This is a genomic window from Aestuariivita sp., assembly GCF_021404545.1.
Taxonomy (GTDB): Bacteria; Pseudomonadota; Alphaproteobacteria; order Rhodobacterales; family Rhodobacteraceae; genus Aestuariivita.
In genome coordinates this window covers 1-113,389 of the sequence record NZ_JAAWWD010000037.1, presented here as the reverse complement: position 1 = coordinate 113,389, position 113,389 = coordinate 1, and the positions used below count along the sequence as shown (strand labels likewise).

At 62.0% G+C, this 113,389-nt stretch carries 110 protein-coding genes; 63 read left to right on the top strand and 47 right to left on the bottom strand.

The window, feature by feature from the left end:
• A partial coding sequence (locus HEP69_RS12605) for a transposase (protein WP_290558891.1) occupies positions 1-479 on the bottom strand: 479 nt, incomplete at its 3' end.
• Positions 480-697: 218 nt separating this feature from the next.
• On the opposite strand from HEP69_RS12605, the gene HEP69_RS23755 reads away from it, so the two are divergent.
• The 3 genes from HEP69_RS23755 (at position 698) to HEP69_RS12595 (ending at position 2,250) form a co-directional block, all read left to right on the top strand.
• On the top strand, positions 698-1,312 hold the full coding sequence (locus tag HEP69_RS23755) for a transposase (protein WP_366111385.1): 615 nt from the start codon (positions 698-700) through the stop codon (positions 1,310-1,312).
• Positions 1,215-1,565: a transposase gene (locus tag HEP69_RS12600; RefSeq protein ID WP_290558890.1), complete on the top strand. Its 351-nt coding sequence runs from the start codon at positions 1,215-1,217 to the stop codon at positions 1,563-1,565. The genes HEP69_RS23755 and HEP69_RS12600 overlap by 98 nt, the downstream gene beginning before the upstream one ends.
• 352 nt (positions 1,566-1,917) lie before the next feature.
• A complete protein-coding gene (locus HEP69_RS12595) occupies positions 1,918-2,250 on the top strand; it encodes a TfoX/Sxy family DNA transformation protein (RefSeq protein ID WP_290558889.1) in 333 nt (110 codons plus the stop codon).
• Here the strand turns inward: HEP69_RS12595 and ndk are convergent.
• Entirely contained in the window at positions 2,247-2,669 is a 423-nt protein-coding gene (gene ndk, locus HEP69_RS12590) for a nucleoside-diphosphate kinase (RefSeq protein WP_290558888.1), read from the bottom strand. The two genes, HEP69_RS12595 and ndk, sit on opposite strands and share 4 nt — an antisense overlap.
• Before the next feature lie 311 nt (positions 2,670-2,980).
• On the opposite strand from ndk, the gene HEP69_RS12585 reads away from it, so the two are divergent.
• Positions 2,981-4,825: an ABC-F family ATP-binding cassette domain-containing protein gene (locus HEP69_RS12585; RefSeq protein WP_290558894.1), complete on the top strand. Its 1,845-nt coding sequence runs from the start codon at positions 2,981-2,983 to the stop codon at positions 4,823-4,825.
• Positions 4,826-4,877: 52 nt separating this feature from the next.
• Positions 4,878-5,459, top strand: a complete 582-nt coding sequence (locus HEP69_RS12580) for a TIGR02281 family clan AA aspartic protease (RefSeq protein ID WP_290558887.1) — start codon at positions 4,878-4,880, stop codon at positions 5,457-5,459.
• Between the two features lie 219 nt (positions 5,460-5,678).
• Here the strand turns inward: HEP69_RS12580 and HEP69_RS12575 are convergent, their stop codons facing one another.
• Both HEP69_RS12575 and HEP69_RS12570 read right to left on the bottom strand, forming a co-directional pair.
• Positions 5,679-6,137, bottom strand: a complete 459-nt coding sequence (locus HEP69_RS12575) for a DNA polymerase III subunit chi (RefSeq protein ID WP_290558886.1) — start codon at positions 6,135-6,137, stop codon at positions 5,679-5,681.
• A gap of 5 nt (positions 6,138-6,142) precedes the next feature.
• Positions 6,143-7,618, bottom strand: a complete 1,476-nt coding sequence (locus HEP69_RS12570; protein ID WP_290558885.1) for a leucyl aminopeptidase — start codon at positions 7,616-7,618, stop codon at positions 6,143-6,145.
• Positions 7,619-7,749: 131 nt separating this feature from the next.
• On the opposite strand from HEP69_RS12570, the gene lptF reads away from it, so the two are divergent.
• The 6 genes from lptF to rsmA all read left to right on the top strand — a co-directional run bounded on the left by lptF (position 7,750) and on the right by rsmA (position 15,254).
• Positions 7,750-8,880 carry an LPS export ABC transporter permease LptF gene (gene lptF / locus HEP69_RS12565; RefSeq protein ID WP_290558884.1) on the top strand — a complete coding sequence of 377 codons (1,131 nt, stop codon included), beginning with the start codon at positions 7,750-7,752 and terminating at the stop codon, positions 8,878-8,880.
• Positions 8,877-9,974: an LPS export ABC transporter permease LptG gene (lptG, locus tag HEP69_RS12560; protein WP_290558883.1), complete on the top strand. Its 1,098-nt coding sequence runs from the start codon at positions 8,877-8,879 to the stop codon at positions 9,972-9,974. The genes lptF and lptG overlap by 4 nt, the downstream gene beginning before the upstream one ends.
• Positions 9,974-12,103 carry an LPS assembly protein LptD gene (lptD, locus tag HEP69_RS12555; protein ID WP_290558882.1) on the top strand — a complete coding sequence of 710 codons (2,130 nt, stop codon included), beginning with the start codon at positions 9,974-9,976 and terminating at the stop codon, positions 12,101-12,103. The genes lptG and lptD overlap by 1 nt, the downstream gene beginning before the upstream one ends.
• Entirely contained in the window at positions 12,091-13,347 is a 1,257-nt protein-coding gene (locus HEP69_RS12550; protein ID WP_290558881.1) for a peptidylprolyl isomerase, read from the top strand. The genes lptD and HEP69_RS12550 overlap by 13 nt, the downstream gene beginning before the upstream one ends.
• Positions 13,340-14,314 carry a 4-hydroxythreonine-4-phosphate dehydrogenase PdxA gene (gene pdxA / locus HEP69_RS12545; RefSeq protein ID WP_290558880.1) on the top strand — a complete coding sequence of 325 codons (975 nt, stop codon included), beginning with the start codon at positions 13,340-13,342 and terminating at the stop codon, positions 14,312-14,314. Before HEP69_RS12550 ends, pdxA begins: the two co-directional genes overlap by 8 nt.
• Positions 14,315-14,417: 103 nt before the next feature.
• Positions 14,418-15,254 carry a 16S rRNA (adenine(1518)-N(6)/adenine(1519)-N(6))-dimethyltransferase RsmA gene (gene rsmA, locus HEP69_RS12540; protein WP_290558879.1) on the top strand — a complete coding sequence of 279 codons (837 nt, stop codon included), beginning with the start codon at positions 14,418-14,420 and terminating at the stop codon, positions 15,252-15,254.
• Here rsmA and HEP69_RS12535 read toward each other — a convergent pair.
• On the bottom strand, positions 15,251-16,348 hold the full coding sequence (locus HEP69_RS12535) for a PQQ-dependent sugar dehydrogenase (RefSeq protein WP_290558878.1): 1,098 nt from the start codon (positions 16,346-16,348) through the stop codon (positions 15,251-15,253). The genes rsmA and HEP69_RS12535 overlap by 4 nt on opposite strands.
• Before the next feature lie 175 nt (positions 16,349-16,523).
• On the opposite strand from HEP69_RS12535, the gene HEP69_RS12530 reads away from it, so the two are divergent.
• From HEP69_RS12530 to HEP69_RS12505, 6 genes are all read left to right on the top strand, one after another.
• Positions 16,524-17,723, top strand: coding sequence for an ABC transporter substrate-binding protein (locus HEP69_RS12530; RefSeq protein WP_290558877.1), 1,200 nt, complete (start codon positions 16,524-16,526; stop codon positions 17,721-17,723).
• Positions 17,724-17,816: 93 nt separating this feature from the next.
• Complete coding sequence (locus tag HEP69_RS12525) at positions 17,817-18,599, top strand: ABC transporter ATP-binding protein (protein WP_290558876.1); 783 nt, start codon at positions 17,817-17,819, stop codon at positions 18,597-18,599.
• A gap of 97 nt (positions 18,600-18,696) precedes the next feature.
• Positions 18,697-19,521: an ABC transporter ATP-binding protein gene (locus HEP69_RS12520; protein WP_290558875.1), complete on the top strand. Its 825-nt coding sequence runs from the start codon at positions 18,697-18,699 to the stop codon at positions 19,519-19,521.
• Positions 19,522-19,610: 89 nt separating this feature from the next.
• Complete coding sequence (locus HEP69_RS12515) at positions 19,611-19,982, top strand: hypothetical protein (protein WP_290558874.1); 372 nt, start codon at positions 19,611-19,613, stop codon at positions 19,980-19,982.
• Between the two features lies 1 nt (position 19,983).
• Positions 19,984-20,994, top strand: coding sequence for a branched-chain amino acid ABC transporter permease (locus tag HEP69_RS12510; protein WP_290558873.1), 1,011 nt, complete (start codon positions 19,984-19,986; stop codon positions 20,992-20,994).
• Positions 20,991-22,295, top strand: a complete 1,305-nt coding sequence (locus HEP69_RS12505; protein ID WP_290558872.1) for a branched-chain amino acid ABC transporter permease — start codon at positions 20,991-20,993, stop codon at positions 22,293-22,295. The genes HEP69_RS12510 and HEP69_RS12505 overlap by 4 nt, the downstream gene beginning before the upstream one ends.
• Positions 22,296-22,384: 89 nt before the next feature.
• Here the strand turns inward: HEP69_RS12505 and HEP69_RS12500 are convergent, their stop codons facing one another.
• Entirely contained in the window at positions 22,385-23,926 is a 1,542-nt protein-coding gene (locus HEP69_RS12500; protein WP_290558871.1) for a helicase HerA-like domain-containing protein, read from the bottom strand.
• A 479-nt stretch (positions 23,927-24,405) separates the two neighbouring features.
• Here HEP69_RS12500 and HEP69_RS12495 point away from each other — a divergent pair, with 479 nt between their 5' ends.
• Positions 24,406-25,011 (top strand): invasion associated locus B family protein, encoded by a 606-nt coding sequence (locus HEP69_RS12495; protein WP_290558870.1) that lies wholly within the window; start codon positions 24,406-24,408, stop codon positions 25,009-25,011.
• A 58-nt stretch (positions 25,012-25,069) separates the two neighbouring features.
• Here HEP69_RS12495 and HEP69_RS12490 read toward each other — a convergent pair whose 3' ends face one another.
• Genes HEP69_RS12490 through HEP69_RS12475 form a run of 4 tightly spaced genes read right to left on the bottom strand, consistent with a single transcriptional unit; the run spans position 25,070 to position 29,282 of the window.
• The gene (locus tag HEP69_RS12490) at positions 25,070-26,278 is read right to left on the bottom strand and encodes a beta-ketoacyl-[acyl-carrier-protein] synthase family protein (protein ID WP_290558869.1); all 1,209 of its coding nucleotides are present in this window, start codon (positions 26,276-26,278) and stop codon (positions 25,070-25,072) included.
• A gap of 35 nt (positions 26,279-26,313) precedes the next feature.
• On the bottom strand, positions 26,314-26,571 hold the full coding sequence (locus tag HEP69_RS12485) for an acyl carrier protein (protein WP_290558868.1): 258 nt from the start codon (positions 26,569-26,571) through the stop codon (positions 26,314-26,316).
• Positions 26,572-26,604: 33 nt separating this feature from the next.
• Positions 26,605-27,696 (bottom strand): UDP-3-O-(3-hydroxymyristoyl)glucosamine N-acyltransferase, encoded by a 1,092-nt coding sequence (lpxD, locus tag HEP69_RS12480; RefSeq protein WP_290558867.1) that lies wholly within the window; start codon positions 27,694-27,696, stop codon positions 26,605-26,607.
• Between the two features lie 38 nt (positions 27,697-27,734).
• Positions 27,735-29,282, bottom strand: coding sequence for a L,D-transpeptidase family protein (locus tag HEP69_RS12475; RefSeq protein ID WP_290558893.1), 1,548 nt, complete (start codon positions 29,280-29,282; stop codon positions 27,735-27,737).
• Between the two features lie 390 nt (positions 29,283-29,672).
• On the opposite strand from HEP69_RS12475, the gene HEP69_RS12470 reads away from it, so the two are divergent.
• Positions 29,673-30,239: a DUF882 domain-containing protein gene (locus tag HEP69_RS12470; protein ID WP_290558866.1), complete on the top strand. Its 567-nt coding sequence runs from the start codon at positions 29,673-29,675 to the stop codon at positions 30,237-30,239.
• 145 nt (positions 30,240-30,384) lie between these two features.
• On the opposite strand, the gene HEP69_RS23750 is transcribed toward HEP69_RS12470, so the two are convergent.
• Both HEP69_RS23750 and HEP69_RS12465 read right to left on the bottom strand, forming a co-directional pair.
• Entirely contained in the window at positions 30,385-30,933 is a 549-nt protein-coding gene (locus tag HEP69_RS23750) for a GtrA family protein (protein WP_366111383.1), read from the bottom strand.
• 433 nt (positions 30,934-31,366) lie between these two features.
• Positions 31,367-32,110 carry a glycosyltransferase gene (locus tag HEP69_RS12465; RefSeq protein WP_290558865.1) on the bottom strand — a complete coding sequence of 248 codons (744 nt, stop codon included), beginning with the start codon at positions 32,108-32,110 and terminating at the stop codon, positions 31,367-31,369.
• Positions 32,111-32,537: 427 nt separating this feature from the next.
• Between HEP69_RS12465 and HEP69_RS12460 the strand changes: the two genes are divergently transcribed.
• The 17 genes from HEP69_RS12460 to HEP69_RS12380 all read left to right on the top strand — a co-directional run bounded on the left by HEP69_RS12460 (position 32,538) and on the right by HEP69_RS12380 (position 52,166).
• A complete protein-coding gene (locus HEP69_RS12460; protein WP_290558864.1) occupies positions 32,538-32,735 on the top strand; it encodes a LytTR family DNA-binding domain-containing protein in 198 nt (65 codons plus the stop codon).
• 525 nt (positions 32,736-33,260) lie between these two features.
• Complete coding sequence (locus tag HEP69_RS12455; RefSeq protein ID WP_290558863.1) at positions 33,261-33,965, top strand: TorF family putative porin; 705 nt, start codon at positions 33,261-33,263, stop codon at positions 33,963-33,965.
• Positions 33,966-34,024: 59 nt separating this feature from the next.
• The gene (locus HEP69_RS12450) at positions 34,025-35,431 is read left to right on the top strand and encodes a YfcC family protein (protein ID WP_290558862.1); all 1,407 of its coding nucleotides are present in this window, start codon (positions 34,025-34,027) and stop codon (positions 35,429-35,431) included.
• A 270-nt stretch (positions 35,432-35,701) separates the two neighbouring features.
• A complete protein-coding gene (arcA, locus tag HEP69_RS12445) occupies positions 35,702-36,931 on the top strand; it encodes an arginine deiminase (RefSeq protein ID WP_290558861.1) in 1,230 nt (409 codons plus the stop codon).
• 16 nt (positions 36,932-36,947) lie between these two features.
• The gene (gene argF, locus HEP69_RS12440; RefSeq protein ID WP_290558860.1) at positions 36,948-37,949 is read left to right on the top strand and encodes an ornithine carbamoyltransferase; all 1,002 of its coding nucleotides are present in this window, start codon (positions 36,948-36,950) and stop codon (positions 37,947-37,949) included.
• Between the two features lie 3 nt (positions 37,950-37,952).
• Positions 37,953-38,903, top strand: a complete 951-nt coding sequence (arcC, locus tag HEP69_RS12435; RefSeq protein WP_290558859.1) for a carbamate kinase — start codon at positions 37,953-37,955, stop codon at positions 38,901-38,903.
• The gene (locus HEP69_RS12430) at positions 38,900-40,261 is read left to right on the top strand and encodes a V-type ATP synthase subunit B (RefSeq protein ID WP_290558858.1); all 1,362 of its coding nucleotides are present in this window, start codon (positions 38,900-38,902) and stop codon (positions 40,259-40,261) included. Before arcC ends, HEP69_RS12430 begins: the two co-directional genes overlap by 4 nt.
• Positions 40,239-40,835 carry a V-type ATP synthase subunit D gene (locus HEP69_RS12425; protein ID WP_290558857.1) on the top strand — a complete coding sequence of 199 codons (597 nt, stop codon included), beginning with the start codon at positions 40,239-40,241 and terminating at the stop codon, positions 40,833-40,835. The genes HEP69_RS12430 and HEP69_RS12425 overlap by 23 nt, the downstream gene beginning before the upstream one ends.
• Positions 40,832-42,625, top strand: a complete 1,794-nt coding sequence (locus tag HEP69_RS12420) for a hypothetical protein (RefSeq protein ID WP_290558856.1) — start codon at positions 40,832-40,834, stop codon at positions 42,623-42,625. Before HEP69_RS12425 ends, HEP69_RS12420 begins: the two co-directional genes overlap by 4 nt.
• A complete protein-coding gene (locus HEP69_RS12415; RefSeq protein WP_290558855.1) occupies positions 42,622-43,065 on the top strand; it encodes an ATP synthase subunit C in 444 nt (147 codons plus the stop codon). The genes HEP69_RS12420 and HEP69_RS12415 overlap by 4 nt, the downstream gene beginning before the upstream one ends.
• Positions 43,065-43,742 carry a hypothetical protein gene (locus HEP69_RS12410; protein WP_290558854.1) on the top strand — a complete coding sequence of 226 codons (678 nt, stop codon included), beginning with the start codon at positions 43,065-43,067 and terminating at the stop codon, positions 43,740-43,742. The genes HEP69_RS12415 and HEP69_RS12410 overlap by 1 nt, the downstream gene beginning before the upstream one ends.
• A 3-nt stretch (positions 43,743-43,745) precedes the next feature.
• Positions 43,746-44,438, top strand: coding sequence for a hypothetical protein (locus HEP69_RS12405; protein ID WP_290558853.1), 693 nt, complete (start codon positions 43,746-43,748; stop codon positions 44,436-44,438).
• A complete protein-coding gene (locus HEP69_RS12400; RefSeq protein ID WP_290558852.1) occupies positions 44,435-46,270 on the top strand; it encodes a V-type ATP synthase subunit A in 1,836 nt (611 codons plus the stop codon). The genes HEP69_RS12405 and HEP69_RS12400 overlap by 4 nt, the downstream gene beginning before the upstream one ends.
• A 343-nt stretch (positions 46,271-46,613) precedes the next feature.
• A complete protein-coding gene (locus tag HEP69_RS12395; RefSeq protein WP_290558851.1) occupies positions 46,614-47,315 on the top strand; it encodes a biliverdin-producing heme oxygenase in 702 nt (233 codons plus the stop codon).
• A gap of 168 nt (positions 47,316-47,483) precedes the next feature.
• Positions 47,484-50,000 (top strand): HWE histidine kinase domain-containing protein, encoded by a 2,517-nt coding sequence (locus HEP69_RS12390; RefSeq protein ID WP_290558850.1) that lies wholly within the window; start codon positions 47,484-47,486, stop codon positions 49,998-50,000.
• 228 nt (positions 50,001-50,228) lie between these two features.
• Entirely contained in the window at positions 50,229-51,788 is a 1,560-nt protein-coding gene (locus HEP69_RS12385) for a PAS domain-containing sensor histidine kinase (RefSeq protein WP_290558849.1), read from the top strand.
• 189 nt (positions 51,789-51,977) lie between these two features.
• Complete coding sequence (locus tag HEP69_RS12380) at positions 51,978-52,166, top strand: DUF6324 family protein (RefSeq protein ID WP_290558848.1); 189 nt, start codon at positions 51,978-51,980, stop codon at positions 52,164-52,166.
• On the opposite strand, the gene HEP69_RS12375 is transcribed toward HEP69_RS12380, so the two are convergent.
• The 6 genes from HEP69_RS12375 to HEP69_RS12350 all read right to left on the bottom strand — a co-directional run bounded on the left by HEP69_RS12375 (position 52,156) and on the right by HEP69_RS12350 (position 56,851).
• Positions 52,156-52,593, bottom strand: a complete 438-nt coding sequence (locus HEP69_RS12375) for an MmcB family DNA repair protein (protein WP_290558847.1) — start codon at positions 52,591-52,593, stop codon at positions 52,156-52,158. The genes HEP69_RS12380 and HEP69_RS12375 overlap by 11 nt on opposite strands.
• A gap of 978 nt (positions 52,594-53,571) precedes the next feature.
• Entirely contained in the window at positions 53,572-53,892 is a 321-nt protein-coding gene (locus tag HEP69_RS12370; protein WP_290558846.1) for a hypothetical protein, read from the bottom strand.
• 133 nt (positions 53,893-54,025) lie between these two features.
• Positions 54,026-54,508 carry a transcription antitermination factor NusB gene (gene nusB, locus HEP69_RS12365; RefSeq protein WP_290558845.1) on the bottom strand — a complete coding sequence of 161 codons (483 nt, stop codon included), beginning with the start codon at positions 54,506-54,508 and terminating at the stop codon, positions 54,026-54,028.
• Positions 54,505-55,053 carry a 6,7-dimethyl-8-ribityllumazine synthase gene (locus HEP69_RS12360; RefSeq protein WP_290558844.1) on the bottom strand — a complete coding sequence of 183 codons (549 nt, stop codon included), beginning with the start codon at positions 55,051-55,053 and terminating at the stop codon, positions 54,505-54,507. Before HEP69_RS12360 ends, nusB begins: the two co-directional genes overlap by 4 nt.
• 3 nt (positions 55,054-55,056) lie before the next feature.
• Positions 55,057-56,178, bottom strand: coding sequence for a 3,4-dihydroxy-2-butanone-4-phosphate synthase (ribB, locus tag HEP69_RS12355; RefSeq protein ID WP_290558843.1), 1,122 nt, complete (start codon positions 56,176-56,178; stop codon positions 55,057-55,059).
• A 277-nt stretch (positions 56,179-56,455) separates the two neighbouring features.
• Positions 56,456-56,851 (bottom strand): RidA family protein, encoded by a 396-nt coding sequence (locus HEP69_RS12350; RefSeq protein ID WP_290558842.1) that lies wholly within the window; start codon positions 56,849-56,851, stop codon positions 56,456-56,458.
• Positions 56,852-57,415: 564 nt separating this feature from the next.
• On the opposite strand from HEP69_RS12350, the gene HEP69_RS12345 reads away from it, so the two are divergent.
• Positions 57,416-57,757 carry a DOPA 4,5-dioxygenase family protein gene (locus HEP69_RS12345; protein WP_290558841.1) on the top strand — a complete coding sequence of 114 codons (342 nt, stop codon included), beginning with the start codon at positions 57,416-57,418 and terminating at the stop codon, positions 57,755-57,757.
• A gap of 33 nt (positions 57,758-57,790) precedes the next feature.
• Here the strand turns inward: HEP69_RS12345 and HEP69_RS12340 are convergent, their stop codons facing one another.
• The gene (locus tag HEP69_RS12340) at positions 57,791-58,393 is read right to left on the bottom strand and encodes a CIA30 family protein (protein WP_366111378.1); all 603 of its coding nucleotides are present in this window, start codon (positions 58,391-58,393) and stop codon (positions 57,791-57,793) included.
• Between the two features lie 237 nt (positions 58,394-58,630).
• Between HEP69_RS12340 and HEP69_RS12335 the strand changes: the two genes are divergently transcribed.
• The 4 genes from HEP69_RS12335 to HEP69_RS12320 all read left to right on the top strand — a co-directional run bounded on the left by HEP69_RS12335 (position 58,631) and on the right by HEP69_RS12320 (position 65,450).
• Positions 58,631-59,356 carry a hypothetical protein gene (locus tag HEP69_RS12335; protein ID WP_290558840.1) on the top strand — a complete coding sequence of 242 codons (726 nt, stop codon included), beginning with the start codon at positions 58,631-58,633 and terminating at the stop codon, positions 59,354-59,356.
• A complete protein-coding gene (locus HEP69_RS12330) occupies positions 59,322-60,791 on the top strand; it encodes a DNA polymerase Y family protein (RefSeq protein WP_290558839.1) in 1,470 nt (489 codons plus the stop codon). The genes HEP69_RS12335 and HEP69_RS12330 overlap by 35 nt, the downstream gene beginning before the upstream one ends.
• Complete coding sequence (locus HEP69_RS12325; protein WP_290558838.1) at positions 60,791-64,120, top strand: error-prone DNA polymerase; 3,330 nt, start codon at positions 60,791-60,793, stop codon at positions 64,118-64,120. The genes HEP69_RS12330 and HEP69_RS12325 overlap by 1 nt, the downstream gene beginning before the upstream one ends.
• 205 nt (positions 64,121-64,325) lie before the next feature.
• Positions 64,326-65,450: a beta-ketoacyl-ACP synthase III gene (locus HEP69_RS12320; RefSeq protein WP_290558837.1), complete on the top strand. Its 1,125-nt coding sequence runs from the start codon at positions 64,326-64,328 to the stop codon at positions 65,448-65,450.
• A gap of 55 nt (positions 65,451-65,505) precedes the next feature.
• On the opposite strand, the gene arsH is transcribed toward HEP69_RS12320, so the two are convergent.
• Together arsH and HEP69_RS12310 are read right to left on the bottom strand one after the other, a co-directional pair.
• Complete coding sequence (arsH, locus tag HEP69_RS12315) at positions 65,506-66,228, bottom strand: arsenical resistance protein ArsH (RefSeq protein ID WP_290558836.1); 723 nt, start codon at positions 66,226-66,228, stop codon at positions 65,506-65,508.
• Entirely contained in the window at positions 66,221-66,685 is a 465-nt protein-coding gene (locus HEP69_RS12310) for a hypothetical protein (protein ID WP_290558835.1), read from the bottom strand. Before HEP69_RS12310 ends, arsH begins: the two co-directional genes overlap by 8 nt.
• Positions 66,686-67,028: 343 nt before the next feature.
• Here HEP69_RS12310 and HEP69_RS12305 point away from each other — a divergent pair, with 343 nt between their 5' ends.
• A complete protein-coding gene (locus tag HEP69_RS12305) occupies positions 67,029-67,619 on the top strand; it encodes a thymidine kinase (protein ID WP_290558834.1) in 591 nt (196 codons plus the stop codon).
• A gap of 251 nt (positions 67,620-67,870) precedes the next feature.
• Here the strand turns inward: HEP69_RS12305 and HEP69_RS12300 are convergent, their stop codons facing one another.
• The 5 genes from HEP69_RS12300 to HEP69_RS12280 form a co-directional block, all read right to left on the bottom strand.
• On the bottom strand, positions 67,871-68,821 hold the full coding sequence (locus HEP69_RS12300; RefSeq protein WP_290558833.1) for a D-glycerate dehydrogenase: 951 nt from the start codon (positions 68,819-68,821) through the stop codon (positions 67,871-67,873).
• Positions 68,821-69,159, bottom strand: a complete 339-nt coding sequence (locus HEP69_RS12295) for a tRNA-binding protein (RefSeq protein ID WP_290558832.1) — start codon at positions 69,157-69,159, stop codon at positions 68,821-68,823. The genes HEP69_RS12300 and HEP69_RS12295 overlap by 1 nt, the downstream gene beginning before the upstream one ends.
• Positions 69,152-69,967 carry a pyrroline-5-carboxylate reductase gene (gene proC, locus HEP69_RS12290; RefSeq protein ID WP_290558831.1) on the bottom strand — a complete coding sequence of 272 codons (816 nt, stop codon included), beginning with the start codon at positions 69,965-69,967 and terminating at the stop codon, positions 69,152-69,154. The genes HEP69_RS12295 and proC overlap by 8 nt, the downstream gene beginning before the upstream one ends.
• Before the next feature lie 37 nt (positions 69,968-70,004).
• On the bottom strand, positions 70,005-70,505 hold the full coding sequence (locus HEP69_RS12285; protein WP_290558830.1) for a YbjN domain-containing protein: 501 nt from the start codon (positions 70,503-70,505) through the stop codon (positions 70,005-70,007).
• 342 nt (positions 70,506-70,847) lie between these two features.
• Positions 70,848-71,099, bottom strand: coding sequence for an accessory factor UbiK family protein (locus HEP69_RS12280; protein ID WP_290558829.1), 252 nt, complete (start codon positions 71,097-71,099; stop codon positions 70,848-70,850).
• 93 nt (positions 71,100-71,192) lie between these two features.
• Between HEP69_RS12280 and lgt the strand changes: the two genes are divergently transcribed.
• The 5 genes from lgt to HEP69_RS12255 all read left to right on the top strand — a co-directional run bounded on the left by lgt (position 71,193) and on the right by HEP69_RS12255 (position 75,395).
• The gene (lgt, locus tag HEP69_RS12275) at positions 71,193-72,077 is read left to right on the top strand and encodes a prolipoprotein diacylglyceryl transferase (RefSeq protein ID WP_290558828.1); all 885 of its coding nucleotides are present in this window, start codon (positions 71,193-71,195) and stop codon (positions 72,075-72,077) included.
• The gene (locus HEP69_RS12270; protein WP_290558827.1) at positions 72,074-73,135 is read left to right on the top strand and encodes an SAM-dependent methyltransferase; all 1,062 of its coding nucleotides are present in this window, start codon (positions 72,074-72,076) and stop codon (positions 73,133-73,135) included. Before lgt ends, HEP69_RS12270 begins: the two co-directional genes overlap by 4 nt.
• Entirely contained in the window at positions 73,132-73,887 is a 756-nt protein-coding gene (gene pgeF / locus HEP69_RS12265) for a peptidoglycan editing factor PgeF (RefSeq protein WP_290558826.1), read from the top strand. The genes HEP69_RS12270 and pgeF overlap by 4 nt, the downstream gene beginning before the upstream one ends.
• Before the next feature lie 290 nt (positions 73,888-74,177).
• Positions 74,178-74,330: a hypothetical protein gene (locus HEP69_RS12260; RefSeq protein WP_290558825.1), complete on the top strand. Its 153-nt coding sequence runs from the start codon at positions 74,178-74,180 to the stop codon at positions 74,328-74,330.
• Between the two features lie 312 nt (positions 74,331-74,642).
• Positions 74,643-75,395, top strand: coding sequence for a Hint domain-containing protein (locus HEP69_RS12255; protein ID WP_290558824.1), 753 nt, complete (start codon positions 74,643-74,645; stop codon positions 75,393-75,395).
• Here the strand turns inward: HEP69_RS12255 and HEP69_RS12250 are convergent.
• Positions 75,392-75,892 (bottom strand): Lrp/AsnC family transcriptional regulator, encoded by a 501-nt coding sequence (locus tag HEP69_RS12250; protein ID WP_290558823.1) that lies wholly within the window; start codon positions 75,890-75,892, stop codon positions 75,392-75,394. The genes HEP69_RS12255 and HEP69_RS12250 overlap by 4 nt on opposite strands.
• 217 nt (positions 75,893-76,109) lie before the next feature.
• On the opposite strand from HEP69_RS12250, the gene trxB reads away from it, so the two are divergent.
• The 3 genes from trxB (at position 76,110) to HEP69_RS12235 (ending at position 80,824) form a co-directional block, all read left to right on the top strand.
• Entirely contained in the window at positions 76,110-77,075 is a 966-nt protein-coding gene (gene trxB, locus HEP69_RS12245) for a thioredoxin-disulfide reductase (protein ID WP_290558822.1), read from the top strand.
• Positions 77,076-77,238: 163 nt separating this feature from the next.
• Complete coding sequence (locus tag HEP69_RS12240; RefSeq protein ID WP_290558821.1) at positions 77,239-78,903, top strand: adenylate/guanylate cyclase domain-containing protein; 1,665 nt, start codon at positions 77,239-77,241, stop codon at positions 78,901-78,903.
• 205 nt (positions 78,904-79,108) lie between these two features.
• Entirely contained in the window at positions 79,109-80,824 is a 1,716-nt protein-coding gene (locus HEP69_RS12235) for a bifunctional sulfate adenylyltransferase/adenylylsulfate kinase (RefSeq protein ID WP_290558820.1), read from the top strand.
• A gap of 135 nt (positions 80,825-80,959) precedes the next feature.
• Here HEP69_RS12235 and HEP69_RS12230 read toward each other — a convergent pair whose 3' ends face one another.
• From HEP69_RS12230 to HEP69_RS12215, 4 genes are all read right to left on the bottom strand, one after another.
• A complete protein-coding gene (locus tag HEP69_RS12230; RefSeq protein WP_290558819.1) occupies positions 80,960-81,820 on the bottom strand; it encodes a glycosyltransferase family 10 in 861 nt (286 codons plus the stop codon).
• 68 nt (positions 81,821-81,888) lie between these two features.
• Positions 81,889-82,764: a PhzF family phenazine biosynthesis protein gene (locus HEP69_RS12225; RefSeq protein ID WP_290558818.1), complete on the bottom strand. Its 876-nt coding sequence runs from the start codon at positions 82,762-82,764 to the stop codon at positions 81,889-81,891.
• A gap of 2 nt (positions 82,765-82,766) precedes the next feature.
• The gene (locus HEP69_RS12220) at positions 82,767-82,991 is read right to left on the bottom strand and encodes a DUF1150 family protein (protein ID WP_290558817.1); all 225 of its coding nucleotides are present in this window, start codon (positions 82,989-82,991) and stop codon (positions 82,767-82,769) included.
• 3 nt (positions 82,992-82,994) lie between these two features.
• Complete coding sequence (locus HEP69_RS12215) at positions 82,995-83,408, bottom strand: Hsp20 family protein (protein ID WP_290558816.1); 414 nt, start codon at positions 83,406-83,408, stop codon at positions 82,995-82,997.
• A 168-nt stretch (positions 83,409-83,576) separates the two neighbouring features.
• Here HEP69_RS12215 and HEP69_RS12210 point away from each other — a divergent pair, with 168 nt between their 5' ends.
• The 3 genes from HEP69_RS12210 (at position 83,577) to HEP69_RS12200 (ending at position 85,473) form a co-directional block, all read left to right on the top strand.
• Positions 83,577-83,801, top strand: a complete 225-nt coding sequence (locus tag HEP69_RS12210; RefSeq protein ID WP_290558815.1) for a DUF465 domain-containing protein — start codon at positions 83,577-83,579, stop codon at positions 83,799-83,801.
• A 53-nt stretch (positions 83,802-83,854) separates the two neighbouring features.
• Complete coding sequence (purE, locus tag HEP69_RS12205; RefSeq protein ID WP_290558814.1) at positions 83,855-84,340, top strand: 5-(carboxyamino)imidazole ribonucleotide mutase; 486 nt, start codon at positions 83,855-83,857, stop codon at positions 84,338-84,340.
• Between the two features lie 62 nt (positions 84,341-84,402).
• Positions 84,403-85,473 carry a 5-(carboxyamino)imidazole ribonucleotide synthase gene (locus HEP69_RS12200; protein ID WP_290558813.1) on the top strand — a complete coding sequence of 357 codons (1,071 nt, stop codon included), beginning with the start codon at positions 84,403-84,405 and terminating at the stop codon, positions 85,471-85,473.
• Here HEP69_RS12200 and HEP69_RS12195 read toward each other — a convergent pair.
• Positions 85,470-86,618: an alpha-D-ribose 1-methylphosphonate 5-triphosphate diphosphatase gene (locus HEP69_RS12195; RefSeq protein WP_290558812.1), complete on the bottom strand. Its 1,149-nt coding sequence runs from the start codon at positions 86,616-86,618 to the stop codon at positions 85,470-85,472. The two genes, HEP69_RS12200 and HEP69_RS12195, sit on opposite strands and share 4 nt — an antisense overlap.
• On the bottom strand, positions 86,615-87,367 hold the full coding sequence (locus HEP69_RS12190; RefSeq protein ID WP_290558811.1) for an alpha/beta fold hydrolase: 753 nt from the start codon (positions 87,365-87,367) through the stop codon (positions 86,615-86,617). Before HEP69_RS12190 ends, HEP69_RS12195 begins: the two co-directional genes overlap by 4 nt.
• Before the next feature lie 75 nt (positions 87,368-87,442).
• Between HEP69_RS12190 and HEP69_RS12185 the strand changes: the two genes are divergently transcribed.
• Positions 87,443-87,880 (top strand): NUDIX domain-containing protein, encoded by a 438-nt coding sequence (locus HEP69_RS12185; protein ID WP_290558810.1) that lies wholly within the window; start codon positions 87,443-87,445, stop codon positions 87,878-87,880.
• Here HEP69_RS12185 and HEP69_RS12180 read toward each other — a convergent pair.
• Positions 87,850-88,713, bottom strand: coding sequence for a DMT family transporter (locus HEP69_RS12180; protein ID WP_290558809.1), 864 nt, complete (start codon positions 88,711-88,713; stop codon positions 87,850-87,852). The two genes, HEP69_RS12185 and HEP69_RS12180, sit on opposite strands and share 31 nt — an antisense overlap.
• 160 nt (positions 88,714-88,873) lie before the next feature.
• Here HEP69_RS12180 and HEP69_RS12175 point away from each other — a divergent pair, with 160 nt between their 5' ends.
• A complete protein-coding gene (locus HEP69_RS12175) occupies positions 88,874-89,350 on the top strand; it encodes a helix-turn-helix domain-containing protein (protein ID WP_290558808.1) in 477 nt (158 codons plus the stop codon).
• A 146-nt stretch (positions 89,351-89,496) separates the two neighbouring features.
• On the opposite strand, the gene groL is transcribed toward HEP69_RS12175, so the two are convergent.
• From groL to HEP69_RS12160, 3 genes are all read right to left on the bottom strand, one after another.
• Positions 89,497-91,140 carry a chaperonin GroEL gene (gene groL, locus HEP69_RS12170; protein ID WP_290558807.1) on the bottom strand — a complete coding sequence of 548 codons (1,644 nt, stop codon included), beginning with the start codon at positions 91,138-91,140 and terminating at the stop codon, positions 89,497-89,499.
• A gap of 63 nt (positions 91,141-91,203) precedes the next feature.
• Positions 91,204-91,491 carry a co-chaperone GroES gene (groES, locus tag HEP69_RS12165; RefSeq protein ID WP_290558806.1) on the bottom strand — a complete coding sequence of 96 codons (288 nt, stop codon included), beginning with the start codon at positions 91,489-91,491 and terminating at the stop codon, positions 91,204-91,206.
• Positions 91,492-91,732: 241 nt separating this feature from the next.
• Complete coding sequence (locus HEP69_RS12160) at positions 91,733-92,404, bottom strand: DUF2161 family putative PD-(D/E)XK-type phosphodiesterase (RefSeq protein WP_290558805.1); 672 nt, start codon at positions 92,402-92,404, stop codon at positions 91,733-91,735.
• Positions 92,405-92,509: 105 nt separating this feature from the next.
• Between HEP69_RS12160 and HEP69_RS12155 the strand changes: the two genes are divergently transcribed.
• The 4 genes from HEP69_RS12155 to HEP69_RS12140 all read left to right on the top strand — a co-directional run bounded on the left by HEP69_RS12155 (position 92,510) and on the right by HEP69_RS12140 (position 96,077).
• Complete coding sequence (locus tag HEP69_RS12155) at positions 92,510-93,511, top strand: TraB/GumN family protein (RefSeq protein WP_290558804.1); 1,002 nt, start codon at positions 92,510-92,512, stop codon at positions 93,509-93,511.
• A 105-nt stretch (positions 93,512-93,616) separates the two neighbouring features.
• Positions 93,617-94,537: a manganese-dependent inorganic pyrophosphatase gene (locus tag HEP69_RS12150; RefSeq protein ID WP_290558803.1), complete on the top strand. Its 921-nt coding sequence runs from the start codon at positions 93,617-93,619 to the stop codon at positions 94,535-94,537.
• A 120-nt stretch (positions 94,538-94,657) separates the two neighbouring features.
• Positions 94,658-95,530, top strand: a complete 873-nt coding sequence (locus HEP69_RS12145) for a TIGR01459 family HAD-type hydrolase (protein ID WP_290558802.1) — start codon at positions 94,658-94,660, stop codon at positions 95,528-95,530.
• Positions 95,531-95,633: 103 nt separating this feature from the next.
• Complete coding sequence (locus HEP69_RS12140) at positions 95,634-96,077, top strand: MaoC family dehydratase (RefSeq protein ID WP_290558801.1); 444 nt, start codon at positions 95,634-95,636, stop codon at positions 96,075-96,077.
• A gap of 80 nt (positions 96,078-96,157) precedes the next feature.
• On the opposite strand, the gene HEP69_RS12135 is transcribed toward HEP69_RS12140, so the two are convergent.
• Positions 96,158-98,590 (bottom strand): FAD-dependent oxidoreductase, encoded by a 2,433-nt coding sequence (locus HEP69_RS12135; RefSeq protein ID WP_290558800.1) that lies wholly within the window; start codon positions 98,588-98,590, stop codon positions 96,158-96,160.
• Between the two features lie 177 nt (positions 98,591-98,767).
• Here HEP69_RS12135 and HEP69_RS12130 point away from each other — a divergent pair, with 177 nt between their 5' ends.
• Positions 98,768-100,291, top strand: a complete 1,524-nt coding sequence (locus tag HEP69_RS12130) for a trimethylamine methyltransferase family protein (RefSeq protein WP_290558799.1) — start codon at positions 98,768-98,770, stop codon at positions 100,289-100,291.
• On the opposite strand, the gene HEP69_RS12125 is transcribed toward HEP69_RS12130, so the two are convergent.
• The 8 genes from HEP69_RS12125 to HEP69_RS12090 all read right to left on the bottom strand — a co-directional run bounded on the left by HEP69_RS12125 (position 100,268) and on the right by HEP69_RS12090 (position 108,983).
• A complete protein-coding gene (locus HEP69_RS12125) occupies positions 100,268-101,251 on the bottom strand; it encodes a LysR family transcriptional regulator (protein WP_290558798.1) in 984 nt (327 codons plus the stop codon). The two genes, HEP69_RS12130 and HEP69_RS12125, sit on opposite strands and share 24 nt — an antisense overlap.
• A 294-nt stretch (positions 101,252-101,545) precedes the next feature.
• Positions 101,546-102,025: a hypothetical protein gene (locus HEP69_RS12120; protein WP_290558797.1), complete on the bottom strand. Its 480-nt coding sequence runs from the start codon at positions 102,023-102,025 to the stop codon at positions 101,546-101,548.
• 8 nt (positions 102,026-102,033) lie between these two features.
• Complete coding sequence (locus HEP69_RS12115) at positions 102,034-104,118, bottom strand: FAD-dependent oxidoreductase (RefSeq protein ID WP_290558796.1); 2,085 nt, start codon at positions 104,116-104,118, stop codon at positions 102,034-102,036.
• A gap of 94 nt (positions 104,119-104,212) precedes the next feature.
• Entirely contained in the window at positions 104,213-104,872 is a 660-nt protein-coding gene (locus HEP69_RS12110) for a TetR family transcriptional regulator C-terminal domain-containing protein (protein WP_290558795.1), read from the bottom strand.
• A 33-nt stretch (positions 104,873-104,905) separates the two neighbouring features.
• Complete coding sequence (locus tag HEP69_RS12105) at positions 104,906-106,021, bottom strand: ABC transporter ATP-binding protein (RefSeq protein WP_290558794.1); 1,116 nt, start codon at positions 106,019-106,021, stop codon at positions 104,906-104,908.
• A 19-nt stretch (positions 106,022-106,040) separates the two neighbouring features.
• Entirely contained in the window at positions 106,041-106,850 is an 810-nt protein-coding gene (locus HEP69_RS12100; RefSeq protein WP_290558793.1) for an ABC transporter permease, read from the bottom strand.
• Entirely contained in the window at positions 106,847-107,785 is a 939-nt protein-coding gene (locus HEP69_RS12095) for an ABC transporter permease (RefSeq protein ID WP_290558792.1), read from the bottom strand. Before HEP69_RS12095 ends, HEP69_RS12100 begins: the two co-directional genes overlap by 4 nt.
• Positions 107,786-107,858: 73 nt before the next feature.
• On the bottom strand, positions 107,859-108,983 hold the full coding sequence (locus HEP69_RS12090) for an extracellular solute-binding protein (protein ID WP_290558791.1): 1,125 nt from the start codon (positions 108,981-108,983) through the stop codon (positions 107,859-107,861).
• Between the two features lie 299 nt (positions 108,984-109,282).
• Here HEP69_RS12090 and HEP69_RS12085 point away from each other — a divergent pair, with 299 nt between their 5' ends.
• Both HEP69_RS12085 and HEP69_RS12080 read left to right on the top strand, forming a co-directional pair.
• Positions 109,283-110,035 (top strand): cupin domain-containing protein, encoded by a 753-nt coding sequence (locus tag HEP69_RS12085; RefSeq protein ID WP_290558790.1) that lies wholly within the window; start codon positions 109,283-109,285, stop codon positions 110,033-110,035.
• Positions 110,036-110,038: 3 nt separating this feature from the next.
• Entirely contained in the window at positions 110,039-111,370 is a 1,332-nt protein-coding gene (locus HEP69_RS12080; protein WP_290558789.1) for an NAD(P)/FAD-dependent oxidoreductase, read from the top strand.
• A 13-nt stretch (positions 111,371-111,383) separates the two neighbouring features.
• On the opposite strand, the gene HEP69_RS12075 is transcribed toward HEP69_RS12080, so the two are convergent.
• Positions 111,384-111,521, bottom strand: a complete 138-nt coding sequence (locus HEP69_RS12075) for a hypothetical protein (protein WP_290558788.1) — start codon at positions 111,519-111,521, stop codon at positions 111,384-111,386.
• 215 nt (positions 111,522-111,736) lie between these two features.
• On the opposite strand from HEP69_RS12075, the gene HEP69_RS12070 reads away from it, so the two are divergent.
• Positions 111,737-113,071 (top strand): FAD-binding oxidoreductase, encoded by a 1,335-nt coding sequence (locus HEP69_RS12070; protein WP_290558787.1) that lies wholly within the window; start codon positions 111,737-111,739, stop codon positions 113,069-113,071.
• Positions 113,072-113,389: the final 318 nt, after the last annotated feature.

The following is a 113,389-nucleotide window of genomic DNA, read 5'->3' as shown; positions in this document are numbered from 1 at the left end:
GGGGGGCACAGCCTTTTCTCGGGGGCGGTGTCCATTGCTTTGATGCACCGTGGGTTAAAGGGGGGATGCCTCCTCTGACATTTTCTTCGAAAATGCACTGCCGGTAATAGATGGGCCAGCCTTTGCGGCTTCAGCGGGCCAGTGCCGCCACGATAGGGCAGGCTCACGTTCAGTGTTTTCTGGCGGCGGCACAGGGTGCTGAAGTCCGGCACCGACCAGTCCAAGCCGATGAGCCGCAACACGCTTTGTACAAAACCGGTTGTCTGCCGAAGCGGCATCCCGAACAGCACCTTCAGCGTGAGGCACGCCTGGATCGCAGCATCACTGAAACTCTGTTGCCGACCGCGCTTGCCGCTCGGCGGTGGCACCCGAACCATCTCCGGATCCAACCAAAGCGCAAGCGATCCGCGTCGCTTCAGGCTGTTATTGTAAGCCGACCAGTTCGTGGTCTTATGCTTTGTAGGGGCCCAACTGCTCATGCCCTTCAGCTATCATGCTGGGTTCGCCGGATGAATCCCTAGCGGGATTTGTGCAACAAAGCCCCTGAAAGGCGACCGCCGCCACGTTCACGTGCGCTTGCTCCCTCAGGCCGTCTGCCCAAACCGTTATTGGCAATGTCCTGTCACGCACGAGATGCAGTACCGTTCGGGCGCCGTGGAGCAAGAGCTTGCGCAAATGTCGATTGCCGTGTTTCGAGATGCCGATCAGCTTAGCCTGCCGCCCTGCGTCGTTGCCGTGGCAAGCGTGTGGCGGAGCGCATCACATCGCGCGGTTTTGTCTTCAGAACGGACCTGAGCCTCGACTGATGTCACCGCTCCATATCCGCTCCTATGTTAAGGTTCACAAGAATGATGACTGTGATGCGCAGGCCATTGCGGAAGCCGCGACGCGTCCGACGATGTCATTTGTCGTACTCAAATCGGAAGAGCAGCTTGATCTTCAGGCTCGGTACCGAGCGCGGGCGCGCCTGGTGTCAGACAGGACGCGCCTGATCGACCAGGGCCGCGGTTTCCTGATGGAACGTGGCATCCGAGTAGGGTCAGGGCGCCATGTATTCCAAAAGGAACTGACCAGATTGACCGTGGAGGGCGTCGAAGATCTTTCACGCCGAATGCCCTTGCTTCTGTCTGACATGGCGTCCGAGCTGCCCGTGATGAATGATCGCATCGCGGCCATCGATGCCCAGATCAAGGCACTGGCCAAGACGGAGGCATATGCAGAGGCTGATGGAGATCCCGGGTGTCGGTCCAACACTCGCGACAGCGCTCGTAGCAGCTGTCGGCACCGGCAGTTCCTTTGGCAAAGGTCTTGATCTTGCCGCATGGCTCGGCCTGATGCCTCGGCAGATCACGACAGGCGGCAAGCCTATCAAGAACGTCCAACAGCCGATGCCGCTGGAGACCTTTGCCAAACACCACCGCTCCTGCTTCGGCCAGCCCAGCAAGACTGCAAACTGTTTTACCCAGATCAAGGCCCAGAACCTTAATGTCCATCAGATGCTCCTCTCTCCACCTATCCCGGCAACGGTAGCAGCCGGGTGGTGGGAAGGCAGTTCATCCCCTTAAGTCACGTCATTTTATGCCATTTTCTGCTGCGCTTCACGCAACGCACCCCGCGATCCACCTTTCGCGCAACGCGTTCGGCGAGGTCCACGACATTGCCCCGGATGAACTGATAGCCGGGCGGCATTCTTTGCCTGTCTTTCCCAGAACCAGAGCGCTTTGCATTCAATCTAAGGCATGTCCAGATACGTTGAGGACGTTCCTGCACTGATCGGGCTGGAATGGATCGCAGATATCGCCCAGGGCCTCGGCCAAGGTGTCAGATGTTCTGGCTCTGCGGCGCCGCAGCTGTGCCTTGAGCTTTGGGCCGCCGACTCACATGACAGGGGTTCATTGGACCGCTAGATTAAGCGGTATGACGACCCCTGTCTCGTCCATTCGAAATCTCGGACCCGCCTTTGAAGGCGCCTGTACGCGAGCTGGCATCGGCTCGGCGGAGGCACTGCGTGCGCTGGGGGCTGATGAGGCCTATGCGCGGCTGCTCAGATCCGGGAGCAAGCCTCATTTCATCGGGTATTACGTTTTGGTGATGGGCCTTCAGGGCCGCCCCTGGAACGACTGCAAGGGCCGCGAAAAGGCCGAGCTACGCAAACGGTTCGACGCGATCAAGGCCCGCGCGCATGACAAGGGCCGCTCCGATCTCGAAGCGGCCCTCGACACGATTGGGGTGATCGAAAAGCGGCCTTAGCCGACCAGTTCGATCCCGGCAAAGAAATAGGCGATTTCCTGTGCCGCTGTCTCTGGCGCGTCCGAGCCATGGACCGAGTTTTCGCCCACGCTTTCGGCAAATTCCGCGCGGATGGTGCCGGGGGCTGCGTCGGCGGGGTTGGTCGCGCCCATGATCTCGCGGTTCTTCGAGATGGCGTTCTCGCCTTCCAGAACCTGTACCACGACCGGCTCGGATGACATGAAGGTACACAGCTCGTCATAGAACGGGCGTTCGGCATGCACCTCATAGAATTTGCCCGCTTGCGCCTTGGTCATGTGAATGCGCTTTTGCGCGACGATGCGCAGGCCAGCTTCCTCGAATTTGGCGTTGATCGCGCCGGTCAGATTGCGGCGGGTTGCGTCGGGTTTGATAATGGAAAACGTGCGTTCCAGCGCCATGTGAAAGCTCCTTGAATGAGGGCCTAAAAAGGCCCGGATGATGCTGGCGCCCCGCTAACATGGGTTGAGCTGCATGGAAAGGGGGTTTGGATAGGCCGTCGCGACCGGGATCGCGGTTGTCGACCTCTGGACAACCAAAGACTGGATCGGCAGGCCCCGGTCAACCGCGCCCTGCGGCACCAAGATCTCGGGCCTCTCCTGCGGCGTTGCGGGTGAGCGGGCCTGATCGCCATGCCGGGGCCCGGCGCCGCCCGGCCTGGCGTCTGCGTCCGCGCATTGACACCCGCGCCCGCGCGGGCCAAACCCCGCCCATGCTCAGGATCGACGATATCATCTATGCGGTGGCGGGACGCCGTCTGTTCGACGGTGCCAGCGCCGTCATCCCGGGGGGCCACAAGGTTGGTCTGGTCGGGCGCAACGGAACCGGCAAGACAACGCTCTTTCGTCTGATCCGGGGAGAGCTGGCTTTGGAAGCCGGCCAGATCCACCTGCCCAAGGGCGCACGGATTGGCGGTGTGGCCCAAGAGGTGCCCTCGAATGACGTGTCCCTTCTGGACACCGTGCTGGCCGCCGATACCGAACGCGCCGCGCTGATGGCGGAAGAGACCGACGATCCCACCCGCATTGCCGAGATCCAGACCCGGCTGAGCGACATTGACGCCTGGTCGGCAGAGGCGCGCGCGGCCTCGATCCTCAAGGGGCTGGGTTTTGACGATCCCGATCAGGCGCGGCCCTGTTCGGACTTTTCGGGCGGATGGCGGATGCGGGTCGCTCTGGCGGCGGTGCTGTTTGCGCAGCCCGACCTGCTGCTGCTGGATGAACCGACCAACTATCTCGATCTCGAAGGCGCGCTCTGGCTGGAGAATTACCTCGCCCGCTATCCCCATACCGTGATCGTGATCAGCCATGACCGGGGGTTGCTGAACCGCGCGGTGGGCGCGATCCTGCATCTTGAGGACCGGAAGCTGACCTTTTATCAGGGCACCTATGATCAGTTCGCCCGCGCGCGCGCAGAAAAGCTGGCCCTGGCCGAGGCGATGGCGAAAAAGCAGGACGCGCGCCGTGCGCATCTGCAATCCTATGTGGACCGGTTCCGCTACAAGGCAGACAAGGCCAAACAGGCGCAATCGCGGATCAAGGCGCTGGCGCGAATGCAGCCGATCACCTCTCCGCAGGAAGCCGCCCTGCGGGCATTCTCGTTTCCCGATCCCGAAGAGTTGAGCCCGCCGATCATTACCATGGAAGGCGCCGCCGTAGGCTATGGCGGCGATCCGGTTCTGCAACGGCTGAGCCTGCGGATCGATCAGGATGACCGCATTGCCCTGTTGGGCAAGAACGGCGAAGGCAAATCGACCCTGTCAAAGCTGCTCTCGGGTCGGCTGGACAAGGATATGGGTCGGATGATTACAGCATCCAAGCTGCGCGTGGGGTATTTCGCGCAGCATCAGGTCGATGAGCTTTATGTGGATGAAACTCCGTTGGAACATCTGCGGCGCCTGCGCCCCGGCGAGACACCCGCGAAGCTGCGCGCGCGGCTGGCGGGGTTCGGCCTGACCGCCGATCAGGCCGACACGGTTGTCGGGCAGCTTTCTGGCGGGCAGAAAGCGCGGCTGTCGCTCTTGCTGGCCACGATTGACGCACCGCATCTTCTGATCCTCGACGAGCCGACCAACCACCTGGACATCGAGTCCCGCGAGGCGCTAGTCGAAGCGCTCACCGCCTATTCCGGGGCGGTGATCCTGGTCAGCCACGACATGCATCTGCTGGAGCTGGTCGCCGACCGGCTGTGGCTGGTCAAGGATGGCACGGCGCGCCCCTACGAGGGCGATCTGCAAAGCTATCGCCAGCTGTTGTTGTCGCGCGACGGGCCTGCGACACCCAAAGCAGCGCCCGCCAAGAACAAGCGCCCGGATCGCGATGCGATGCTGGCGCTGAAATCCGAGGTGCGCAAAGGCGAGGCGCGGATCGAAAAGCTGAACGAGATGCGCGATAAACTCGCTGTGAAACTCGCGGACCCCGCGCTCTATGAAGAGGCGGACCCCGGCGTGATCGCCACCTGGCAGCGCAAATATGCCGAGGTGATGGAGGGGCTGGACCGTGCCGAGACCATCTGGATGAAGGCGCTGGAAAAGCTGGAAGACGCCGAAAGCCGCTAGGCAATCGCCCCCGCTGCCCTATATCTGACTGACGCAGCGACGGGGTGCGCGGATGAGCGAATACGAGATTGGGCGGTTGATCTTTCTGGTGATGCTGGGCACCGCCCTGGTTGTGGCGTTCGCGATCAACCATCGTCAGAGCCTGAACCGCAGTTTGCAGCACGCGGTCGTCTGGGCACTGATCTTTCTTGCGGTGATCGCGGGTATCGGGCTTTGGGAAGATGTGCGCGATCAGGTGCTGCCGCGACAGGCGGTGTTTGCGGATCAAGGACGTGTCGAAGTGCCCCGCTCACCGGATGGGCATTACTATGTGACGCTGGACGTGAATGGCGCACCGATCGATTTCGTGGTCGACACCGGGGCGACCGGCGTCGTGCTGAGCCAAAAGGATGCCGAGGCGAGCGGCCTGCCGATGAACGAGCTGGTCTATCTTGGCCGGGCGATGACGGCCAATGGCGAGGTGCGCACCGCGCCCGTGCGCCTCGACACGATGGCGCTGGGCCCAATCGTGGATCGCAATGTCCCGGCTTGGGTGAATGAGGGCGATCTGGACCGATCCCTGTTGGGTATGGCTTATCTGCAGCGCTGGGACAGGATCGAGATCACCCGCGGAGAGCTGATCCTGACCCGCTGATCCAAAGGCGCGCCTGCGGCGCACAGTTTTTTTTGTGTTGCCTCCGGCGGTCGTATTTGTCTGCAAGAAGAAGACAGGAGCTGTTGAGCGACCGGTTGGGGGTCGGCTGATGCCGTCCTTGGTCCAGATGCGGCATGCGGCTTTGGGGGGCCGAGAGGCGGGCCGGGTGCCAGGGCCCGAAGGGCTGCTGGAGATGTGCGGCGCAGCCGCTCCGCCGGATCAGGCTTCGGCCTTTTTCTCCCATCGGCCCGATTCCTCGGACCAGTATTGTGCAGAACAGCCCGCGCCGGTGAGCGCCTTCCACTGGCCACGTGCCGTGCGCACCGCGCGCTCGTCATTGCCGTCAAACAGGATGCAGACCCGCTTGCACTTCTGGACGTCCTCGGCGGTGACGTCCGCACCATCGATGCACATCACGCAGGTCGGGGAATTGGCGGCCTCGGTCTGCGTCGTCAGCAAGACCGGTTGCAGCGCGTCATGGCTGCCTCCGGCCAGCCCGTGGGGCAGAAACCCGTCCTCCGGACCCAGCCAGAGCCGCTCGTCCAGCCACGCCATCCTGTCCCGATCGCGCCCGCGCACCGCAACCGACCATCCCGCATCACGTGCTTTTTCCAGCAGCGTCGGCAGGGTGGCCTCCAGCGGCTTGCGGGTCAGGTGATAGAAATAGGCAGCCCCCATATCCCTCAGCCGTCCTCGAAGTGATCCTGGACCAGACGATTGAGCGCCATCACGCCCCAGCCCGTGGCCCCTTTGGGTGCGAAATCGGTCTCGGATTTGACCGAGGCGACGCCTGCGATGTCGAGATGGATCCACGGGCAGCCCTCCTTGACGAAGCGCTGGAGGAACTGCGCGGCGGTGATGGAGCCCGCGGGCCGCCCGCCCACGTTCTTCATATCGGCAATCGCCGATTTCAGCATCTTGTCATAGGCTTCGCCCAGAGGCATCCGCCAGGCGCCCTCGCTTTCTGCGGCCGCGGATTTCAGAAACCCGTTGCAGAGCGTGTCGTCATTGGAAAAGACGCCCGCGTTCTCGTGGCCCAGACCGATGATGATGGCGCCCGTCAGTGTTGCCAGATCGATCATGCCGGCCGGTGCGAACCGCTCCTGCGCGTACCACATCACATCGCCCAGAACGAGACGACCTTCGGCATCGGTATTGATGATCTCGACCGTGTCGCCCTTCATCGAGGTCACCACGTCGCCGGGGCGCGTGGCCCGGCCCGAGGGCATGTTCTCCACCAGCCCCACCAGGCCCACGACATTGGCAGGCGCCTTGCGCAGTGCCAGCGCGCGCATCACGCCCGCCACAACCCCGGCCCCGCCCATATCCATGGTCATATCCTCCATGCCGCCGGCGGGTTTGAGCGAGATCCCACCGGTGTCAAAGACAACGCCTTTGCCCACCAGCGCCAACGGGGCGGCATCCTTGGCCCCGCCCTTCCACTGCATCACCACCACCTTGGAGGGGCTGTCGGAGCCATGACCGACACTGAGCAGCATACCCATGCCCAGCTTTTCAAGTTCGGTCTCCTCCAGCACCTCGACCTCCAGACCCAGATCGCGCATGGCGGCCAGCCGGTCGGCGAATTCTGTGGTGGTGAGCACATTGGCGGGCTCGCTGACCAGATCGCGGGTCATCGCCACGCCCTCGGCCACCGACAACAGCGGGGCTGCGGCCGCGGCCACGTCATCGGGGCGGCTGGCGCGCAGGGTGACGGCTCCGGGGGCGTCCGCCTCGGCGTCGGTCTTATGCGCGTCAAAGCTGTAACAGCGCAGCGCCAGACCCATCGCCAGCTCTTCGGCGCGCGGGCGGCTGCCGGCATACAGCGTCAGCGCCGCGCGGTCTTTGAGCTTGCCCAGCGCGGCCCCTGCCTTGCGCGCTTCGATTGCGGTCGGCCGATTGGGCAGCACCACGATGTCCAGCGCCTCGGCCGCCAGCCCGGCTGGCCAGGCCAATGTCTTGATCTGGCCGGATTTCGCCTTTTCAAAGCTCTTGCTCTCGATCAGCCGCGCGACTGCGCCCCGGGTCAGCCGATTGGCCCTCCGCGCTGCCTGATCGAGCTTGCCATCGGGGGTGACACAGACCGCGACACGACCCTCGGCCTTGTCCATCTCCATGATATCAAGCGGTGCAAATGTGATCTCGATCGGCTGGCTCATAAGGCGCTCCCTGATTGACTGCGCTCCAGACCTAGCCCGTGCGTGCGGGCTTGACCAGATAGCAGTTTAAACCTGGCAACGATTGCAGTAGGTTCAGCCAAAACAACAGGCATGTATCCGGGGGGATTTGAGTGTCGCGATACGACAGATATGTTCTGTCGCAGCTTGTGCTGCTGTTTGGCCTGTTTTCCCTGATTCTGGTCGGCATCTTTTGGATCAACCATGCGGTGAGCCTGTTTGACCGGCTTATCGCCGATGGTCAGTCCGCGCTGGTATTCGTCGAGTTCAGCGCGCTTGCCCTGCCGAACCTGATCCGCATCATTCTGCCTGTCGCCGCCTTTGCGGCCACGGTCTATGTCACCAACCGGTTGCACAGCGAGAGTGAGCTGACGGTGATGCGGGCCACGGGCAGCAGCCCATGGCGCATGGCACGCCCGGTGCTGGCCTTTGGCGTGCTGGTTGGCCTGATGATGAGCCTGCTGACCCATGTGCTGATGCCTGCCTCTTTCGGGCAGTTGAAACTGCGCGAAACCGAAGTGTCGCAAAACGCCAGCGCGCGGCTGTTGACCGAAGGCACGTTCCTGCATCCCACAGCCGGTGTGACCTTCTATATCCGCTCGATTGCCTCGGATGGATCGCTCAACGACGTGTTTCTGTCAGATCGGCGCGACCCGGACGAGACGGTGACGTACACAGCGCTGCGCGCCTTTCTGGTGCGCGACGAGACTGCGGCCAAACTGATCATGGTGGATGGCCTGGCCCAACGGCTATCGGCGGGGTCACAATCCCTCACCACAACGAATTTCGAGGATTTCTCTTACGATATCACGCCGCTGTTGCGCAGTGAAACGAGCGATCGCCGCAACATTCGCGAGCTGACAACGGTCGAGCTGATCACCAGTCGCGACGCGATCGAGCAGACCGACGGCTACAGCCCCGGACAGCAAGCCGAGGAGTTGCATCTGCGCTTTGCACGCGCGCTGATTTGCATCGCTGTGGCCCTAATCGGGTTTGCGACGCTTCAGTTGGGCCGGTTTTCACGCTTTGGTGTCTGGCGGCAGATCCTGCTGGCCTTCATGCTTTTGATCATGCTTGAGCTTTTGCGCGGGCTGGTGTCGGAACCGGTGCTGCGCGATGCCCGGCTGTGGCCACTTACCTATCTGCCATCGGTGGCGGGCTTTGCGATTGCGGCGCTGTTTTTGTGGGCTGCGGGAAATCCCAACTTTGCACGACGACGGGCCGAGCCGGAGGTGGGCGCATGATCCTGCACCTCTACTTTGCCCGGCGGTTCTTGGTGAGCTTTTTCGCGGTTGCAGGCGGGTTCCTGGCGATTCTGATGCTGGTCGATATGATCGAGCAGTTGCGCAGGTTCGAAGGGCTTGATGTCAGTTTTGCGCAGATGATGCGGATCGTGTTACTGAACGCACCCGGTGCAATCAGCGAAATCCTGCCTTTGATCATGATCCTTGCGACACTTGCGCTGTTTGTCGCTCTGGCACGTTCCAGCGAGCTTGTGGTCACTCGCGCGTCTGGCCGGTCGGGGCTGAGCGCGCTTTTGGCACCGATTGCGATGGCCGCCCTGATCGGCGTTCTTGCTGTCACGACATTAAACCCGATCGTGGCTGCGACCTCGGCCCAGTCCGAGCGTCTGAGCGAGCTTTATCGCACCGGCGATACCTCGGCGCTGTCGCTCAGCGAAGAGGGGTTGTGGCTGCGTCAGGGCAGCGCGCGCGGACAGACCGTTATCCATGCCGAGCGCTATAGCGCGGATGCGGGTATCCTCTATAATGTCACCTTCCTGGCCTATGAGCGTGAAGGCGGACCGGTGCGCCGGATCGAAGCGGGATCAGCGCGCCTGGTCGATGGGGCCTGGTCGTTGCGGGCCGTCAAGGTCTGGACCCTGCGGGCGGGTCTGAATGCCGAAGCGACAGCGGTCGAGCATGAGAGTCTGCAACTCCCCTCAAGCCTGACGCAGGAGCGGATTCGCGAGACATTGGGCAATCCGCGCGGTATCTCGATCTGGGAGATGACGGCGACCATCCAGCAATTGGCCCAGGCGGGCTTTTCGACCAAGCGCCATCAGGTATGGCTGCAATCGGAATTGTCGCGGCCGCTGTTTCTGATGGCGATGGTACTCGTTGCAGCGGCCTTCACCATGCGGCATACAAGATCTGGGGGCACCGGCATCGCGGTGCTTGTGTCTGTCTTGTTGGGTTTCGGTTTGTATTTCATTCGCAACTTTGCCCAGGTCTTGGGTGAGAACGGCCAGCTGCCGATCCTGCTGGCGGCCTGGGCGCCGCCGGTTGCGGCATTGCTGCTGGCCTTTGGCCTGCTGCTGCATACGGAGGATGGCTGATGCCGCTCTGGCTGCGTGCGCTCTGTCTTTTGGTACTGCTGCCGGTTGCGGCCAGCGCACAGGACGCCGAGACCGGCGAGGACACCGAACCGGCGGTGCTGATCGCCGACCGGGTGTCGGTGACGCCGGATGGCAAATTGATCGCGACCGGCAGTGTCGAGGCGTTTCAAGGCACCCAGAAACTGACCGCGCGGCGCATCACCTATGACCGCGAGACCGAGACGTTGAGCATCGAAGGGCCGATCCGGCTGACCGATGGCCCGTCCGTTACCATCCTGGCCGATGCCGCCGAGCTGGACCGGGACATGCAGAACGGGCTGCTGCAAGGCGCACGGATGGTGCTGGACCAACAGGTTCAGCTTTCCGCCCTGCGGCTCGATCGCACCGAAGGGCGGTACTCGCAGCTTTATAAGACCAGCGTCACCTCCTGCCGGATTTGCGAGGAAGGGCAAGCGCCGCTTTGGCAGATCCGCGCGCGCCGGGTGATCCATGACCAGGAGGGCAAACAGCTCTATTTCGAAGAGGCGCAGCTTCGGGTGATGGATGTGCCGGTTCTGTACCTGCCGCGTCTGCGCCTGCCAGATCCGACGCTGAACCGCGCGACGGGCTTTCTCAACCCGTCATTCCGCACCACATCGCAGCTCAGCACCGGAGTGCGGATCCCGTACTTCTTTCGCCTGGGCGATCACCGGGATCTCACGGTCACGCCCTACCTGTCGTCGCGCACGACCACACTGGGTCTGCGCTATCGACAGGCTTTCGCCCGAGGCCGGATCGAGTTCGAGGGCGCCTATTCCCGCGACGATCAACTGCCCGGAACCAGCCGTGGCTATATCTTCGGTGCGGGGGGCTTTGCGCTGCGTAACGGCTATCAGCTGACCTTCGATATCGAATGGGCGAGCGATAACGCTTATCTGGTCGATTACGGCCTGCCGGACAAAGACCGGTTGGACAGTGAAATCGCATTGACCCGGGTGACGCGCGATACCTTCTCGCGCGCCGCCCTGGTTAGGTTCCAATCCTTGCGCGATGGCGAGGACGAAAGCCTTCTGCCCGCGATCGTCGCCGATGTCGCCTATGACCGGCGGTACTTTCCCGACCGGATCGGCGGCGAGCTTCGCTTGGGCCTGCGCGCCCACGCACATGAGCGCAGCTCCGATCTGGACGTTCTGGGTCGGGATGTCACTCGGATCACCTCCGATATCAGTTGGCAACGCAGCTGGATCCTGGCCTCGGGGCTGCGCGCGGATTGGCAGATGGGCTTTGCCGCCGATCTTTTTCGCATCGCTCAGGACAGCACCTTTCCCGGAACGCGGCAACGGGTGACACCCTATACCGCGCTGACGCTGCGGCTGCCGATGATCCGGGCAACGGCACGGGCTACCCATTTCATCGAGCCCATCTTGCAGGTGGGCTGGACCAATGTATCCGGTGACGCGCTGCCCAATGACGAGAGCGGCAGGGTGGAGTTTGATCAGGGCAATCTTCTGTCTCTGTCGCGGTTTCCCGCGCCCGACGCCCGCGAGGACGGGCCTGCGCTGGCCTATGGGGTGAACTGGGCGCGGTATGGCCAAGGCTGGCAAGCGTCCCTCACCATGGGTCAGATCATCCGCGAAACCCCCCAGACAGGGTTCAGTACCACCTCGGGCCTGTCCGGCGATATCTCGGATTTTCTGCTGGCCGGGCAAGTGCGCGCCGATTTCGGCCTGGACCTGACCGCGCGCACCATCTTTGACGACAGCTTTGACGTCTCCAAGGCTGAGTTGCGCGGTGGCTGGATCGGAGAGCGTGCCACGCTGGGTGGCACATTTGTCTGGCTCGAGGCGGACGCCGCCGAAGATCGAACCCAGGCGGTTTCAGAGTTCTATCTGGATGGGTCTTACGATATCAACCCGACCTGGACGGCCTCGGCCAACTGGCGCTATGATCTGGCAGACACCCGCGCGGCAACCGCCGGACTGGGCCTGACCTATCGGAACGAATGTGTCGAGGTCGGTCTATCGGTCAATCGCCGCTATACCTCTTCAACAAGTGTTGAGCCTTCGACGGATTTCGGATTTAACATCGCGTTGCGCGGATTCAGCGCCACGAACGGAACAGAAAGACACGTGCGATCATGCAAGTCCTGAGCAGTCTGACCCATCGCGCCGCCCGCCGGGCGGTTTCCGCAGCCGCAGCCGCCGCCCTGGCCTGCGTGGTCTGGGGATCGGCGCAGGCCGCGGCCCAAAGCCTGTTTTCTCCCGCCATCCTGGTGAATGAAAAGGCGATCACCTATTATGAATTGGAGCAGCGCGAGCAATTCCTGGCCCTTCTGGGCGCTCCTGGCAACGCCTCCGAGGAGGCGCGCCGCGCCCTGATCGAGGAGCGGCTCAAAGACCGTGCGATCAGCGAAGCAGGCATCGAAGTGACGCCGGAAGAGATCGAAGAGGGCATCGCCGAATTCGCGGCCCGTGCCGACCTGACCGGCGAAGAGTTCGTTCAGGCGCTAAACGAAGGCGGGGTCGAGCTCCAGACGTTCCGTGACTTTGTCAAAGATGGGATCGGCTGGCGCGAATTCATCCGGGCCAGGTTCCTGGCCCGGGCGCGCCCTACGGATGCCGAGATCGATCGCGCCTTGGGGGCGGATGGCAACGCCGGCGGTGTGCGCGTTCTGCTGTCTGAAATCATCATGCCGATCACGCCGCAAACGCTCGAAGAGGTACGTCAGAGGGCCGAACGGATTTCGCAAGTCACCTCGCCTGCAGCCTTTTCCGAAGAGGCACGCCGCTATTCGGCGACCAACACCGCCAGCAACGGCGGCCGGATGAACTGGATCCCGATTACCGACCTGCCGGCCCAGCTGCGTCCGCAGATCCTGGCGCTGTCGCCCAATGAGGTCACGGGTCCGATTGCACTGCCCAATGCGGTGGCTCTCTTTCAACTGCGTGATATTGCCGAGACAGAGGTGTCGGCTCCGACATTCTCGGCGATTGAATATGCCGCCTATTACATCCCCGGCGGCCGCTCCGAAGCCGCCCTGGCCGAGGCCGCGCGGGTGCAGGCACGGGTGGATACCTGCGACGATCTCTACGGTGTCGCTCTCGGTCAGCCCGAAGACGTACTGGATCGCGGCAGCCTGCCGCCTGCCGAGATCCCCCAGGATATCGCCGTTGAGCTGGCCAAACTGGATGAGGGCGAAATCTCGACCGCGCTGACGCGCGCCAACGGCCAGACGCTGGTGCTGTTGATGCTCTGCGGGCGCACCGCGACGCTGAACGAGGATGCCACGCGCGAGCAGGTCGCAAACGCACTGCTGCAACAGCGGCTCAACGCCTTTGCCACCAGCTATATCGACCAGTTGCGCGCAGACGCCTTGATCATCGAGAATGACTGATGCCCCTATCGCGCTGAGTTGCGGCGATCCTGCCGGGATCGGACCGGAACTGGCGGTCAAGGCGTGGCGCGCCCTCGGTCAGGATCTTCCGTTCTTCTGGATCGGCGATCCGCGCCATCTGCCCAAGGACACACCGATCGTGCCGATCCAGGATCCAGCCGATGCGCAGCGGGCAGCCGCCGAGGGGCTTGCCGTTCTGCCGCATCCTTTCGCGGCTGAGGCGCGCCCTGGAACCCCCTCGGCCGAGAACGCCGCAGGGGTGATCGAGGTCCTCAAACGCGCCGTGGCCCTGGTGCAGACCGGTCAGGCCGCCGCAATGACCACGGCGCCGATCTCCAAACAGGTGCTGATCGATGGCGCTGATTTCGCTTATCCCGGACATACCGAGTTTCTCGCGGCTCTGGCGGGGGTGGAACGGGTGGTGATGATGCTGGCGAGCCCTGCTCTGCGGGTCGTCCCCGCAACGATCCACATACCGCTCTCACAGGTGCCCCAGGCGCTGACCCGCCAGTGCCTCAGCGACACGATCACGATTACGGCGGACGGGCTGCGCCGGTTCTTCGGGATTGCCCATCCGCGCATCGCCGTGGCCGGGCTGAACCCGCATGCCGGCGAAGGCGGCAAGCTGGGGCAGGAAGAGATCCGCTGGATCAATGCGCTGGTTGCCGAATGGCCGCAAACCGATATGACCGTGACCGGCCCGCACCCGGCAGACACGATGTTTCATGAGGCCGCGCGGTCGCGCTATGACGTGGCGATCGCGATGTATCACGATCAGGCCCTGATCCCGATCAAAACGCTGGATTTCGATCTTGGCGTCAACGTGACACTGGGACTGCCGTTTATCCGAACCTCCCCCGATCACGGGACCGCGTTCGATATCGCAGGCCAGGGCATCGCCAATCCAACCAGCTTGATCGAGGCGTTGAAATGCGCCCGCCAAATGGCCAGGGCGCAACCTGCATGAGGCTTCTTCTGGCTCAAAATATCTCCGCCGGAGGCATCAAGACTCTTGGTGCGCCAGAAGAGATTTTAGCCTCCGGCGGGGATATTTTGAGCCAGAAGAAGCCATGAGTGGCATCGATACCCTACCGCCGCTGCGCGAGGTCATCGCCGCGCATGGTCTTTCGGCACGCAAATCTCTGGGCCAGAATTTCCTGCTGGATCTGAACTTGACCGCCAAGATCGCCCGGCAGGCCGGCGACCTGACCGGCGCGGATGTACTTGAAATCGGGCCTGGGCCGGGCGGGTTGACCCGTGGGCTCCTGGCGTCTGGCGCCCGCAAGGTACTGGTCGTCGAAAAAGACATGCGCTGCATTCCGGCGCTGGAAGAGATCGGCGCCGCCTATCCCGGCAGGCTCCAGATCATTGAAGGCGACGCGCTGGAGGTCGATCCGCTTGCCCATCTTTCCGCGCCGATCCGGGTGGTGGCCAACCTGCCTTACAATGTCGGCACCGAGCTTCTGGTGCGCTGGCTGACGCCGACCACCTGGCCGCCGTTCTGGCAAAGCCTGACCCTGATGTTTCAGCGCGAGGTGGCGGACCGGATCGTGGCACAGCCGGGATCGAAAACATATGGCCGGCTTGCGGTTCTGGCGCAATGGCGGGCCGAGGCGCAAATCGTCATGTCGCTGCCACCGGGCGCCTTTACCCCGCCGCCCAAGGTCTCGAGCGCGGTCGTGCATCTGACAGCCCTGCCCGAGCCCCGCTTTCCCGCCGATCCCCAGATCCTGTCCCGCGTTGTGGCGGCCGCGTTCAACCAGCGCCGCAAGATGTTGCGCGCCGCGCTCAAGGGGCAGGCTTCGGACATAGAGGATCGGCTGCGCGCCGCCGGGATCGCGCCCACGGACCGCGCCGAACAGGTATCCCTGGAGGGGTTCTGCGCGCTGGCGCGTGAGCTCGCCTAGCCCGGGGTCATCCGGTAGACAGCGCCCTCACCCACCGACAGGAACCAGATTGTGCCGTCCGGCGCCTCGACGATGTCGCGAACGCGGGAGGTCTGATCGCTCTCGATCTGCTCGGCTTCTTGCAGAGGATCGCCATCCAACCGGCTGATATAGCTGAATTTCAGGCTTCCGACAAATAGATCGCCGCGCCATTCAGGCCAGAGTGTCCCGGAATAGACCATCAATCCCGATGGCGCCATGGACGGATCCCAATAGAATGCGGGCTGCTCCATCCCGGCTTTGCTGGCGCCTTCGCCAATCCGGCGACCGCTGTAATGCACGCCGTAGGAAATCACCGGCCAGCCGAAATTCGCGCCCTTTCGGACGCGGTTCACCTCGTCCCCGCCCCGCGCGCCATGCTCGGTCGTCCAGAGCACCCCGTCGAGATCGAGGGCCGCGCCTTGGGCATTGCGGTGGCCATAGGACCAGATCTCCGGCTGAACCCCGGGCTGTCCGACAAAGGGATTATCCTGAGGCACGGAGCCGTCACGCGCCACACGGATCACCGTTCCGTTATGGTTTCCGCGATCTTGTGCCGATGGCCTGTCGCCACGATCTCCGATGGTCAAGAACAGCGTGCCATCGGGCGCCTCCACCACGCGCGAACCGAAATGGCGCCCGCCGGAAAAGCCGGGTTCTGCCTCGAAAATCTCGTTCAGATTCTCGAGCCGGTCGCCCCTGTCGCTCAACTTGGCCACGGCCAAAGCGGTTCCCGCGCCACCCGGCTGCGGCTTGGCGTAGGTCAGGAAAATCTCCCGGCTTGTCGCAAAATCGCGCGCCACGGTCACATCCAGCAAACCGCCCTGCCCTCTGTCAGCGACAAGCGGCACACCCGAAACGGGGGTGACCGCCGCTCCGCGCACAAACAACAGGCGTCCATCCCGTTCCGTGACCAAAAAGCTGTCATCGGGCAAAATGCCAATCGCCCATGGCGTGTCGAGCCCCCCGACCATCGGCTCAAGCCGAACCTCGCCTGCGGAGGTCTTGAGGCCTTGGGCGCTGGACAGCTCTGGCAGAACAGCCAGCGCACAGGCAATTGCGATAAGGTGGCGCATCTTAAACCCTCCGGTTGAGTTCTCCTCATAACAATAGCCATCATGCGGAGTTTTGCGAGGCGGGCTTTCAGCATCGTGATCGCGCGGGATGCCCCATGGATAGGCCTTTTCTTTCCCGACGGTTTTGGTAGGGTGCCGGGCGAACGAAAATGCGTTCCAACATGGGAGTAACACAATGAAAAAACTGCTTATGGCCACAGCGGCCACGGCATTGGTGGCCGGAGCCGCCTATGCGGATGGCCACGGAAACGAGGTCAAAATCGGCGTGATTCTCGGCTTTACCGGCCCGATTGAATCGCTGACACCATCGATGGCGGATGGCGCCGAACTGGCGATGACCGAGGTAACCGAAAGCGGCATGCTGCTGGATGGAATGAAGGTCACCTCGGTGCGCGCGGATTCCACCTGCATCGACGCAGGCGCGGCCACAGCGGCCGCCGAACGTCTGGTGACATCCGATGGCGTCAAAGCGATCATGGGCGCGGATTGCTCGGGCGTGACAAGCGCGATCCTGCAAAACGTGGCCGTGCCCAATGGCGTTGTGATGATTTCCCCCTCGGCCACCAGCCCGGGGCTCAGCCATGCCGATAACGAAGACAATGGCCTGTTTTTCCGCACCGCGCCTTCTGATGCGCGCCAAGGTGTGGTGATGACAGATGTGCTGATCGAAGAAGGCATCACCGAAGTTGCGGTGACATACACAAATAACGACTACGGCAAAGGCCTGGCCGACAGCTTTGAGGCCGCGTTCGAAGCCGCAGGCGGAACCGTCACCATCAACACCGCGCATGAGGACGGCAAGGCCGACTATTCCGCGGAGATCGGTGCACTTGCGGCGGCGGGCGGTCAGCGTCTGGTGGTAGCGGGCTATGTGGATCAGGGTGGCTCGGGCATCATCCGTGCCGCGCTCGATTCCGGCGCGTTTGACACATTCCACTTCCCCGACGGGATGATCAGCGCCCAGCTCGAAGAGAATTTCGGCGATGAGATCGAAGGATCGACCGGCCAGCACCCTGGGACAGACAGCCCCGGTGCGGCGGCGTTCAGTGAGATGGTCGGCGGCGCATTTGACCCAACGTCGCCGTTCACACCGGAAAGCTATGACGCGGCCGCGCTGATCATGCTGGCCATGCAGGCTGCAGGCTCGACCGAATCCGGTGACTTCAAGGATCACGTGATGGATGTGGCCAATGCCCCAGGCACCGAGATCTTCCCCGGACAGCTGGGCATGGCGCTGGAAATGATCAAGAACGGCGAAGAGATCGACTATGTCGGTGCAACTGCCGTTGAGTTGATCGGACCTGGTGAATCTGCAGGCAACTACCGCCAGATCGTTATCGAAGGCGGCAAAATCACCACGGCGAAATTCCGCTAATCTGCAAGATGCAGAGACAAGGCGGCCCGAACCCCGGCGGTTCGGGCCGCTTTGGCCAATAAAGCACCGGGCAAACCGGGCATTGGGGGTGCGATGATTATTGTCGATGACATACACAAGCATTTTGGCGGCTTTCATGCCGTGGATGGGGCGACCCTGTCGATCGCCGAAGGCTCGATCACCGGTTTGATCGGTCCAAACGGGGCGGGAAAGACGACGCTGTTCAACGTCATCGCGGGCGTTCTTCCGCCAACCTCGGGCACGGTGCGGATGATGGGCGAGGATATCACCGGCCTTCCTCCGCATGAGCTGTTTCACAAGGGGCTGCTCAGAACCTTCCAGATCGCGCATGAGTTTTCGTCGATGTCGTGCCGCGAAAACCTGATGATGGTGCCCGGCGCGCAATCGGGCGAGACGCTGTGGAACACCTGGTTTGGCCGCAAGCGCATTGCCGAGGAAGAGCGTGCGCTGCGCGCCAAGGCCGATGAGGTGCTGGAGTTTCTCACCATCGAACATCTGGCCGAGCATAAGGCCGGCCAGGTTTCGGGCGGGCAGAAGAAGCTGCTGGAGCTGGGCCGGACCATGATGGTGGATGCCAAGATCGTGTTCCTGGACGAGGTCGGCGCCGGGGTCAACCGAACCCTTCTGAACACCATCGGCGACGCGATCCTGCGGCTCAATTCAGAGCGCGGCTATACCTTTGTCGTGATCGAGCATGACATGGATTTCATCGGCAAGATCTGCGATCCGGTGATCTGTATGGCGGAAGGCCGGGTGCTGGCCGAAGGGACGCTCGATGAGATCAAGGCCAATGACCAGGTGATCGAGGCCTATCTGGGCACCGGGCTGAAGAACAAGGACAAGGTGGGGGCATGATGAGATTTCGAACAGGCTGCGCCTGTCCGACAGGCGCGGGGGCGCTGCCCCCGCACCCCCGGGATATTTCCAGCCAGAAGAAGACAGGGGCCTGGACATGAGCGACAACCCCTATCACGACAGCCGGGGCAACAAGGATGCCTCGATCGCCAACCCCAAGGGTGTTGGCACGTTGGTGGCGTCTCCCGGAACGGGGAGCGCGATGAACACGACCGAGGCGTTCCTGATCGGCGACACCATGACCGGTGGCTATGGCAAGGGGCCCGATATCCTGCATGACTGCACGGTGGCGGTGAACCCCGGCGAGATCGCGGTGATCGTGGGGCCCAACGGGGCGGGCAAATCCACCGCGATGAAGGCGATTTTCGGCATGCTGGATGTGCGCCAGGGGTCGGTCAGGTTGGATGGGGAGGATATCACGAGCCTGTCGCCGCAGGACCGGGTGGTCAAGGGGATGGGGTTTGTGCCGCAGACTTCGAACATCTTCACCTCGATGACGGTGGAGGAGAACCTTGAGATGGGCGCCTTTATCCGGCGCGACGATATCTCGACCACCATGGCGCAGGTTTATGATCTGTTTCCGATCCTCAAGGAAAAGCGGCTTCAGGCGGCGGGCGAGCTGTCGGGCGGGCAGCGCCAGCAGGTGGCGGTGGGCCGCGCGCTGATGACCCAGCCCAAGGTCTTGATGCTGGATGAGCCGACCGCAGGTGTCAGCCCCATCGTGATGGATGAGCTGTTTGACCGGATCATCGAGGTGGCGCGCACCGGCATCCCGATCCTGATGGTGGAGCAGAATGCGCGCCAGGCGCTGGAGATTGCCGATAAGGGCTATGTGCTGGTGCAGGGGCGCAATGCCTATACCGGGACGGGCAAGGAGCTGTTGGCCGATCCGGACGTGCGCAAGAGCTTTCTGGGGGGCTGATGCGGGTGGCTCTTGTCATAGCGTCGACGTGGGAATGTCAGCTCCGGACAGTTCTTTCGCGGGCGATGCGCCGTGCCGGAGGCTCTGGCATGACCCCGGCGCTGGCTCTGCTGATGGGTCTCTGTAGCATTCCAGGCGATGCGTCGGCAGATGAGCCTCCCTTGCGCCTGACTTGCCAGATGGCGGAGCTTTGCATCGACGGGACCTGCGAGCAGCCCGCGCCTTTCGCGATTGATGTGACCCCCGAAAGCATCATTGTCTTTCTGCCGCAAGGCGCGCTCATTGCGCGCGCGTCAGGGCAGCCCTTTCCCGGTGCCTGGGCCGGGATTGTGGAGACACCGGGATTTACCGCGCTGGCGACATTGAGCCCCGATGGCGACCTCGCCGTCTCGGCGCATAGCGTTATGAGCGATGGCCGCATCGGCGTCATGAACGGGATCGGACAGTGCAAGGAAATATGATATGGATGTTCTGAACGCCATTGTGGCGCTTTCCAATTTCGTGCTGATCCCGGCCATTGCCTATGGCAGCCAGCTGGCCCTTGGCGCGCTTGGCGTGACGCTGATCTACGGGATCCTGCGGTTCTCCAATTTTGCCCATGGCGACACCATGGCCTTTGGCGCGATGGTGACCATTCTGGTGACCTGGTGGATGCAATCGCTGGGGATCAGTCTGGGGCCGCTGCCCACGGCCCTTTTGGCGCTGCCCTTCGGGATTTTGGGCTGCATCGCGCTGTTGGTGCTGACCGACAAGGCGGTCTATAAATTCTACCGCGCGCAAAAGGCCAAGCCGGTGATCCTGGTGATCGTGTCGATGGGGATCATGTTCATCATGAACGGGCTGGTGCGCTTCGTGATCGGGCCGGATGACCAGCGCTTTGCCGATGGCGAACGGTTCATCATCTCGGCACGCACCTTTCGCGAGATGACCGGGCTGAGCGAGGGGCTGGCCTTTCGCACATCCCAAGGGATTACCATCGTCACGGCGGTGGTTGTGGTCATCGCGCTGTTCTGGTTTCTCAACCGCACGCGGACGGGCAAGTCGATGCGTGCCTATTCCGATAACGAGGATCTCGCACTCCTCTCGGGGATCAACCCCGAGCGTGTGGTGCTTTATACCTGGATGCTGGTGGCGGGGCTCGCGACAATCGCGGGGGTGCTTTACGGGCTGGACAAGAGTTTCAAACCCTTCACCTATTTCCAGCTCTTGCTGCCGATCTTTGCCGCAGCCATCGTGGGCGGTCTGGGCAGTCCGGTGGGGGCGATCGCGGGTGGGTTCGTGATTGCCTTTTCGGAAGTGACGATCACCTATGCCTGGAAAAAGGTCGCGACCTATCTCTTGCCCGAGGCGCTGGAGCCTGACGGATTGGTGCAGCTCTTGTCCACCGATTACAAATTCGCGGTCAGCTTTGTGATCCTGCTGATCGTGCTGCTGTTCCGGCCCACCGGCCTTTTCAAGGGGAAAGCGGTATGAACGAGACCCTCAAGAACACCGGGCTTTTTGCCGTTGTCGCGGCGCTGATCGCGATCACCGGATTTTCGCAAAGCTGGAACTCGGCCCTGTTGATCCTGAACATGGGGCTGATCTCGGCCATCATGGCGCTTGGAGTGAACCTGCAATGGGGGTTTGCGGGGCTTTTCAATGTCGGGGTGATGGGCTTTGTGGCGCTTGGCGGTCTCGCGGCGGTCCTGATCTCGATGGAGCCTGTCGGCGATGCCTGGGCCGCGGGCGGCGTGGGCGTTCTGCTGGGCCTTGTTCTGGGGGCGGCCACGATCACGGCAGCGGTTCTGGTCACGACGCGCATGGCGCCGGGGCGCGTGCGAACGGCGACGGTTCTGGCGGTGCTGATCGGCGGGTTCATCCTTTATCGGTCGGTCTTTGATCCGTCGGTTGAGGCGATCGAGGATATCAACCCCGCCAATACCGGGTATCTGGGTGGGCTGGGCCTGCCGGTGCTTCTGGCCTGGCCGGTGGGCGGGCTTTTGGCCGCCGGCGCGGCCTGGGTCATCGGCAAGACCGCCCTGGGCCTGCGGTCGGATTATCTGGCGATTGCCACGCTGGGCATTGCCGAGATCATCATCGCGGTTCTGAAAAACGAGGATTGGCTCTCTCGGGGGGTGAAGAACGTGATTGGCCTGCCCCGGCCTGTGCCCTTTGAGGTCGATTTGCAGAACGATCCCGGCTTTGTCGAAAACGTCACGGATCTGGGATTGGATCCGGTAACCGCCTCGTCGATCTTTGTGAAACTCAACTATTCGATCCTGTTTGCCGTGGTACTGGTGATCCTGCTGGTGATGGCGCAATTGGCGCTCAAGAGCCCCTGGGGCCGGATGATGCGCGCCATTCGCGACAACGAGGTCGCGGCCGAGGCGATGGGCAAGGATGTGACCGCGCGCCATTTGCAGATCTTCATCCTGGGTTCAGCCATTTGCGGGATCGCCGGTGCAATGATGACCACGCTTGACGGGCAGTTGACGCCAGGGACATATCAGCCGCTGCGCTTTACCTTCCTGGTCTGGGTCATGGTGATCGTAGGCGGATCGGGGAACAATTTCGGGGCCGTGCTGGGCGGGTTTCTGATCTGGTTCCTGTGGGTTCAGGTGGAACCGATGGGCCTGTTCCTGATGGAGACGATGACTGCGGGCATGGCCGATGGTAACTGGCTGAAAGAGCATCTTATGGATAGTGCCGCGCATATGCGCCTGCTGACCATGGGACTGATCCTGCTTTTGGTGTTGCGGTTTTCCCCGCGCGGGCTGATCCCCGAGAAATAGCGTGCCGTCCTTTTGCGGGCCGTGGTGGGGGGCCTGCCCCCCACCCCCCCCGCCGGTATTTCGAAAGAGAAGAAGCCGAGGGGCGGGTCTTAGCGCCCCTTGAAGAGCCCACCGAGGATGCCGCGCACAAGGCGGCGCCCCGTGGTGCCGGTGAGTTCCTTGACGACCATTTTTGTCATCGCCTCACCAAAGCTTGAGCCTTTCCCGGTCCGGCGCGCACTTGATCGGGCAATCCGTGTTCCAGAATAGCGCCGGGCCGCATTGAACTCGCGAAATGCGGGTGCCAGGTCTTGGGCTTTCGCTTCGGCCTGTTCTGCTTCCTGCGCGGCGGCCTCGGCGCGTTTTGCCAGCATCTCATAAGCGGATATGCGATCCACCGCCGCATCGTATTTCCCGGCCAGATCCGACTGTGCCAGGATCGCGGCGCGCTCGGCCTGAGTGATCGGGCCCAATTGCGAGGACGGGGGGCGGATCAGCGTGCGTTCGACGATGCCCGGCACGCCCTTTTTCTGGAGCATGGAGGTCACGGCCTCGCCCACGCCGACCTCCCGGATTGCCTCCTCTGTCGAGAAGCGGGGGTTTTCGCGATAAGTCTCCGCCGCCAATCGCAGGTTCTTGCGATCCCGCGCGGTAAAGGCGCGCAACGCATGCTGGATGCGATTGCCAAGCTGGCCCAGGATATCTTCGGGCACATCGGCGGGGCTCTGGGTGATAAAGAACACCCCCACCCCCTTGGAGCGGATCAGACGGGCCACCTGTTCGACCTTGTCGATCAGCACCTTGGGCGCATCGTCAAAAAGCAGATGCGCCTCGTCAAAGAAAAACACCAGGCGCGGTTTGTCCGGATCGCCCACCTCTGGCAGCTCTTCAAAGAGTTCCGACAGCAGCCAGAGCAGGAAGGTGGCATATAGCCCCGGTGCCGTCATCAGCCTGTCCGCGGCGATGATGTTCACCGCCCCGCGCCCATCCGGACCCATCCGCATCAGATCGGCCAGCACCAGCGCCGGTTCGCCAAAGAACCCCGCCCCGCCCTGGTTTTCCAGCACCAGCAGGCGCCGCTGGATCGCGCCGATGGATGCCACCGAGATATTGCCATAGCGCAGCAAGAGCCTGTCCCGGTTTTCCCCGGTCCAGACCAGGAGCGCCTGCAGATCCTTGAGATCGAGCAGTGGCAGCCCTTCCTCGTCGGCGAGCCGGAAGGCGATATTGAGGATCCCCTCCTGCGCTTCGGTCAATTCCAGCAGGCGCGACAACAACAGCGGCCCCATCTCGGACACGGTGGTGCGCACGGAATGGCCCTGTTCACCGAAGAGATCCCAGAAGGTGACCGGAAAGGCGGCATAGGAGAAATCGTCAAACCCAATCGTCGCTGCACGGTCTGTAAAAGGCCCGTGCAGCTTGTGGGTTGCCGTTCCTGCCTTGGCGAGGCCGGATAGATCGCCTTTCACATCCGAGAGGACGACCGGCACACCTGCGGCCGAGAACCCCTCGGCCAGGATCTGCAATGTCACGGTCTTTCCCGTGCCCGTGGCCCCGGCAATCAACCCGTGCCGGTTGGCATATTTCAGCGCAAGCGCTTGGCCTTCGCCGTAATCCGGCCCGCCACCGCCGATGAATACCCCGTCCCGCACAGCCTTGCCCCTTTTGCCTTAGAAAGATCGGCTGAAATGAACATACAGTCTTAACCATTCCCTGCCATAGTCTTTGTGGTTCGCCCCTGCTTGAAGGGGCGGACGGACTTCCTCCCTGTCAGACTGGCCGCACCTTCGGGTGCGGCTTTTTTTATCCAATGGTCAAAGAAAACTGATTAACGCGTGAATATTCCTGCATAATTCCGGTGAATTGACCAAAAAATCCGGCAATCGCGGTTGACCGATGGCCTGCCCTTTCGTAACGTTTGCGCAATAACTAAGTCGGCCAGTCCGACGGGGAGAACAATATTGAAAGAGGATCGGTTTCGGTCCTCTTTTTTTGTTTTGCAAATCCGGGCGCCGCCGACCTTGTGGCCCTGATGTGGATTTGACCGCCGATCGGGTAAATCCGGCCTGACACCGCCCGACGGTCATGCTAGACGAAAGCCAACGCAACCGACGCAGTGACGAGACCCCCAATGCTCAAACATCTGATCCCCCTGTCGACCATCACCTTGCTTGCCCTTGCCGCGCCGCTGGCCGCGCAAGACACAACCGAGCAGGACACCTCCGATTCCGGCGCTGCGGCACAGCTGGACCTCGGGCAACCGGTCGGAGACGGGCCGCAGTTGGGGGAGCGCTACTCCAAAGAACAATTCGGGGATTGGGATCTGGCCTGCATCAAGACCAATGCCGAGGAAGACCCGTGCTCAATGCTTCAGGTGCTGTCGGACGATCAGGGCAACCCCACGGCCGAAGTTTCGATCTTTCGCCTTGAAGGGGGTGGTCAGGCGGTCGCGGGCGGAACCATCGTTGTCCCGCTGGAGACGCTGCTGACAGCACAGGTCACCGTGGCGGTCGATGGCGGCAGCGGCAAACGGTACAACTTTTCGTTCTGCAATCCGCTGGGCTGTATCGCACAGGTCGGATTTACCGAGGAAGACATCACAGCCTTCCGGCGCGGCAATGCCGCGACGCTGACCATCGTACCGGCGCCTGCGCCGGATCAGCTTGTGCAATTGCCGATGTCGCTTACCGGGTTCACAGCAGCCTATGACGCGGTTGACGTGGTGCCTGCCAACTGAGCCGTTGACCACGCGACTGCCCGCCCATGCGCTGCTTGGGCGGTTTTGTATCGGGCCGTCAGATACCCCGCAGGGCGAGCACCGCATTCATACCGCCGAAGGCAAACGCGTTCGAGAGAGCGACATCAACCCTCGCTTCTCGCGCCTCGTTCGGGACCACATCCAGCGCGCATTCCGGATCGGGTTCCTCATAACCGATGGTCGGCGCCACCACACCGTCGCGCAGCGCCATGATGCAGGCCAAAAGCTCGACCGCACCGGTGCCGCCGATCAGATGCCCATGCATCGATTTGGTCGATGAGATCATCAGCCTGTCCGCATGCGGCCCGAATACATCAGCCACCGCTGCGCATTCGGTCTTGTCATTTGCCGCCGTGCCGGTGCCATGGGCGTTGATATAGCCCACCTCATCCTGGTTCACCCCCGCATCCGCAAGCGCCCCCGCCATGGCGCGCGCAGCACCCTGTTTCGACGGCATCACGATGTCAGCCGCGTCCGAGGTCATGGCAAATCCCACAATCTCGGCCAGGATCTCGGCTCCGCGGGCGCGCGCATGCTCGAACTCCTCAAAGACGAACACGCCCGCGCCCTCCCCCTGCACCATCCCGTTGCGGTTGGCGCTGAAGGGGCGGCAGACATCCTTGGACATCACGCGCAACCCTTCCCAGGCCTTGACCCCGCCAAAGCAAAGCATCGATTCAGACCCGCCGGTGATCATGGCCGGGCTCATGCCGGATCTGACCATCTGGAACGCCTGCGCCATCGCGTGGTTCGACGACGCGCAGGCAGTGGCCACAGTGAAAGACGGCCCCTTGAGGTTCCATTCCATCGACACGTGGCTGGCGGCGGCGTTGTTCATCAGCTTGGGCACCACGAAAGGGTGCACCCGGTTTTTGCCATCTTCATAAACGACCCGGTAATTGTCGTCCCAAGTACTGACGCCACCCCCTGCCGTGCCCAACACAACACCGGACCTGGCCGCCAGCTCGCCGCTAAACTCCAGCCCCGACTGTCCAATGGCCTCTCTCGCGGCGGTCAGGGTGAACTGGGTGAACCGGTCGTATAGAACCATCTGCTGGCGGTTGAACCGGCCCTCGGCCTCGAACCCGCGCACCTGCCCGCCGATCTTGATCGCCAGCCGGTCCACGTCACGAAACTCCAGCGGGCCGATCCCACAGCGGCCCTCGCGCATCGCCTCCAGTGTCTCGGGCACGGAATGGCCCAGAGCGTTGATCGTGCCCGCCCCCGTTATGACCACGCGTTTCATCGCACCGAGCCTTTCCAGAGCTTTGCGCCCGTCGCTCAGGCCTGTTCGGCCATCAGTGTTTCGATACCGGCCACGATGGTGGCCACGTTTGAGATGTCAAAGTCGCCGGCCTCGGGCTCGTTGGCATTGAAGGGGATCGAGATATCGAACGCCTCTTCAATGGCAAAGATGCTTTCCACCAGCCCCAGACTGTCGATCCCCAGATCCTGGAGCGTGCTGTCCATCGTGACGTCGGATGGGTCCAGCACCGCCTGCTCGGCAATGATCTCGATCACTTTGTCCTTGACGTTCATGGCCGGTCTTCCCTGGAGGAACATGGCGGTCATTTAGTCATTCGAGCCGGGTTTGAAAACCGCCTTTTGCAATGTCTGCACGTCACGCATCAACCGAGGCAGGCGGCGCAGCGCCTTATAGGCCTCGATCTGCGTGTCCATCTTGGTCGCCGGATAGCCCAGCACCACTCGGCCCGCCGGGATGTTGGTCAGCACTTTGGAGCCGCCGCCCGCGATCACCCGGTCGCCGACAAAGATGTTGTCGGTGATGCCGGTCTGGCCGCCCAGCACCACATTGTTGCCCAGCGTGGTCGAGCCTGCGATCCCGCTTTGCGCGCAGATCAGACAATCGCGCCCAATCACCACGTTATGGCCGATCTGCGTAAGGTTATCGATCTTGGTGCCGGCTCCGATGACCGTGTCGCGGACCGTGCCGTTGTCGATTGTGGTGCTGGCACCGATCTCCACATCGTCACCGATCCGAACCGCGCCCAGCGAATGGATACGCGCATAGCTTTGCGCGTCGGTCGCACCCTGATCGCCCAGGGTCTCGCGCACCGCCTCTGCGCCCGAAGGTTCGGGCGTGACAAAGGAAAACCCGTCGCCCCCGATCCGCGCGCCCGGCTGACCGATGAAATTGGCGCCGATCCGCACGCGCGCGCCGATGCTCACATGCTCGCGCAGATAGGCGTTGGGCCCCAGAACCACATCCGCACCAATAAAACAAAGCGGCCCGATCACAGCGCCCTCAGCGATGGTCGCGCGCGGACCGATCACGGTGTTTGGCCCCACAGTCGCATCGGGATGAACCTGAGCGGTGGGGTCGATCACCGCCGAGGGGTGGATCCCCGACCCGAACCCCTGGCCCGGATCCATCATCCGTGTCAGTCCCGCCATGGCAAACCGCGGGCGCTGCGGCAAGATCGCGGCCTTCAGCCCCAGATCGCGCCAATCGGCATCCGCCCAGAGCACCGCCGCCTGTGCCTGCCCCTCGGACAGATCTTTGGTGTATTTGGGATTGGTCGCCATCGCCAATTGGTCGGACCGCGCGTCTGCGGGTTCGGCAACCGCCGTCACCGCCAACGCGGTGTCGCCTTCGGCCTTGGCGCCGATCGCATCGGCAATCTGGGCAATGGTAAATGGCATGGCTTGGCCCCGGGCTCTGGTTCGCTCGGGGCCAGTGATTACCCCTGAACGTCGCCCAGGACCACCCCCGCATCGCTGAGCGCCTGCCAGATCTTGGCGTCACGACCATAGACATCGCGGCGATACTCGATCCGGCCTTTTTCGTCCGTGATCGCGGTCCGATAGATCAGATGGACCGGAACCGGCCGTTGCAGTTCGACCTTGGTCTCGACGCCCGATTTCAGGACACGCTGGAAATACCCTTCAGGATCGGCCTCCTGGCGCGCGAGCAGCGCATAGGCGAAATCGAACGGGTCAGCCAGCCGGATACAGCCATGGCTATAGGCGCGTGTTTCCCGCGAAAACAGGTTCTTAGCAGGCGTGTCATGCAAGTAGATATTGTACTTGTTGGGAAACATGAACTTGACCAGCCCCAGCGCGTTGGACTTGCTGGGCGGCTGGCGCATGTCAAAAGGGAAATTGCGGGTCGAATACCGTGTGAAATCGACTGCGCCGCGATTGACCACGCGACCCCGCGCATCTGTGATCACCAGATGGCGCACTGCATTGGGGTTGCGTTGCAGCGCAGGCAAATACTCCTTGGTTGCGATGGATCGGGGGACAAACCAGCTGGGGTTGACCACCATATGCTCCATCACATCGGAAAACTCGGGGCTGCGTTGACTGGCCACGTTCTTGCCGATCACTGACCGGGTGCGGAAGGTCTCGTGCCCGTGATCGATGATGCGCGCATGAAAATCGGCCAGGTTGACCAGAATATGCCGGTCGCCGCGGTCGCGGTTCAGCCAGCGTTCCCGCTCCAGCGCGACGATGATCGCGCGCAGGCGGGCCTGCGGCTCGACATTGATCTCGCGGATCGTGCTTTCGCCCGCGACGCCGTCCGGCTCCAGCCCGTGCCGGGTCTGAAAGACCTGAACCGCCTTTTCCATATCCGCATCATACACCGCCTTGGCATTGCGCGGCATATAACCCATTGCGATCAAACGATTGCGCAGGGCCACAACTTCGGCCCCCTCGGCGCCGGGCTTGAGGCTGTTGGCGCGCACCTTGGGGCCCCACCCGCCGGAGGCGAGCAGGTGTTGCATCTGCAACTTTTGCTTCAGGAGCGCGCGGTATTCGCGGGTCGCAGGCACCAGCCCGGCAACAAAGGCGCCGGGATCGTCGTGCCGGGCCAAGGTCAGCAGCGTCGATTTGCGGTCACGATAGGGAACCTGCCTGACAATATCGGCGTCAATGCGCGAAGGCACGACCACACCGGTCTGGATATCGCGCGCGTATTGCAGAAACACCGCGGAGATTTCGACCTCGAGAAATCCCAGATCCCGCGTCGTGCGCGCGGTGCGCATCCGCTGCATCAGCCCGGCCCTGTCATAGCGTGCCTCGGGCAGACCATGCAGCGACGCCGTCTCAAGGGCGGCCATCAACGCCTTGCGCCGCGCCTGATCATCGGCATCGGTGCCGGTCCAGATCGGCGCAAAACCGGTGCCGCGATAAAACGCGGCGATATCGCTGTCGCGAGAGGCCGCCTCGGCCACGGCTTGCTTGAACGCTGTCACCTGCGCCGATGCGGATCCGGCACCCAGCATGGGCAACGCCATCATCGCGACCACGGCAAGCCCACAGAACCGGCGCCGCTGAAAGACTTTTAAAATCATTTTGGTGTTTCCTAAACGCTCAGAAGAGAATCTGGAAAAAGCTTGAGCGCAGGATAGATCGCTTGTCCATTCACGTTTTCAACAGGCTGTTAGCGCCCCAACAGGGTGATGCAACGCTGCATCGCCCGGCAAGGTTCCATTATACACCCTCTTTTTGCGCGAAATTTTGCCGAAATCGGACGTTACAGGACCGTAGCAAAACTCACGCCTTGGCGACAGAATCAGGCTGTGGCATAGAAATTAATCATCTGGGGATGGATGACGAATGTGGCCGTAACATCGGCCACAGGCAGGTTAGCAGCGTACGGGACAACGCAGAAAATGACACAGACATCGATCGGGCTGAGCCGACGCGCCTTATTGGGAGCGTTCGCCGCAACCGCCATGACAGCCGCACCGACATTCGCAAGCGCCGCAGGGTTCTTGCGCGGTGCGGGCGACATTCGCCGCATCCGCATGTATTCCGGCCGAACCGGCGAACGCATCGACATGGTGTACTGGATCGAAGGCAAATACATCAAAGATGCGCTCAAAGAGGTCAATCATTTCATGCGCGACTGGCGCACCGATGACGTCAAGGGCATGGACATACGCACCATCGATATCATGGCTGCGGCGCATAACCTGATGGATGCCAATGAACCCTATATGTTGCTTTCGGGCTATCGCAGCCCCAAGACCAACGCGATGCTGCGCAGCAGATCGGGCGGTGTGGCCCGTAACTCGCTGCACCTGAAAGGTCAGGCCGCAGATCTGCGGCTTGGATCGCGTTCGGTCTCGCAAATGGCCAAAGCGGCAATTGCCTGCCGTGCGGGCGGCGTTGGCAAGTATTCCCGCTCGAACTTCGTGCATATGGATTGTGGCGCGGTCCGCAGCTGGGGCGGCTAAGACCCGACTGGCCGCGCGGATCGGAGCCGCGCTATCCCGAAGGGCGCACGCCTTCTGGAATGATGTGGCGGCGGCTCTGTCTCAAACACGCACCCAAATTCGGAAAGTGCCCCTTGTCCAGGGCGTTCGTTCGCTGCCAAAAAAATCACCCTGATCCCGGTGGGAACACCCGACACGCGCCCGAGGAGGCGGTGCCGAGCCTTGAGCGCAGGCCCCTCTGTCGCATCGCCATCGGCGACAGAGACGGGAGGGGCACGGGCCCCAGCCACCCCGTCAGGCGGCACGTCCCTGCTGACTGCCGAAGGCGAAACACCCAGGACCGGCACAAAACAAATGTCAGCGCGGCCGCAACCGCGACCGCCACCAAGAGCGCCAGGTAATCCGATAGCCCGGTCATCTCAACAAGCAGCACAAGCACCGCCTGATTGATCACGATCCCCACCAGCGATGTCACCACAAAGCGCCGTGCGGCGACAGAGATCTGACAGGATGTCTGCGGGAACGTATAGTGAACGTATAGTGGAGGTGAGACCAAAAAACTGACCCAAAAGGCGCTCGGGAACCCCACGGTATTGGCCCAAACGGCACTGTTCCCCAACCAAACCAAGAGGCTTGCCAAGGCGATATGCAGCAAGCTTGCCGCGCCTCCGATCTGGATATATCGGATCGCCCGGGTCGTTCGGGGTGCCTGCAAATGTCTTCGGCCACGATATAGCCTGGCCTCGCTTTGACCTCGGAAAAGACCCGGGCCAGGTATTCACCGATGACCCCGATCGAGATCAGTTGCAACCCGCTGAGAGAGAACAGGGCGACCGCCAATGTGCTCCAGCCCGGCACATCATGGCCAGAGCGAGGGTGCGAAACGCGATAGTCAGCCCATACCACATTGCGCCAATCGCGACGTCCGTGCCCAGCAACGCCCAGATACGCAGCGGCCATCTGGTGAACGACGTCAGACCCGTCTGCGCATGCTGCACAAGCCCGACGAACCCGAATTTCGACATGCCGTTTTGACGTCGTGATACCCGGACACGGAGCGCTGCGGAACGAAACCCAGTTATAGAGCCCCTTCATGAAAAGGTCGCGTTCCGGCAAGGCGCAGAGCGTATCGACGACCTTTCGATCCATCAGTCTGAAATCGCGAGAATCTCGCGGGGTCGCAATCCCGTCCCCTGATTGAGCCGACGATAAAGGAGACCCGTCAGGCACCGCTTGATCCACCCTTCATCGCGGCGGCCGTCGCGCACCGCATAAACCATTTCATGGCCCGCCGCGGTCAGGTCCAGCATGTCGTGAATATAGGCGACATTGTCCTGAAGGTCGGCGTCCAGCACGATGACAAGATCGCCCGAAGATGTGCGCAAGCCCGCCATAATCGCATGTTCCTTGCCGAAATTCCGCGACAGGCGGATCAGCCGGACCGGATAGGGCAGCGCGATGCGCCGCGCCGCCTCGAACGTGCCAGCCGCGCTGTCGTCCTCGACCAGCAAAATTTCGCAGGTCTGGCCGGTGCGCGCCGCCTCACGGCTGACCCGTTTCAGGGTCTCGCGGAGGACCAGCACCTGGTTATAGGCGGGAATGACAAAGGACAGTCGCGGCCCGACGGAGGTGGCGCCAAGGGTTTGGGGCTTGGGGGTCACGTGCGTCTCCTTGTCCTTGGCATCGGCGGTCAGGCGGTAAACCGTGTACCGTCCAGCCTGGGTTATCGGCCAGAGGGGCGCCAGCGCGGGATGCGATCTGTGGCTGCTGGGCGCGATGACGATGGCCGGTGCGGTCAGACCGCCGATGCCCTCCCAGTCGACAGGTCTGGCCCGGTCGGCGGAATAGAACTCGGCCGAATAGCTGCGGCCCGGCGCTGTGAAAACCGGCACACCGGCGCCAGCATCTGTGCAGCGCGCATCGGCGGCGCGTGCGTTCTGAGGCGCGCTCTGGGGCAAGGATCGGGATGGCCGTTATCGCGGCAAAGAACGCGCCGGTCACGGCCAAACCGCATCCCAGCCCAATCCGGCCCGGCCAACCGCGCAGCGCGTCGCCCCAGACATCCCTCAGCAGCAGCACCAGCAGGACCGCCGTGGCGGGCAGGCCCGGCAAGACATAGGTCAGGAGGATATTGGCGGCCGGTGTGAAAAGCACCAGCGGGGACAGCACCCAGAGCAACAAATAGGCTCTGAGCCCCGCCGTGTCGCGCCGAAAAGCCGTCACGGTCTGACGCGGGCGTAACGGCAAAGGCAGGAACGCCAAACTCCACGGAAAGACCGACTTCACCCAAAAGAGCCAGACTGCGCCTCCTGGTTCGACATGCCCGTTCCCATAGAGATCGCCATCCCAACCTGGCACGGCGAACCGCTCGATATGCTCGCCGATCAGAAAACAGCGCAGCACCATTACGTTGTGGCCGCGACCACCGATGGCAGCGCCACGCTCAGCGGGTCGCTCTCGGACTGCGTTGATCGGCTTAAGGGGTTCGAAGGCATGCAATGTCACCGGTCCCATTGAGTGAGATATCGGCATGTGGTGCGGCTTGCCAAATCCGGCAGCGCGTATCAGGCGATCTTGAGCACCGATGACACCGTGCCGGTCCGCCGCAGGCGCTATGGCGAGATCCGAAAACACGTCTGAGACAGGCGGGCCGCGCGCCCGATCCCGGCGCCCGCATTCCGCTGGACCGATGACATCGTGGCGGCGAATCGGATGCTGGCGCTGCTCTGCTCTCTGGCTTGACAGGAAAAGATCGGGCCTGACTGAGCAATGCGACCTGTCTCGCCAAAAATCCCGGCTTTCGAACGAAGTGCGCGCGTTTCGGCCGGCCCGGGCGCGTGTCCTCCCGGGCGCCGACTCCGAGCTGGACAAGGCAGCACACTGACGCCACAGGCGACTAATTGCTCAAAATCTGGTCACTTTATGAAGATGCCTTTCTCTGGCTGCATTTTTCCGAAATACCAGACTTGGACATGCGCTGCCCTCCACCCAGCTCATATCGCTTTCCGTCATATTATCAAACACTTCTCAGGAGGTGCTCAGATGCAGAAAATCCAAGGTGCAAAGACAAGGACATCGCGGACCGCCACCGGCGTCAAACCGCTTTTGGCGACGCTGGGCGCCCTGGCCGTGATCCTTGGCAGCCCGGCACAGCAGGCGCAGGCCAACGAAGTCAGCTTTGGCTACGGCGTCGACATCACATCCAATTACATCTCGAAAGGCAGCACCCAGACAGGGGATCGCCCGGCGATCCAGCCTTATGTCGAGCTGTATTATGGTTTGTTTTATGCAGGGGTCTGGGCATCGAATGTCCGGTTCGACGGGGTGACGGATCTGGAGGTCGATCTCTATGCAGGGATCACTCCAAGCTGGGGAGCGGTCGATTTCGACATCGGCTTTGCCCAGTATTTCTACCGCGATGACAGCACGGATTACGGCGAAGCCTATGTCAAGGCGGATCTTGCCGTCACAGACCGCTTGAGCCTGGGCCTGGACTACTATCGCGAGGTCTATTTCGATGAGAATTGGGTCTATCTGAACGCGGCCTATTCCGGGTTGCCGGGGGATCTGACGATCTCTGGCGGCTTCGGTTCGGATCTGGGCTCGCGCAACCTGGCATCGGACAAGAACGTGTTCGACATCGGGCTCAGCCGGGATCTCACCGACCACTCGGCCATAGATGTGCGGGCTTACGGAGGTAACCTGGACGAAGAGGTGGTGGTGCTCACGCTGTCGTTTTTCAACTGAACGACACACTCCGTCCTTACGCATAGGCGCACATGCCTGACACTCAAAAGGAAATGGTCGTGACGTTCAAATTTCCCTCAGCATATACAATCCTGTTCGCGTTGATCGCTGCTGTTGCGATTGCGACGCATTTTGTTCCTGCCGGACAGTATGACCGGGTCGCAAATCCTGAACTGGGCCGCGATGTGCCCGTGCCAGGCTCGTATCAAGAGGTCGAGCCGAACCCGCAAGGGTTCTTTGATGTGGTCATGGCACCGATTGCAGGGTTCTACGATCCCGGAAGCTATGAGGCGCGGGCCATTGATGTCGCCCTCTTTGTGCTGATCATCGGCGGCTTTCTGGGTGTCGTGACCAAAACCGGCGCAATTGACGCGGGGATCGCGCGGGCCATGGCGCGCTTGCAGGGACGGGAGAAATGGATGATCCCGATCCTGATGGCCCTGTTCGCGGCGGGCGGCACGATCTACGGCATGGCCGAGGAATCGCTGGCGTTCTATGCCTTGATCATCCCGGTGATGATCGCGGCGCGGTATGATGCGGTGACGGGTGTCGCGATCATCATGCTGGGCGCGGGCATCGGCACGCTGGGCTCGACCATCAACCCCTTTGCCACGGTGATCGCGTCAAACGCCGCGGGCGTGCCCTTTACCGATGGCATCGTGCTGCGCTTTGTCATTCTCTTTGCCTGCTGGCTGGCCTGCGTTGTCTATGTGATGCGCTATGCCGAAAAGGTCCGCGCGAACCCGGATCATTCGATTGTCGCCGACCGGCGCGAAAGCAACGCGGCGCATTTCCTCAAGGGGCGCAACCAGGGGGACGGGGCCCCGGACTTTACCGGCAAGCACGCGCTCATCCTGATCATCTTTGCCGCGAGCTTTGCCGTGATGATCTGGGGTGTCTCGGTCGGCGGCTGGTGGATGGCCGAGATGTCGGCCCTCTTCATCGTGGCCTCCATCGTGGTCGGGCTGATCGACTGGATGGGAGAGGAGGAGTTCACCTCGACCTTTGTGGATGGTGCGCGCGATCTCTTGGGTGTGGCCCTGGTGATCGGGATTGCCCGCGGGATCGTGGTGGTGATGGATGCCGGCAACATGACCGACACGGTGCTTTTCTGGGCCGAAGGCGCGGTCGAGGGGCTGGGGGAGGTTGCGTTCATCAACACGATGTTCTGGTTGCAGGCGGGGCTGTCTTTCCTTGTGCCATCCTCCTCCGGGCTGGCGGTGCTGACGATGCCCATCATGGCGCCGTTGGGCGATTTCTCCGGCGTCGAACGGTCGCTCGTGGTGACCGCCTATCAATCGGCCAGCGGCCTGGTAAACCTGATCAACCCGACCTTTGCCGTTGTCATGGGCGGGTTGGCTCTGGGCCGGGTCCCTTACGAACGCTGGCTGAAATTCATGTGGCCCCTGCTGCTGATCCTGGCGGTGATCATCATGGCCGCGCTCAGCGTCGCGACCATGCTGTGATGGTGCCGATGATCAGGGCGGCCCGGCAAAGCGCCCCGCCTGGCGGCGCAGGACGGCCTTGCGGTCGTGCGAGCCCCGTCAGTCGGGTTAGGCAGGCATCACTGCCCATATCGCCGGCGGCATCGCTCAGTGACGTTTTCATCCGCCCGTCTGCGCCATCTGAGAGCGCCTGCTGGGCCAGACCGTTGTGGCGGGCAGCATCGGCATGCCCACCTCTTGTCGGCCAGGGTGGTCGACCAGTTCTACAACCTCTAAGGGAGACTGCGTAACATGACGGGATTCGGCGTACATTCCGAGATCGGAAAACTGCGAAAGGTGATGGTCTGCCAGCCGGGTCTGGCCCATGCGCGGCTGACCCCCGCCAATGCCGAAGAGCTGCTTTATGACGACGTGCTCTGGGTCAGCCAGGCGCGGGTGGATCATGCCGAGTTTCGCATGAAAATGGAGGAACGCGGGGTCGAAGTGCTGGAGTTCCATCAGCTTTTGAAAGAGGTCGTGGCGATTCCCGAGGCGCGCAAATGGGTTCTGGACCGGCGCATCACCGAAAATCAGGTGGGTGTCGGCATGCTCGGTGAACTGCGCGGCTGGCTCAATGAGATCCCGGCCGAAAAACTTGCCGTGCATCTGATCGGCGGGATCGCGGTTGAGGAACTGCCCTTCACACCGGCAGGCATGTTCGGGTCCTATCTGGGCAATCTGGGGTTTGTCATTCCTCCCATCCCCAACACCCAGTTCACCCGCGACAACAGCTGCTGGATCTATGGCGGCGTCACGGTGAACCCGATGTTCTGGCCCGCGCGGCGGCCCGAGACGTTGCTGGTCACCGCGATCTACAAGTTTCACCCCGCCTTTGTGGACGGGGAGTTTGAGATCTGGTGGGGCGATTCGGACAAGGATTGGGGCATGGCCACCGCCGAGGGCGGCGATGTGATGCCCTGGGGCAATGGCACGGTGCTGATCGGCATGGGCGAACGCACCAGCCCGCAAGCGGTGGGCCAGATCGCGAGAGCGCTCTTTGCCAAGGGTGCGGCGGAACGGGTGGTGGCCTGCCAGATGCCCAAGAGCCGCGCCGCGATGCATCTCGACACCGTGTTCAGCCATTGCGACCGCGAGGTGGCGACCGCATTCGTCGAGGTCTGTGACGAAATCAAATGCATCAGCCTGCGCCCCGGAGACAAGGACGGCAAGATTGATTTCCGCGAGGAGGAGAACCACCTCTTTGAGGTGGCCGCCGAATGCCTGGGGATCAAGAAGCTCGAGATCGTGCAGACCGGCGGCGATGCGTTCAACCAGGAGCGCGAGCAATGGGATGACGGCAACAACGTCGTGGCGTTGGAACCTGGCGTGGTCGTGGCCTATGACCGCAACACCTATACCAACACGCTGCTGCGCAAGGCGGGTGTCGAGGTGATCACGATCCCGGGCTCGGAACTGGGCCGAGGACGCGGCGGGGGGCATTGCATGACCTGCCCGGTCTGGCGCGACCCGGTAGAGTATTGATCAGGGAGACAGAGATATGGCATTCAACATCAAGGGCCGCAGCTTTCTCAAGCTACTCGATTTCAATCAACGCGAGCTGCGCTATCTGCTGGATCTGTCGCGCGATCTCAAGCGCGCAAAATATGCCGGGTCAGAGATCCAGCACCTGACGGGCAAAAACATCTGCCTGATCTTCGAGAAAAGCTCGACACGGACGATGTGCGCCTTTGAGGTGGCGGCGATGGATCAGGGTGCGGGCGTGACCTATCTGGGTCCGTCGGGCTCTCAGATCGGTCACAAGGAAAGCATGAAGGACACTGCCCGGGTGCTGGGCCGGATGTATGACGCGATCGAGTATCGGGGTTTTGGTCAAGAACAGGCCGAGACATTGGCACACTATGCCGGGGTTCCGGTCTATAATGGGCTGACGGATGAATTTCACCCCACCCAGATGCTGGCTGATTTGCTGACCATGGGAGAGCACGCCGAAAAGCCGCTCAACCAGATCACATATGCCTATGTCGGCGACGCGCGGTCCAACATGGGCCATTCGTTGATGATCGCGGGCTGCCTGATGGGGATGGACGTGCGCATCGCCTCCCCGAAAGAGCTGTGGCCCACCGACGAATTTCGCGGTCCGGCTGAGGAGGCGGCGGCGAAGTACGGTGCGAAACTAACCATCACCGAGGACCCGGGCGAGGCCGTGGACGGTGTCGATTTCATCCATACCGATGTCTGGGTGTCGATGGGCGAAGCAGCCCAGGTGTGGGAGGAGCGGATCAAGCTGCTGAAACCCTATCAGGTCAATACCGATCTGATGCAGGCCTCTGGCAACCCGGCGGTCAAGTTCATGCATTGCCTTCCCGCCTTTCACAATACCGAGACCGAGGTGGGCCGGGACATTTTCGAGAAATTCGGCATCTCCGAGATGGAGGTGACCGAAGAGGTGTTCGAAAGCCCCGCGGGTATTCAGTTTGAACAGGCCGAAAACCGGATGCACACGATCAAGGCCATCCTTGTCGCCACCTTGGGGAGCTGAGCGATGCGTATTGTCGTCGCCCTTGGGGGGAATGCGCTGCTGCGCCGGGGGCAAGCGCTGACCGCCGAAAACCAGCGTGCAAACACCGCCATCGCGGCCCAGGCCCTGGCCGCGATCGCGCCGGATCAGGAATTGATCGTCACCCATGGCAACGGCCCGCAGGTCGGGCTGCTGGCCTTGCAGGGCAACGCCTATAAGCCTGACGAAGCCTATCCGCTGGATGTTCTGGGCGCCGAAACCGAAGGCATGATCGGTTATATGATCGAACAGGAGCTGGGCAACCGCCTGCCGCCCGAAACGCCGCTGGCCACGCTGCTGACGATGATCGAGGTGGATGCCAAGGACCCGGCCTTTGCCAGCCCCACCAAATTCATCGGCCCGGTCTATGACAAGCCCGAGGCCGAGAGGATGGCCGCCGAAAAAGGCTGGGAGATCCGGGCCGATGGCGACAAGTGGCGGCGCGTCGTGGCCTCTCCCCTGCCCCGGCGGATCTTTCAGATCCGGCCGATCAAATGGCTGGTCGAGAAACAAACCGTCGTGATTTGCGCGGGCGGTGGCGGCATTCCGACAGCCTATAACGCGGCAGGCGATCTGGAGGGGATCGAGGCCGTGATCGACAAGGATCTTGCATCCGAACTTCTGGCGCGCGAGGTCGAGGCCGATCTGTTCATCTCGGCCACCGATGCGGAGGCGGTGTTTCTGGACTGGGGCACCGAGGCACAGCGCGGGATCAGATCGGCAACGCCCGAAGCGTTGGCACAGCATCAGTTCGCGGCAGGCTCTATGGGGCCAAAAGTTGCCGCAGCCTGTCAGTTCGCCCAAAAGACAGGCAAAACGGCAGCGATCGGTGCGCTTGCTGACCTTGCGGATATTGTAGCTGGCAAAAAAGGCACCACTATCAGAGTGGATGCCGGAGACATGGCGTTTCACGACACAACCGGGCGGGGTGGATGACACGCGATTTGATCAAATACGCACGTGTGCTGGAGATTGTTGGCGACACGCTCAAAGTGCATGTGCCCGAGGATGCCAGCCGTGACATCGTGGTCCGCTTCGGCGACCTGGCGGTGGTGGAGAGCGTGGATGGCGCCAAATCGCTGGCGCAGGTCATCCATATCAATCGCGATGTCGTTTCGCTTCAGGTGTTCTCCGGCACCAAAGGGATCTCGACCGGTGCCACCGCCACATTCCTTGGCCACCCGATGCAAACCCCTTATTCGGACAATATCTTGGGCCGGGTGTTTGACGGGGCGGGCCAGCCTATCGACGGTGGCCCGGATCTGAGTTCCGAGCCGCGCTATAGCATCGGCGGGCCGTCGGTGAACCCGTCGGAACGGATCGTGCCCAAGAACATGATCCGCACCGATGTGCCAATGATCGATGTCTTTAACTGTCTGGTCGAAAGCCAGAAGATCCCGATCTTCTCGGTCTCGGGGGAACCCTACAATCCGTTTCTGGCCCGCATCGGCATTCAGGCAGATGCCGATGTGGTGGTGTTCGGGGGGATGGGTCTGATCTTTGATGATTTTCACACCTTCCGAACCTCGTTTGAGGATGCAGGGGTCTTCTCGCGCACGATCATGTTCGTCAACCAGGCCTCCGACCCGCTGGTCGAGCGGCTTTTGGTGCCGGACATGGCCCTTGCCGTGGCCGAGAAATTCGCGGTCGAGGAAGGCAAGCGCGTTCTGGTGTTGCTGACGGACATGACCGCCTATGCCGACGCGATGAAGGAAGTCGGCATCAGCCAGGAGCGTGTGCCGTCGAACCGCGGCTATATGGGCGATCTCTACAGCCAGCTTGCGCGGCGCTATGAAAAGGCCTGCGATTATGCGCGCGGCGGCTCGGTCACGATCTTGTCGGTCACCACCATGCCAGGCAACGATGTCACCCATCCGGTGCCCGACAATACCGGCTATATCACCGAAGGGCAGTTCTATCTGCATTCGGGCGTGATTGATCCCTTTGGCAGTCTTTCCCGGCTCAAGCAGAACGTGATCGGCAAGGTCACGCGCGAGGATCACGGCCAGATCATGAACACCATGATCCGCTTTTACTCCGAAGCGCGCGATGCTGCCCAAAAACAAGCCATGGCGTTCGATCTGTCGGATTACGATCGTCAGGTCCTGAAATTCGGCGATCTCTTTCGCGCGCGGTTTATGGATATCAACGTCTCTATTCCGTTGGAGGAGGCGCTGGATCTGTGCTGGGCGACGCTGGCGGAATGCTTTGAGCCAGAGCAGCTTTTGATGAAACAGGCCCTGGTCGACACCTATTATCCGAAGGATGACAATGGCGCGGTTGCAGCTGAGTAAATCGTCGCTTGCGCGCGAGATGGCACAGCTCAGGGCCTATGAGCGGTTCTTGCCGTCTCTGGATCTCAAGCGTCAGCAATTGCAGGCTGAAAAGGCCAAGGCTATTGCGATTGTGACCCGGATGGAGGCCGAGGTGGAGGCGCTCGCCGCCCAGGTCGGGCGCGATGTGCCGATGCTTGCAAACCCGGGGATCGAGCTGAAAGGGCTGGTGCACCTGACCGATTACCGGGTCGGCACGGAAAACGTGGTGGGCACCCGGTTGCCCGTGCTGGAAAATGTCGAGGTCGCGGTGGCCCCCTATTCGCCGATGACCAAACCCCATTGGGTCGATGACGTGTCCCGGCTGTTGCACGATATGGTTGAGGTCCGACTGCGGGCCAAAGTCGCGCGCCAGCGCGTAGCGGCCCTGTCCAAGGCCGTGGACACGATCACCCAGCGGGTCAACCTGTTCGACAAGGTGCTGATCCCCAATGCCCGCGCCAACATCAAGAGGATCCGCGTGTACCTGAGCGATCAGGACATGGCCTCGGTCGTGCGCTCCAAGATCGCCAAGCGCAAGCGGGCCGCGGCATGAGTGTCGCGCGGCTCAAAAAGCTGTCGCTGGTTGGGCAGGCGGCGCAGAAAGAGGATGCGCTCAAGGCGGTCCAGACATTGGGCGCAATGCATCTGGTTTCCCTGGTGCCGCCCGAAGACCACCCCGAACAGGAGGTGAGCCGCGAGGCCGAAGATGCCTATAAAGCGTTGCGATTTTTGTCGGTCATACCCACCCCCCGCCGCCAGGTGCGCAAGGACGATGGGTTCGACATACACTCCTTTGTGGATCGGACGCTGAGGCTCAAGGACGCCCTGCGTGCCGCCCGCGACCGGCGGGACTTTCTGATGAACCGGATTGCCACTATGCGACCTTGGGGAGATTTCACATTCCCGCCGAAAGAGGACCTGGCAGGCCTGTTCTTGTGGTTTTACAAGCTGCCGCTGAAACAGCGCGACAGCCTGGACGCTGTCGATTTGCCCTGGCAAATCGTCGGCCACGATCACAGCGCGCTTTACATCGTTGTGATCGCACCCGAGGAGCCGCCCGCCACCTTGTTGCCTGTCCCGCGCGAGCATCTGGGCGCCAAACCCATCGAGGTTCTCGAAGACGAGCTTGACCGGACCGAGATCGAGATCGAAGCGTTGCAAGGCGACCGGCTGGCCCTGACCCGATATCTGACCTTGCTGCGCGCCAGCCTGTCGGAGGCTGAAACCGCCGCCGAACTGGCCTTTGCCAAGGCGCAGACCCGCGATGACCCAACCCTTTTTGCGGTGCAGGGCTGGGTTCCCGAATACCGGGTGGCAGAGGTCGAGCAGCTCTGCGCGGCGCGTGGGCTGGCGATGCTGATCGAGAAGCCGGACTGGGACGAGACACCGCCTACCCTTCTCCAGCAGCCAGAAACCGAAGCGGCGGGCGTCGATCTGGCGATGTTCTATCAGGTGCCGCATTACCGGGGTTGGGATCCGACGGTGCTTTTGGTTGCGTCCTTTGCGATCTTCTTCGCGATGATTCTGGCGGATGCAGGCTATGGCTTTGTGATTCTGTTGGGCCTTGGACTGTTCTGGAACCGGCTGGACCATACCGCGCGCCAGCGCGCCTGGCGCCGACTGGGCCTGATCCTGGCGCTGAGCACCATTGCCTATGGCATGATCGTGGGCAGCTATTTCGGGGCCGCGCCGCCCGATGGATCGGTGCCCGCGCGGCTGGCCCTTCTGGATCTGAACGATTTCGACACGATGATGACCCTGTCGATCCTGGTGGGGGTCATCCATATCGCGATTGCCAACCTCATGGCGTTCCGTGCCAATCCCAGGCGCAGCAGGCTGGCCAATCTGGGCTGGATCGCGATCCTGTTCGGCGGGTTGGCGATCTGGCTGAGCGGTCAGACCGGCCCGGCGTTCCCGGCGGGCGCGGCGCTGGCCATCGCGGGGATTCTGGGGGTTTTGCTGTTTGCCAGCAACCGGCCGATCCACAGCTCGGTCGACTGGGCCTGGCGGCTTTTTGACGGTGTCAAAAACCTCAACGGTCTGATGGGCATGTTCGGCGACGTGCTGTCCTACATGCGGCTCTTTGCGCTGGGTCTGGCGTCGGCCTCGCTGGCGCTCACGTTCAATGATCTGGCCTCGGACGTGATGACGTCCCGGTCCGGTCTGGCCATTCTGGGCGGAGTTCTGATCCTGCTGATCGGGCATGTGCTGAATTTCGGCCTTGCCCTGATGAGCGGCGTCGTACACGGGCTTCGGCTTAACTATATCGAGTTCTATAAATGGGGCCTGCCCGAGGAAGGCATCGCTTTCCGGGCCTTTGCCCGCAAGGAGGTTCAGGAATGACCGAGTTTGTTCTCGCACTGGGGTGGCTGGGGATCTATGCGCCCATGGCTCTGGGCACCATCGCCAGCGCCATCGGCTGCTCGATCGCCGGGCAGGCCAGTATCGGCGCGATGTTGGAAACCGAAGGGGGCTATGGCCGCTTTGTCGGCATCTCGGCCTTTCCATCGACCTTTGTGATCTATGGCATCGTCATCATGTTCACGCTCAACCGCGAGGTCACCCCGGAAAACGCGGGCGGCCTCTTTGGCGTTGGACTGTTGGCGGGCATTGCGCTGATGTATTGCGGGATCTGGCAGGGGCGCGCCTGTGCCTCGGCGATCAATGCCTCAAAGGAAAAGCCCGAAATCTTTGGCCTCTCGCTGGCGCCCGCAGCGATCATCGAGGGGTTCGGCGTCTTTGCCTTTGTCTTTGCGCTGGTGATCAGCGCGGGGATCTCGTGATGAGCACCCCGGACCAGACCGCCCGTGGCGTCGATGCGCTGATCGCGCAGTTGCGCGCCGATGGCGTCGCCGCCGGGGCCGCCGAGGCCGAACGGCTGATGAACGAGGCAAAGGCCGAAGCGGCCAAGATCCTGTCGGACGCAAAGGCGGAGGCCGAAATATCGCTTCAGGAGGCGCGCAAAGCATCGGACCGCTATCAGACCGCCGGAAAAGAAGCCCTCAGGACCGCCATGCGGGACGCAGCGCTGACCATGCGATCAACCCTGATGGCCCAGTTCGAGATCGACGTGAAACGCATGGTGAGCGAAACGCTGGCCGACCCTGAAATGCTCAGACAGATGGTGCTGGAACTGGTCGGGCGGGCGCGTGCGGATACCGGCGAGAAAACAGACGCCGAGGTGATCCTGCCCGCCGAGGTTGTGGGACACGATTCAATCCGCGAAAACGCCGATGATATCCAATCGGGCAAGCTGACCAAATTCGTGCTCGGCCTCAGCAAGCAAATGCTCGAGGACGGGGTGACCCTGCACGCCGCCGACGACCTGCACTCCGGTATCAGGGCGCGGCTGGGCCAGGACGATGTGCATCTGGATCTTTCGGATGAGGCTATCGCGTCCTTGCTGATGCAGCATTTGCAACCCCGGTTCCGGGCGGTGCTGGACGGTGTGATCCGATAGCGGATGTCCGATCCTGATGAATATATCGCGCTGGTCTCCAGCCTGCCCAGTTCCGAACGGTTGTTCGTTGCCAAACAGCCCCCGCTGTCGCGGCTGCGGCTGGACAGGCGGCTCGCGGCACTGAGCGCCGAGCACAGCCTGATGCTGGCGCAGATCGAGGCGCTGCTGAGCTGGTCGGCCTATGATATGCAGGCCGATGAGGCGGTCGCGATCCGGCGCGCCAAGGCCGCGCTGCGCGATATCGCGCAACCTACCTTGCGCGCGATCGTGCAGGATCGGATGGAACTGCGCACCGCAGTGGCCGCCTTGCGCCTGCGTGCGCGCGGCGATGGGCCGCCACCCGGCGCGTGGGGTCTGGGGCGCTGGACCCGGCATATCGCGGCAAACTGGTCCGAGCCGACCTTCCGGCTCGACAGATCGATGCCCTGGCTGCGCGAGGCGGCGCGGATGATCGAACACCGCGACCCGCTGGAACTGCAACGCCATCTGCTGGATGTCAGTTTTCGGCGCTTGCAGCGCCACGCCGCGCGCCATCAGTTCGATTTCGAGGCGGTTGTGATCTATGTGCTGAAATGGAATATCTTCGATCGCTGGGCCCAGGCCAACGCCGAGGCCGCCGCGCGACGGTTCTCGGAACTGTCGCTTGAGGCGCTGCGCGATTTCCCCGATTTGATGCTGGAAGGACAGGCACCATGACCGCCCCATCCACCGCCACCGCGCGTGTCGTCGCGGTTCAGGACGATCTGGTCGAGATCGAAGTCCTGCCCGCCCCCGATGGCGCGCCCGGCATTCTGGTCAAGAACGAGGTCATCTATATCCTGCCCAGTCTGACCGGCCAGCGAGGACGGCAGGAACGGCTGAAGGCCGAAGTGCTGCGGGTGCGCGGCACCACCGCCGATGCGCAGGTCTATGAAAGCACCCAAGGCATCGCCGTGGGCGATCCGGTCGAACAATCCGGCCAGCTCCTGTCGGTCGAACTGGGCCCCGGTCTGTTGGGGCAGGTCTATGACGGATTGCAGGCGCCGCTTCAGAAAATGGCCAATGAATACGGGATTTTTCTGCCCCGCGGCGCGGATATCGACCCGTTGGATCTGTCGGCGAAATGGTCTTTCACACCGAAACTGAAGCTGGGCGACACGGTTCGGGCGGGCGACGTCCTGGGCACCGTCCCCGAAGGCCGGTTCACCCACAAGATCATGGTGCCGTTCAATTGGACCGACACCTATACCGTGGTCTGGATCCAGAAAGGCGCGGCCAAGGTGCGCGATGCCGTGGCACGGCTGGCCGACAGCGCCGGGCACGAGCATATGATCACATTGACACAGACATGGCCCGTGCGGCGACCCGTCTCGGGCGGGCTTCTCAAACGCGCGCTCTCGCGCCGGACCTTTCCCGATCAGCCGGTGCTGACCTCGCAGCGGCTGATCGACACCTTCTTTCCCATCGCGCGCGGCGGCACCGCCTGTATCCCCGGCCCCTTTGGTGCGGGCAAGACGGTGCTGCAAAACCTGATCGCCCGCAATGCCAAGGTGGATATCGTGGTTGTCGTCGCCTGCGGCGAGCGTGCGGGCGAAGTGGTCGAAACCATCAACGAATATCCCGAGATGACCGACCCGACCTCGGGCGGCAGCCTGATGGACCGCACAATCATCATCTGCAACACCTCTTCCATGCCCGTCGCCGCGCGCGAGGCGTCGATCTTTACCGGCATCACGCTGGGCGAATACTATCGCCAGATGGGGCTCGATGTACTGCTGATCGCCGACAGCACCTCGCGCTGGGCCCAGGCGATGCGCGAAACCTCTGGCCGCCTCGAAGAGATCCCGGGCGAAGAAGGGTTCCCGGCCTATCTGGAAAGCTCGATCAAGGGGCTCTATGAGCGGGCAGGCGTGATCCGCACAAATGACGGCGACACCGGCAGCCTGACGATGATCGGCACCGTCTCCCCCGCCGGGGGCAATTTCGACGAGCCGGTGACGCAATCCACCTTGTCGACAGTGAAGTGCTTTCTCGGCCTGTCCTCCGAGCGCGCCTATAAGCGCTTTTACCCGGCGGTCGATCCGCTGATGTCGTGGTCGCGCTATCTCGACCAGATGCGCGACTGGTACGACGACAACATGGAGATTGGCTGGACCGACAAGGTCAAGCACCTCCAGGCCCTCTTGGACAAAGGCGAACAGGTCAGCCAGATGATGCAGGTCACCGGAGAGGAAGGCGTGACGACCGAGGACTACATCCTCCAGCAAAAGGCCCTCTTCATCGACATGATCTATCTTCAGCAAGACGCCTTTGACGAGGTCGACGCATCGGTGTCGCTGGAGCGGCAAAAACTGACCTTCGAGATCATGTATCAGGTCGTGACCAGCGATCTGCCCCTGGACGACAAGGCCGAGATCCGCGCGTTTTTCACCAAACTGACGGGACTGTTCAAGAATTTCCACTATGCCGCCGATCACACGCCGGATTACGAAAGCTATCTGAACGCCATCAAGGACACGGTCGGGGGGCACGCTGCTGCCAATCCCTGAAGCGGATTGCGGAGCCGAGGGACCGGGCATCATTCTTGGGTAAGCATTACAGAATTCAATTCGCATTTAACTCGAAGTGTCGGCACAAAAATGAGAATTGGGGACCGATCCCGCCCCGAAACCGATCAACACGCGCATAAACAACTTGACCGCGAAATGCCCGGCGCTAGGATCTGAATCCACTTTATTCGTGAAAATGCGCTGCCTTCTGAAGGTTGGCGTTGCAGAGTACAAATGGCACGCCTGATTTCGCCTGCCGTTTCTAAGGATCCTGATATCTGGCCCATTCCCCTTATCGATCAGGAGGGGCTCTAGAAATTGTAAGGTCACCAGGCGCGATACCGTGTCAAAGAAAATCGAAAGTAACGGCACTGACATGACTGAACCGGGCCACTCCGCAGGTGCCAAACTCAACCCTCTTGACGACCCGTCACCCCAGGTCGCGGATTTTCGGTGGTATTTGCGGGATAAGACCAAAGATCATCACGACAGGCTGGATCGCATGATGTCCGCGCTTGATCTGTCGGAGCGCGCCGATCTGGCCCGGTTCCTGCATGTCCATCTGATATGTATCGAGGCGATGATGCGTCACAGCCCGGACCCGTCGCTGCCCCGTATGGTGGAGAGTTTCCGCAAAGACCTCAATAGCTTGGGCGAAGGCCCGCGCGAGGGGGCGCGCCTTGATATGGCTGCCGTCCACCCCCTTGCCGCGGCCTATATTCTCGCCGGGTCGCGGATGGGCGCCAAGGTTCTTAAAGCGGGATGGGCCCGGTCCACCGACCCTGCCGTGAAATCCGCGTCGTCATACTTCAACCTCAAGCTCAGACCGGGCGAGTGGCACGACATCTGCGGAAAACTCAGTGAGATTGACTGCGGTTCGGATTTAGCGGCCGTAATCGTCGCGGATGCGCGTGATCTTTTTGATAGTTTTTCCCGCGCCTTCACACTCACCGGCCCACATGGCGCGGACCCATCGGGGCAATGCGGAGAGACCGCGGACCGCGCCGCGGTATCGGGACACAGGGCAGCACGGCATGCATGTTGAAACCTCTCAACCTCGGCGCGTTATGTCCAATGCAGCGGACAGACCACGGCACCCGCACGGCAGCTCCAGACTGTTTCGGTTGGCGCTTCGCGGTGTTTGACATCTTATGCGATCTTGCAATGGTCGCACGGGCGTGATGAAGTTCCCTTTTGTCTTTTGGATGAGCAGATGCCTGTAACAGATCAAGAGCTCGCCCAGGCCGTAGAAAACTGTAGCCGGGATCCAGTTCATATTCCGGGCAAGATCCAAGCCTTTGGCATGATGATCGCGACCGACGCGGGGTTTAACCAGATCCTGTTTATCAGTCAGAACATCTCGGGCGCGCAGGATCTGGTGGGAGCACCCGTATCCGCCTTCTTTTCGGTCGAGGAGATCCATGCCATTCGCAACGCCGTAGGCTCCGAAACAATCGAGAGCCAACGCATCGTCACCATCAACAAACATATCAACGATCTTCATTGCCAGCTTTCGTTGCATGCAAAAGGTGATCACATCCTCGTGGAATGCATACCCGAGCAAATCGACCCTATGGCGAAATTCGGGATACTTGAACGCGCCCGCGATTTCTTATTGGGTCAGTTGGACTTCGCCGATCTCGATGCGTTTCTGGAGGATGCGACCACCCGCCTGCGCGCGATCAACGACTATGACCGGGTGATGTTTTATCGGTTTCTGCCAAACGGGTCGGGCGAGGTGATCGCCGAAGCGCTCAACCCCACGGTCGAAAGCTATTTGGGTCTGCGGTTTCCCCCATCCGATATCCCCGTCATCGCCCGCAAGCTCTATGCCAAAACTCCGATACGGGTTCTGGCGGATGTCCCGAGCGAAGACGTGCCGGTCCTCGGTGTCGAGGGTGCCGAAACACTGGATATGTCGCTGGCACTGCTTCGGGGGAAGGATCCTGTTCACCAACGCTATCTGATCAATATGGGGGTGCGCGCCAGCCAAACGATTTCGGTGGTGGTCAGAGGGGAGCTTTGGGGCCTTTTTGCCTGTCACAACATGCAGCCCAAGACACCCGATCCCGCCGGGCTGGCGGCCTCGGAACTGGCAGGCCAATTGATCAGCCTTCAGATCGAACATGCGCTGGAAGTCTTTAACTTTGAGACACGCATCAGGTGCTCTGGCATCGCCAGCCGGTTGGTCGTGGCCGATGACAGCAAGATGTCAGCCACCGAATACTGGGCCGATATGCGCTATGAGATCGCGGATCTTATTGCCTGCGATGGGATCATATTCGCGGTCGACGGCAAGCTGAATTCTCATGGTGTGGTGCCCCCTCTGGGAGCCAGTCAGGCCTTGTTGGCGCTCGCCGACCCCGAGGTGGACCGGGTCTTTGCGGTCGACGATCTGCAAAAACGCCTCCCCGGCGCGGTCTGGGGCGATACTGGAGGGGCATTGATCATCGCAATGCCGGGCCGTCCATCGATACAGATCGCATTCCTGCGCAACCTGACCCAGACCCATGTGCGATGGGCAGGCCAGCCGGAAAAGACCGTCACGTTGGAGGAGGAAGGACCCAAGCTCCACCCGCGCCACTCCTTCGAGGCCTATCTGCGCACATCCGATGAGCGGTCCGACGAATGGACCGCGACCGAGATCGAGACGGCACAGGTGCTGCGCGGCAGCATGATGGACGCGATTCTGACGCAAAGCGAATTGCGCGAAAACCGTCATCGCATGGGGTTGCTCGTGCGCGAACTGAACCATCGGGTGCGCAACATCCTTGCCTTGGTTCAGTCGCTCTCGCAACAGTCCCGGGACAACGCCCGCTCGGTCGAGACCTATGCCGAAACGCTGGAGAGCCGGATCATCGCCCTGTCGGGGGCGCATGACCTGCTGACCAAGGCCGACATGAAAGGCGCGATGCTGCGCGACCTGCTGGAGCTGGAGCTGAAACCGTTCAATGGCTCTAGAACCCGGTTCGAACTGTCGGGCCCCAATGTCGGGTTCCGGCCCGATGTTTGTTCGGTCCTGGCGCTGGTGTTCCACGAACTGACCTCAAACGCCGCGAAATACGGCGCCCTCTCCTCGCCCGAAGGACATGTGAACATTACATGGGCGTTGGCGCGAGACGGTGTCGAGCTGCGATGGAAAGAATCCGGCGGGCCGAAGGTCACGCCGCCGGAACAAGATGGGTTCGGCACAACGATCATCAGCTCTGCGATCCCGTATGAGCTCAACGGCGAGGCCAAACTGACCTTTCCCCAAGACGGGGTAGACGGACAGTTCTGGCTGCCCGGCGACACCGTCACGGATCTTGATTTCGAGGTTATCGTCGCCCCGACGCTCAGGCTGCAGGCAAACCACGACGCGCCACGCCAGACCACCGGGCGGCTGGACCGGGTGATGGTCGTGGAGGACAATTTCATCGTCGCGATGCAGGCCAAGCGCATGTTGGGCGATTGCGGGATCGAACGGGTTGACGCTGCCTCGACGGTGGAGGAGGCATTGGCCTTTATCGAGGCGAACCAATACGATTTCTGCCTGTTGGACGTGAACCTGAATGGCAAGCTCAGCACGCCTGTTGCCACGCGGCTTGATCTGTTGGGCATCCCATTTGCATTTGCAACGGGATATGGGTCGGATGGGCTTGATATTGTCGGCAAGTTCGACGTGCCCGTTTTATCCAAACCCCTGGATCTGCCCTCCCTGCGCCGGGTGCTTCCGGATCCCGAGGCGTAACCGGCGTCCAAATCGGCGCACCACTTAAAACAACTCAAAATTGTTACAAAAATTCTGGATTTTCGCCATCAAGGTTCTAAGACTAAAGTAGATTTTCGAAACGTGATACGGACAGTGTCTGCCACCCAAATTCAAATCGCACATCAAACGATAAAGACACTCACCATAAAACGATTTCTTTTCAACGCTCTACAGTGCGGGGCCAGAAAAAAATGAAGGGCGAGAGGCTTGCCGAATAGTATCCTGAGCTTTTGGCGTGAAGGCGGAGAAGACCTGTTCGACGCCGTTTTCATGGTCGCGCCGATCCTGATGCACTCGATCGACAAGCATGGAATCTTGTTGAATGTCAGCGCGTATTGGGCCGAAAAACTGGGCTATAGCCAAGATGAGATGATCGGGCGAAAGATCACCGAATTCATGACCCAGCAATCGCGGGACAAGGCCGAAGGCACAGTCCTGCCCGAGTTTCTCAGCACCGGCGAAATCTCGAATATCGAGTATGACTTTGTGCGCAAGAACGGTACGGTTATCCCGGTTCTTTTGTCTGCCGTGGCCCAGTTCTCGCGCGAGGGAGAGTTCTTGCGGTCAATGGCCGTTGTGTTCGACAATAGTGAAAACAAGCGCCTGTATGCCGAACTCAACCACAAGCTGCGGATGGAGGCCTTGGGCCAACTCGTCGGCGGCGTGGCTCATGATTTCAACAACATCCTGTCGGTCATTCAGGGCAACCTTGAGTTTCTCAAAGAGGATCCAGACAGTGAAGAACGCGGGCTTTTCTTGCAGGATGCGCTGCGCTCCAGCCATCGCGGTGCTTCGTTGACGCAGATGCTTTTGTCTTACGGGCAGCGAAGCCACCTGGAACCGCGCGACGCCGATCTCAACCTTCTGGTGCGCGATATGGACCACATGTTGCGCCGGGTGCTGCCCAACAAACTTGACCTTTCGGTTGTCACGGCAACCGGGCTTTGGGGTGTGCACCTGGATCCCCACCAGCTTGAAACCGCTTTGATCAATATCGTGAACAACGCCAAGGACGCGATGCCCAAGGGCGGCAAGATCACGATCGAGACCTGCAACGTAAGGATCTCCAAGGATTATGTCGTCTCTCGCGACGAGGGTATCTTGCCGGGCCGGTATGTCATGCTTGCAATATCCGACACCGGGGACGGAATCTCAGCCGAGGATCTTGAGCATATTTTTGAACCCTACTACTCGACCAAGCCCTTTGGACAGGGGTCCGGCTTGGGGCTGTCGATGGTGTTTGGCTATGTCAAGCAGTCTGGCGGCACTATTCGGGTCTATTCAGAGGCCGGGTTCGGATCGACATTCAAGCTTTATTTCCCGGCCACACGGTTTGACCTGACCCAGGAAGAGCAGGATCAACAATGGCAGAGTGGCGACGGAGTGCCCAGCCCGCTCTCGGAGATCCTCGTCGTCGAAGACGAGCACGACGTGCGCCGGGTTCTGGCGAACCAGATCAAAAAGGCCGGTTTGAACGTGGCTCAGGCGGCCAGCGGAGACGAAGCCTTTACCCTGCTGACAACCGGGTATCGGCCCAAGCTGTTGGTGACGGACATCATCATGCCCGGAGCGTTGCAGGGCCCCGAGCTGGCCGAGAAGGCCAGGGAACTGATCGAGGACCTGAACGTCATCTTCGTTTCGGGCCTGCCGCAAGAAGCCGCCATTCATGGCAATGCCCTTTCCAGCAGCGATGTATTGATTCCCAAGCCGATCGACAGCGCCATGTTGATCCGTGAAATCGGCAAGATGCTGAGGGCCCAGAGCTGATCATCCGATAAACGGGCAGACCGGGTGCGACGAGACGAGAAGCGCGGAGATATCCACGCAGCGCACACCGGGAAACCGGCGGTTGAGCCCAACGCTACGAAACCCGTCGCCCCGCACAATCGTCAATGCGGCTTGCTATTCGGTGCCGGTCGGGCTAGCACATCGCCTCTTGACCAGATGAGGCGACCCATGGGCATCAACTCCGAACGCGACATCGAAGCCAACCTTCAGATCGGGCCGACTGACAAGGGCATGGTACGCCTTTTCATCGAGGCGCCAGGGGTGGAGGTTCCGATGGATTTCGACCCCGAGGAGGCCGACGAAATCGCCGAAGAAATCCGCGCTGCCGCAAAGGCCGCGCGCCGCGTCAAAGGGTAAAGCCGGGATCGCGCAGCCCATGCAGGCGGCGCGCGGCATGGGTGGCGAATTTCTGTATGATCGCCTTGCGGCGCGCACCGGCCACCGGCGCATCCGGGGCCATGCGAATGATCTCGGCGTCATAGGCATCCGCGATCATCAATCCGGTGCCGTCCGGCAAAAGATCCGTCGGAAAATCCTGATCCACGGCCCAGAAATACCGATCGCACCACTCCAGATAGCCCTGCCATTTCCCGTCCGATTGGTAATCGGCGCGGTTCGACTTGCATTCGATGACCCAAAGCTGACCCTTGGGACCAAGCCCCATGACATCAACGCGCAGACCGCGCGCGGGCACAAACTCCTCAACCGAAACAAAGCCCAAGCCGCTGAGGTGGCGCGCCACACCGCGCGCTAGTCGCTGTCCAGGTTGCAAATCCAACATCACCAAACCAAAGTGAACAATCCGTGAACAAAAATCAAGCAGGTTCCCCGAACCTCGCGCCTTTTGAGATATCCGGCGTATCGATCCGCGCGCACGCTGGGCAAGCACGACCGGGATGGATAAGCGGGTGGGATTGCTGATCGTCAGGCGTCCGGCGGAACGACGCGGGCCGCGCAATGGTAGATGACGCCTCCCCGCGGGCGGGGGCACGCACGCCAACCCGGGATCCTGCTCCAGGCCCCCTTGGGGCGTTCGGGACCCGGCCTGGGCGGGTCGTCGGGGTTGCTTTGGCCCGTTGTCCGATGCCCCTGGCACGGTCATCGCCGCCGTTCTGTGCGGACTTGCCGGGCGTCTTGCCGATACAGGGGGGCACACGCGCCTGGGATCAAAGACCAAGGATTGCCGACGGGCGATTCGATCACTGACGGGCGGACGGTCCGACCTGCGCGTCACCTTTATGCTCCGACAGTCCGCGCCTTTCCGGAATTGCCGGGCAACAGCCGATCATTGACTGGGAGAGCAACGAAGGGCCAAAATCTCAGACCTCATTGCAGATCTGGAAATGCCAACGCATGACGTGCAGCATGCAAGGCCAGAAGGGCGGCGCCTTAACGACATCGGTCGGACCACAGCACAGCCGCTGTCACCGACCTCTCATCAAGCCGCATTTATACCGGCCCGATCCCTATTCATCGGGCCAAAGCGCCACCGCAAAAACGATGGGCCGTGCGGCTCTCTGCCGTCTGCGCAGCGAAGATGAAACCACCAAACCAACCCTTGCACCGGGACCGCAATCGCCCTACCTAGGTCGGTGGCGGGTTCTGCCCTTCTCGTGCGCGGTTGCATTCCGGTGGCCTTACACAATTCCGAGGGAGCTGGCTCTGTTCTGGCCCTGGCCTGATTACCTGGCGCCCACCTGTACACACAGGTCCTCGGGAATCATAACCACACGGTTGCTGGTGGTCCCGTCACATCCCGCGCTCAGCGCTTAAGCCCTGAGGGCCGACGCGGCGCATGGACCAGCGCCTTTTGGGGCGCCAGAACGAAGGGCGTCACACCCTTCCCGCCAGAGCGGTCAGGCTTCTCCGCCAGGTTCATCACCGCATAAGCGAACTGAACGCTGGCAAAGACCACACCGTTGAAAAACCACAGAATGAAGACGACCAAGATCGCGGACTGGTCATTGGAGACCAGCGTCCAAAGGTTCATCACATTCAGATAAAGCAGAGCGGCCACAAAGACCCCGGCAATCGCGAAACCAATCAGCGAATGTCGGATATAGAGTTTGATCAGGTCAGGCATGTTTCTTTCCTCACTGCCCTATAACCTAGAGATATGGGGCATTTTGTCGATATCGCACGCCGGTTTTTTTCCGGTTAACGCGACGAGATGAGCCATTTGCAGCCGATAGCGGATCCTCGCGACATTGTTGCCCTCAGAACGCGTCCGGCCGCGCCTCCCGGGCCATATGATCAAGAACGGCGTTCACGAATTTCGGTTCGCGCCCTTCGGGAAAAAACGCCCGCGCGATATCCACGAACTCATTGATCACCACCTTTGGCGGTGCCTCCCCGTGGTTCAACTCGGCGCCAGCGGCACGGAAAAGCCCGCGAAGCGTTGGATCAATCCGCGCAATGGGCCATTTGGCCACCAGCGCACGATCCGTCATCTGGTCGATCAGCGCCTGATGATTGACCGCATCCTCGACAAGCTTGGCAAACAGATCAATGTCGCCCTCGGCCATCTCGTCGCCTTCGTACACGGCGCCGAACCGGTGATCGAGGAACTCCCGCACGACCTGCGGGCTGGGCTGACCCGAGGCTTCCATTTGAAACAGCGCCTGCACCGCATAAAGGCGCGCGGCAGAGCGCATCTTGCGTTTCTGGTTGCCCGACAGTTTGGGAGCCTGGCTGCTCATGCGTTTGACGATCCGTCCGACTGATCGGCACCCTGGTCGCTGCCCGCAGGCTTGAACCCGATGCCCTTGCTCTGGCCGCTCCACTTACGGGCCAGCGCGACAAGATGCAAGGCGGCCGCAGCGGCCCCTCCGCCTTTGTTCTGCCCCTTTGCGTCAGCGCGCACCTCTGCCTGAGCGCGGGTCTCGACCGTGAGGATCCCGTTGCCGATGCAAAGCCCCTGCAACCCCATTAGCTGGATCGCGCGGCTGCTGTCATTGCACACCGTCTCGTAATGCGTGGTCTCGCCTCGGATCACACAACCCAGCGCCACATAGCCATCGAAATCGCTGCGCCGGTCAGCCAGCGAAATGGCCGTGGGCACCTCCAGCGCGCCGGGCACCTCAACCAGCTCCCAGGTGCCGCCGACCGCCTCAATCTCGGCCTTGGCGCCGGCCACCAGATTGTCCGCGATGTCCTTGTAATAGGGCGCAACCACGATCAACAGCTTGACCGGATTGTCAAACGCCGGGCGCGGCAGGGTGTAATGGGTTTCCGATCCAGCCATCCCTCAGCCCTCCGAGATTTTGCGCGTGCCGACAATTTCGAGACCGTAAGCGTCCAGCCCCACCACATTGGGTTTGGGGCTGTCGGTCAACAGCTCCAGCTGCGACAGACCCAGCGACGACAGGATCTGGGCGCCCAGCCCGTATTGGCGCAACGTCGCGGGATGACGCGCCTCATCGGTGTCCAGCCTCATGCGGGTGTCACGCAACAGAACGACGACGCCGCGTCCCGCCTCGGCGACCTTGGTCATCGCGCGGCCGAACTCCGCCGCGCGACCGGGCGCGCCCAGGCCGACCACATCCATCATCGGGTCCATCGCATGCATGCGCACCAGAACCGGCGTGTCGCCCGAGATGTCGCCCTTGATCAGCGCGATATGCTCAGCGCCCTGGGTCTGATCCTCATAAATCCGCAACGTCCAGTCCCCGCCGAACTCCGAGGTAACCTCCTCTTCGCTCTTCAAGGTGACCAGATTGTCATGCCGCCGCCGATAGGCGATCAGATCGCTGATCGTGCCGATCTTCAGCCCATGTTTCTGCGCAAACCCCACCAGATCGGGCAACCGCGCCATGGTGCCGTCCTCGTTCATGATCTCGCAGATCACGCCCGACGGGTTCAGCCCGGCCAAACGCGACAGATCCATCGCGGCCTCGGTGTGGCCTGCCCTCACCAGCACCCCGCCATTCTTGGCCCGCAGCGGAAAAACATGGCCCGGCGTGGCAATATCCGCCGCGCCCTTGGTCGCATCGATGGCTACTGCCACGGTCCGGGCGCGGTCATGGGCGGAAATGCCGGTGGAGACCCCCTCCCGCGCCTCGATCGAAATCGTAAAGGCCGTCTCATGGCGCGATGAGTTATTCGTCGACATCAGCTCCAGCCCCAGCGCGTCGATCCGCTCGCCCGGAAGGCTCAGACAGATCAGCCCGCGCCCATAGGTCGCCATGAAGTTGATCGCCTCCGGCGTTGCCATCTGCGCGGGGATCACCAGATCGCCCTCATTCTCGCGATCCTCGTGATCGACCAGAATAAACATGCGCCCATTGCGCGCCTCGTCGATGATCTCGTCGATGGGAGAGATGGCATCCGCCCAGTCACTCTCTACCGGTCCGGGGGTCTCATAGCTCATGGGGCAACCGCCTTTTATCCTCGCTGTGTCCGCCAGATACCGTGGTGCTCAGCATTTGACCAGTGCGACATGGCGCCGAAACGGGCCGCTCTTGCGACAGCCGCACGGTCGCCGACACCTTCACCAGATAGCGCAACCACGCTCAGCACAGTCCTTGCAGGCCTGGCAGATAAGATCACACAAAACGCCCCGCCCCACCCTGCTTCTTCTCTTTCGAAATACCGGCGGGGGGGTTGGGGGGCTGGCCCCCCAACGCTCCGGCCACACCCGGCGCAAGCTAGTCAGCGGCGGCCCAAACCTCGACCTCGACCTTGAACTCGGGCCGGGTAAAACCCGACACGATCACCAGCGTCGAGGACGGCAAATGGCCCTCCGGGCATTCTGCCAGAAACGCATCGCGCGCCGCCATATAGCCCTGCATATGCGCGCGGTCGGTCACATAGGCGGACACATGCACCACATCCCGCGCGGTCATGCGGGCCTCTGCCAGGATCGCTGTAATGTTTGCAAAACAAATCTGCGCCTGATCGAACGGAGCCTCGGGCACCGATCCATCCGCTGCCAGCCCAAGCTGACCGGATGTGCGCACGATGCGGGCCCCGGCCGGAAGTTCCACCCCATGCGCATAACGCGCAAATGGCGGTGAGATTGACGCAGGGTTCAGGGATTTCATCACGCGCTCCGACAGGGGTGGGCTCACCTCCACTCTTGCCCGACCCCGGTTCCTTTGAAAAGAGAATCGCACCTCTCCGGCACAGATTTCATCGCAAAGACCACGCACCGACCATTCCTTGAAAGAATTACGGGACGGACCTTGGTGCCGCGCCACCGGACCGCGCCTTATGATAGTCGGACCATCAGTGATCTGACCAAGGCTTAAGCTCGGACCGGAAACCCGCAACCCCATAGCCGGGAACAGTATTTGCGATGTGCTGGGCAGCGTTTTCAGGGGCGCAAGGGAGAACGCCAATGACGGCAAGAGGTCCCGCGTTCTGAACAAGGAGTACAGCGGGAATGCTTTCGCGAGAGGTAGGCGTTCAACCCCCAATGATCGCCTGTCCTGGTTGCGGCCGAATGGATTTGTCGTCAGCGATCCCCGAAGAAAGAAAACACCCGCTATCGGCCAGCGCCGCGTCTTTCACGGCCTGATGCGCACAGCAGATGTTCGCGCATGCGCCTTTTGACGAAGCAGATGTGCGGCTAGGGTGAGGGCAGCCCGACCGCACAGGAGACACAGATGGACACCATCAAAGGCTATCACGCCCATGTCTATTTCGACGCCACCTCCGTCGATCCAGCCCGCGCGCTCTGTGCAGCGGTGCGCGACAGGTTCGGGGCCCAGATGGGCCGCGTGCATGAGCGCCCCGTGGGACCGCACCCGATGTGGTCTTGCCAGCTTGCTTTTGAGCCTGAGGCCTTTGCACAGATCATTCCGTGGCTGGCGCTGAACCGGCAGGGGCTGACCGTGTTTATTCATCCCGACACCGGCGACGATCTCAAGGACCACCGCGATCACGCAATCTGGATGGGTGCGATGCCCGCGCTCAAACTGGAGATGTTCGACAAAAAGGACGGTTGAAACCCTGCGGCGTGTCACCCGCCGCCAGCCGGATCAACGATAAAACCCGATCGAAGCGACAGAGATATCCGCCGCAAATTCCCGTCCGATGGCGAGGATGCCAACCCGGCGCAGGCGCGCGGGATCAAACCGCACCTCTGTCCGGTGCGGATCGAACCGGGAAAACGGGATGCGGATCGCGGTCCAATCCGGCGGCGCCAGGAACTCCGTGCGAAAAGATTGCCATGGCCGGGTCAGCGCGTCGGTGCGCAGGCGCAGATCATACCGTTCGCCATTGCCGCGCAGCACGATCTCAACGCCGGTATATCCGCTGGCATCCAGGAGCACGCGCCCGGGGCCCAGATCCATCGCCATCTGGACAAAACCGCCATTGTTATCCAGCGACACCTGGCCGGTCAGCCGCGTGGCGGTGCGCCCCTGCGATGTCTCGACGCGCAGCGCGCCGCGCGACACACCGCCCATGACGGTATCGGCGACGAATTCCCAGTGCGGCGTGAGTTGCAAATCGGCCTCCTGTGCGCGGGATGATGCGGGCATCATGCCCCAGACTGCAAGGCAGGTGCAAAGCAGGGCTCCCAAGACCGGCATCTGACGTGGCGGCAGCGCGTTGTCTGAGCGGCTGTTGTAGCGTCGCATATGGGCTCCTTGGTCTGGGTAGCAGGTATGGGCCCCCCCGTTGACAGGCCTGGTTGGCCCCCAGCCATATCACCCATGGCGCGTCCCGGTCATCCCGCGCGCCCGTAATTCCTGCCACGTTTGAGTCCTTGCCGACAACAGGGCTCGGCATCACGGGACAGATCGCACAGACGCGATCATGGCGGGTGGAAATAGTCTGGCATTTTTAGAACAAAGAGTGAACAATACTATCCGTGCATGGAAAACGATTCTTCATACGGGCAGATCCTGCGTCTGCCAAAGCGCAAGCTATCGGCCAGACAGAACCTGGCCGCCCCTGCCGAGCGGCCGGTTTTGACGGATGTCTTTCCCTCCTTGCCAACCGACCCTGCCGCCACAGGCTTTGTTCTGGCTTTATTGCGCGATGCGGATGGGCCGATCCTTTGGGTTCAGGATTACCTCTCCCGGCAGGAAAACGGACAGCTTTATACACCGGGTCTGCGCGCCTTGGGCGTCGACCATGCGGTCCTGCAAGTCACGGTCAGCCACCCGAGGGACGTTCTGTGGGCCATGGAAGAAGGCGCCGCCTGCGCGGGTCTGTCGGCTGTTATTGGCGAGATTTACGGCGGACCGGCCGCGCTCAGTTTTGTTGCCACAAAGCGGCTGGCCTTGCGGGCCGAGGGGTCAGGGGTGCCGGTTTATCTGATCCGCAGCGGCGATCCCGGCGGGTTGAGTGCTGCCCGCGCGCGGTGGCGTGTGGCCTCCATACCCTCGGAGCCGCACGCCCACGACACCCACTCACCGGGTCACCCGCAATGGGAGGCCGAACTGTTTCGTGCCCGGGGGCGCCCGCCCGGGCGTTGGATTGCCCGCCATGACCCAAAGGCCGTCAGAACAGCAGATCGTTTTCGTCTGGTTCCCCGCCCTGACGATGGAACGGTGGAGGCGGATGACGTCCCAGTATCGGACCGGTCCGGGGGATAATGTGCCGGTTGCGCTGTCGCGTGATGGCCCCCACGGTCCGGTGCTTCACAGCATCAATCACGCGGCACATGCGCGGGGCATGCAGCCCGGTGAACGTGTGGTCGATGCCCAGGCGATCCATCCCGATTTGCAGGTCGAGCCTGCGGATCTGGACGGCGACCACGCTTTGATGCAGCGGCTGATGTATTGGACGCGGCGCTGGTGCCCCTGGACGGTACAGGACGCAGATGACGGGCTGGCCCTTGATGTGACGGGGGCCGCACATCTGTTCGGCGGGCCCGCGGGGCTGTTGCGTGACATATGCCAGCGGTTTGCCATGCAGGGGCTGACAGCGCGGGTGGCGATGGCGCCGACACGCGGCGCGGCGCGGGCCCTGGCCCGGTATGACCCCGATCTCACGATCTGCACGGGTCGGGATGTGGCGCATCATCTGGCCCCGCTGCCGGTGATCGCCCTTGGCCTGGATCAGGCCACAACCCGTTTGCTGACCCGGCTTGGCCTGAAAACAATCGGCGCTCTGGCCGATATGCCCCGCGTGTCGCTGATGCGCCGCTTTGCCGATCTGGCGGTGGATCGCAATCCGCTGATCCTGCTGGATCGGGCGCTGGGGCGGGCGCCCGATCCCCTGAACGCCCCGCCGGACCGGCCGTATTTCATAGCCCGCGCGCGCCTGGCCGAACCGGTGATCGACCCCGTTCCGCATCTCAAAGGCCTTGTGGAAGACCTCTGCACCCAGCTTGCACAAGCCGAGCAGGGCGCCCGCCACATGCGCCTGACCATTTACCGGATCGACAGCGAATACAGGACCGTTCAATTGGGAACGGCCCGGGCCAGCCGCGACCCCGCCCATATGCTGCGCCTGTTCGATGGCAAGCTTGTCAGGATGGATCCCGGATTTGGCTTCGATCTGCTGACGCTGGAGGCCACGCGGGTGGAGCCTGTCTCGCTTACGCAGGAGCGGCTTGATGGCCAACCCGACAGCGACGCGGATATCGCCGGATTGCTGGATCGGCTGACAGCCCGGTTGGGCAAGGATAAGGTGACATGGCCCACATGGACCCAAACCCATAAGCCCGAACGCGTCGAAGGGCGGGTCCCGGCGCTGACCGCCGCGCCCGCCGCACCCCCCGCATTGCCCCGCGAGCGCCCTTTGCGCCTTTTGTCCCCGGCCGAGGAAGTGCACGTGATCTATTCCGTGCCGGAGGGGCCCCCTTCCCAGTTTCGCTGGCGGCGGGTGGTCTACAAATCCGCCCGCCACGCGGGACCCGAACGCATCGCGCCGGAATGGTGGCTGGATCGTCCCAGCACCCGGCTGCGCGATTACTACAAGGTCGAGGTTCAGGGCGGGCGTCGTTTCTGGCTCTATCGTGAGGGGCTGTTACATGACGGCAGAGGTGGCGCACCGCGCTGGTTCCTGCATGGATTTTTCATCTGATGCCTGTGCAGGAAGGCCATAAGCGGCGCACATTGGGCGAGGCGGACGGGTTCACACAAAACCCGCCAAGCCGGTATGTGGAATTCGGCCTGGCCAGTTGCTTTTCCTTTTTGCGGGCCGCCTCTGACGCGGTTGATCTGACCGCCACGGCAAACCGTCTTGGATATGACCGGATCGGCATCGCGGATCGCAACACGCTGGCCGGGGTGGTACGGATCCATACAGAGGCGCAAAAAGCCTGTGTCCGCCCCCTGATCGGGGCGCGCCTGGTGACGATGTGCGGCACCGAGCTGCTGGCGTATCCGCAGGACCGGACCGCCTATGCCCGTCTGTCCACCCTGCTGTCCAAGGGTAAGATGCAGACCAGTGACGGCCATTGGCAGGACAAGGGCGAGACGCATCTGACGCTGGAGATGCTGGCGGCCCATGCAAAAGGGCTGCATCTGATCGTGATACCGCAGGAAAACCTCGATCTCTTCGAGGCGGGCTTGCCGCGTCTGCTAAAATCCCTGCCCGGCATCCGTCACATCGGAGCGACCTTTCTTTATCGGGGCGATGACAGGGCGCGGGTCAATCGGCTGGACGCGCTTGCCCGGTCTCATGGCCTGTCGATCCTGGCCACCAATGACGTACTCTATCATGTGCCCGATCGGCGCCCCTTGCAGGATGTGATGGTCTGCATCCGCGAAGGTACCACCGTGCCCAAGGCCGGATATCTGCTGGAGGCCAATGCCGAACGGCACCTCAAGTCACCAGATGAGATGTGTCGGCTGTTTGCCGCATGGCCCCATGCCATCGCGGCAACCCGGACGCTTGCGGACCGGATCACCTTCGCGCTGACGGATCTGAAATACGAATACCCCCACGAAATCGTACCCGACGGTCGCACGGCCCAGCAGGAGCTGGAACGCTTGACATGGCAGGGCGCCGCAGAGCGCTATCCCGAAGGCACTCCGGCGCATGTAACCGAGACAATCGAAAAGGAATTCGCGCTGATCCAGACTAAGAAGATCGCCCGGTATTTCCTGACTATCCGCGACATCGTGCGTTTTGCCCGCCAGGAGGCGCAGCCTCCGATCCTGTGCCAGGGGCGCGGATCGGCCGCCAATTCCGCGGTCTGTTTCTGCCTTGGCATCACATCGGTCGACCCTAACGAGCATAATGTTCTGTTTGAACGGTTTTTGTCCGAAGAGCGTGACGAACCGCCCGATATCGACGTGGATTTCGAACATGAACGGCGCGAAGAGGTGATCCAGTACATGTATCGCAAATACGGCCGCCACCGGGCGGGCCTGTGCGCGACGGTGATCCATTATCGCCCGCGTTCGGCCATTCGCGAGGTCGGCAAGGCGATGGGGTTGTCCGAAGATATCACCTCGAAACTGGCCGGTACAATATGGGGCAGTTTCGAAGGCCAGGTGGATGACAGCCGCGCCAAGGAGGCCGGGCTGGATCTGTCTGATCCATACCTGCGCAAGGTGCTCACACTGGCCCGGCAGATGATCGGCATGCCGCGTCATTTGTCACAGCATGTGGGCGGTTTCATCCTGACCGAACGCCCCCTGACCGAGATCGTGCCGATCGGCAACGGCGCAATGCCCGAGCGCAGCTTCATCGAATGGGACAAGGACGATATCGACGCGTTGCAGATCTTCAAGGTCGATGTGCTCGCCCTGGGGATGCTGACCTGTATCGCCAAATGCTTTGATCTGCTGGACGCGCATTACGGACGACGACTGGAACTGGCGACCGTACCGGTTGAAGAGGACGGCCCCGACGATCAACGCCCCACCTATGACATGCTGTGCCGGGGCGACAGCCTGGGCGTGTTCCAGGTGGAAAGCCGGGCACAAATGGCCATGCTGCCCAAGCTGCGCCCGCGCACGTTTTACGATCTGGTGATCGAAGTCGCCATCGTGCGCCCCGGCCCCATTCAGGGCGACATGGTGCATCCCTATCTGCGGCGCAGACAGGGGATCGAGGAGGTCGAATACCCCAGACCCGGACCAGAACATCCGCAGGATGAGCTTGAGAAAATCCTCGACCGTACCTTGGGTGTTCCGATCTTTCAGGAACAGGCCATGAAGATCGCCATGGATGCCGCCTGCTTTACCCCCGCCGAAAACAACGAGCTGCGGCGTGCCATGGCAACCTTTCGGTCGCGCGGCACCATTGGAACCCTACAGGAAAAAATGGTCGGGCGCATGATCGAGCGCGGTTACGCGCCGGAATTTGCCACGCGCTGCTTTGACCAGATCAAGGGGTTTGGCGAATACGGGTTTCCCGAAAGCCATGCGGCCAGCTTTGCCAAGCTGGTCTATGTCTCAAGCTGGATGAAATGCCACTATCCCGCGGCCTTTGCCTGTGCCCTGCTGAATGCGCAGCCCATGGGGTTTTACGCCCCGGCACAGATCGTGCGCGATGCCCGCGACCACGGGGTCGAGATGCGCCCGGTCGACGTCAACTATTCCGATTGGGATTGCACGCTTGAACCCTGTGAGGATGGCTTTGCGCTGCGCCTGGGCCTGCGTCAGGTGGATGGCTTGCAGCAAACGGCCGCGTCGCGGATCATGGGCCAGCGTGATACCCCCTATACCAGTGCGGGCGATCTCAAGGCGCGCGCGGCTTTGGATATGAAAGCGATCCGTCACCTGGCCGCCGCCGATGCGCTGCGCAGTATGGGCATCGACCGCAGGCAGGCGCTCTGGCAGGTCGCGGCTCTCAAGGACGCCCCCGCCCTGCCGATCTTTGCGCATGTCTCAGCCGCAGCACAGGGCCCTGAGCCCCACATACGGCTTCCTCAAATGCCAAAGGCCGAACATGTCGTGGCCGATTACCAAACGCTGCGCCTGTCTCTCAAGGCGCACCCGATGTCATTCTATCGCACCAGTCTGCGCGCCCAGGGCTTTGCCGCCGCCTCCGATTTGCCCTGCCTGCGCCATGGGCACCGCGTTTGCCTCGCCGGGCTCGTGCTGGTCAGACAAAAACCCGGGAGCGCGAAGGGCGTCTGCTTTATCACGCTGGAGGACGAGACCGGCGTCGCGAACCTTGTGATCTGGCCAAAGATGTTCACGGCCTATCGCGCGACGATCATGTCCGCCAGGCTGTTGGTCGTGCGGGGACGGGTTCAGACCGATGGCCGCGTTATCCATGTCGTCGCCGATGATCTGCAAGATCGCAGCGACCGCTTGGCAAGCCTGTCGGACGCGCCCTGCCCCACGATCACCACGCGCGGCGATCATCCGACCCACCCCCTGCCCGCTCAAGTCGGGATCAGAGGACATCCGCGCAGTGTCCGCGTCATCCCCAAATCGCGGGATTTTCATTAAAGGACCCGGTCTGCCTGCACCGCCCCGGAACGATCCGTCTCACCTGCGCCGTCCGGATGGATTTCTCCAACCGATCCAATCCGCGCCGCGCCATCGCCCCGCCTGCACAGCTCCGAGCCGAGCCTTGTTTGCAAATCAGCACACACCGCTCTTGACCTTTGGGGCCAGTTTTGAACACATCTCACAACCGCCGAGGGGAAGAGATATGCATAGACCAGCCATCACAGGCTCAGGCGTGTTCACGCCGGAACAGACCATTACGAATGCCGAATTGGTCGAGGCGTTCAACGCCTATGCCGATCACTGGAACGCCCAGCACGCCGAGGACATCGCCAGTGGTGCCTGTAAGGCCAAGGAGCATTCATCCGAGGAGTTCATCCTCAAGGCCTCTGGCATAGAACAGCGTTATGTCCTTGATAAATCAGGCGTTCTTGATCCTGATGTAATGCATCCGCTGTTGCGCCAGCGCGATGACGACGAACCCGGCGTGATGGCGGAAATGGCGGTCGATGCCTGTCACAAGGCGCTGGCCCAGGCGGGCAAGACAGCCGCGGATGTCGACGCGGTGATCTGTGCGGCCTCCAACCTTGAACGCGCCTATCCGGCGGTCGCGATCGAAATCCAGGATCTGCTGGGCATTAAAGGCTTTGCCTTTGACATGAATGTCGCGTGCTCATCCGCCACCTTCGGCATCCAGGCTGCCGCCGACATGGTACGCTCGGGCTCCATCCGCTCCGCGCTGGTCGTCAATCCCGAGATTTGCTCGGCCCATCTGGAATGGCGCGACCGGGACTGCCATTTCATCTTTGGCGACGTGGCGACAGCCGTGTTGATCGAGCGTGCAGAGGATGCCACCGGGTCATACTTTGAAATCAAATCAACCCGCTGCGCGACCGAGTTCTCGAACAATATCCGCAACAATAACGGATTTCTGCGCCGCTCCCGCCCCGACGGAATGGCCGACCGCCGCGATATGCAGTTCATGCAGAACGGTCGCAAGGTGTTCAAGGAAGTGTTGCCGATGGTCAGCCAGCATATCGCTGATCACATGGACGATACCGGGATCAAGGCAGACGACCTTAAACGCCTCTGGCTGCACCAGGCCAACAAAACGATGAACGATTTCATCGGGCGCAAGGTGCTGGGGCGCACGCCCGAGACCGGCGAACAGCCCAATATCCTCCAGGATTACGCCAATACCTCCTCGGCAGGCTCCATCATCGCTTTTTCCAAATACTCCAACGATCTGGCGGAAGGCGATCTGGGCGTCATCTGCTCCTTTGGCGCAGGATATTCGGTCGGTTCCGTGATCGTCGAACGCCACGGATAACGGGACGGCGGGCGGGGCGATGTGCGGCGCAGCCCGCACCAGCGGCGTCCCGCCGTCAGATGTTTTTCAAAGACACCCGCTCATGCACGGCTTCGGCGCTTTCGACCCGCTCGGAGTACCGATCCACCAGATACTCCTTGCGCCCACGCATCAGCCAAGTGAACTTCGCCAACTCTTCCATTACATCCACGATCCGACGATAAAGCGGCCCGTCGGGCAATCGCGCGCCCTCGCCAAACTCCAGCCACGCCTTGGGGATCGAGCTTTGGTTCGGGATCGTCACCATCCGCATCCAGCGCCCTAAGATACGCATCTGATTGACCGCGTTAAACGACTGCGACCCGCCCGAGACCTGCATCACCGCCAAGGTCTTGCCCTGGGTCGGGCGGATCCCGCCTTTCAGCGATAAGGGCAGCCAGTCGATCTGCGTTTTCATCAGGCCCGTCATCGCGCCATGCCGTTCCGGGCTTGACCAGACCATCCCTTCCGACCAGGTCGCAAGCGCGCGCAACTCCTTGACCTTGGGGTGGTCCGCGCTTTGATCATCCACCAGAGGCAGGCCCGAGGGATCAAAAAACCGCGTCTCACATCCCAGGGCGCGCAGCACCCGCGCACCCTCCTCCGCCGCCTTGCGGGAATAGCTCTGGGGCCGCAACGAGCCGTAGAGGAGCAAGATACGGGGCGGGTGACGCAGATCACCGGGCGCGGCCAACGCCTCCACATCCACCGGCCGCAGCGCCTCGCTTGCGATCTGAGGCAGTTCGCTCAGATCACGCATTGTCGCTTTCCGTTTCAAGATGCAGCTTCATGTCGATCAGCACCTGTTGCAGCATCACCGTCTCTTTCAACAACCGTTTGGCCTCGGCGACCGTGATCACCCCATCCTCGATGGATTGCTGATACTCGGCCATCAGCATCGCAAATCTCTGGCTCAGCGCGATGACGTCGGAATTCACCCCGCCCGAGCGCTCGGTATTGGGATGCCGATCATCATAGGACAGAGTAATCCCCCGAAGTTCCGCAAGAGCGGACGTCACATGCGGATAAGACGAGGCCGCCTCCAGCCGGGCCACCGCATCAATCGGCATGAAGCGGTCGGCATGCTCGTCATGTTCAGAATAGTACCGTCCCAGAGTCGCCTTGGACTTGCCGGTCAGCATGCACGCCGCCTCGATGCCCACATCCTTGACCAGCGCCTCGGTGTGTTTTTTCAGATATCCGGTGTATTCCGCCAAATCCTGCCCTCCGCTCACCCCCCAGCGCCCCGCATGTAAAACGGGGAAACACAGGGCCATTTTCCCATTATGGCCTTCTAGGGTATCTGGCAGTCTTTGACTATCCCAACGGTTTGCTTGGGGGGGTAACAAGTGAGCTAAATCACCACTCCGGTTAAAGAGTTTCGTGGCCGGTTGCCCAACATGCATCCGGCCACGTGACGACAGACTTCTGCCTGCTACACACAGCGTCCCATCCCCAGGACCATACAGTCAGTCCCCATGTGGCGCGATGTGCAGCGGGCGGTTTTTTGTGGCGCTCGCAGCGCTTGCACGACGCCCCAACGCTGGCTAGAGATCGCCCATGGCCAAGCTATTTTTCAACTACTCCACGATGAATGCCGGCAAATCGACATTGCTGTTGCAGGCCTCGCATAACTACCGCGAAAACGGTATGGATACCTTTTTGCTGACCGCCCATCTCGACACCCGCGCGGGCGATGGCCGGATCGCGTCCCGCATCGGGATCGGTGCCAGCGCCGAGACGTTTACGCCGTCTTCAGATCTGTTTGCCAAAGTCGTCGACAGAGTAAACGAGGGGGTGATCGCTTGTGTTTTTGTCGATGAGGCGCAGTTCCTCACCCCCGATCAGGTCTGGCAGCTTGCCCGTGTTGTCGATGATCTGTCGGTGCCGGTGATGTGTTATGGCTTGCGGGTCGATTTTCTGGGCACGCTCTTTCCCGGCTCGGCCACGCTTCTGGCACTCGCGGATGAGATCCGTGAGGTGCGTACGATCTGTCATTGCGGCAAAAAGGCCACCATGGTCATCCGCAAGGACGATCAGGGCCGTGTTCTGACCGAAGGGGAGCAGGTGCAGATCGGAGGCAACGAAGCCTACATTTCCCTGTGCCGCCGTCATTGGCGGGAGGCTGTCGGCGACAGCCAGGTCACCTAACCGGAGCCACCGCCCCCGCGGGAGCCGAGCCGTAGCGTCGCCCCAGTTGCGCCATTGGATCGTCGGCGCCCAATCACGACGCGCAGGCGCTATATCGGCCCTCACCCGGGATGTGAAAGCCCCCGCTGAAACGAGCATCCCCGCGATGGTCACGCCAGCTATCGCACGGACGCGCCATGTACTCGGTCCAGCTCAAGACCGCCCAATGGATCGGCCTCCCAAACATCCGCGACGAAACGGGTTGCCTGTCCTCAGACCGGGTTCGGCAGCGCCCGCCCTTCGACAAAGGCCTGCACGTTGTCCAGCACCATCATGCCCATATCCGTGCGCACATTCAGCGCCGCCGTTCCCAGATGCGGCAGAAGCGTCACGTTCTCCATCGCCATCAGCGCCGCGGGCACCTGCGGCTCAAACTCATAAACATCGAGCCCGGCACCCGCGATCTGACCCGCCCGGAGCGCCGCCACCAGGGCCGCCTCGTCCACCACATCGCCCCGCGCGATATTGACGAAAATCGCATGTGGTTGCTGTGCGGCAAACACAGCCTCATCTATCAGGTGATGCGTCTCAGCCCCGCCCGGCACTGCGACCACCAGGATATCGCATTTGCCCGCAAGCTCTGTCAGGGAGCCGTCTCGGGCCGCCGGAAACGCCAACGCCTTGTCGCTGCGACTGACATAGCGGACATCCATCCCGAACCCGAAATGACAGCGCCGGGCAATCGCCTGACCGATGCGCCCCATACCGACCACGCCCAATGTCTGGCCCGTGACATGCAGACCCAGCATCTGCGTCGGGTGCCAGCCGTTCCACTGGCCTGCGCGCAGCATCCGCTCTCCCTCGCCCGCGCGCCGCGCGGTCATCAGGATCAGCGTCATCGCGATATCGGCGGTGGCATCGGTCACCGCACCGGGCGTATTGGACACCGCAATGCCATGCCTGCGCGCAGCCTCCACATCAATATGGTTGTACCCGACCCCGAAATTGGCGAGCAGCTTGCAACGAGGGTCTGGTACGTCGTCAAAAACATCCGCCTGAAAACGATCACCCAGCGTGGGCATCACAATGTCATAATCTCGCAGAGCCTGACGCAGTTGCTCGCCCGACAGCGGCATGTTCGACGGGCGGATCTCCACATCGAATGTCGCGCGCGCGCGCGCTTCGACTGCGTCCGGCAAGGGCCGGGTCAACCACAGTTTCATCAGTGCATCCTCCCCCCGTCGGGCACCCTGTGCCCCGGTTCGATGAGGACAATCTCTCCATCCGCATCCGGCAGGCCCAGCACCAGAACTTCGGACATGAACGGGCCGATCTGGCGCGGCGGGAAGTTCACGACCGCCATCACCTGTCGCCCCACCATCGCTTCGGGAGTGTAATGGGCGGTGATCTGGGCGGAAGATTTCTTCTCCCCGATCTCTCCGCCAAAATCGACCCAAAGCTTGATCGCCGGTTTGCGTGCCTCAGGAAATGATTCCGCGCGGGTCACGGTGCCCACGCGGATGTCCACCTTGAGAAACTCATCGAACGAAAGGTTATCCACGCGACAACTCCCTTGACCGATCGGTGGCTGCCGCAACCGCGTCGCGTAACAGCTTGGGAAAGCCGGTCTGATCATTCATCAGAACCTCAAGGGCGGCCTGCGTGGTCCCGTTGGGGCTGGTGACATTGATGCGCAGCTCGGCAGGTGTCTCCTGCGCGGTCTCCGCCAGCGCGCCGGCACCCGCCACTGTCGCCTTGGCCAGTGTCATCGACAAGTCTGCGGGCAGGCCCTGCGCCTCCCCCGCGGCGGCCAGCGTCTCGATCAGGTGGAACACATAGGCCGGACCAGAGCCGCTGACGCCGGTTACCGCATCCATCTGCGCCTCGCTTTGCAAGCGCACAGTCTGCCCCACAGCGGACAAGAGCGCCTCGGCCTGGGCCACTTGATCTTCGGACACATCCGCGCTGCCGATCAGCGCGGTGATCCCCCTGCCAATCGCCGCGGGCGTGTTGGGCATGGCCCGGATCACCGGGGTGCCGGCACCCAGAACCTCCCTGAAATACTCAATCGGCGTACCGGCCGCAACCGAGACAAAGAGCGTCCCGCCCCCGCCAAGTGCGGCCATGGACGGCAGAGCATCCGCCATCATCTGGGGTTTCACGGCCACCAGGACGATTGCAGGTGCTGCGGGCCAGTCGCTGTTCAGATGCACCCCCTGGGCCTTGACCCAGTCCGAGGGTGCAGGATCGCGCACCCAGACCGATCCGGGTGGCAGGCCGCCCTCAAGCCAGCCAGCCAGCATGGCCGACCCCATCTTGCCGCATCCCAAAAGCACCAGCCCCCGGGACGCCACGTGATCCATATTCATCAATGGCCCTTTCCCCTCTTGCGGTTGGGGCCGAGTGTTACGCGTGCCCGTAGGCCTCTGCAATGGCTGCCTGCATAGCCTGTTCCGGTGTACGGTCACCCCAGATCAAAAGCTGCATTGCGGGGTAGTATCGCTCCGCGCTCAGAACGGCGGCGTTGATCATGGTGTCGATCTGCTCGGCGCTGGCCACCTGTCCGCCAGCCAGCACCAGACCATAGCGATAGACCATCAGTTTGGGTTGCGCCCAATAGGTGAACGCCCCGGCCCAGCATTGATCATTGACGATATTGATCAGCTCGAACAGGCCGGGCAGCTTGTCTTCCGGCGGGTCCATTTCAAATGTGCAGACCAGGCGCAGCGTCTCATCATAGCTGGACCAGGCAAGTGTCAGCGAATAGGTGCGCCACTGACCCGCCACCGCCATGGCGATCTGATCGTCGCCGATACGGTCGAAATCCCATTCGTGATGCTCGGCGATGTGCTCGACGATGTCGATGGGGTGAATGTCGTCTTCCAGATACTGCTCGGAAAGGGCCATGGTGCCACCTCACTGCTCTCTAGCGTCAATGGGCGCTTGGCGCCCCAGCGCTAGGTGACTGCTCTATGGACCGGGGCGATCCCCCGTGCCCATACAAGATATGGTGCTTTGCACGCAGCCTTGTGGCAACCCCTATTTTTGGGGATAACCGCAATAACTTGTGGATAGCGGACTGCATTGCCCGAAATATCGACGTTCAGGGATGAGCGTTGATTTACTGAGGCAGCGCATCAGATGAAATATGCGCGCCACTGGGTGGGCGCATCGCCTGCGCATTTGGTTGTATCTGACACTGGCGCAGCAGCGCCGCTATTGGGTCGCGCGCCGCTTGGTGCGGATGCCCTATTTCTTGGACTTCTTGCTTTCCAGCGCCACGATCCGCGCTTCCAGGGCCGCGTTTTCCTCACGTGCTTTCTGAGCCATTGCGCGCACAGCATCGAATTCTTCGCGCGTGACCAGATCGCGGTCGGCCAGCCAGCGGTCTATCATGGATTTCATCGCCGTTTCAGCCTCTTCGCGCGCACCCTGGGCCACGCCCATCGCGTTGGTCATCAGCTGCGAGATGTCGTCCATAATTTTGTTGCGGGTCTGCATGACAGAAACCTCCTTCGCGTCGCCATCTATATGGGCATCACCAGCCGCCGAGGCAAGGTTGACTTCGCCCGGGACCTCTGTTGAGTGGCGTCCATGCACGCTGTCCTGTCTTTCCCCGATATCGCGCCCGAGCTCTTTTCGATCTCTATCGGCGGTTTTGAGTTCGCGCTGCGCTGGTACGCGCTGGCCTATATCGCAGGCATCCTGCTGGCCTGGTGGATCGCCGTGCGCGCGGTCAGATCCCCGGCCCTTTGGCCCGCACAGACGGCACCCATGACCAAAGAGCAGGTGGACGATTTCCTGACCTGGGCTATTCTCGGGATCATTCTGGGCGGTCGGTTGGGGTTTGTCCTGTTCTATCAGCCGGGTTTCTATCTTCAGAACCCCGGACAGATTCCGATGATCTGGCAAGGCGGCATGGCCTTTCACGGCGGGCTCTTGGGTGTCGTTCTGGCGGGCTATGCCTATACCGCGCGCTACCGCATCCCACGCCGTAGTGCTGCGGATCTGATTGCCCTGGTCGTGGCCCCTGGCATCTTTTTCGGGCGCCTTGCAAATTTCATCAATGCCGAACTTTGGGGCCGTCCCACCCAGCTGCCCTGGGGCGTTGTCTTTCCCGGCCAGGCGGCCCAGGATTGCCCGGGAGTGATGACGCTCTGTGCCCGCCACCCGTCACAGCTCTATGAGGCGCTGCTCGAAGGGTTGATACTGGGCGCTTTGCTGGTCTGGCTGGCGTGGCGGCACGGCGCGCTCCAGCGTCCCGGGCTGATCGCAGGGGTCTTTTTCGTCGGCTACGGCGCCGCGCGGTTCGCGGTTGAGTTCGTGCGCCAGCCCGATGCGCAATTCGTCTCTGCGGGCAATCCGCTGGGGCTTGCGCTGCATGCCGGAGGCTGGGGTCTGACAATGGGGCAACTTTTGTCAGTGCCGATGATCCTCTTGGGCGTCTGGCTGATCCGGACGGCCCGAGTACGGACATGAGCCTGCTTGATCTGCTGGTCGCGCGGATCACAGCGCAAGGCCCCATAACCGTCGCTGAGTACATGGCGGACTGTCTGCTGCATCCGGCATTCGGCTATTACGCCACCCGCGACCCTCTGGGGGCGGAGGGGGATTTCATCACCGCACCGGAAATCAGTCAGATTTTCGGAGAGCTTTTGGGCCTCGGCCTCGCCCAGAGCTGGGTCGCACAGGGCCGCCCCCAGCGGATTATCCTGGCCGAGGCCGGCCCCGGGCGCGGCACCCTGATGGCCGATGCCCTGCGCGCCGCGCGCGCCGTGCCGGGGTTTGTCGAAGCGGCCCAGTTGGTGCTGCTGGAGGCATCCCCCACCTTGCGCACCCCTCAGGCCGACATGCTTGGCGGCTACGCCCCTCACTGGATCGAAAGCCTGGGCGATCTGCCTGACGACGCACCGCTCTTTTTCATTGCGAACGAGTTTTTCGACGCCCTGCCGATCCGGCAGTTTCAGCGGGACGGCCGGATGTGGCGGGAACGGCAGGTCGGGGTGGCAGGCGACGCGCTGCGGTTCGGTTTGGGACCCGCACAGCCGCAACCCGCGCTCGCACACCGGCTTGACGACACAACCGATGGCGATCTTATCGAACACTGCTCTGCCCTGGCCCCGGCCATTGACGCCATCGGCCAGCGAATCGCAGTGCACGGCGGCGCGGCGCTGATCGTGGATTATGGCGACTGGCGCTCTTTGGGGGACACGTTGCAGGCGCTGCGCGACCATAAACCGGTGGACCCGCTCAAGACGCCCGGTGCTGCCGATCTCACCGCTCATGTGGATTTCGAGGCGATCGCGCAGGCCGCCCCGTGCGCCCATACCCGGCTGACCACACAAGGCGTCTTTCTGGAACGCCTCGGCATCACGCATCGGGCCCGATCGCTGGCCCAACATCTGACCGGCAACCCGCTCGACAACCTGATTGCCGCACATCGCCGGTTGACGCACCCTGAGGAAATGGGAAACCTGTTCAAGGTGATTGGGCTTTTCCCCGAAGGTCAGGCGCCGCCACCCGGATTGGACATATGACGCTTGAGATTCTCACCTCCGACCACCTCGCCCCGCTTAGGCATGGGTTTTTCACCCGCAAGGGCGGCGCCTCCAGCGGGGTGTTCGCAGGTCTGAACTGTGGTGCGGGCTCCTCTGATCAGGCCGAAATCGTGGGCATCAACCGTGCGCGGGTTGCCGACGCGATGGACCTGGACCGCGAGGCCCTGCTGGGCGTTCATCAGGTGCATTCAGCGCATGTGGTGACAGTAACGGCACCCGATCAGGACCGAGATCAAGCGGATGCGCTGGTGACCAGGCTGCCCGGCCTGGCGCTGAGTGTTCTGACAGCAGATTGCCAGCCGGTTCTGTTTGCCGATGCCCAGGCCGGGGTCATCGGCGCCGCACATGCCGGATGGCGCGGCACGCTCGATGGCGTGCTCGAATCGACATTGGACGCGATGGAGGCCCTGGGCGCCAACAGGTCTCAAATCACAGCCGTCATCGGGCCGTCAATCAGCCAGCGTGCCTATGAGGTGGGTCCCGAATTTCTCGATGAGTTCCTGGACGGCGATCCCGATAACGCGCGTTTTTTCGCAAATGGTCAGGGCGATCGGTATCAGTTCGATCTGCCCTCCTTTGGCTTGCACCGGTTGCGCCGCGCCGGGGTCGGTGCGGCGGTCTGGACCGGCCATTGCACATATTCCGACCCGGCGCGCTTTTTCTCCTATCGTCGCAGCCGACACGACCAAGAGGCCGATTACGGGCGGCTGATTTCGGCCATCCGGCTTTAGGGCGATCCCGCGCACCGGCTCAGAATGCGGCAGGCCCGTCGTCAAGACGCCACAATCTGACAGAAACAATGCCGCGCAGCCCGGTTGGATTGTTCATGCATTGCCGCGATTGACGGTTTTTACAGGCCTTTGACCGGCATGGCCAGTTTGCCCCAATTGCCCTGATCAGCCGTGCCTCTATCGTGAGGGGTTTCCCAATTCGGCCCAACCGCGGCCCAAAACACCGATCATTCTGGATCGGAGCAGACAAAAAACGCGCCGGAAAACCGGACAGAGGCAGGAGACAGACCATGACCGTACGAAACCGCTTTATCAAATCGGTAATCGCATCGACGAACGCCAGCGAAACCCAGATGCCGTGGACCCGTGGTAGCACGCGCCGCAAAATGATTGCGCGCCGCGACGAAGCTGCATCGCAGACGCCGCGGATCAAGACCGGCTGACCGCTTGGGCGGGAAATCCGCGCGCCTGCCCTCCTGTGGGGCAAGGGCACCTCCCGATCCGCGTTCCGATGCGGGGGTTTTGCGGCCGGGACACAAGATCTGCGAATCAAAATGTGGCAGGATTGGTGGATATTGACAAAACAATCCGTCGGCTCGGACCCGGACTGATCCCGATGACCCATCAAATGTGCGCGATTTTTTGACAATCAGCCGGAAATCACGCCATTAGCACCTTCGTTAGATGGAAATGTCCATCTGTCGTTGTCGGTGGGGGCCGACGCGGATGTGACCCTGGTTCAAAGGGTAGACGTGATGAATTGGAGCCCCACCCCAACGCGCCCAGCCGAGGCTGATCGCTTGGATATCGCCCGGTTGATGGAACAGATGCCCGGCGGCAAACGGCCACAGCTGCGACCCTGCCGCGCGACCTGGATGGATACGCGTGGCGATATTCAGGACACGCGCTTTCTGATTCCCGCCCATGCGGTGTTCGAAGCGGCATTCTGCGCCTTTGCCCGCGGGACGCTGATCGATACCGACACCGGACCGACCGCGATCGAAGATCTGCTGCCCGGCGACAAGGTTCTGACCTCGGACGGGACCGGGCAGGCCGTGACCTGGATCGGCACCACGACACTGGTGCCTGTCGATCCTTCGGCGCGTTTACGGTCCGTTCCGCTTTATCGGGTGATGACAGATGCCTTTGGCCTGGCGCGGCCAATCTCCCCGATGATCGCGGGTCCTTCGGCACGCGTTCCCGGCCGGTCGGGACAAGGGCTCTGCTCGCTCGCGGCCTTTGAAGACGGCGTGCAGGTGGCGCGGATCACCCCTCCTTCCCCCGTCGAGATGTTCCATCTGTGCCTGAAGGACCATGCTCTGATCCGGGTCGGAGGTCTGGATTTCGAGACCTACCATCCGGGCCATGGCGCGCTCAGCGAAATGAGGCCCGCGATGCGTGATCTTTTCCTCAAGCTTTTCCCGCAGATCGACCATGTCGCCGATTTCGGCCTGATGGTGCAGCCGCGAGAACCTGAGCCGCCGACCGAGGATGCCAGCGCTGCCTAAGCCTGACGGCTCAGCCGGTCTTCGAGGACGTCAAAGGGCACGCCCGGATCATCCTTGGCCGCACGGATCACCAGCGAGGTCTTGACGCTGGCCACATTCGGTGTGGTCAAAAGCTCTCCGGTCAGGAAATTCTGAAAGCTCGACAGATCCGGCGCCACGCATTTGAGGATGAAATCCACCTCGCCGTTGAGCATGTGGCACTCGCGCACCAGCGACCAGCCCCGGCAGGCGCCCTCGAATGCGTTGAGATCGGCCTGGGCCTGGCTTTGCAGACCGACCATGGCAAAGACCTGCACCTCGAACCCCAGCTCGCGCGCATCGACATCGGCGTGATAGCCGCGGATATACCCGGCCTCCTCCAGCGTGCGCACGCGGCGCAGGCAGGGTGGCGCCGAGATGCCGACGCGCTTGGCCAGTTCGACATTGGTCATTCGGCCATCGGCCTGAAGTTCCGTAAGGATTTTGCGGTCGATATCATCGAGTTTCGTCGTCGCCATATGCGCTCCCCCGGCTTCGCGATTCTTATATCAGCGCCGCGGGTACGCGCAATATTGTTTCACCGATGCGCAACATTATGAATTGATACTGTTCACTCTGTGCACAGTTCACAGGCGAGCGATCCGATACTGCAAGGGGTTTAAGCGTGCCGCAGTGACGGTTATATCCAAGACCCGCAGCGGTGTGGAATCGCTGCGCGGAAACTGGGGACAGATCATGAGCACGACGCGCCACACCAAGGTTTTGATCATCGGATCAGGTCCGGCTGGATATACCGCCGCGGTTTATGCCAGCCGCGCGATGCTGGAGCCGATTCTGGTGCAGGGGATCGAACCCGGCGGGCAGCTGACCACCACGACCGAGGTCGAGAACTGGCCCGGCGATACCGAGGTGCAGGGCCCCGATCTGATGGTCCGGATGGAGGCGCATGCCAAAGCGATGGGCTGCGAGGTGATCGGCGACATCATCACCTCGATTGATTTCTCCACGCGCCCCTTCGTGTGCCAATCCGACAGCGGCACCGAATATGTAGCCGATGCGGTGATCCTGTGCACTGGTGCGCGCGCCAAATGGCTGGGGCTTGAGACCGAAGAAAAGTTCAAGGGCTTTGGCGTCAGCGCCTGTGCCACCTGCGATGGGTTTTTCTATCGCGGCCAGGAGATCGTCGTGGTTGGCGGCGGCAACACCGCTGTGGAAGAGGCGCTGTTTTTGACCAATTTCGCCTCCAAGGTCACGCTGATCCATCGGCGCGACGAACTGCGTGCCGAGGCGATCCTGATCGACCGTTTGATGAAGAACCCCAAGATCGAGCCGCTGTGGTTTCACGAGCTGGACGAGGTGTACGGCACCGACAATCCTCTCGGCGTCGAAGGCGTCAAGGTCCGCCACACCAAGACCGGAGAGATCACCGATATCCCCGCCAAAGGCGTCTTTATCGCCATCGGCCACGCGCCCGCCAACGAGTTGGTTAAGGACACGCTGGAAACCCATATGGGCGGCTATGTGGTGACCAAGCCCGACAGCACCGAAACCTCCATCCCCGGTGTCTTTGCCGCCGGAGATCTGACCGATCACAAATACCGCCAAGCCGTCACCAGCGCCGGCATGGGCTGCATGGCAGCCCTGGAGGCAGAGCGGTTTCTGGCCGAACAAAGCGACGCCGCCGAACTCGCCGCCGAGTGATCTGGGTCGCCGACCGCGTCTGGCGGATCGACTTTGCCCATCGGGTCGCGACCCCTCTGGCCCGGCCCGGGCGACCGAGGGGTGGTGCAAGCGTGGTGCTTGACCCCGCCCGAGGCGCAGCACACAGTTGCGCCATGCGCCTCTTCGACCCGAGCCACGACAGATGAGCCCGCTCTGGCGGGGAAGCCTTGCCACCCGGCTGCGCATCGTCTCGGGCCTTGTGCTTTTTGGCTATGCGCTTTTTCATTTCCTCAATATCGGGATGGGCCTTGCCTCGCCCGCCGCGATGGAGGCGATGCAGGAGGCCCGGCAGGTGGTGACACGGTCAGGGGCCGGCACGGTGATCCTTTACAGCGCGCTGATCATACATGCTGCGATGGCGCTGGTCGGGCTGGCGCAACGTGGCACCTTGCGGATGCCCCTGCGCGAGGCGATACAGCTTGGCTTTGGGCTCACAATCCCACTGTTTTTGATCACCCACATTATCTTTACCCGCGGCGCGCATGAGATCTTCGGGGTCAATGACGATTACGGCTATCTGATCGGGCTGATCTGGGGCAGCAGTTCGGCCTGGACGCAGACCGCCCTTCTTTTGCTCGTATGGATCCATGGCTGCATCGGACTGCATATCTGGCTCAGGGCCAAGGCCTGGTGGCGAGCCGCCCAGCCCTGGCTGATCGCGCTCGCGGTGCTGGTGCCCGCCTTTGCGATGGTGGGGTTTGTCACCGAGGGTCGGCGCATCACAGTAGCCTTCGCAGATCCAGATCGGGTGCAGGGTCTGCTGGCCCTCTATAACTGGCCCGATGCCCCCGCCTTTGACGCGATGGTGGCCTGGAAGGATTACGGTCTACAGCTCTTTTGGCTGCTTTTGGGGCTGAGCATGGCCGCCTATGCGCTGCGATGGCTGATGCGGCGGCGCCAGTCTGTGCGCATCTCTTACGTTGATGGGCCCGGTATCGCGGCCCCCAAAGGGTTGACCCTGCTTGAGATGTCGCAGGCCAATGGCATCCCTCATACCTCTTTGTGTGGCGGCAAGGGGCGCTGCACCACTTGCCGCGTGGTCATTGAAAGTGGGGCCGATCATCTCCACCCGCCGGGACCGGCAGAGGCCCGCAGCCTTGCGGCCGTGGGCGCGCGCGTCGGCACACGGCTCGCCTGTCAGATACGGCCCGCGGGCCCGCTGACGGTTTTTCGGGTGTTTCAGCCCGACGGGCGGCGCAAACGCGCCCATGCCAGCCAGGGGGAGGAACGGCGCCTGGCCATTCTGTTTCTCGATATGCGCGGCTTTACCGCCCGGACCACGGGACAATTGCCTTACGACGTGGTGTTTCTGCTTAACCGCTTCTTTGATGCAATCGTCCCGCCGATCACCGGCGCGGGGGGCACAGTGGATAAATATCTGGGGGACGGTCTGCTCGCCGTGTTTGAGACCGCCGATGAAGCGAGCTCGGCCCGGGCCGGTCTAAAGGCGGTCAAGGGCATCCTCTCGGCGCTTTTGGCATTCAACGAAACGCTGGAAGACGAGGGATCAGATCCAGTCCGTGTCGGCATCGGCCTGCATCTTGGCGAGATCGTTCTGGGCGAGATCGGCGCCGGGCACGCCCCCCGCACGATCATCGGAGACGCGGTCAACACCGCCAGTCGGCTTGAGGCGAAGACAAAGGAGCTTTCAGTGCCCCTTTTGATCACCGAGGCCTTGCTTGCCGCCGCCGGTCTTGACCCTTCAGACCTTCCGCTTGTGACACTGGAGCTGCGTGGCGTCAGCGCGCCGGTTGCCGCCTTGCCGGTTGTCGATTTGGCTGAGCTGGACGCGCTGCCCGCCCCCTGACACGCCTGCTCAGGTCGGCATCTTCCAGAGTAGCGGACCCCTTGTTTGCGCAACATGGTGTTTTTGACGCGAATGTATTGCGACACGGCCACTCTTTTTTGCTGAAACGGCAGGTCGCATTCTAGACATTGGCATCCTTTCATGGGAAAGCGCGACACCGGCAAGAACACCCGTCTTTTTCACAAAGCAAATTGAAAGTCTGCTGATGACGATGTTGAGCAATCTCACCCCGATCCCCGAGCTCTATGTCTCTTACGAGTCCGCCCAAAAGCTGAAGGTTGAAGCAGGCGATCTCAAGAGCCACGATCTGAGCCCGCGACAGATCTGCGATCTGGAGCTCTTGATGAACGGCGGATTTTATCCGCTCAAGGGTTTTCTGGGTGAAGCGGATTATGACGGCGTGATCGAGACCATGCGGCTGGCCGATGGATCGCTCTGGCCGATGCCGATCACACTCGATGTCAGCGAGGAATTTGCCGATAGCCTGAAACTGGGCGAGGATATCGCGCTGCGCGATCAGGAAGGCGTGATACTGGCGACCATGACGGTCACAGACAGGTGGGTGCCCAACAAGGCACGCGAAGCCCAGAACGTGTTTGGCGCCGATGACGACGCGCATCCGGCTGTGAATTATCTGCACAACCAGGCGGGAAAGATCTATCTGGGTGGACCTGTGACCGGGATCCAGCAACCTGTCCATTACGATTTTCGTGGACGCCGTGACACGCCCAACGAGCTGCGCGCCTATTTCCGCAAGCTGGGCTGGCGCCGGATCGTGGCCTTCCAGACCCGCAACCCGCTGCACCGCGCGCATCAGGAACTGACCTTTCGCGCCGCGCGTGAAGCCCAGGCGAACCTGCTGATCCATCCGGTTGTCGGTCTGACCAAACCCGGCGATGTGGATCATTTCACCCGGGTGCGCTGCTATGAGGCGGTCCTGGACAAATACCCTGCCGCCACCACAACGATGAGCCTGCTGAACCTTGCGATGCGCATGGCCGGCCCGCGCGAGGCGGTGTGGCACGGGTTGATCCGCAAGAACCACGGGTGCACGCATTTCATCGTCGGGCGCGATCACGCAGGCCCGGGCAAGAACTCGGCCGGAGAGGATTTTTACGGACCTTACGACGCGCAGGATCTGTTCCGCAAATACCAGGACGAGATCGGCATCGAGATGGTCGATTTCAAACACATGGTCTGGGTCCAGGAACGCGCGCAGTACGAACCGATGGACGAGATCACAGATAAAGACGATGTGACCATCCTCAACATCTCGGGCACCGAACTGCGCCGCCGGTTGCAAGAAGGGCTGGAAATCCCCGAATGGTTCTCCTTTCCGGAGGTGGTGGCCGAACTGCGCCGCACCCGGCCACCGCGCAACCAACAAGGTTTTACCGTCTTCTTTACCGGGTTTTCGGGATCGGGAAAATCGACTATCGCGAACGCGCTGATGGTTAAGCTGATGGAAATGGGTGGGCGCCCTGTCACGCTGCTGGACGGCGATATCGTTCGGAAAAACCTCAGCTCCGAGCTGGGCTTTTCGAAAGAACACCGCGATCTCAACATCCGCCGGATCGGCTATGTCGCCTCAGAGATTACCAAGAATGGCGGCATCGCGATCTGTGCGCCGATTGCGCCCTATGCAACCACCCGCCGCGCCGTGCGAGAAGATATCGAAACCTTCGGAGCCTTCGTGGAAGTGCATGTGTCCACATCCATCGAAGAATGTGAGCGGCGCGACCGAAAGGGCCTCTATAAGTTGGCGCGCGAAGGCAAGATCAAGGAGTTCACCGGGATCTCGGATCCCTATGATGTGCCCGAAGATCCCGAATTGCGGGTCGAGACGGAAAATGTCGATGTCGACAATTGCGCCCATCAGGTTCTGCTGAAGCTGGAGAGCATGGGTTTGATTTCTGGCTGACACCCCGGCACAGAGTTTGACGCAAACTCTGACCAGAAACTGACGCAGTTTCTGGCAACCAGGAATACCCCGCCCGCCCAGGAGCCCAGATTTTGCGTCAAAATCTGTCCATTTTCTGTGTCAGAAAATGTCACCTCAAAGCGCGTCGCGGATCGCCGCGGCAGCGCGATGTTCAAGATCACAAAATGCTGCCAAAGACGGTTGCGCCGCTTTCAACGACGGCAACCTGCGGGCGTATTCCTCCGCCGTCGCCGACCGGATCGCCTGCCAGAGCTCGTCTTCGCTCCGGCACAGAACCATCCCGTCTGTCTGGGCGAACGCATCGATGTTCGGACATCCCCAATAGATCGGTACCGTATCGCACAACACAGCGTCGATCAGCTTTTCCGAGAAATAATTTCGCTCTCGAACGTTTTCGATGACGACGGAAAACCGGTAAGGCGCCAATCCCTCGGACTTGGCGTCAAACGGGGTATAGCCTCGCCCCATCACATCCACGTCCAGCCCAGCCTGCTGCACCCGAGAAACCATCGCATGGCGCAGCCGATGCCCTTCGGTGTCCCGTTTGGCCGATGCGATCAGCGACATGTGGCGGTGTTTGGTCCTGTCCAACCCGCGCCATTCCGGCACCCAGGTCGTGCCGTAGGGAAAAAACAGCCCGTTCGGAATCGCCGCCAGCAAATCCTCGTTGAAACTCAGCACCCTAAAAAAGCGCCGATGCGTCAGCCGCAGTAAGGTTATGTGCTTGGCATGGATCACCGAAGGCTCTCCCATCACCAGTGAGATCCGCGCGCGCGTCCCAAAGGACGGCAGCACATGCAGCTTGGTCTTGGGATAGACAATGAGGTGGTCGTCCGGGCCAAGATCGCCCAGCGACCCGCCGCTCAGCCTGTCCGGACGGCCAAAAGGCCAGTTAAGCCGATCCAGGGGCAGTTCGCGCGCGGCGCGCCCCAGAGAGAGGCCATAGGGCAGAACGGCAATCGCAGGCTGGGTCATCGCTTGATGGGTCCATTTGTGGCGCGTTCACCTATAGCGCAAGACATCGGCGCCGCAATCCATCCCGGTCAAAGGTGCAACACGCCCGACATCAGCCGCCACGCCTGACCCGACACGCGGACACCGGTCATCGCCTCTGCCGGGCCCACCCGGGTGACGCGCGCCTGACCCGGCCGTCCCATCCAGTGGCCCTGTTCGGCCAGGAAACTGCTCTGATCCAGCAACCCGTGACGCCAGAGATAGGCCGCCATTGCGCCGGTCGCCGATCCGGTAAAGGCATCTTCCGGTGGGCTTGGCGGAGCCAGCAAAAGCCGGGAAAAAGTGTCGCCCGCCTCTGTTGCGCCGCCCAGCGTCACCAGAAACGGTTCCATCAGATCGGTGTCGTCATGACCCAATGCGGTGCAAAGCCCGGCCAGAGCGTCGCCGTTGACTTGAGCCCGGCGCAACGCATCCTTGGATTTGAGAAGAGTGATGACAAAAGGCAATCCGGTGGAGACCAGCTGTGGTGGCGCGGCGATATCCTCTTCACGCAGCCCGACTGCGGCAGCGACCAGTCCGGGATCGGGATGTACACCAAATTCCGGCGCGATCTGGGTCATCTCATAGCTGTTCTGATCCAAGACGACAGGAACCAGCCCCGCGCCGGTCTCCAGCACGACCCTGTCTTCCTTGATCATGCCACGGGCCTGAAGGGCCGCGGCAGTGGCAAGGGTTGGATGCCCTGCGAAAGGGATCTCCCGGCTGGCCAGAAAGTACCGAACCCGAATGTCGGCGATATCGGATGGCCCGGTAAAGGTGCATTCAACCAAAGAGGTCTCGCGCACGAACTGCATGGCCGTTTCTGCGTCGAGTGTCGCACCGCCATGCACCACTGCACAGCCATTCCCGCCAAACGGGCGATCGGCAAACGCGTCCACCCAATCGACAGGAAAGTCCTGGCTCACACTCAGTGCACAGTCATCGGCGTCATGTCATGCTGGCGCGCCAGCACAAAGGCCAGCTTGCGATCCGCGACCAGGGCCAGTTGCTGCCCGTCGGCATCATGCACCGAATAAAGCTGGTCGAGGCCATCGGCGCTCTCCTGCACCTCTTGCGGCAGATCGGCGACGGCGACCGCTTTGACATAGACAACCTTGGCGCCGAAATTCTTGAAATCAAACGGAGTGTTCATGGGCTACCCTTTCTTGATGTTGATCGTCTGGACAACGGTTTCGGGCACGGCACGGGTCAGGTCCACATGCAGCAGACCGTTTTCCATGATCGCCTCGCCCACTTCGACACCATCGGCCAGAACAAAGGTACGCTGAAACTGCCGCGCGGCAATGCCGCGATGCAGGAACAAGCGCCCCTCGCTATCATCGCTCTGCCGTCCACGGATCACCAATTGGCGCTCTTCGACCGTAATTGCCAGATCGCGTTCGGCAAACCCGGCCACAGCCAATGTGATGCGATAGGAGTAATCCGAGGTTTGTTCTATGTTGAACGGAGGATAGCCTTCGTTGCCGGACTTTGCCGTGCGCTCCAAAAGCCGTTCCAGCTGTTCGAACCCCAACAGATGAGGGTAGGACCCCAGGGTTAGTTTTGTCATGTCCTCGTCCTTGAAAAAGCAAAAGCGACGATGTGGTGCGGCCCCGTTGCGGCAACCGCTTCGTTCAGAATATGGGGAGAAAAGCCAAGCTTAACAAGGGGTAGGCGCATAGGTCATTAACAGGTATCTTGTAACCCTCGCAGTAAGATGACGAATCGAGAGATGTTGATGAACGCACCCCATGATTTCGCCATGAAGTCCGACGACGTTCTGCGCGTAGAGTTGGAAGTGTTTCGCCGGGAGCATCGCGATCTTGATGAGGCGATCTCGGCCCTGCAAGAGCGCGGCGTGTCTGATCAGCTGACGATCAAGCGATTGAAAAAACAAAAACTTTACCTCAAGGATCGGATCGCATTGATCGAGGATCGGCTGACCCCGGACATCATTGCCTGAGCGGATGATTTGGCTATAGTGCGCGTTCTTTTGGCGGCACGGGGGCGCGGCGTATGTCCGACATTTCGGTAGGGATCATCATGGGCAGTCAATCCGACTGGCCCACGATGAAAGAGGCGGCGCGTATCCTGGATGATCTGGGTGTGACCTATGAGGCCCGCATCGTGTCGGCCCATCGTACACCGGACCGGCTTTGGGACTATGGCCGGGCTGCGGTCGAGCGGGGTCTGAAGGCGATTATCGCAGGGGCCGGCGGGGCCGCACATCTGCCCGGCATGATGGCCTCAAAGACCCGCGTGCCGGTGATCGGTGTCCCGGTTCAGACCAAGGCCCTGTCCGGCGTCGACAGCCTCTATTCCATCGTGCAGATGCCCAAGGGCTACCCTGTTGCCACAATGGCGATCGGCGCAGCTGGTGCGGCAAATGCCGGGCTGATGGCGGCGGGCATCCTCGCCCTGTCGGATACCGAGTTGGCCGACCGGCTCGATGCCTGGCGCGTGGCGCTTTCGGCATCTATCCCAGAGGCGCCCGAAGGGTAACGCCGGATCGCCACCGGACCCGGCGCGACGACAGATGAACATCAACTGAGAAAAGAGCGGCCATGACGGATATGTTGACACCCGGATCGGTGATCGGGATCCTTGGCGGCGGGCAACTGGGCCGCATGCTTTCGGTTGCGGCCAGTCGTATGGGGATGAAAACCCACATTTTTGAACCCGGCACCCAGCCGCCAGCCGGTCAGGTGGCAGATCGGGTCACGACAGCGCCCTATGACGATCACGCGGCCCTGATCGCCTTTGCCGAGGCTGTCGATGTCATCAGCTATGAATTCGAGAACATCCCGACCCAGGCTCTCGACGTTCTCGAGGCGCATCGCCCGATCCGCCCTGGGCGCGAGGCGCTTCGGATCAGCCAGGACAGATTGATCGAGAAAGAATTCCTGCAATCGTTGGGCCTGACCACCGCCCCTTTCGCCGATATCGCCGATCTGGCGGGGCTGGAAGCCGCCCTGGCGCGGGTGGGCACGCCCGCGATCCTCAAGACCCGGCGGTTCGGCTATGACGGCAAGGGCCAGGTGCGCATCGACGATCCCTCCCAGGCCGCCGATGCGCTGTCGGCCATGGCAGGCGCACCCGCGATCCTCGAAGGATTTGTCGATTTCAGCCATGAGGTTTCGGTGATCGCCGCGCGCGGGCTGGATGGGTCGGTTGCGTCTTTCGATCCGGGCGAGAATGTGCACCGCGACGGGATCCTGCGGACCACAACGGTCCCGGCCCGGCTTTCGGCATCGCAGCGCACCGATGCGGTACTCTTGGCCGCCAACATCCTGAACCGGCTGGAATATGTCGGGGTCATGGGGGTTGAACTCTTTGTCACGGCCCACGGCCTTATCGTGAACGAGATCGCACCGCGCGTGCATAACTCAGGCCATTGGACGCAGAATGGCTCTGCCGTGGATCAGTTCGAGCAGCATATCCGCGCCATCGCAGGGTGGCCCCTGGGCGACGGGCAGCGATATGCGGATGTCGTGATGGAGAACCTGATCGGCGACGATATGGACCGGGTCCCGGGCCTTGCGCGCAACAGCGACACAGCGATCCATCTCTATGGCAAGGCCACCGTCAAACCCGGCCGCAAGTTGGGCCATATCAACCGGGTGATCCGGGCCTAGCTTATGAACCGGGCCGCGATGTCGCCGCTGAGATAGCTGAACCGCCCTCCTGCCAGAGTGGCCGCAACCCGGCGTGTGTCGGCATCGAGGATCACGAGATCGGCGCGCAAGCCCGGCGCGATGCGTCCCCTGTCCTCAAGCCCCATCAGCCGCGCGGGTCCGGCGGAAATCAGTCGCCACGCTTCGGCCAGAGGAACCACACCCGCATCCGCCAGCATCAGCGCCGCGCGGCGCAGGCTGGGATAGTGGTAATCGGAGGCCAGCGCGTCGCAAAGGCCCATGGCGATCAGATCCACGCCGCTCACGTTACCCTTGTGCGAGCCCCCCCGCACCACATTGGGCGCGCCCAGGATAATGCCGTCACCGCCCGCGCGCGCGGTCTCGGCAGCCTCCAGCGTTTCGGGAAATTCCGAGATCCGCGCACCTTGGTCGCGCCAGGTCAGACGGTCTTCAGCCGTGGTGTCGTCATGACTGCCGATGCGGATACCCATCGCGAGAAGCTCAGGGACGACCTTGTCCAGGGCAGCGGGTACCTCCGCGCGCCGCGCATGCAGTGTCTGGAGCATTTCCAGGTGTTTTTCGGGATTGCGCGCCGCTTTGAGCGCTTGGGCGGTGAGGCCGGAAGGGCGCTTGCCCGCCGCCAGTTTCTTGTGCGGCAGATGGTCGTTGAAGATCACGTAATCGATGCCCCACCGCGCCAGATTGGCGGGCAGGTCGGCGTAATCATCCAGCATGTGGATCTCGAACCGCAACTGCCCGCGCAGATCGCTGACCAGACTGTCCTGTGTCGCGGCCAGTGCGCGAAAGACGCTGTCGGCAAATTCCGGCCCGCGCAGCCCGCCCTCCCAGCTGAAGAATTGGGCGAGATAGGCGGTGGTGACGCCATTGGCGGCAATCTCCGCCTCGGTCGCCACCAGCCCTTCGCCGCGCTGGTTCATCGCACCGCGCCGCGGGGCAAGATGCCGCTCGAACGCATCGCCATGGACATCGACAATCCCCGGCATCACCAGAAAGCCCGCCAGATCGACGTCGCGGCCACATGGCGCATCGCAAATCCGGCTGTCAGATACATGAACGGCCCCGCCGCCCATGCCATCGGGCCAAAGCACCTGTGCTCCGGTCAGTGTCAGATCAAGGCTGTTCATCGGGTGGAACCTGGGCCGCAATCGTCCCCTTTGCAATCCAGATCGATGGTGCCGAACACAGCCTCGATCCAGGTGATATCCGGGTCAAAGCGCCCGGTTTCCAGAAAGAACACCGTTTCGGCAATCACACGTGGGCTGTTCATCATGAACGTGTGCGTCACCGGCAGCACCATATGCGCATCCATGCCATCCACACGCGTTTCGTCAACGGCGACCTTGCCATCGTCAGGCCCCTCGATCATTGCGGAGAAGACCGGGTTGAGCGATTGGTCGCCCGCGATCACACCGACAGGGTAATCCACAGGGGGCAACCTCAACGGCAGGCTGGACGGGCCGGTACCCAATTGCTGACCTGCCGGGCCATGCAACCAGCCAAAGACCTCCAAATCGTCTAACTGATCGACCAGTTGACTGCCCTGGTTGGGCGTGCCCAGCATGACCACGCGGCCCAGGTTTTGCGGACGATCCCGCAAGAACCAGTAACGCACCAGAATGCCGCCCATCGAATGCGTGACGAAATGCACCGTTTGAGTGCCGCATTTGTCGACCGCCTCAGGCAGCGTGCGGTCAACCAACAGTTGGATTGGCAGCTGGGTGGAGGGATAACCGGGGCGCACCACGTCATACCCGCGCTGCTCCAACACCTCTTCCATGATGGCAAAGGAGGCCTGCGTGCGCGCCAGCCCGTGCAGTAGGATCACACAATCCGCCCGTGCCATGGGCGCAAGCAGGCCAAACATCAATGCCATGGCGTATCTCATGGCGTTGACCTATGCGCAGTGCGCCCCCTATGCAAAGGGGAGTTTGCAAAGAGATACGGAAAAATGAAACCTCGCATCGCCGTGCGCGCCGTTTTGGTACATGAGGACAGGCTTTTGCTGGTCAATGCCTGGGCCGATCCGCGCCATACGTTGTGGTGTGCGCCGGGCGGCGGAGTGGAGCCGGGAAGCTCCCTGCCCGACAATCTGCGGCGCGAAGTGATGGAAGAGACAGGCCTGACCGTGACGGTCGGGCCCCCTTGCCTGGTAAACGAGTTTCACAATCCAAAGGATGGGTTTCACCAGGTGGAGGTGTTCTTTCGCTGCACGCTGGTCGCGGGCACGCTCAGCGACAGTTGGGAGGATCCTGATCGCATCGTCACCAAGCGGCGCTTCTTTGCGCGCGAGGAACTGGCGGGGCTGCATTTCAAACCCTCCAGCCTGCCGGATATCGCCTGGGCGCGCGGGTTCGGCTACGATCCTTTGGAACTGATCGCCTTTTGACGCGGCAGCACAGAGATCGCGACGCCCCCCAGGACCAGCAGCGCGGGCAAGGCAAGCCCCGCACCCAGCGGTTCGGCCAGAAACACCACGCCTGCCGCCATGGCAATCACCGGAACGCTGAGCTGTGCGACCGCCGCGACCGAGGCGCTTAGATGCGGCAACACCCTGTACCACAGCGCATAGCCCAGACCGGAGGTCACCGCGCCGGAAAGGCCTGCGAGCACCAGCCCCCGCCCGGTGATCTCGGCGAGTTGATCCGCCGACAGCACCAGCGCCAGCGCCACGCCGAAGGGCACGGCCATCATGAAATTCGCGGCCGTGGCACGCAGCGGATCCGACGCGCTGCGGCCCAGCAGGGAATAGAGCCCCCACCCGATCCCCGCCACGCACATATACGCTGCATGGATGAGGCTGATATTCACCGTGCCGCCCGGCCACAAAAGCCAGGTCAGACCGGCAAAGGCGATGCCCGCCCCGATCCAGCGCCGGGCGGGCGGGCGCTCTCCTCCGCCGAGGGCTCCGACAAACATGGTGATCTGCACCATGCCAAACAGGATCAGTGCCCCGATTCCAGCATCGAGCGCGAGATAGGCGAAGGAAAACCCGAACATATAGGCAAAAAGCGCGACTGCCGCGCGCCAGTCGGCCGCGCCGCGGATCGGACCGCCGCCGGTCAGCATGACCAGCAACCACAGGATCGCCGCCCCGGCGATCAGGCGGAACGCGCCAAAGGCGGCCGGGTCAATGCCACCATCCACCAGCGCCATCCGGTTAAGCACCGAATTGGCGGCAAAGGCGATCATGGTCAGCGTGGTCAAAAGGATAAGGCGCATGTGCAGACTTAATCCGCCCTGGTCCGGAAAGGAAATGTACGATTTCGCGCAGCATTGCCACACCTGTCGTCTTGGTGTCGTGGCCTGTCGCACCCGTGGCGTGGTAGGTTTGTCCAAGGCATCCTAGATCGATGACATCAGGCCAATGACGGAGGCGCATTTGCAACTGAAAGATCGCCGGAGAGAGCGAGGGTGGACACAGGAACAACTGGCACAGCAGGCCGGCCTGAGCGCCCGCACGATTCAGCGGCTGGAAAATGGGCAGCCGGCAACGCTTGAAACCCTGAAATGTCTGGCCGCTGTGTTTGAGACAAGCATCAGCGCCTTATCGGAGGATCGAACAATGTCCATGAACGCCAACACCGAAGAGATCGAGGCCCGCGAAACCGAGGCGCTGGAATATGTGTACCATCTGAAGGGACTTCTTATCCATCTCGCGCTGTTCTGCGTGACCGTGCCGGGTCTGGCTTTGGCAAACTGGATTTTATCGCCACAGAGTCTTTGGGTGCATTATACAGCGGTCGGCTGGCTTGCGGGGCTCTGCCTGCATGCGTTTATCTTTGCGATCATGTTCGGTGTGTTTGGCGCGAACTGGGAACAGCGCATGTTCCATCAGCGGCTGAACTCACCCCGCTAGGCGACGGTCGCGACCGATAGCGGGTGAAACGCAAAAAGGGGCCGCCGGTCGGGCAGCCCCTTCTTTCTTTTTGGCGGTGTGGCTCTCGGCATTTGGCTGCGCCAAACGCCTGCCGCCACCAAACCAATCCCAATACGGGATTGGTTTTACATCATGCCGCCCATGCCGCCCATGTCGGGCATGCCGCCTGCGGGGGCTGCGCCTTCCTTGGCGGGTTTGTCGGCAACCATGGCTTCGGTGGTGATCAGCAGGCCAGCGATGGAGGCTGCATCCTCCAGGGCGGTCCGCACCACTTTGGCCGGGTCAAGCACACCAAAGGCGAAGAGATCGCCATACTCTTCGGTCTGCGCGTTAAACCCGAAGGATGTGTCGTCGCTTTCGCGCACCTTGCCGGCCACGACAGCGCCATCGACGCCTGCGTTCTCGGCAATCTGGCGCAGCGGCGATTCGATCGCTTTGCGGACAATGGCAATCCCTGCGTTCTGGTCGGAGTTTTCACCTTCCAGACCGTCCAGCGCCTTGCCGGCCTGCACCAGAGCGACACCGCCACCGACGACGACACCTTCTTGCACGGCCGCACGGGTCGCGTTCAGCGCATCATCGACACGGTCTTTGCGCTCTTTCACTTCAACCTCGGTCATGCCGCCGACGCGGATCACGGCAACGCCGCCAGCCAGTTTGGCCACACGCTCTTGCAGTTTTTCGCGGTCGTAGTCCGAAGTGGTTTCCTCGACCTGCTGACGGATCTGGCTGACCCGTGCTTCGATCTCGGCTTTCTCACCCGCACCGTCGACGATGGTAGTTTCGTCCTTGGTGATCTGGATCTTCTTGGCGGTGCCCAGCATATCCATGGTCACGGATTCAAGCTTCATGCCCAGATCTTCCGAGATGACCTGACCACCGGTCAGGATCGCGATGTCCTGCAGCATGGCCTTGCGGCGATCGCCGAAACCAGGTGCTTTGACAGCCGCGATTTTCAGGCCGCCGCGCAGTTTGTTGACAACCAGAGTTGCCAGCGCTTCGCCTTCAACGTCTTCGGCAATGATCAGCAGGGGTTTTTGCGACTGGATGACCGATTCCAGCAACGGCACCATCGGCTGCAGCGACGAGAGTTTCTTCTCGTGCAGCAGGATCATGCAGTCTTCCAGCTCGGTGGTCATTTTGTCGGCATTGGTGACAAAATAGGGCGACAGGTAGCCACGATCGAACTGCATACCTTCGACGACGTCGGTCTCAGTGTCGAGGCCCTTGTTTTCCTCAACGGTGATGACGCCTTCATTGCCAACCTTTTGCATCGCATCCGCGATCTGATTGCCGATTTCGGCTTCGCCATTGGCCGAGATGGTGCCGACCTGGGCCACTTCGTCGCTGTCTTTGACTTCGCGCGAGGCGGCCTTGATCGCCTCGACGACCTTGGTGGTTGCCAGGTCGATGCCGCGTTTGAGGTCCATCGGGTTCATGCCAGCGGCAACCGATTTCATGCCTTCCTTGACGATGGCCTGAGCCAGCACGGTGGCGGTGGTTGTACCGTCGCCTGCTTCGTCATTGGTACGCTGGGCCACTTCCTTGACCATTTGCGCGCCCATGTTCTCGAACTTGTCTTCCAGTTCGATTTCCTTGGCAACCGACACACCGTCCTTGGTGATGCGCGGTGCGCCGAAGGATTTGTCCAGAACCACGTTGCGACCTTTGGGGCCCAGCGTGACTTTAACCGCGTTTGCCAGCGTGTTGACGCCGCGCAGCATACGGTCGCGGGCGTCGGTGTCGAATTTGACGTCCTTAGCAGCCATGTTTTTTTCTCCTAGATTTCAGTTGATGTCAGCGATGTTTGGAGATCAGAGAAGCCGTACGGCTTACTCGATGATGCCCATGATGTCGCTTTCCTTCATCATCAGCAGTTCTTCGCCGTCGACGGTTACCTCCGTGCCGGACCATTTGCCGAACAGGATCTTGTCCCCTTCGCTGACGTCCATTGCGATGCGGTCACCATCATCGTCGCGTGCGCCTGCGCCCACGGCAACAACCACGCCCTCGGCGGGTTTTTCTTTTGCGCTGTCGGGAATGATCAACCCGCCTGCGGTGGTCTCTTCGCTTTCAGTGCGGCGAACCAGCACACGGTCGTGAAGCGGTTTCAATGCCATCTTTGCAGCTCCTTAAGGCTCAAAGTGTTTCTTCCTCAGAGGCGCCCGGTGCCGGGTGCCTCTGTTAGCACTCACTCTCCCCGAGTGCTAACATCGCGGAGATAGGCAAGCTGCGGCGATCTGTCAACACGATTCACACGCGCGATTTACGACATTCGCGGGGCCGCGCCGGACGACACCGGCACCCGGTCCCGGGCTGCTGGACCACCAGGGTCGGGCCGGGTGCGGTCGGCGGCGGATGCTATCGGTCTTCCCAGCTATAGGCCCAGTGTTTGAGACCCTCTGCCCCCGCCGGACTGAGACGATAGATGCCGGTCTCCACACGCTCGAACCAGCCATAGTGATTGACCGCCATCAGCCGCGTCGCACCCGCGACCTGAGTGGCGGCGGCGACCTGGGCGCCCTTGCTGGGACCGTGTTCGGCCAGATGGGCGGCGCAGCGCAGCGCATCCTGGCGATAGGCGGTGACGATGCCGTGCCGGGTGGCGCCGCCTGCATTGGGATCGCCGCTCAGCCGCTCGAACTCGCGCAAGAGCCGCATCTGACGCTTGCGCGACTTGCGCGGCGCATAAGGCCCCGGATCGCATGGCACCTCGACCCGGCCATTGCCCGCCACCAGAATCAGGCCCAAACCCAGCCGACGGCAGAGCGCGGTATTGTCCCGAATGGCCCGCTTTGCGGTCTTACCGGTAGGACGTGGCACCGCGATATAGACCAGATCGCTGATTGCCAGCCGCGCGACCGCCTGATGGAACAACGACAGCGAGAACCGCAGTTTCAGCTCGACCAGAACGGGGGGCTCATCGGCACGCGTCGCCATGATATCGACCGCGCCGACCTCTCCCTTGACCAGATATCCCTGCCGCTCCAGAAACGCCTTGATCGGCGGATAAAGGTCGCTTTCTCTGTCCATGCCCCAGGATAGGAACCGCGCGCGCGCCATTCAAGCATGGCCGGGTTGTTCAAAGGGTCCCGGCTGCCTAGCTTGAACACGACGGCATCCTGACCGGAGTTTTGCATGGCCCGCTGGTTTCTTTCCTTTTGCTTCGTGCTGATCGCGCCAGTCGTCCAGGCCGGGTACTGCACCGGCACCGATCTGCGCGCGACCCTTTCGGACCAAGAACAGGCGCAGATCGCGCGTGCTGTGCAAACCGTCCCCTTTGCGCATGACAATCACTGGATCGCCCGGCGCGGGGATCAGACGATCCACATTATCGGCACAATGCATCTGGACGATCCCCGCTGGGACCCGGTCATGGATCAGTTGGGGCCCATCGTGTCCGGGGTGGAGCGGCTTTTTGTCGAGATGACAGATGCCGATCAGGCCGATATGCAGAACGCCCTTTCGCGCCAGCCTGAAAAGGTCTTTATCACGCAAGGTCCCACATTGCCCGAACTGCTCCCCGAACAGGAGTGGCAGCAGCTGTCGGCGGCGATGGCCGAGCGCGGCGTGCCAGGCTTTATCGCCTCCAAGATGCAGCCTTGGATGCAGACACTGATGCTGGGCATGCCAGCCTGCGCAATCGAAAACCCCAGCCTGGCCAAAGGCGGACTTGATCTGCGTTTGATGGACATCGCGCGAGACGCGGGCGTTCCGGTTCAATCACTGGAAGGGTTCGAGGAACTTTACAGCGTTCTGGCAGAAGGCACCGTCGAGGAGCAGCTTAGCATTCTGATGGCCACCTTGCCCTTTGCGGATGACAGCGAGGATCACTTTGCAACAACCGCGGGCTTTTACTTTGACGAGGAAACCGCAGCAGCATGGGAGTTTGCCCGCCTCCTGTCCCATCGCCAGCTTGAGATGACCCCGCAGGAGATCGAAGCGGTCCTCGCCGAATTCAAGTCCAAGCTCCTTGACCGGCGCAATCAAGCGTGGATGCGGCCGCTTCTGACCGCACCTGAGGCCCGGATCGCGGTTGCGGTGGGCGGGTTGCACTTGATGGGAGAGCAGGGTGTGCTCAACTTGCTGGTGCAAGCCGGATTCACGATGGAGCGCGCACCGTTCCGCAGCGATCCCTGACCGAGAAAATGTCCCCCATGACGGCGCGACGATTGGGCGGGTGACAAGGGATGGGGCCACTCCTATAAGGCGCGCGACTGCCTATTTCACAAAGGACCAGAGCATATGACCATCCACGTTTTCGGCCACAAATCCCCCGACACCGACTCCACCGGCTCGCCGTTGATCTGGGCCTGGTATCTCAACGAAATCAAAGGCGAGACCGCCGAGGCGGTGCTGCTGGGTGAGCCCAATACCGAGGCCGCCTTCATGCTGGAGAAATGGGACCTGCCCAAGCCGCGCATCATTGACGCGGTGGCCCCTGACATGCCCGTTGTCATCGTGGACACCAACAACCCCGCCGAATTGCCCGACGGGATCAACGACACCGATATCCGCGCCATCATCGACCACCACAAGCTGGTCGGCGGGCTGGAAACCAAAGGCCCCATCGAGATCCGGATCGAGCCGCTGGCCTGCACCGCCACCATCATGTGGAAGATGATCGGCAAGGACATGGCCCAGGCACCCGTCTGGGTCAAAGGCACAATGCTGTCGTGCATCCTGTCGGACACGCTGGAGTTCCGCTCGCCCACCACCACCCAGGAAGACAAAGCAATCGCGCATGATCTTGCCAAGGATCTCGGCCTCGACATTCCGGCCTATGCGGCCGAGATGTTCGCGGCGAAATCCGACGTCTCGTCCTTTTCGGACGCCGAGCTCCTGCGGATGGATTCCAAGGAATACACGGTCGATGGCACTGCGTTCCGTGTCTCGGTGCTCGAGACCACCTCGCCCGACACGGTGCTCAGCCGCAAGGACAGCCTGATCGCGTCAATGACGGATGTCGCCTCTGAGGACGGTGTCGATCAGGTGCTGCTGTTTGTGGTGGATATCCTAAATGAGCAATCCACCCTGTTGGTGCCCAACGATCTGGTCAAAACCGTGGCCCATAAAAGCTTTGGCGCCGAGGCTGCGGGCGACACGGTGGTGTTACCCGGTGTGGTCAGCCGCAAAAAGCAGATCATTCCGAACCTCAAGGTCTGAGCGCCACACTCTGCGCCCGGGCCGGGGCGGTTTGCGCCGCCTTGGCCCGGCTTGAAGCGAGGCCAGGCAGCCGTTAGGGGTGGCGCGTGACGCCGCCCCCAGTTTCTCCGGAGCCTTCTCATGACCCAGATCATCTCTTCGCTTGCCGACGTCTCTGACCGATACGAGGCAATGTTCGTTGATCTCTGGGGCTGCGTGCATGACGGCGTCAAGGCGCTGCCTGATGCGGTGGCCGCCCTTCAGGCCTATCGCAAGACGGGCGGCGTGGTTATTCTGGTGACAAATTCGCCGCGTGCCCGGGCAGGTGTGGAAAAGCAACTGGAGGCTTTCGGCGTGCCCGCCGATGCCTGGGACAGTCTGGCCACCAGCGGCGACAGCGCCCGCGCGGCGATGTTCCGCGGGGCGGTCGGAGAAAAGATCTGGTTTATTGGCGAGGCACGCGATACGCGGTTTTTCGACCCGCTCCACATCATCACCGATCCGGTAGAGATCCAGCAGGTCCCGCTGGAACAGGCAGAGGGCATCGTGTGCACCGGCCCCTTTGACCCGCTGGCCGATCCGGCCGAGATGCGGCCTCAGTTTCTTTATGCCAAGCAGAAGGGGATGAAACTGCTTTGCGCCAATCCCGACATCGTGGTGGACCGCGGCGAGACCCGCGAATGGTGTGCGGGCGCGTTGGCGCGGCTCTATACCGAGATGGGCGGCGAAAGTCTCTATTTCGGCAAGCCGCATCCGCCGATCTACGACCTGGCGCGCAGGCGTCTGGCTGCGGTCAAACCGGGGATCGCGGATACGTCAATCCTGGCCGTCGGGGATGGCATCCATACCGACATTCAGGGCGCGATGGGCGAGGATATTGATTCCCTCTTTATCTCGGGCGGTCTGGCCGCGCTTGAAACCGGGACCGCGCAGCAACCGGACGCAGACGCGCTAAATGCCTATCTGCACAAGGAAATGTCCAATCCGACCTACACAATCGGAAAATTGCGTTAAGCATTTTTTGCTTGCTTTTCTGCGGTCGCGAAGTAATAAAGTTGCCAAAATGGACTACGGACCTATCTGAATATTACTTTCGCATCCTGATCTGGAGGGACACATGTTGGACAATCTGCCACGCGGCACGATCTGCATCGAAGATATCGAGATGGGCATGTCCCGCCATCTGCGCAAAACCGTCACGGATGAGGATATCGAGATGTTCGCCCAGGTCTCGACCGACCGGAACCCGGTGCATCTGGATGACGATTACGCCCGCGACACCATATTCGAGGGGCGCATCGCCCACGGGATGCTGACAGCCGGCCTGATCTCGGCCGTGATTGGCGAGCAATTGCCGGGTCATGGCACGGTCTATATGGGTCAATCGCTGAAATTCCTGGCCCCCGTACGCCCTGGCGACATGGTCTATGCCGAGGTCAAGGTCATCGACATCGACATGTCCAGACGCAGGGTCAAGCTGGACTGTCACTGTTCGGTCGATGGCAAGAAGGTGCTGATGGGTGAAGCCATGGTCCTGGCCCCTTCGCGCAAGTTCGACTGAGGCACGGGCAGCGCGCGCACCCGGCAATATCCTACCGCAGATCATACACTCTGGTGCGCTTCCGGACAAAAGCCCACGATCTAGGCCCGGAAGCGGGTGCCCTCGGGATCAAAGCTGCACCGATCAATGACACGGGCAGAGACATATGTCCCGATGACATCGACTGTCAGCCGCGTGCCGAGCGCGGCATGGTCGAGTGCGACAAAGGCATAGGCAAGGTTCTTGTCCACGCGCGGTCCCCAGGCGCCCGAGGTGACGGTCCCGACCACCGTCCCGCCCGACATCACAGACGCACCGCCATGGGCCGGAGCTTGGGTACTGTCAATCTCCAGCATGACAAGCGATCGAACCGCTTGGCCCCGGCGCGCCTCTAACGCGGACTTGCCCACAAAATCGGGTTTGCTCAGGCGCACGAACCGGTCGAGCCCCGTCTCGAACGGATCGAACTCGGTCAGCAGATCGGCTTTCCAGTGCAGATAGCCTTTTTCCATGCGCATCGCCTCCACAGCGCGGGCACCGAAGAGGGTCAGGCCATGCGCCTCCCCCGCCTGTCGCAGTGCCAGATAAGCGGCGTAGAGCTGGGCATTGGGCACGTGGATCTCATAGGCGAGCTCGCCGGAAAAGCTGACCGACATGACCACGGCGGGTGCGATGCCGATGACGGCCTCGCGCGCCGAAAGCCAGGGGAAGCCCTCAGTCGACCAATCCCCGCGTGAGGCCGCCGAGAGAACCGCGCGCGCCCGGGGGCCTGCCAGAAGAAGGATCGTCCAGTCATTGGTGAGCGTGCGGATCTGAACATCCTCATCCTCGCGGATATGCTGGGTGAGCCAGTCGTGATCGTGCAACTCCGACGCCGCCGCCGATCCGTACCAGATGCGATCGGGCCCGGTATGAGATGCGGGTAGATTGGCAATCGTCCCTTCGCATTTGATCATGCCGTGGTGGTTCAGGAGATAACACAGACCCACCCGGCCCGGCCTCTTGGTCACCACGCCACAAGCCATTCGGTCGAGAAACGCCTGCGCATCGGTCCCGGTCAATTCCAGCCGGTTGAACCCGTTGACCTCTGTCAGGCCCACGCCGGTATGCACGGCGTCGACCTCGCCTCTGACGATCTCTTCGACATTGGTGAAACGAAAGCCGTGCGCCTCGGCAAAATCCGGGGAGGGCTTGATGTAATCGACCCGCTCCCACCCGTTGACGACCGTAAAAGCGGCCCCTTCGGCGGCCAGAACCGGGGTCAGCGGCGTGGTCTTGGCCGGGCGGCCCGCAGGGCGATACTCATGCGGGAAATGAAAGCGGAACTCGTTCTGGTAATCCTCGACGGCCTTGAGCGCCGTCAACTCCACATTGCAATGGCCGGTGAAGCGGCGTGGGTCGATGACCCAGGTGTCGTAGCACGCCTCACCATGCACGATCTGCTGCGCCAAAAGCCAGCCATGCCCGCCGCCCTCGCCCAGCCCGGCGCGCAGCCCGATGATGCAATACGCGTTGCGCTTGCCCGGGATCTTGCCCACCAAGGGCGCGCCGTCGATGGTATAGGTAATGGGCCCGTTGACGATGGTGTGAATGCCCGCCTCCGTCAGGGCAGGCATGCGCGCAAATGCCCCTTCGAGCACATCCGTCACCCGGTCGAGATCGTCGGGGCAGAGCGCGTTGGTGAAATGCGGATCGATCCCGTCCATCCCCCAGGTCTTGCACTCCTGCTCATAAAACCCCACCAGCAGCCCGTTCTTGTCCTGGCGGCAATAATAGTCGCTGATCGGGCAACGCAGAAGCGGCATGCGATGCCCGGCCTCCGCAATGGCGGGAATATCCTCGGTGACGAAATACTGATGCTCCATCGAGGTGACCGGATGCTGCACGCCCATCATCGCGCCCACCTCGTTCACCCGGTACCCGCACGCATTCACCACGATCTCGGCATGGATCTGGCCCTTGGGCGTGTCCACGATCCAGCTGTGATCCTTGAGCTGGCGCAGACCGGTGACGGGCGTGTTGCGGTGGATCTCGGCGCCCGCCTTACGCGCGCGCCGCGCCAGCGCCTGACATAGCTGCGCGGGGTCAATGTCGCCATCCATCGGATCCCAGAGCCCGCCCAGCAGATTGTCCGTCGAAATCAGCGGATGACGGCGGGCGCATTCTTCGGCATCGATCACCTCGAAATGCACATCCATGCCGCGCGCCATCGACGCGAAATGGCGATAACCGTCCATCTGTTCGCGTGTGTTTGCCAGGCGGATGCCGCCATCGCCGTGATGATAGACGATGGGGTAATCGGGATCCTCGGCCAGGTCCTTATACAGCTGGATGGAATGGGATTTCAGACCCACCATCGTCTGGGTCATCCCGAAATTCGTAACCTGCGCCGCCGAATGCCAGGTGGTGCCCGAGGTCAGCTCGTCACGCTCCAATAGCATCACGTCGCTCCACCCCTCCTGGGTGAGGTGATAAAGTGTGGAGCAGCCCGCGATACCGCCACCGATAACCACGACACGGGTTGAGGATTTCATGAGGGGTCCCTTTCGTTGCAGACGCCCATATGGCGCACGCGGATACTCACCCCGAACGCAGCCTGCGTCGCAACTGCGAAGGGGGCAGGTTCGAATTTTTCGATACCTGATGACGAATTCTTGCGCATTCCTCGAATTGTCTTGAAATGGGCGGGGTTTGCGGGGCCACTGGCGGCAATGACGGACCAGACCGCACCCAGACGCCGGGCCGGGGGGCGCAAATCGCGTCATCAGCACCGGGCCACCGGCGCGCCGAACCCTGCCCCGCCCGGGCAGCGGGGCGGGCAATACCGCCCGCTGAGCGAGGCCCAGATCGTCAGGATCTACGACACCGCATTACGGCTTTTGTCGGATCTGGGGATGGGCGAGGTGCCGGCCCGGCTGGCGGGCGATCTGCTGCGCGCGGGCGCCGAGGCGCGGGGTGATCGCGTGGTCTTTCACCGTGCGTTGGTCGAGGATGCCATCGCGGGTGCGGCCAAACGGTTCTGGCTGCACGGGATCGACCCCGACCGGTCCATCGAGGTGGGCGGCGAGGCAGTGCATTTTGGAACCGGTGGCGCGGCGGTCCAGACCCTGGATATCGAGACGCGGCTTTACCGCCCGTCGACTTTGCAGGACCTGCATGATTTCACCCGGCTTCAGGACCGGTTGCCCAATGTCAGTTGGTTCACCCGCTGCTGCGTGGCCACCGATGTGCCGGAGGTGTTCGATCTGGATATCAACACCGCCTATGCGCTGGTGCGCAACACCACCAAACCGATCGCCACGTCCTTTGCCCTGGCCGAGCATGTGGCGCCCATCGTCGGGATGCTCGATATCGTGGCCGGCGGACAGGGCAGGTTCGCCGAACGGCCCTTCATGAAGGCCCATATCAGCCCGGTGATCTCGCCCCTGCGCTATGGCGAGGATGCGGTCGATGTGGTCTATGCCTGCATCGATCACAAAATCCCCGTCTCCTGCATCACGGCGGCGCAATCGGGGGCCACGGCGCCTGCCCCGCTGGCGGGGTTTCTGGCGATGTCGCTGGCCGAGACGCTGGCGAGCCTCGTGATGGTCCATGCGATCCAGCCCGGATACCCGATGGTGTTTTCGAACTGGCCTTTGGTGATCGACCTGCGCACCGGCGCCTTTGCGGGCGGCGGCGGCGAGGTGGCGGTGATGAACGCGGCCTCGGCCCAGCTCTCGAACTGGCTGGGGCTGCCGTCGGGCGTGGCCTCGTCGATGACGGATGCCAAGGCGATTGACGCGCAATACGGCGCCGAAAAGGGGATCGCCGCGCTGGCTGCGGGGCTTGCGGGGGGTAACCTGATCTATGAAAGCTCAGGCATGACAGCCTCGCTGCTGGGGGCGAGTTTCGAGGGGTTCGTGCTGGATAACGAAATGCTGGGCACCGTCTATCGCGCGCTGCGCGGCGTCGAAGTGACCGACGAGACGCTGGGGTTCGACACGATCTGCGACGTGGTGCGCGGCGAAGGGCATTTTCTGGGCGCGGGCCAGACGCAGGACGCGATGGAGCGCGATTACCTCTACCCCCGGCTTGCGGATCGCCAAGACCCCAGGACCTGGGCCGAGCGCGGCGCGCTGACCGCCTGGGACCGGGCGCGCGACGCGGTGCGCGCGATCCTCGACGAGCATCACCCCGACCATCTGAGCCATGCACAGGACAGCGCGATCCGCTCAACCTTTCCCATCCTCCTTTAGGGTCTGGAACTGATCCCTGAGCCAGGGGGCGGCCTCAATCGTGGGTGAGATCATCCGGGTCCGCAGGAGCGGCACGATCTCGGCCCGCAAAAGTGCCGCCAGATCGCCGGGAAAGCTCTCGGGGTGGAACGACGAAATATAGCGCGAGAAACTGCCGCGCGGGATCGCCAGCGGGCGGATCTGATCGTGCAGCCGCGACAGCCGCGCATAGTTCAGCGCGGTGGTGATCGTCCAGGCGCCCCCGGTGGCGACGGTCCCCAGAATGGCGGCGGTGCTGTCGAACTCGCCTCCGTTTTTCAGCATCAGCTTACGGCGCGACAGTTCCGCATCGATGCGGCTGCGCATGAACTGGCCCGCGCCATAGTTGAGAAAGGCCAGCCCCGTGCGGTCGCTCAGATATTGTTCGGCGGTGAAACGGGCGGCGGCGGGCACCACCAACAGAAACGGGTCGGTCAAAAGCGGTGTTTCCAGAAGACGCCCGTCGGGATGGTCGGGGCGGGCCGCGATGCCGATATGGGCCTCGTCCCGCTCCACGATCCGGCGGACCTCGTGGCTGGGCCGGGTGAAAAAAGCGAACGTACAGTTTGGCAACCGCTGGCGCAGCGCATGGGTGAGGCCGGGAATGATGTCGGCGTCCAGATCCTCGATCGTGGCCACGCGGATGGTCTGCGACAGGGTCGACAGATCCGGCAGCGACAGCCGAAAAAGTCCCTGTTCCAGCGCCACAAACGCGGTGTCGATGGCCGCCACCAATGCCTCGCCCTCAAAGGTGGGTTTGATCGGGCGCTGGTTGTGGATCAAAAGCCGTGCGCCCACAGCCTCCTCAAGACAGCGGATGTGGTAAGAGACGGTGCTGGACACCAACCCCAGACGCAAGGCGGCCTCGCGGACCGAACCGCTGCGCGCCGTCTCGCGAAACGAAGTGAGCCATTTGAGGCTCAGATCATGCAGCTGGACCATGCGCCCGCCCTTGCCGTTACCCGATGCGCATCAGAGGGCAATGCGCCGCAACAATCCAGAGCTTTGGGTCAGGATCTTTTGGGCCCTGGCACCGTCGCAGTCTCTGGCGGGGCGGGTTTGGGCGGCGGCAACCCCACATCTTTGAGCTTTTTGAGCCGCTGGTGACGGGCGGAGCAGCTTTGGCACTCCGGCGTCTCCTTTGGCTCGGCCTTGGTCGTCGAAGGCTCCGCCTGAACGGTCGGCGCGAGGCTGAGCATGAGCGCAAGGAGCAGGGCGGATCGCAGCAGCATCGCCCTATCCCACCAAGGTATCGGGCGCGGTGGCGATGTAATCCCGCAAGGGGGCGGCGCTCTGATCGGGGTCGGTGGCCTCGCGCGCCAGAAACGCCAGGGCGGCGACCTCATGCGCGCTCAGAAACGACAGGCGTGCGCGATCCGCAGGCGGGCCCATCGCCTCCAATGCGCGGAAATCACGCAGATATCCCGGATAGCTCTCGGTCATCTCGGCCAGCAGGGCAGGCCAGTCGGCAGCGGTCGCGCGCGCCTCTGCCTGACCCGAGGCCACAAGGGCCGCAGTGTCGCGCGGGGTCAGGCCGTGCCGCGCGATCAGCGGAGTCACAGCTTCAGCCGCATGGCGTTCGACGCGCGCCAGCAGCGTCAGCTTATCCCGATGCGCTTGGTCGTCGAAGGCCCCGGCCAGTTCGGCGAAATAGGCCTCCCCCTCGATTTCTTCCTCGTAGTAGAGAAGCAGCGTCTCAAGATAATCTGGATGCATCGCCGCGCTCATTTCCAGCGCGCCAGCGCGCCACTGTCGAGGCCCACATCCACACGGTCATGTTTCAGCGGCACATCGATATCCACCTCTGCGTCCAGTTCCTGCGCATAGCGGTGCCCGGCATAGACGGCGGCCGCGATGATCGCGGGCGCCTCGCAATCGCCGATCCGTGTGAGGGTGAAGGGCAGACCGTCCGGCCCCGCCTCGGCCTGCACCGCATGAAAGAGCGCGTCATTGGGCCTGCGCGCCGTGACCATCACCACATTACGTGCCGCGACCGCCTTCTCCGCTCTGCTATAGGCGCATTCGAGCAGCGCCTCGGCGCCATCAAAGCCCATCACGGTCTGCGCGGTCTCGATCCGGATGCCCAGCGCCATCAGATGCGTGCGGATGCGCCAGCGCTCCGACGTGTTGCCGGCCCAGTGCGAGACGCTGTCGGAGGGTGTGACATAGGTAACCGCATGCCCCTCGGCCCGGATCCGTTCGGCCATGACACTGCCCATATAATAGCCGTCGCCGTCAAAGACGACCGTCGGCCCGTCCGGCAAGGTGCCATCCATGATGTCGTCGGGCGTGAACACGCGGGCTGCGGCCTCGCCGGTGGCGATGGGCAGATAGACCTCCTCATCAAAGCGGTCCGGGCGCCACCGCGCGCCGGTGGCGATGGCGACATGGTCTGCCTCCACCGCGAAGACATCCTGTGCGGCCAGGCGGCTTTCGCGGAAAATCTCCACATTGGTCATCTGGGTCAATTGCTGCTCGCGGTAATCGCGCACGCGGATATATTCGCTCATCCCCGGCAGGGCGGCCTCGCGGGTTATCCGCCCGCCGATCTCGCGCGTGGCCTCGGCCAGCATCACCTCATAGCCGCGACTGCCCAGCGCGCGCGCGGCCTCCAGCCCCGCGGCGCCTGCGCCCACGATCAGCACGCGTGCGTCGGAGCCCTTGGCGGTGATCACATCCGGATGCCAGCCGCGGCGCCATTCCTCGCCCATGGTGGGGTTCTGGGTGCAGCGGATCGGGATGCCCAGACCATCGCCGGAATAACAGATATTGCAGCCAATGCATTCGCGGATGGCCGACAGACGCCCGTCCTCGATCTTTCTGGGCAGGAACGGATCGGCGATGGAGGGGCGCGCCGCCCCGATGAAATCCGTGATCCCGCGTTTGACCTGGCTGACCATCGTATCGGGCGAGGTAAAGCGGCCCACGGTCACCACGGGCTTGGTGGTCACCGATTTCACCCATTCCATGTAAGGCTCCAACGCCGCTTCCTTGACAAAGCGCGACACGCCCATCTCCAGCGAGTAATCGGCGATATTGATGTCCCACAGATCCGGCAGCTCGGCGAGCATCTCCAGCATCTCGCGGCGTTCGCCATAGATCGGCTGGCCATCCTGGCCGATCTCTTCATCCGCCGAAAACCGCACCGCGACGGCGCAGCGGTCGCCAACGGCCTCCTTGGTCTCCTCGATCAGCTCGCGGGTCAAACGCAGGCGGTTTTCCAGGCTACCGCCATATTCGTCGGACCGGGTATTCATGCGCGGATTGAGGAAGTTCGACACCAGATAACCATGGGTCGCATAGACATAGACCACGTCGAACCCCGCCTCGCGCGCGCGCAGGGCGGCGCGCTTGTGCCAGTGGCGCAGGGTGCGGATGTCGGTCTTGTCCATCGCGCGGGTCTGAAACGGGTGCCCGGCCAGATTGGGTAGGCTGGCCACATCCATCGACGTCATCCGCGTCATCAGGTTGGCGCTGCGCGCGCCGCCATACCACAGCTCGGCCCCGGCAAGCGATCCATGCTCATGCACCGCATCCGTCATAAGCGTATGCGCGCGCACATCGCTGTCGTCCCAAAGCGCGGCCGAAGGGTGCGGCAGATCATCCGAGCTGGGATGGATGGAGTTGTATTCGGTACACACAACGCCCCAGCCGCCCTCGGCCTTGACCCCGCGCATCGCGGCAAGGGTGCGCGGGCGCATGTGGCCCATTCCCGTGCAATGGGGGACCTGAAAAAACCGGTTGCGCGCTGTTACGGGACCGATCTTGACCGGCTCGAAAAGGATGTCGTAACGGGGATCGCGGCTCATTTGTCGGTGCTCCTTGAAGTCAAAGCGTCTTTTCGCCGAAAAAGCCTACCGGGCTTTTTCGGTTCGGTGCGGTGTCGGTGATGACCTTCAGGTCTTAAAAGTCGGGCATGGCGAAATGCTCTGGAAAGATGCTGGCGAGAAAGGCAAGCACATGGTCCTGCGCGGTCTCGCGGGAATAGCTGCCGGGATAGGTCAGAATGTCGAGCCAGAGCCCGTCATAAAGCGACTCCAGCATATTGGCGATCTGGCGGGGCGGGATGCCATGATAGCCCCCCTCCTCGGCGATCTTCTCGCAAAGCTGGACACTGATCTCGAACCGTTCAGCGTCGATATCCTCGATCAGCTTGCGATAGACCTTGCGACGGCCCGCCTCGCCGTAAAACGCAAACCAAACGGCCAGCTTCTTGCGCGTGCAGATTTTGGGATGGAAATGCGCGCCCACGATCGCGCGCAGCTTGTCGGCCGCGCCCAGGCCCGCATCCTTGTAGCCTGTCTGCCAATGCTCGTGATGCTCGCGCGCAAGAAAGAGCAGCGTCTCTTCAAAAAGCTTCTGTTTGCTTTCAAAGTGGAAATTCACGATCCCCAGCGACAGACCCGCATCGTCCGTCACCGTGGACATGGTTGTCCCACCGATCCCGTATTTGGCGATGGAGTTGATCGTGGATGTGATCAACTGCTGGCGGCGCACCTCTTTCGAGGCGGTCCGGCGGGTGGGTTTCCCTGTCGGTTTCTGTGTCCTGAGGGTCTGGTTCATCTGTCTTTCCGATCACTGTCGATGACCGTGGATTTAGCCCGTTTCGTCCGCATCCAAAATCACAATCGCTTCCGGCGCCCAGGAGAGCCACATCGGCGCATCGCCCGAGATATCGGGCGCCCCGGTCATCCGGCCCAGGTTTTGGGTCGAGACCGCGATCGGCTGGTCCTTGCCCGCGATACTGACATAGTAATGGCTGCGCTCGCCCAGATAGGCGGCATTGCTCAACCGGCCTTCGACCGCGTGCAGGGCGCCTTCGGGTCTCGTCGGCGAGAGTTCGAATTTCTCCGGGCGCAGGGCCACCTGCACGGGCGCGCCATCGGGTTTGGTCAACTGATCCAGCGGCACCGGGATATGGCCCAGCCCCTCGGTCTCGACCGCGCCCATCGCCGCGCCGTTGCGGCGCACGGTGCCCTGGAAAAAGTTCATGTTGCCGATAAAACTCGCGACCTCACGGGTCTTTGGCGTCTCATAAAGCCCGGCGGGCGTGTCGACCTGCAACACCTTGCCGCCCGACATCACAGCGATGCGATCCGAGAGCGTCAGCGCCTCTTCCTGATCATGGGTGACAAAGACAAAGGTGATGCCCACCTGGCGTTGCAGCGCGCGCAGTTCCAGTTGCATCTGTTCGCGCAATTGCTTGTCGAGCGCGCCCAGCGGTTCATCCAGCAAAAGCACCTTGGGCCGCAGGATCAGCGCGCGGGCCAGCGCGATGCGCTGGCGCTGACCGCCCGAAAGCTCGGTCGCCTTGCGCTGGCCATAGCCGGGCAGCTTGATCAGCTCAAGCATCTCCTCGACCATCTCGTCGCGCTTGGCCTTGGGAAGTTTTTGTTTGCGCAGCCCATAGGCGATGTTGTCGCGCACATTCAGATGCGGAAAGATCGCATAGCTCTGGAACACCATATTGACGGGGCGGTGATGCGGCGGCACGTCCGATGTTGGCTGCCCGTCGATATAGATCTCCCCCGACGAGGTGCTCTCAAACCCAGCCAGCATCCGCAAAAGCGTGGTCTTGCCACAGCCCGAGGCGCCCAGCAGGGAAAAGAACTCCCCCTGTCCGATGTTCATCGACACGTCTTCAATGGCCTGAAAACTGCCAAAGAACTTGTTGACGTGTCGGATCGAAATGAAACCGTCAGACGTGGTCATGTCGGAACCGCCCCCTTTTTCATGTGTCTTTGTCCAGCCCCAGTCGCCCGATCCACTGCGCGACAAAGACCAGAATGAAGGAAACGAACAGGATCAGCGAGGACAGCGCCAGAACCGATGGAAATTCCTGCGGGAAGCGCAGTTGACCCCAGATATACATCGGCAGCGTCGGATCGGTCCCGGTCAGGAAGAACGCCATGATGAACTCGTCAAACGAGATGGTGAAGGTCAACAAGAGGCTTGCCACCACCCCTGGCATCACCATCGGGAAGGTCACGCGCCAGAAGGTCCACCAGCCGTTCTCCCCCAGATCGGCCGAGGCTTCCTCCATCGAGGGATCGAACCCCTCGAATCGGGGCAGGAGCGTGGCCACCGCAAACGGCAGGCACACGATCAGATGGCCCAGCGTCACGGTATAAAGCGACAGGGGCACGCCCATCCGGCTCATCAACACCAGAAGGGCCACCCCGAAGATGATACCGGGAATCACCAGCGGCATCATGATAAAGGTCACCAGCGCGCTTTTGCCCGGCATCCGATAGCGCGTGATCGCACGCGCCGCCACAACGCCTAAGATCGTAGAGATGACCGCTACGACGGCGCCGACCTTCACACTGTTCCACAGCGCGTTCCACACCGGCTGCCGGTTCCACAACTCGCCGTACCACTGGAAGGTGAAACCCTGGAGCGGGAAGCGCACATAGATCGAGTCGTTGAAGCTGAACATCGGAATGAACAGGATCGGCAGATAGAGCACGAACAAAAAGACCATCGCATAGATCTGCAAGGGCCGGTTCGGCCGCTTGATATAGGTGCCCTGATCGCTCATGCGATGCGCTCCTGTGCCTTGCGGGTGACGAACAGAAACACCAGCGCGATGGCCGAGATCCACAGCATTAGCACGATCGACAGGGTCGCCCCCATGGGCCAGTTGTTGATCGCGCCGAATTGGAGCTGGATGAAATTGCCGATCATCGCCCCGTCGGGCCCGCCCAGCAGCGCGGGAGTGATGTAATCTCCCGTTGTGGGGATAAAGATCAGGAAGGTGGCCGCGATGATGCCCGGCATCGACAGCGGCAGCGTGATCCGGAAGAACCGTGCCATGGGGCCGTCACCCAGATCGGTCGCGGCCTCCAAAAGCGATTTGTCGATCTTTTCCAGCGAGACATAAAGCGGCAGGATCGCGAAGGCCGCCCAGGCATGGGCCAGCGTGATGATCACCGCTGTTTGGGAATACAGCAGGAACTCCAGCGGCGCCTCGATAACGCCCACACTCATCAGACCGGAATTGATCACGCCCTGATAGCCCAGGATCACTTTCCACGCGAAAACGCGCAGCAGATAGCTGGTCCAGAAGGGCAGCGTCATCAGGATGATCCACATCATCTTGTTTCTGTGGACGTGGAAGGCGACATAGTAGGCCATCGGATAGCACAGCGCCACCGTGACCACCGTCGCCACGCCCGAGATCCAGAACGACCGCTGCAAAAGCGCGCCAAAGATCGGCTCGTTCCAGACGCGGGTATAATTGTGGGCGGTCAGCGTCGTGTCGAAGCCAAACCCTTCGCGGGTCCAGAAGCTCATCACCAGCAGGATCAGGAACGGCACCAGAATGCCGATCGTCATGATCAGCATGGTGGGCGACATCAACAGATAGCCACGCAGCGTTTCGTTGCGATGCAGAATGCCGGCGATCCGCCCGACCCTAGGCGGGGCGGCGGGCGCGGATCGCGCTTCGGTCTGGGACAGGGACGTGTCGGCCATCCAGGGTTCACTTTGACAATGAAGGATCGAAAAAGCCCGCCAGAGATGTCTGGCGGGCCGAGGATCGGTCAGTTCAGAACCCGGCCTTGATCTGCTCGAACGTCTCGTTCATGCGGGTTTCCCATTCTTGGGTCTGCGGGCGCTGCATGTGACCCGCTTCGAGGATCTCTTGCGGGTTTTTGGACAAGCCCAGACCCGCCAAAGTTTCTTCGTTGAAGGCATCAAAGGATTTTCGGTTGGAGTGGCCATAGCCATAGTCATTGATCATGAACTGGCCCGATTCGACGCTGAGAAGCGAATCGATCACGTCATAGGCGCGGTCCAGATTGGGCGCATCCTTATGCACCATCACCCCGCACACCCAGGTCAGCGCACCCTCCTTGGGCCGTGCGAACTTCACCGGCACACCTTCGGATTGCAGCAGCACGGCCGAGCTGTTCCAGGTCATCGCAGCGGCCATCTCACCAGAAGACAGAGCCTGCTCCAGCGTGGTGGTGTCATCGGTATAGACGCGGATCAGCGGGCGCTGCTCCCGCATCACGGCGGCGATTTTGGTGAACGCCTCTTCGGTGGCGATATCTTCCATCGCGACACCGGCCTTGATCGCGCCGCACCACCAGGCATCGCCGCCCGACGCCAGCGAACCAAGCCGACCCGCATAGCGCTTGTCCCAGAGCATGTCCCAGCTTTCCTCGCCCTCCAGTTCATAGAGGTCGGTGCGGTAGGTGACAGAGGTCTGGCCCCAATCGAACGGCGCCATCCAGACATTGCCGCCCTCGGCATCGTTGCCGGGCAGCGCCACCAGTTCGGGCATCACATCGGCCCAGTTCGACAGGCGCGATGTCTCGATGGGTTGAAAGAGCCCCGACTGCACCCAGCGCGGCATGCCAGAGTTGCACGGATGGGCCACGTCGACGACAAAGCCGCCGCGCATCTTGGTCAGCGCCTCTTCCGAGCCGCCGAAGATCGCGAAATTCGGAGGGGTGCCGTGCTTGGCCTCATAGGGCTGGAACAGCTCGGGGATGTCGTAGCCACCCCAGGTAAAGAACGTGGCCTCATCGTCCACCGACGCCATCGCGCGGCGCGAGGTGGCAGGCATTGTGGCCATCGCCACACCGGCAGCAAGCAGCCCTTTTGTGAATTTGCGGCGGCTCAGCTTGCCTTCGCGCACCGCGCCTAGTTGATCGACAACATCCATGAGTGTCAGTCTCCCCTGTTGGTTTGGCACCCGCCCGTGTTGGCCCGGACGGGGCGTCTTCGGATCGCTGGGACGGGTGTCGTTTTTTGCGTGATGTCCGTGCTGCCCGAATTCGCGGCGGCGACAGACTTATGGTGACAACCGATCCACTGAATGATCATTCAATCATTGAAACGATGCGCGAATCGAGTCAAGTCTTTTGCCAAGCCACCATCCGCAAATCGCGCATGCGATGAAAAACCGGGCATCAAGACCCGCAATCGACCCAAAGCGACCGCGCCATCAGGGAAGACATGATTATGACCACCGACCATCGCATCATTCGATTTGAGCTCGACGGCCCCGCCGGTCTGGAGCGGATGACGCTGGATCCGGACGATTTCCACACGATGCCCTCCGAGCAGAACGTGCATGTCTACTTTGAGGACAAGGAACTGGGGATGAGCGCAGGTGTGTGGGACACCACCACCATGCAGGAGGCGTTCGGCCCTTATCCGGGCGATGAATTCATTCTGGTACTGGATGGATCGTTCAAGATGCTGGACGAGAACGGCGGTGGCGTGTCCGCGACCAAGGGGCAAAGCGTGATCTTTCGCAATGGCGTCCCGGTCAGTTGGAAACAGGACGGCTATCTCAAGAAGTTCTACATCACCTACATGGATCCGCGTGCCGACATCCCCGAAGGTCTGAGTGCCGAGGGCGGTGTTCAGGCGCTCGACCCCGATTGCGTGCTGACGGATGACGATCTTTTGCCCGACACCAGCACGCCGCAGCGTGAGAAGATCTTTTTCGAGAATGACCACGGCAATTTCGAGGTAGGCTGCTGGGATACCCAGACGATGGACACCCCGGCCGAACCGTTCCCCTGGCACGAGTTCGCGCAGGTTCTGGAAGGTGAGGTGACCCTCACGGATGCCGATGGCACCGCCCATCACTTTGCAAAAGGCGATATCTTTTTCATCCCCGCAGGCACGGTCTGTGCCTGGACCGTCCCGACATACCTCAAGAAGTACTATGCAGCCCTCGATCCCAACATCCGACCCGGAGGATAAATCATGGCACATGAAATCGGACGCCGCGCGGTACTGGCCGGGCTGGCAATCGCAGGAGCAAACCCCCTCATGGCACAACCCCTTCCCACAAATCCCGATGTCGTGATCATTGGCGCAGGTGCGGCAGGCATGTCGGCCGGCAGAGAGCTTCAGAAACGGGGGATCTCCTTTGTGATCGTCGAAGCGGCGGACCATATCGGCGGGCGCGCCTATACCGAAAGCGCCACATTGGGTCAGCCGGTCGATCATGGCTGCTCGTGGATATCGGGATCGAACAACAACCCCTTTACGCAGATCGGCAAGGCAGGCGGGTTTACCATGGTCAACCACACCTCTGCCGGATCGGATCTTTTCGATCTGGATGGCAATCCGGCCAACGACGCGGAATGGGCCGCCTATGACCGCGCCTGGAGCGCGGTAGAGCGCGCGCTGTCGCGCGCGGGCAAGGCGGGCAAGGACGTCGCCGCCTCCACCGTGGTGCCCGACATGCCCTATTCCGCAACCGTGCAGTCCTGGATGGGTGCGATGGATTACGGGGTGGATTTCGACGGCGTCTCGACCGCCGATTACTGGGATTCCGCTGAGGACCAGCCAAGCTATCTAGTCAAGGAAGGGCTGGGCGCTGTCGTGGCCACGCTGGCCGAGGGCTTGCCCGTATCGCTGGGTACCACCGTCACGGCGATTGATCATTCCGGCCCCGGCGTCGCTGTGGAAACCTCCGCCGGGACGATCCGGGCCAAAGCCTGCCTCGTCACCGTCTCGACCGGGGTGCTGGCAGCAGGCAAGATCCGTTTCACACCTGAACTGCCCACGACGAAACAACAAGCGATCAGCGACATTCCCATGGGCCTATTGATGAAGGTGCCGATGATGTTCGACGGCGCACGGCTGGGTCTGGCCGAAAACAATTGGGTGACGTACCGTATCCCCGAGGACAAGGCGGGAGAAGCCTGTTACTTTGTTGCCTGGCCCTGCGGCCACGATTACCTCTTTGGCAATATCGGCGGTCGGTTCGGCTGGGAGCTGTCAGCGCAAGGCTCAGACGCGGTGGTCGATTACGCATTGGGAGAGCTGGTGCGACTGCTGGGCAGCGATACGCGCAAGCATTTCGTCAAGGGGTTTGCGACCGATTGGGCCGAAAACCCTCTGACATTGGGGGCCTATGGCGCACCGCGTCCGGGTGCGATTTCCGCGCGCAAAGCGCTGGCCGAACCGGTGGGCAACAGCCTCTTCTTCGCGGGCGAGGCGATGGGCGGCAGTGTCTCGGCCCTGGTCAATGGCGCCTATAAAAGCGGCAAGAAGACAGCCAAGGCCATGGCCAAGGCGCTGGCGTGACCCGGTTCGACACCTAGTCGTCCCCAAAAGTGAAGACCGCGTCATGGACCATGGCACAGACCTTGCGATGCAACCGCGCCATAGGCTGCGCTTGGGCCTTGATCACGGACCCTGCGGCGCAGGCCTGCGCCTGGTCGGGAAATGCGGTCATCGTGAGACCCCCTTTGTCGCGCTCCGTGTCGGTCGCGAAATCGCAGTCGGGCTGGCATGTCCTGGCCGGCCCGGCAGACACCGCCGGATCCGCAGCGACCAAATCCGCGGCAAAGGGCGCCCAGGCCGCGGCCAACCGCGCGCGCATGATCTGGGATATAAGATAAAGCTGCTTGAGAGGATGGGGTATTTTGTGACGCCCCCGCTTTGGGGAGTATGCTCAGCGACCCATGCCCGCAACGCATTGGGGCCAGCCCTGTGATCCCGAATGAACGCCCCGTGATCGCCAACAGTCTTTGGGCGGCGACGGCCAATCGGATACCGGACTATCCGGCCCTGACCGGCGTCCAGAACACGGATGTGGCAGTGATCGGCGGCGGGTATACCGGGCTGTCGGCGGCGCTGCACCTGGCCGAAGCTGGGGTGCGCGTGACGCTTCTGGAGGCCGAGCAACCGGGGTGGGGTGCCTCGGGTCGCAATGGCGGACAGATCAACCCAGGGCTCAAGGACGGGCCCAGCGGGATCATGGCCAAGTTCGGCCCCGAACAGGGCAGGCGCATGGCCGAGATGGCAGGCGATGCGGCCGATCTGGTCTTTGCGCTGATCGATACGCACCAGATCGCCTGCGATGCGGTGCGACCCGGCTGGATCCGCGCGGCCCATACCGAAAAGACGCTGCGCGATCTGCATGCACTGGCGGAGGATTGGCACACGCTGGGCGCGCCGGTCGATGCTCTGGACCGTGCGGCCATCACCCGGATCACCGGGACCGACACCTATCTCGGCGGGCTGATCGACCGGCGTGGCGGCAATCTGCACCCGCTGAACTATGCGCTGGGGCTGGCAGATGCTGCGGGCCGGGCGGGCGCTGTGATCCATGGGCAGTCCCCTGTTGACGCCATCGACCGAGACGGCGCGCGCTATCGCCTGAAAACCGTCCGGGGGGTACTTGGCGCCGACACCGTTCTGATCTGCACCAATGCCTATTCCGGCGATCTGGAGCGTCCCTTGGGAAGGTCGGTTCTGCCCGTCCGTTCGGTGCAGGTCGCTACGGCGCCGCTCTCGGACAACCTGCGCGCGTCTATCCTGCCGGACCGGCATGCATTGTCGGATGCGCGGCGGCTGCTGCTCTACTTTCGCCTCGACGCCGAGGGACGTTTTGTGATGGGCGGGCGCGGCACCTATAATGACGGCTCCACCCGGCGCCAGATCGCACGTCTCAAGGCCGTCACATCACAGCTTTTTCCGCAGCTCTCGGGAGTGGAGTGGCAGCATGCCTGGGGCGGGTTCGTGGCACTGACGCGCGATCATTACCCACATCTGCATGAGATCGCTCCGGGGTTGATGGCGGGGCTGGGATATAACGGGCGCGGCGTGGCGATTGCGACTGCGATGGGTCGCGTCCTGGCCCGCTGGGCATCGGGCACCCCGCCGAAGGATCTTGATTTCCCGGTGACACCCGTCGCGCCCCTGCCCTTTTCATTCGCGCGCACCCTGGCTGTGGAGGCGGAAATCCTACGCCTGCGCCTGCTTGACCAGCTGGGGCTTTGATGCCTGTGTTCTCAGACCGTAACCCGGTCGGAGGCGGCCCTGAACGCCACAAGATACTGATAAGGCCCTGGAAGACAGGCCCGCGACACTGGCCACGGGCAATTCGGCGAGTGTGAAACCGACCGAACAGACTTCCTCACGGTTCTGCGCCTCGCGGAATTGGCGTTGAAGGCCGGGGTGCCGCCGGGTGTCTTGAACGTCATTATCGGTATGAGACCTGAATATGGTGTGAACCGCGCCGGGTTTGCCGGAGGCTGATTGATCTTAGTTACGCGGCCATGTTTGCTCTTTCCAGGGCCGCGTAGACGTTTGCCTCGG

Coding starts and splice junctions, on each gene's coding strand:
- HEP69_RS23755 (WP_366111385.1), top strand. CDS start 698: ATGCCGATCAGCTTAGCCTGCCGCCCTGCGTCGTTGCCGTGGCAAGCG.
- HEP69_RS12600 (WP_290558890.1), top strand. CDS start 1,215: ATGCAGAGGCTGATGGAGATCCCGGGTGTCGGTCCAACACTCGCGACA.
- HEP69_RS12595 (WP_290558889.1), top strand. CDS start 1,918: ATGACGACCCCTGTCTCGTCCATTCGAAATCTCGGACCCGCCTTTGAA.
- ndk (WP_290558888.1), bottom strand. CDS start 2,669: ATGGCGCTGGAACGCACGTTTTCCATTATCAAACCCGACGCAACCCGC.
- HEP69_RS12585 (WP_290558894.1), top strand. CDS start 2,981: ATGCTCAGGATCGACGATATCATCTATGCGGTGGCGGGACGCCGTCTG.
- HEP69_RS12580 (WP_290558887.1), top strand. CDS start 4,878: ATGAGCGAATACGAGATTGGGCGGTTGATCTTTCTGGTGATGCTGGGC.
- HEP69_RS12575 (WP_290558886.1), bottom strand. CDS start 6,137: ATGGGGGCTGCCTATTTCTATCACCTGACCCGCAAGCCGCTGGAGGCC.
- HEP69_RS12570 (WP_290558885.1), bottom strand. CDS start 7,618: ATGAGCCAGCCGATCGAGATCACATTTGCACCGCTTGATATCATGGAG.
- lptG (WP_290558883.1), top strand. CDS start 8,877: ATGATCCTGCACCTCTACTTTGCCCGGCGGTTCTTGGTGAGCTTTTTC.
- lptD (WP_290558882.1), top strand. CDS start 9,974: ATGCCGCTCTGGCTGCGTGCGCTCTGTCTTTTGGTACTGCTGCCGGTT.
- HEP69_RS12550 (WP_290558881.1), top strand. CDS start 12,091: ATGCAAGTCCTGAGCAGTCTGACCCATCGCGCCGCCCGCCGGGCGGTT.
- pdxA (WP_290558880.1), top strand. CDS start 13,340: ATGACTGATGCCCCTATCGCGCTGAGTTGCGGCGATCCTGCCGGGATC.
- rsmA (WP_290558879.1), top strand. CDS start 14,418: ATGAGTGGCATCGATACCCTACCGCCGCTGCGCGAGGTCATCGCCGCG.
- HEP69_RS12535 (WP_290558878.1), bottom strand. CDS start 16,348: ATGCGCCACCTTATCGCAATTGCCTGTGCGCTGGCTGTTCTGCCAGAG.
- HEP69_RS12530 (WP_290558877.1), top strand. CDS start 16,524: ATGAAAAAACTGCTTATGGCCACAGCGGCCACGGCATTGGTGGCCGGA.
- HEP69_RS12525 (WP_290558876.1), top strand. CDS start 17,817: ATGATTATTGTCGATGACATACACAAGCATTTTGGCGGCTTTCATGCC.
- HEP69_RS12520 (WP_290558875.1), top strand. CDS start 18,697: ATGAGCGACAACCCCTATCACGACAGCCGGGGCAACAAGGATGCCTCG.
- HEP69_RS12515 (WP_290558874.1), top strand. CDS start 19,611: ATGACCCCGGCGCTGGCTCTGCTGATGGGTCTCTGTAGCATTCCAGGC.
- HEP69_RS12510 (WP_290558873.1), top strand. CDS start 19,984: ATGGATGTTCTGAACGCCATTGTGGCGCTTTCCAATTTCGTGCTGATC.
- HEP69_RS12505 (WP_290558872.1), top strand. CDS start 20,991: ATGAACGAGACCCTCAAGAACACCGGGCTTTTTGCCGTTGTCGCGGCG.
- HEP69_RS12495 (WP_290558870.1), top strand. CDS start 24,406: ATGCTCAAACATCTGATCCCCCTGTCGACCATCACCTTGCTTGCCCTT.
- HEP69_RS12490 (WP_290558869.1), bottom strand. CDS start 26,278: ATGAAACGCGTGGTCATAACGGGGGCGGGCACGATCAACGCTCTGGGC.
- HEP69_RS12485 (WP_290558868.1), bottom strand. CDS start 26,571: ATGAACGTCAAGGACAAAGTGATCGAGATCATTGCCGAGCAGGCGGTG.
- lpxD (WP_290558867.1), bottom strand. CDS start 27,696: ATGCCATTTACCATTGCCCAGATTGCCGATGCGATCGGCGCCAAGGCC.
- HEP69_RS12475 (WP_290558893.1), bottom strand. CDS start 29,282: ATGCTGGGTGCCGGATCCGCATCGGCGCAGGTGACAGCGTTCAAGCAA.
- HEP69_RS12470 (WP_290558866.1), top strand. CDS start 29,673: ATGACACAGACATCGATCGGGCTGAGCCGACGCGCCTTATTGGGAGCG.
- HEP69_RS12460 (WP_290558864.1), top strand. CDS start 32,538: ATGCCCGTTCCCATAGAGATCGCCATCCCAACCTGGCACGGCGAACCG.
- HEP69_RS12455 (WP_290558863.1), top strand. CDS start 33,261: ATGCAGAAAATCCAAGGTGCAAAGACAAGGACATCGCGGACCGCCACC.
- arcA (WP_290558861.1), top strand. CDS start 35,702: ATGACGGGATTCGGCGTACATTCCGAGATCGGAAAACTGCGAAAGGTG.
- argF (WP_290558860.1), top strand. CDS start 36,948: ATGGCATTCAACATCAAGGGCCGCAGCTTTCTCAAGCTACTCGATTTC.
- arcC (WP_290558859.1), top strand. CDS start 37,953: ATGCGTATTGTCGTCGCCCTTGGGGGGAATGCGCTGCTGCGCCGGGGG.
- HEP69_RS12430 (WP_290558858.1), top strand. CDS start 38,900: ATGACACGCGATTTGATCAAATACGCACGTGTGCTGGAGATTGTTGGC.
- HEP69_RS12425 (WP_290558857.1), top strand. CDS start 40,239: ATGGCGCGGTTGCAGCTGAGTAAATCGTCGCTTGCGCGCGAGATGGCA.
- HEP69_RS12420 (WP_290558856.1), top strand. CDS start 40,832: ATGAGTGTCGCGCGGCTCAAAAAGCTGTCGCTGGTTGGGCAGGCGGCG.
- HEP69_RS12415 (WP_290558855.1), top strand. CDS start 42,622: ATGACCGAGTTTGTTCTCGCACTGGGGTGGCTGGGGATCTATGCGCCC.
- HEP69_RS12410 (WP_290558854.1), top strand. CDS start 43,065: ATGAGCACCCCGGACCAGACCGCCCGTGGCGTCGATGCGCTGATCGCG.
- HEP69_RS12405 (WP_290558853.1), top strand. CDS start 43,746: ATGTCCGATCCTGATGAATATATCGCGCTGGTCTCCAGCCTGCCCAGT.
- HEP69_RS12400 (WP_290558852.1), top strand. CDS start 44,435: ATGACCGCCCCATCCACCGCCACCGCGCGTGTCGTCGCGGTTCAGGAC.
- HEP69_RS12390 (WP_290558850.1), top strand. CDS start 47,484: ATGCCTGTAACAGATCAAGAGCTCGCCCAGGCCGTAGAAAACTGTAGC.
- HEP69_RS12380 (WP_290558848.1), top strand. CDS start 51,978: ATGGGCATCAACTCCGAACGCGACATCGAAGCCAACCTTCAGATCGGG.
- HEP69_RS12370 (WP_290558846.1), bottom strand. CDS start 53,892: ATGCCTGACCTGATCAAACTCTATATCCGACATTCGCTGATTGGTTTC.
- nusB (WP_290558845.1), bottom strand. CDS start 54,508: ATGAGCAGCCAGGCTCCCAAACTGTCGGGCAACCAGAAACGCAAGATG.
- HEP69_RS12360 (WP_290558844.1), bottom strand. CDS start 55,053: ATGGCTGGATCGGAAACCCATTACACCCTGCCGCGCCCGGCGTTTGAC.
- ribB (WP_290558843.1), bottom strand. CDS start 56,178: ATGAGCTATGAGACCCCCGGACCGGTAGAGAGTGACTGGGCGGATGCC.
- HEP69_RS12350 (WP_290558842.1), bottom strand. CDS start 56,851: ATGAAATCCCTGAACCCTGCGTCAATCTCACCGCCATTTGCGCGTTAT.
- HEP69_RS12345 (WP_290558841.1), top strand. CDS start 57,416: ATGGACACCATCAAAGGCTATCACGCCCATGTCTATTTCGACGCCACC.
- HEP69_RS12340 (WP_366111378.1), bottom strand. CDS start 58,393: ATGCGACGCTACAACAGCCGCTCAGACAACGCGCTGCCGCCACGTCAG.
- HEP69_RS12335 (WP_290558840.1), top strand. CDS start 58,631: ATGGAAAACGATTCTTCATACGGGCAGATCCTGCGTCTGCCAAAGCGC.
- HEP69_RS12330 (WP_290558839.1), top strand. CDS start 59,322: ATGACGTCCCAGTATCGGACCGGTCCGGGGGATAATGTGCCGGTTGCG.
- HEP69_RS12325 (WP_290558838.1), top strand. CDS start 60,791: ATGCCTGTGCAGGAAGGCCATAAGCGGCGCACATTGGGCGAGGCGGAC.
- HEP69_RS12320 (WP_290558837.1), top strand. CDS start 64,326: ATGCATAGACCAGCCATCACAGGCTCAGGCGTGTTCACGCCGGAACAG.
- arsH (WP_290558836.1), bottom strand. CDS start 66,228: ATGCGTGATCTGAGCGAACTGCCTCAGATCGCAAGCGAGGCGCTGCGG.
- HEP69_RS12305 (WP_290558834.1), top strand. CDS start 67,029: ATGGCCAAGCTATTTTTCAACTACTCCACGATGAATGCCGGCAAATCG.
- HEP69_RS12300 (WP_290558833.1), bottom strand. CDS start 68,821: ATGAAACTGTGGTTGACCCGGCCCTTGCCGGACGCAGTCGAAGCGCGC.
- proC (WP_290558831.1), bottom strand. CDS start 69,967: ATGAATATGGATCACGTGGCGTCCCGGGGGCTGGTGCTTTTGGGATGC.
- HEP69_RS12285 (WP_290558830.1), bottom strand. CDS start 70,505: ATGGCCCTTTCCGAGCAGTATCTGGAAGACGACATTCACCCCATCGAC.
- HEP69_RS12280 (WP_290558829.1), bottom strand. CDS start 71,099: ATGCAGACCCGCAACAAAATTATGGACGACATCTCGCAGCTGATGACC.
- lgt (WP_290558828.1), top strand. CDS start 71,193: ATGCACGCTGTCCTGTCTTTCCCCGATATCGCGCCCGAGCTCTTTTCG.
- HEP69_RS12270 (WP_290558827.1), top strand. CDS start 72,074: ATGAGCCTGCTTGATCTGCTGGTCGCGCGGATCACAGCGCAAGGCCCC.
- pgeF (WP_290558826.1), top strand. CDS start 73,132: ATGACGCTTGAGATTCTCACCTCCGACCACCTCGCCCCGCTTAGGCAT.
- HEP69_RS12260 (WP_290558825.1), top strand. CDS start 74,178: ATGACCGTACGAAACCGCTTTATCAAATCGGTAATCGCATCGACGAAC.
- HEP69_RS12255 (WP_290558824.1), top strand. CDS start 74,643: ATGAATTGGAGCCCCACCCCAACGCGCCCAGCCGAGGCTGATCGCTTG.
- HEP69_RS12250 (WP_290558823.1), bottom strand. CDS start 75,892: ATGGCGACGACGAAACTCGATGATATCGACCGCAAAATCCTTACGGAA.
- trxB (WP_290558822.1), top strand. CDS start 76,110: ATGAGCACGACGCGCCACACCAAGGTTTTGATCATCGGATCAGGTCCG.
- HEP69_RS12240 (WP_290558821.1), top strand. CDS start 77,239: ATGAGCCCGCTCTGGCGGGGAAGCCTTGCCACCCGGCTGCGCATCGTC.
- HEP69_RS12235 (WP_290558820.1), top strand. CDS start 79,109: ATGACGATGTTGAGCAATCTCACCCCGATCCCCGAGCTCTATGTCTCT.
- HEP69_RS12230 (WP_290558819.1), bottom strand. CDS start 81,820: ATGACCCAGCCTGCGATTGCCGTTCTGCCCTATGGCCTCTCTCTGGGG.
- HEP69_RS12220 (WP_290558817.1), bottom strand. CDS start 82,991: ATGAACACTCCGTTTGATTTCAAGAATTTCGGCGCCAAGGTTGTCTAT.
- HEP69_RS12215 (WP_290558816.1), bottom strand. CDS start 83,408: ATGACAAAACTAACCCTGGGGTCCTACCCTCATCTGTTGGGGTTCGAA.
- HEP69_RS12210 (WP_290558815.1), top strand. CDS start 83,577: ATGAACGCACCCCATGATTTCGCCATGAAGTCCGACGACGTTCTGCGC.
- purE (WP_290558814.1), top strand. CDS start 83,855: ATGTCCGACATTTCGGTAGGGATCATCATGGGCAGTCAATCCGACTGG.
- HEP69_RS12200 (WP_290558813.1), top strand. CDS start 84,403: ATGACGGATATGTTGACACCCGGATCGGTGATCGGGATCCTTGGCGGC.
- HEP69_RS12195 (WP_290558812.1), bottom strand. CDS start 86,618: ATGAACAGCCTTGATCTGACACTGACCGGAGCACAGGTGCTTTGGCCC.
- HEP69_RS12190 (WP_290558811.1), bottom strand. CDS start 87,367: ATGGCATTGATGTTTGGCCTGCTTGCGCCCATGGCACGGGCGGATTGT.
- HEP69_RS12185 (WP_290558810.1), top strand. CDS start 87,443: ATGAAACCTCGCATCGCCGTGCGCGCCGTTTTGGTACATGAGGACAGG.
- HEP69_RS12180 (WP_290558809.1), bottom strand. CDS start 88,713: ATGCGCCTTATCCTTTTGACCACGCTGACCATGATCGCCTTTGCCGCC.
- groL (WP_290558807.1), bottom strand. CDS start 91,140: ATGGCTGCTAAGGACGTCAAATTCGACACCGACGCCCGCGACCGTATG.
- groES (WP_290558806.1), bottom strand. CDS start 91,491: ATGGCATTGAAACCGCTTCACGACCGTGTGCTGGTTCGCCGCACTGAA.
- HEP69_RS12160 (WP_290558805.1), bottom strand. CDS start 92,404: ATGGACAGAGAAAGCGACCTTTATCCGCCGATCAAGGCGTTTCTGGAG.
- HEP69_RS12155 (WP_290558804.1), top strand. CDS start 92,510: ATGGCCCGCTGGTTTCTTTCCTTTTGCTTCGTGCTGATCGCGCCAGTC.
- HEP69_RS12150 (WP_290558803.1), top strand. CDS start 93,617: ATGACCATCCACGTTTTCGGCCACAAATCCCCCGACACCGACTCCACC.
- HEP69_RS12145 (WP_290558802.1), top strand. CDS start 94,658: ATGACCCAGATCATCTCTTCGCTTGCCGACGTCTCTGACCGATACGAG.
- HEP69_RS12140 (WP_290558801.1), top strand. CDS start 95,634: ATGTTGGACAATCTGCCACGCGGCACGATCTGCATCGAAGATATCGAG.
- HEP69_RS12135 (WP_290558800.1), bottom strand. CDS start 98,590: ATGAAATCCTCAACCCGTGTCGTGGTTATCGGTGGCGGTATCGCGGGC.
- HEP69_RS12130 (WP_290558799.1), top strand. CDS start 98,768: ATGACGGACCAGACCGCACCCAGACGCCGGGCCGGGGGGCGCAAATCG.
- HEP69_RS12125 (WP_290558798.1), bottom strand. CDS start 101,251: ATGGTCCAGCTGCATGATCTGAGCCTCAAATGGCTCACTTCGTTTCGC.
- HEP69_RS12120 (WP_290558797.1), bottom strand. CDS start 102,025: ATGCATCCAGATTATCTTGAGACGCTGCTTCTCTACTACGAGGAAGAA.
- HEP69_RS12115 (WP_290558796.1), bottom strand. CDS start 104,118: ATGAGCCGCGATCCCCGTTACGACATCCTTTTCGAGCCGGTCAAGATC.
- HEP69_RS12110 (WP_290558795.1), bottom strand. CDS start 104,872: ATGAACCAGACCCTCAGGACACAGAAACCGACAGGGAAACCCACCCGC.
- HEP69_RS12105 (WP_290558794.1), bottom strand. CDS start 106,021: ATGACCACGTCTGACGGTTTCATTTCGATCCGACACGTCAACAAGTTC.
- HEP69_RS12100 (WP_290558793.1), bottom strand. CDS start 106,850: ATGAGCGATCAGGGCACCTATATCAAGCGGCCGAACCGGCCCTTGCAG.
- HEP69_RS12095 (WP_290558792.1), bottom strand. CDS start 107,785: ATGGCCGACACGTCCCTGTCCCAGACCGAAGCGCGATCCGCGCCCGCC.
- HEP69_RS12090 (WP_290558791.1), bottom strand. CDS start 108,983: ATGGATGTTGTCGATCAACTAGGCGCGGTGCGCGAAGGCAAGCTGAGC.
- HEP69_RS12085 (WP_290558790.1), top strand. CDS start 109,283: ATGACCACCGACCATCGCATCATTCGATTTGAGCTCGACGGCCCCGCC.
- HEP69_RS12080 (WP_290558789.1), top strand. CDS start 110,039: ATGGCACATGAAATCGGACGCCGCGCGGTACTGGCCGGGCTGGCAATC.
- HEP69_RS12075 (WP_290558788.1), bottom strand. CDS start 111,521: ATGACCGCATTTCCCGACCAGGCGCAGGCCTGCGCCGCAGGGTCCGTG.
- HEP69_RS12070 (WP_290558787.1), top strand. CDS start 111,737: ATGCTCAGCGACCCATGCCCGCAACGCATTGGGGCCAGCCCTGTGATC.